Source organism: Ureibacillus sp. FSL E2-3493 (assembly GCF_038077515.1).
Classification (GTDB): domain Bacteria; phylum Bacillota; class Bacilli; order Bacillales_A; family Planococcaceae; genus Ureibacillus; species Ureibacillus halotolerans.
This window is the reverse complement of record NZ_JBBOPK010000001.1, coordinates 2,104,216-2,219,558: the sequence shown is the minus strand read 5'-3', so window position 1 is coordinate 2,219,558 and position 115,343 is coordinate 2,104,216. Positions and strand designations below refer to the sequence as shown.

The window sequence follows — 115,343 nt, the reverse complement described above, 5'->3', positions numbered from 1 at the left end:
GGCCGGATAGGCGGTCATGTAAATCCCTACGGCTTCTTCTCCCGCAATCCGCATGAACTGCATTCTATATACAAATCCGAACATTTTAGACAAAAAAATAACAACGGTCAAAAACAATGTTCCCTTAACAAATGAACCCATTCATTCAATCCCTTCTCATTTCAAGAAATTTCAGATACAATATTTGTATGCTTAGTGGTCGTTAGTTAAAACTACTGGTTGGGGGGATTGTCATGATTCAGTTCGAACAGCTATACAAACAAGTTTTACCGGTATTACAAAGCAAAGTGGAAGAGATTAAGTATTATGAATATGATGGTATTTCGTTAGAAGATCTTTGGAATTTTTGTATTCAAAAAAAATGGAGAAAACAAAAAATAGAAGATCTACGCGTATATGAAATAGTAGAAACGATATACGGGATTAAACCTTCGGAAATTGTTAGTCATTTTCAAATTCAACAATTTCATTCCGCCAATTGGTTTAGTGACGTAAGTCAAGAAGAGTTGCAAGAACTATTAAAATCAAAAAGTACGAACGAAGAGCAGTAAACCCATGGCATTGGTTTGACAGTTGGACAAAGGTGTCTCATAATATGTTTGGTACATAGACTAGTTTGGCCAGTTGTAAAACGAAATAAAAAGCATTAATCACTTTGACAAAAACGTAGTTGCGTTTTTTGTGTTTACGTTTATGTAAACACAATTGAGGAGGACTTAAAAATGAAGCAAAAAAGCCGTATTTTTACTTTTGTACTCGTTGTAGTTGTATTATTAGCTGGGATTGGTACGACGGTACAAGGGATTTTAAAAGATGTAAAACTCGGCTTAGATTTACAAGGTGGGTTTGAGGTTTTATATGAAGTAGAACCACTAAATGGTGAAAAAATAACACAAAGCATCCTTACAGATACGACAACCGCTCTATCGAATCGTATTGACCAATTCGGTGTTAGTGAACCGAGCATTCAAGTTGAAGGAGACAATCGTATACGTGTTCAATTGGCAGGGGTTGATGACCAATCTTCGGCTCGTGAATTGTTGTCTTCTACAGCGAATTTAACCTTCCGAGATATTCATGACAATTTATTATTAGATGGTACGGATTTAAAAGAAGGGGGTGCAGCAGCTTCCTTTGATCAGCAAAATCGTCCAATCGTTACGCTTACATTAAAAGATGCATCGAAGTTCGCTGAGGTGACGAAAAAAATATCGGAAATGCCGGTGGGCGAAAACTTATTAGTTGTATGGATGGACTTTGAAGAAGGTGTCGATTCATACGCAAAAGAAGTACAGAAGGAAGATCCGAAATTTGTTTCTGCCGCTTCAGTTGATCAAGTTTTAAATACAACAGACGTAATGATTAGTGGTAATTTTACCGTTCAAGAGACGAAGGATTTAGCTAGTGTTTTAAATGCGGGAGCTTTACCGGTAAAATTAACTGAAAAATATTCAACATCCGTTGGTGCACAATTTGGTGAAGAAGCGTTAAAAAGTACAGTATTTGCTAGTGTTGTTGGGGTAGTCTTAATCTTTATTTTCATGTTGTTGTATTATCGATTACCTGGATTTGTATCCATTATCACTCTAGTAGTCTTTACTTACTTAGTATTAGTTGTATTTAACGCTATTAATGCCGTATTAACGTTACCGGGTATCGCAGCATTAGTACTCGGTATCGGGATGGCAGTGGATGCGAACATATTAACTGCGGAACGTATTAAGGAAGAACTTCGAGTAGGGAAAACGATTCAAGAGGCATATCAATTAGGTTCTAAACAATCGTTAACAGCGATTATTGATGCCCAGTTAACAACTTTACTTGCAGCTGCTGTATTATTTTTCTTTGGTAATAGTTCAGTTAAAGGGTTTGCGACTACTTTAATGATTACAATAGTTTTAAGTTTCGTGACTGCCGTTTGGTTATCTCGAATGTTAATCGGTCTACTTATTAAAAGTGGTTATTTCAACAGTCCATTCTTTTACGGAGTTCGTAAAAAGAAAATTCATGATGCATCTGAAGGGGTATCTACTTTAGATTTATCAACAAATTTTGATCGATTTGACTTTGTTCATAACCGTAAAAAATTCTACAGTTTATCGATCATTATCTTATTAGTTGGTGTAGTCATAATAAGTATATTTAGATTAGACTTAGGTATCGATTTCTCTAGTGGTACACGGGTAGAGATTATGGCGGATGAGCAAGTCAATCAAGATGAAATAAAAGATTATATCGATGAAATTGGGTTCCCATCGGAAGATATCGTCATCTCTGGTGAAGAACAAAATACGGCTGTTATCACTTATAAAGATGACTTATCTCAAAAAGAGATCTTAACTTTTAAATCGGAAGTATTAGAAGATTATGGACATGAGCCAAATGTAAGCACTGTATCTCCTACAGTAGGACAAGAGCTTGTGAAAAACGCTATTTATGCCCTTGTTATTGCTGCCATCGGAATTATTATTTATGTCGCATTCCGATTCGAATGGAGAATGGGATTAGGAGCTATTGCTTCATTAGTACATGATGTATTCTTTATGGTTGCCATCTTTAGTGTTTTCCGTTTGGAAGTAGATATTACCTTTATAGCTGCCGTTTTAACTATCGTCGGTTATTCGATTAACGATACAATCGTTACCTTTGACCGGATTCGTGAAAACGTTGATCGAAAAGGTGTTATTAAAACGAAAGAAGAATTGGCGGATATTGTTAATAAGTCTCTTCGTCAAACGATGTCCCGTTCAGTAAACACAGTATTAACAGTGATTATTGTCGTAGTAGCATTGTTAATCTTTGGAGCACCTGCTATTCAAAACTTCTCCATAGCGCTATTAATTGGATTAGTTACAGGGATGTATTCTTCAATCTGTATTGCCGCACAAATTTGGTATACATTAAAGTGTCGCCAAATGGACAAAAAAGGTACAGTTGTGGAGAAAAAAGAGAAAAAGCAATGGGGTTCAGACGAGCCTGTTGTTTAATAGAGAAAGTGAATAAAGTGTGGATAAAGTCATGTTCGACTTTGTCTACACTTTTTTCTTTTGAACATAATCGATGATTTATACTATCCCTTTGTAATATTTCTCAATTTATCTATTTTTAAAGATTAGTAGAAGCGTTCCATTTTCGGTATAATGAAAAATTGAGGATGTGACAAAATGATCGAATCAACGAAGAAATGGATTGTTGAACAACCGAATGAAGAAAACATAAATGAATTACAAAAGGAATTAAATATTTCATCCATTGCAGCAAAAATATTAATTGCACGGGGTTATACATCTGTTCAGGAAGCAAAATCCTTGTTGCAAATGGATGAAAGTCAATTACATAGTCCATATTTATTAAACGGTATGAAAGAAGCTGTAGAGCGTATAGAGAAGGCTTTACATAATGGGGAGAAAATATTAATCTATGGCGATTACGACGCCGATGGGATCACGAGTACGACCGTTATGATGAATGTTTTATTGGATTTAGGAGCGGATGTAGACTTTTGTATTCCAAACCGATTTGACCACGGATATGGTCCAAATGAGGAGCTCTTCCACAAGGCATACGAGAACGGTGTACAATTAATTATTACAGTCGATAATGGGATTAGCGGGATAGAACCGATTCGTATTGCAAAAGAGCTTGGAATGGACGTGATCGTTACAGATCATCACGAGGCTGGAGATGTGCTACCACCTGCGGATGTCATCATACATCCCCGTGTTCCTGAAGGTCATTATCCTTTCGGTGAGTTAGCAGGAGTAGGAGTTGCCTTTAAATTAGCCCATGCACTATATGGGGAAGTACCAGAGCATTTATATGAATATGTAGCTATTGGAACTGTAGCTGATTTAGTACCTCTCGTAGGAGAAAACCGTTATATTGTGCAACAAGGTATAAAACATTTAAGAACATCTTACAATCCATGGGTACGCGCCCTTTGTGAAGTAACGAGTGTGAAACAGCATGAGATTGACGAAGATTCCATTGGGTTTTATTTCGGACCTCGTCTAAATGCGATTGGACGTTTAGGTGATGCTGATCCGGGTGTAACATTTTTAATGAGTGAAAATGATTTGGATGCAGCAGAAGGGGCAAAACTTTTAAATAAGAAAAATGTGGAGCGTAAAGAAATCGTCCAATCTATAACGGAAGAAGCGATTCACATGATTGAAAAGGATCCAAACATATCGAGTTCTTTAGTCCTCGTAGTAGCTAAAGAAGGTTGGAATCCAGGTGTTATTGGAATTGTAGCTTCCCGATTAGTGGAAAAATATTATCGTCCGACTATCGTTTTATCATTAGATCCGATCAAAGGGACGGCGAAAGGTTCTGGTCGTAGTATTGAAGGTTTCCACTTATATCAAGAGTTAGCGAAAAACCGCGAAATCTTGCCCCATTTTGGTGGTCACCCGATGGCAGCAGGAATGACCTTTGCCCTTGAACATGTCGATGAATTACGTAAACGTCTTCATAAACAAGCGGAAGAAGTATTAACAGCCGATATGTTAACACCGAAATTAAAGATCGATGTACCTGTAGAGTTAAGTGAAGTAACGGTTGAGTCCGTTGAAGAAATTAAAAAGCTTGGGCCCTTTGGAACAGGTTTTGCAAAACCGATCTATGCACTACAAAATGTACAAGTACGTTCGATGAAAAAAATTGGTTCAGGTGAAAATCATTTAAAAATGGAGCTAGAGGATGCCTATGGTACAATTGATGCTATTGGCTTCGGTAAAGGTCATCTTTATGATGAAATTACGTATGGTGTAAAGTTATCCTTTGTTGGGGATTTACAAATTAATGAATGGCAAGGAAATAAAAAGCCTCAATTGATGATTTCGGATGTTCAAACGAAGGAATGGCAGCTGTTTGATTATCGTGGGAAAAACCAAGTACAAAAATGGATTCATACTCTTCCGCAACAAAATTGTACCTTTATTGCCTTTAATCAAAAAACGGTTGAACATTTCAATCAAGATTTAGGGAATAGCGATATTCATTTTATAACGGAGCAATCTGTATTCAACCATCATTCATCTTATGTGGTTTTGTTAGATTTACCACCAAGTATGGAATTGCTTGAAAAATATATTCAACAAGCACAGCCAAAGAGAATTTATGCGGTTTTCTACACACCGGAATCGAAATTTTTTAATGGAATGCCGACCCGAGAGCAGTTTGGCTGGTATTACTCCTTCTTGAAAAAACGTCCAGGATTTAATTTGTCCATTCATATGGAACGGTTATCTCAACATATTGGATTGAATTTGGAAATAATTAAATTTATGACAAACGTGTTTTTTGAGCTAGGTTTTGTTACAATAGAAAATGGTCTGACGACTGTAAATATAAATGCGCCAAAGCGTTCTCTTTCAGAAGCGACAAGCTATAAAAAAAGAGTGAAACAAATTGAAATAGAACAAAAGCTTTTGTATGCACCATATTTAGAATTAAAACAATGGTTTAACGAACGAATGAAGGAATATCTTTATTCCTAAGGAGGACAAATTAATAATGGATTTAAAGCAATACGTAACAACTGTAGAAAACTGGCCGAAAGAAGGCATTAGTTTTAAGGATATTACAACAATTATGGATAATGGACCAGCATTTAAATTTGCTGCCGACAAAATTGTTGAGTTTGCAAAAGAAGTAGGGGCAGAAGTGATTGTAGGACCTGAAGCGCGCGGATTTATTATCGGGTGCCCGGTTGCCTATGCTCTTGAAATCGGATTTGCACCGGTACGTAAAGAAGGAAAACTTCCACGTGAAGTCGTACGTGTTGAATACGGATTAGAATATGGACAAGACGTTTTAACAATGCATAAAGATGCGATTAAACCGGGACAAAAAGCATTAATCGTGGATGATTTATTAGCAACTGGCGGCACAGTAGATGCAACGATTCAATTAATCGAAAAATTAGGCGGCGTTGTAGCTGGTTGTGCATTTATTATTGAATTAAAAGACTTAAATGGTCGTGACAAAATCGGCAATTACCCAATCAAGACGTTAATTGAATATTAATCATTTCAAGGAAATATTCCGTTTACATTCGGGATATTTCCTTTTTTCATTCGATTATTAGCTGCTCACCAATTTTTGGATTCGTAATAAAATAATTGAAATAAGGTTTTATTAAAAGTAAAATAATGTTCGAAAAATGTTCGAATTTGTCGTATTTCTGAAATGATTTATGTAGTTATCTTTACTTTTTGTACATATTTTTTATACAATTAAGATTATATATTAAATTTGAAAATTTTTTAGCAAGGTGGACAACTAATGGCGAAAGAGCAAATTTTGACGCCCGAAGATGTATTCGCGCTCGTCAAAACATATATGAACGATGAACATGTTGCCTTCGTAAAGAAAGCCTATGAAGTAGCAAATGAAGCCCATAAAGAACAGCTTCGTAGTTCAGGGGAACCATATATTATTCATCCTATACAAGTTGCAGGGATTTTAGCTGAGCTCCAAATGGACCCAGAAACAGTTGCTGCAGGTTTTCTTCATGATGTCGTAGAGGATACTTCTGTTACACGGGATGATTTAGTAAATGAATTTAATGAAGAAGTAGCGATGTTAGTTGATGGCGTAACAAAGCTCGGGAAAATTAAATATTTGTCGAAAAAAGAGCAACAGGCAGAAAACCATCGAAAAATGTTTGTTGCGATGGCTCAGGACATCCGCGTTATTTTAATTAAACTTGCTGACCGTCTTCATAATATGCGAACGTTGAAACATTTATCCGCTGAAAAACAAAGACGTATTTCCAATGAAACGTTAGAAATTTTTGCACCACTTGCTCATCGCTTAGGAATTTCAAAGGTTAAATGGGAGTTAGAAGACACAGCTTTACGTTATTTAAACCCACAGCAATATTATCGAATCGTCAGCTTGATGAAAAGAAAACGCGTTGAACGAGAAGCGTATTTAGAAAATGTTATGGATGAAGTGAGATCCCAACTGACTGATGTCGAAATAGAAGCTGAAATATCCGGCCGACCGAAACATATTTATAGTATTTATCGAAAAATGGTTTTGCAAAATAAACAATTTAATGAAATATATGATTTACTGGCTGTACGGGTTATAGTAGATAGCATTAAAGATTGCTATGCAGTACTTGGAATCGTACATACACTATGGAAACCGATGCCAGGAAGATTTAAAGATTATATTGCTATGCCGAAGCAAAACTTATACCAGTCCCTTCATACAACCGTTATCGGTCCTTATGGTGATCCGTTGGAAGTACAAATTCGAACGCGTGATATGCACCAAATTGCAGAATACGGGATCGCGGCTCACTGGGCTTATAAAGAAGGAAAATCTGTTTCCAATAAGGAAAGTATTGACCAAAAGTTAACTTGGTTCCGTGAAATTTTAGAGTTCCAAAATGAATCGTCAAACGCTGAGGAATTTATGGAGTCTTTAAAATTTGATTTGTTCTCAGATATGGTTTACGTCTTTACACCAAAAGGGGAAGTCATTGAACTACCGTCTGGTTCTGTTCCAATCGACTTTGCTTACCGAGTCCATTCAGAGGTCGGAAACCGTACAATTGGAGCAAAAGTAAACGGTAAAATGGTTCCGTTAGATACGCCGTTAAAAACAGGGGATATAATTGAAATTTTAACGTCGAAACAATCCTTTGGACCAAGTAGAGACTGGTTGAAAATCGCCCAAAGTTCCCAAGCAAAAAATAAAATCAAACAATTCTTTAAGAAACATTTACGGGAAGATAATATCGTGAAAGGAAAAGATCTCATTGAAAAAGAGATTAAATCCCAAGATTTCGATATTAAAGAAGTACTTTCTGCCGAAAATGTAAAACGTGTCTTAGATAAATTAAATTATACAAATGAAGAAGATTTGTATGCTGCTGTTGGTGTAGGTGGAATTACCGCTCAACAAATTGTCAACCGACTCGCTGAAAAGAAACGCAAAGAGCGGGAACAGGAAGAAGCCTTAGAAAAAATCGTAAAGGAAATGCAAAATCCTTCTACGAAAAAACGTAAAACCGAATCAGGTGTTATCGTGAAAGGCATTGATAATCTATTAATTCGCTTATCCCGTTGTTGTACGCCTGTACCTGGAGACGAAATCGTTGGTTTTATTACAAAAGGTCGAGGTGTTTCTGTCCATCGTTCAGATTGTCCGAATATACAAGAAGGGGACAATATGGATCGCTTAATTGAGGTCGAGTGGGAGCATAGTCAAGCGCAAGTACGAAAAGAATATCCTGTAGATATTGAAGTGTCTGCCTTTGACCGCCCTGGTATATTAAACGATGTAATGCATGCAGTTAGTGAGGCGAAAACAAATATTTTAGCTGTTTCTGGGCGGGCAGATCACGATAAAATTGCAACGATTCATTTAACAATTGCGATTTCAAATCTTTCAGGATTACACAAAGTAGTAGAAAGAATTAAACAATTACCAGATATATATTCCGTTCAACGGGTCATTAATTAGTAGACGAGGTTTAATGAATGAGAGTAGTTATTCAAAGAAGTAAACAAGCATCGGTTACGGTTGATGGTAAAGTAACTGGTGCTATCGATTCAGGATATGTATTATTAGTTGGATTAACCCATACTGACACGTTAGAAGATGTACGCTATGTGGCAAAGAAAGTGGCGGAAATTAGGCTATGGGAAGATGATCAAGGTAAAATGAATCGTTCCATTGTTGAACATGGTGGCGATATTTTATCTGTTTCCCAGTTTACTTTATACGGGGATACTCGAAAGGGTAGAAGACCGAGTTTTATAGAGGCAGCAAGACCTGAAGCCGCCTTACCTTTGTGGGAATCATTTAACGAAGAGCTTAAAGCTTTTGGCCTTCACGTTGAAACAGGTATTTTTGGTGCAATGATGGATGTTGCACTAATTAATGACGGACCTGTTACAGTAATTGTTGAATCAAAGCCAAAAGAATAATAGGATAAAAAAGAGTTGCTCAAAATGAGCAACTCTTTTAATTTTCTAGTTGTGCATCAAAATAATCTAATATCCCTTGGTAAATTCCTAAAGTCGCCTGTTCGCGATAATAATCCGTTGTCACGATTCGCTCTTCACTTGGATTACTTAAGTAGCCTAATTCGATTAAAATGGCCGGTTGTTTATTTTCACGAGTAACTAAATAATTTCCAGGTTGAACACCACGATCTCGTATGGTTACCTTTTCTGATAGACCATTATGAACATATTCTGCTAACTCCTGTTGGTAACTATTCGTGTAGTATGTTGTAAAACCAGAAATAGAGCTATCTTCTGTCGCGTCATAATGAATACTAATAAAAGCATCTGCCCCGTTTTGATGGGAAATGGATACCCGTTTACGTAAATCAACATATATATCTGACTCACGTGTTAATATAACATCTGCGCCAGCGGAACGTAATTTGGATGTAAGTAATTCCACCGTCTTTAAGTTAATATCCTTTTCTTCAGTTCCACTTACTCCAGTTGTTCCTCTATCATTACCACCGTGACCTGGATCAATAACAATTTGAACACCCTTTAACGTTCCTTTTTTTCGTTGTTCTTTAGGTTCCTGCTGCTGAGTTGTATCTTCAGAAATAGCCACCTCTTCATCTACTGATACAACCCAATTTGCTACATAGGCAGAAGTGTTCTTGTCCAACTCTACCTCGTACCAATCATCCTTTGTGGAGAGTATAGGATATTTCTCTCCCGCATTTGCACGAAGGACTACATTGGATGAAGTAGAAGGTACCTCACGAAGGTTTGTACCATTATAAATAATCGTTACGGTACTTTGGTCAGTAGAAGGTGTGTCTGATGTTGCAGCCGTAGGAATTTTTTCAATTTCTTGAAAATGTCCGTAAAAACTATAAACCCAGCCTTTTTCTTTACCGTGTTGAATTTTAACCCAATTATTTTCCCGATCAAGTACTTCATATTGTTCGTTCTTTTTTGCAGTACCGATTTTTTTGGAAGATAAGTCTGGTTTTTTACGTACATTCACTGCATCTACGGCAATTGTAAATAGTTTAGGATTTACTTCAGCGCTTGTTTTCGCAGATTTAGTTGACGAAGTTTCATCTTTTACGCTTTCCGATTGTTCAGTTGTATGCTTTTTATTCTTTGTTACATATTCTGATGAAACCCAGCCGACAGTTCCGTTATAAGAAATTTTTACCCAATCATTTTCAGTTGCTAAAACTTCCGCTTCATCACCTACGTTTAATTGGTTTAATACTGGGGATGAAATCGACGCCTCTGCCCGTATATTCAAATGATCTACTTGGGATATGACGGTACTAGCAGGTTGTTCCGTTTCAGAATTTTTTGGAGTGGAAGTTAACCATGAGGCAACCCACCCTTCAACATTGTTCACTTTAACGTGATACCAATCATCTTGCTCTTCAATAAAGGTTAGCTCTTCACCTTGTTTTAATGTTTCTAAAATTGGATAGGATAGTCCAGGACCTTCTCTTAAATATAAAATTTCCGCAGAAACAATTAAATCCGGTGTATCTTCATCTGATGCAAATGCATGTGTCTCATATGTATAAGGAAACAGCAATGAACAGATTAAGATGAAGGCCAAAAAACAATTGATTCCCTTTCGTTTCATCTAATCCCTCCTGTTCATTCATAATTTTGTAAGGAGATGCATAACCATATTTACTCTTTTCATTTTAAAATCAACTATGTACTAAAATCCACTGTTTTTTGAAAATAGTTGACAATATGTTATGACTTACTTAAGATTAGAGATAATGTAAAAACAGTAACATTGCCATTGACCAAGAAAGTAGCAATTACCTCTGTAGACAAGAGAGGGAGAGACGTGGGCTGAAATCTTTCCTACTACATGTAGATGTGAAAAACACTTGAGAGGCTTTTTCTCGAAAAACAAAGTTATTTGTTTAGTAGGGAAAAACGGAAACGGCCGTTATCCGTAATGAGGAGGGTGCACATCATCGTGCATCAACTAGGGTGGAACCGCGGAAGTCATTTCAAGCTTTCGTCCCTTGCGTAGGCAAGGGACGGGGGCTTTTTTTAGTTTAGAAAGGAGAATGAAAATGTCATTTAAAGTACCTAGAGGGACGCAAGATATTTTGCCAGAGCAAACTGCCAAATGGCAAAAAGTTGAATCCGTTTTACGTGAATTAAGTCGCGTCTACCGTTATAAAGAAATTCGTACACCAATTTTTGAACAAACGGAATTATTTCAACGGGGTGTAGGAGATACAACCGATATCGTTCAAAAAGAAATGTATACATTTGAAGATCGGGGAGGACGTTCATTAACCCTTCGCCCTGAAGGTACTGCCTCTGCTGTTCGTTCTTATGTAGAACATAAAATGTTCGGTAATCCAGATCAGCCTGTCAAGCTTTCTTATATGGGTCCAATGTTTCGTTATGAACGTCAGCAGGCCGGTCGTTACCGTCAATTCGTCCAATTTGGTGTAGAGGCAATTGGAAGTGCTGATCCGGCAATCGATGCGGAAGTCATTTCCCTTGCGATGGATATTTATCAAACAGTAGGATTAAAAGACTTAAAATTAGTCATAAACTCCCTTGGGGACAAGGAAACGAGAGATGCTCATAGAACAGCGTTAATTCAACACTTTGAACCAAGTATTGGGGAGTTTTGTTCCGATTGTCAAAACCGTTTAGCAAAAAATCCACTCCGTATTTTGGATTGTAAAAAGGATCATGATCACCCGTTAATGAAAACAGCACCTGCTTTAACAGATTACTTAACGGAATCCTCTGCCAAATACTTTGATCAAGTGAAAAAGTATTTAGAAGTACTTGGTATTGCTTATGAAGTAGACCCGAATTTAGTTCGCGGACTAGATTACTACAATCACACTGCTTTTGAAATTATGAGTACAGCAGATGGTTTTGGTGCCATTACAACTCTTTGTGGTGGAGGCCGTTATAACGGATTAGTTGAAGATATTGGAGGACCGGATGTTCCTGGAATCGGTTTTGCCATGTCAATCGAACGTCTACTTTTAGCCCTAGAAGCAGAAGGAATTAAACTCGATGTGGAAGATGGCCTTGATCTATATGTCGTTGCTATCGGTGACGAAGCAAAATTAAAATCAGCTGAATTAATTAGTTCTTTCCGAGCAAAAGGAATTTCTGCTGATATGGATTATGTCGATCGTAAAATGAAAGCCCAAATGAAATCTGCCGATCGCCTTGGTGCTAAATTTGTGATTGTCCTTGGGGATACGGAGATGGAAGAAGGGGCTGTAAACGTAAAAGAAATGGAAACAGGAAATCAAGAAAAAATTCCATTCCACGATCTAGTTAACTATTTACTTGAAAATAAATAATTCTTTTAATCATAAATTGGAGGAAAAGATCATGGCGCAAAGAACGCATGCATGTGGCGAAATAAATGAACAACATCAAGGAGAAAAGGTTATTTTAAAAGGTTGGGTACAAAAACGCCGTGACCTAGGTGGTCTAATTTTCGTTGATGTACGTGATAGAACAGGGATTGTTCAAGTCGTTTTTGGAGATGAAGCAAAGGATGCATTAGCTGTCGCAGAGACGATTCGTAATGAATATGTTGTTGAAATCGAAGGTAGCGTTGTTCTTCGTGATGAAAAACAAATTAACCCAAATTTACGAACAGGTAAAATTGAAATTGTCGCATCGTCTATTAACATTATCAATGAAGCGAAAACTCCACCATTTGCCATAGATGATAAAGAAGAAATTGGAGAAGATGTGCGCCTAAAATATCGTTATTTAGATTTACGTCGTCCAGTTATGTATAACACATTTAAATTACGTTCAGATATTACCCGTTCTATACGTAACTTTTTACAAACAGAAGGCTTCCTTGAAGTGGAAACACCGATTTTAACAAAATCAACACCAGAGGGTGCTCGAGATTATTTAGTACCATCACGAGTACATGAAGGGGAATTTTATGCATTACCCCAATCACCACAACTTTTTAAACAATTATTAATGGTATCTGGATTCGAAAAATATTTCCAAATTGCCCGTTGTTTCCGAGATGAAGATTTGAGAGCTGACCGTCAGCCAGAGTTTACGCAAGTCGATATTGAAACTTCCTTTATGTCAATGGATGAAATCATTGAAATGAATGAACGTTTAATTCAAACGGTGATGAAAGAAGCTAAAGGGGTGGATGTTTCCCTTCCATTCCAACGTATGACATACAAAGAAGCAATGGATCGTTACGGTTCTGATAAGCCGGATGTTCGATTTGGTTTAGAATTAGTTCAACTTTCTGAAATTGTTCGAAATACATCCTTTAAAGTATTCGCTTCTGCTGTGGAATCTGGCGGTGAAGTAAAAGCAATCAACGTCAAAGGAAAAGCAGATAATTATTCACGTAAAGATATTGATGCATTAGCAGAATTTGTTGCCATTTATGGTGCAAAAGGATTAGCATGGTTGAAAGTGACAGAAGGAGGATTATCGGGTCCAATTGCTAAATTCTTTGAAGGCGAAACGGCTGAAAACTTAATGACAGCAACGAATGCGGAAGCAGGAGACTTATTATTATTTGTAGCGGATCAATCTTCCATTGTTGCGGCTGCTTTAGGTGCTCTAAGAAATAAATTAGGAAAAGAATTAGGCTTAATCGATGAATCCCAATATGCATTTTTATGGGTTACTGATTGGCCGTTGTTAGAATATGATGAAGAAGCAGGTCGTTATACAGCTGCTCATCATCCATTCACTCGTCCATTTGATGAAGATATTGAAAAAATGGATACGAACCCTTCAGAAGTTCGTGCCCAAGCATATGACATCGTATTAAATGGCTACGAGTTAGGTGGAGGCTCTTTACGAATTTACGAACGTGATCTTCAAGAAAAAATGTTTAAACTTTTAGGATTTAGTCAAGAAGAAGCCCAAGAACAATTTGGTTTCTTATTAGAAGCGTTTGAATATGGAGTTCCGCCACATGGTGGCCTTGCCTTTGGATTAGATCGATTCGTTATGTTACTTGCAGGTCGTACAAATTTACGTGATACGATCGCATTCCCGAAAACGGCAACAGCGAGCTGTTTATTAACATCAGCACCAAGCGAAGTTTCTACTGCCCAATTAGAAGAACTTAGCTTAACAGTTACAAAGAAAGAAGAAAAATAAATTGACTTTACGTTTACGCAAGAATGTTTTATACATTCTTGTGTTTTTGTTTTTTATTATCGATAAGTAATGAAATATATCTAGTAAAAATGGTTTAAAACGGATTGATTTAAAAAAATTTTAATATTTTATATTTTAATATTGAAAATTCAGATAATTGTTGTTAATATAATAATAACAAGAATCCTAATTTACTTGTAATTGCTTTTCAACTCTTTTGACCGAACAATCAATCGTCGGGAACCCATATTTTATCTTGGCAAACAAGCCCTGCAACTGGCCGAGGGAAGTTTAAAGGGATGAAGAGGGTACCCACCTGCAAGGGAAGCGGGTTCAAAACGATGTTACTTGCTTACGGTATGTTTAGGATTCTATTAAAGAGGCTGGGACATAACTAGCTTCAAATAGTGAGAAAGGTGAATTTGAGGAAACTCAAATTCACCTTTCTCTATTTTGGTGTGTAAATTCTTTTTTTCTTTAGTTAATGGCCGTGAATTTTCTTAAATTCACAGCCATTAACGCGAGGCCCATTTCGTTTTCTACCTTCGATTTTCCTCGTACAGAAAATCGAGTGAAACGCAAATTAGCCTTCAAGAATCCAAAAACTGGTTCCACATCGATTTTGCGTCTTCGATAAATGGCACTTGTTTTCTCTTCTGAAAGCTTCGCTCTTACATATTCTTTTTGCTGTTCCCATTTTTCATTTACCATTAATTTTCGATTGTTGCCTTCTTTAGCTTTGGTACACGATGAACGGAATGGGCATCCCGAACAGTCTTCACACTCGTAAATTTTGAGCTTCCGTTGGAAGCCTGTGTGGTCATTACGGACAGAATAATATTGAAATTCAAGACGTTTTTGATTAGGACATGTATATGTATCGGTTTCTTCATCATACGTCCAGTTATCGGGATTAAATATGTTTTGTTTATACTTTTTCTTTTGTTCTTTCAAATACATACTATACGTAATAAGTGCTTCTCGTTTTCTATTCGAAAGGATATCATGAAAGTTTTGTTCACTACCGTAACCTGCATCTGCAACAATGTGTTTTGGTAACTCAAAATAATGTTGCTCAATCTCATCTAGAAATGGAATTAACGTACGTGTATCTGTTGGATTTGTATATATACTATAGGCAAGCGTATATTGACCTTCCGTTGCGATTTGTACATTATATCCAGCTTTTAATTGTCCGTTTTGCATATAATCATCTTTCATTCGCATAAACGTCGCATCTGAATCTGTCTTAGAATAGCTATTGCGTGTACCAAAGATTTCAAAGTCTCTTTCGTATTTTTGTTTACGTAGGACAAAATCAATCAACTGCTTGCGTAATTGTTTCGGGTATTTACGTTTATTTCTTAAGGCTTTTCGTTCTAGAACATCTGATGATGTTTCAATTTGTTTATCATATTCAGTTACGACATCGTCCACTTTTTGAACTAATTGAGCGAGTTCTTCCAATGATAACTGTTTATCGCTTTCACGTTGAATTTCAGGTATGATTTCACTCTCTAGTAGCTCATTGTATAGCTGGTTTGACTTTTCAATTAAATTTTGGTGATATTTTTCAATGGTTTTCTTCCAAACAAACGTAAATTTATTCGCATTTGCTTCAATTTTTGTACCATCGATAAAAATCGCTTCTTGATCAATAAGCTTTTCTTCAATCAATTGGCAACGGAATTGAACGAAACATTGACGAATTAAATCTTTCACTTCTGGTTGAATACGGAATCGGTTGATTGTACGGTAGCTTGGTTCATATCCTTGGGCTAGCCACATCATTCGGATACTGTCTTTTAATAGGGCTTCAATTTTCCGTCCTGAGAAGATAGATTGTGTATAGGCACATAAGATAATTTTAAGCATCATACGTGGATGATAGGCAGGACACCCCTCATTTCGTAGAAATGGTTCGAACGCTTCATGAGGGATACTTTCAACTAGATGATGGATATGGAAAGCAATATCATTATTTTGTAATTTTACTTCTAAATCTAAAGGCAAAATGAGTTGATTCATGTTATAATCTTTAAACATAAGGATCCTTCTTTCGATATGGTTTTGTGTGGTAACTTAATTTTATCAGAAGAGGTCCTTATTTTATTGTAAAAAATTCAAAGCCGGTGAAATTTTACTTTTCGTAAAATTTCACCGGCTTTTTTTATTTAGAGGAGGGTTTTGTCCCAGCCTCTTTATTTTTGTGCGTATCTCTTTTTCGTATACTTTTGATTGTTTCGATACAAATTTACAGTATAATGGGCTATATGTTATAATTCCGATTAGTAAAATATAGATTGAGAGGCATAAAATATGTTACATCAGTTTTCAAGAAACGAACTTGCGATTGGAAAAGAAGGACTTGAAAAATTAAACAATACAACAGTTGCCATATTAGGAATCGGTGGTGTAGGTTCTTTTGCTGCAGAGGCATGCGCCCGCAGTGGAGTCGGACGTATTATTTTAGTTGATAAAGATAATGTCGATATTACAAATATAAATCGCCAATTAGTAGCGTACCTTTCTACAGTTGGAAAATCTAAATCTCACATTATGAAAGAACGAATTGCAGACATCAATCCTGATTGTGAAGTAATCGATATGCATATGTTCTATACAGAAGATACTTATGAAAAATTTTTCGAACAAGGAATTGACTATGTTATTGATGCATCAGATACAGTAATGTATAAAATCCATTTAATGAAAGAATGTTTAAAACGAAACATTCCAATCATTTCTAGCATGGGTGCTGCAAATAAAATGGATCCAACTCGATTTAAAATTGCCGACATTTCAAAAACCCATACAGATCCGTTAGCTAAAGTAATTCGTACAAAGCTTCGTAAAGAAGGAATTCATAAAGGAGTCATGGTTGTTTTCTCAGATGAATCACCTATTGTTGTTCGTCCTGATGTGGTTGAAGAGGTAGGAAATCCTAATGCCCAAATACGAAAAGCTAAAATGCCACCTTCATCCAATGCCTTTGTTCCTTCCGTTGCTGGGTTAATTGCAGCAAGTTGGGTCATTAATGACATATTAAAAGATGTAAAAATTACACGAGTTCAACAATAAATACTTTATAATAGTTGGGTAACCTAAAATACGGGTTACCCTTTTTACATGTTAAATAGCTTCAAACCTAATTATATAAAGGAGAAAGTAGATTGGACAATTTTACGGAGCTGGAATATAGAGGCTTAAATATATTAGATGAAATAAGTACAGTTGAGTTAGCGATCGATTGGGAATTTCAAAGAATACATGTATTGGATACAAACAAGGTTGTAGAACCGGAATATCATTTTTCAACGAAAAGCTATCAGTTGAGCGAAGGGTTCTTTAAAATGATTGATGTTTTAAATGATAAACATTTTTTGACGCTCCATTGCGATGAAGTAATTCAAAATGAATATAGCGGCTATACATGGTACTTTTACGGGTCAAGAAATTACATATTAAAATATGAGAAATCAAATATTTTCGAAGTTGAGAAAATGGATCAGTTGAATGAAGAAAAAATAAAAAATCATTATTTATATACAAAATATGTAGATAAATTACAATCTTCGGGAATAAAATTGTTTTAATAAAATAATAAATTCGGTGCCTTTGGAATGAAATTTCTGAAATTAGCAGTTGAATAATCTTCAAAAATGAAGTAATTTCACATATATATCACATTTTTTTAGTAAATTTTTATTTTAAGAAAAAATTTCAGAACAATGTTGGTATAGTATGGGTACCTAAAGTTTTATGGGGAATAGGGGAGGAATGGAAATGTCAACAAAAGTTCCAATGACAAATAATGCGTTAAATTTAGTGGAGCTAAATGACCGTATGGAAGAGATTGTATTTAACTATATTGATACAACTCAAAATTGGGAGAAAGCTTATACGAACTTAGATGAATTAGTAAATAGTGCAGTCAATCACTTTAATCATTATGTAAAGGCGAATGGGGAATTGCCAAAGGAAAATACTTATTGGGTATTATATATGAATGTTGTATGTAAATTACTTTATTTCCATACAATTTCTCACTATCATGTACAAGTTAATCTAGGACGAGATGTGAAGAAAGAAATTTTAAACTTGTTAACGGTAGCTGCCAATTGTATTCCGGATGTCCATTTAGAAGATCATGCTGAATTTTTAAAAGAAGTAACAACTAGTTATGAAAATATAGAACTTTATAATGGAAAACATGGGGAATTTGAAAAAATGATTGTTGCTCAAAATAATCGAGTAATAGATTGTATAAAAACTTTTTCCACTTATTCCATGAATCGTTAAATCATAAAAAAAGGTAAAATTGCTTTGGCAATTTTACCTTTTTTTATGAAAAGAATTATTGAAGAATGGCAATTTTATTTATTCGTATAACATTTATATGTTATTCATATGCGTTTTTTACAATTTTTCAATAATTTTTATCGTTCAAAGTTGTTCTAAGGGTTGTTATTTTTGGGCTAGATTGTCCTTTATAAAGTAACTAAACAAATTATTACACCTCAAAGTAAAAAATTTTCTTAAACTATCTATAGCCTCATACAAAAAATTCTACCTTTCCAATAGTCCTAGGTTTTTCCGGTTTAAAATTCGTAAAGTTATTTACAAATTTGGTCGAAATAATAGGAACATTTTCTAAAAATAATTCCAAGAATATGGTATATGTACTCTTTTAGGCTTTTATCGTTTCCTTTTATAATTTAATAAAACAAATGTTCTATTGTTAAGGAGGGATGATGATAGTGGAAATTCAATTTAAGAACCCATTATTAAAAGCTTTTTTAGCAGACGCAGAACATTTGGAATTATATAAACAATACTGTCGTACACCGAATGATTGTATAAAACAAATGATTAATGACCGTTTTATCCAATTTTATATTCGCATTCGAGCCGTAGCCTATTTCTCAAAAATTATCCACTATACCGCTCGCAACTTTGATATAGAAAGAAGAAAGTATGATCAGCGATATGTATTAAATTTGGATAGTACAGGCAATGAATCTAATAACGAAGGGTCTATCACTTTAAAAGAACTTATCGTAGATGAATCTGCAACAAAAAGTTTTTATGAACAAATTGAAGATGACTTAGAACAACATATTCAAAATCCTAATTTATATAAAGCAATTCTTTCGTTAAACGAGAGACAAAAGCACATTTTATATCTATCATTCATTATTAATTATTCCGATACAGAAATAAGTAAAAAATTGAATGTCACGCAACAAGCAATATCAAAATCAAAAAATAATGCTTTAGCGAAAGTGAGGCGAATGATCGATGCTTGATGAGGGTCAATTAATTAACTTAATTAGTAACATTGGTTTCCCGATTGCTGTCTCGATTTACTTATTACTTCGCTTTGAAAAGAAGATTGAAGGTCTAGAACAAACGATTCAAAAGTTGGCGACGGAAGTAGAATTAATAAAAAACAAGGAGTGATTATGATTAAAGAATATATATCTCCATTGGAATTGTTGGAACTTCTAAGGCCGAAAATAAAGAAAGAATTGTATCAAACGGATGCGAGATATCGTGAAGATTTGGAACAAGAAATTGTTACGAAAATTTTAGAAGGATTAAGAACAAAAAAATTTCACAGCATCCCTACTTTTTTTGAATTAGTTGAAAAGGAAAAACAACCAAAGTAACACGATGAACAACTTGTCGGTCGTCTATTGATGTTTGAATTTGATTTACAATTACTAAAGGGGTTTAATGGAGACAAATAACAACCTCTTTTGAAAAATTTTTAATTAAAACTTTTGTAATAGTTCAAAAAGCCTTTAAAATAGGGAAAAAGAAGTTGCTCCTCATTGTCGGGGGCAACTTCTTTTTTTAAGTTCCTTTTTTAAATGATTTCAATTTATCATAAATAGCAGCCATTCGTTTTTCTTCACCAGCAATAACAGGTTTATAAAATTCTTCATTTGCTACGTTATCTGGCAAATATTGTTGATCAACCCAGCCTCCAAAGGTGCCAAGGGGATAATCATGGGGATATTTATAACCGACATGTCCCAACGTTTTCGCTCCTGCATAATGACCATCCCGGAGGTGGAGCGGAATTTCTCCCGTTTTACCTTCGTGAATTGCAGAAATTGCCGCATCTAATGCAGAGTAGGCAGAATTAGATTTCGGCGATAAACACATTTCAATAACTGCGTTGGCCAATGGGATGCGAGCCTCGGGTAGCCCTAAAGTTTTAGCTGCTTCAGTTGCAGCATAAACATGGGCGCCAACTGCTGAATTTGCTAATCCGATATCCTCATATGCCATGACAAGAAGTCTTCTACAAACAGCGATTAAATCTCCATTTTCGAGAAGATGGGCTAAATAGTAAATTGCTGCATTCGTATCACTACCACGTACCGATTTTTGCAAGGCAGAAAGTAAATTATAAAAGTGGGAACCACCTTTATCACCATAAACGCCAATTCGTTCCGATAAATGTTCTACAATATGATCTTGAACAATCGTTTTATTATCAACTTCGTCAGAGGCGTAATAAATTGATTCTAATAATGTTAATGCTTTTCTTGCATCTCCGTTTGAAGCGAGGGCTATTTTTTGAATTTGTTCCTCAGATATGACGATATCGATTTTCCCTAAACCTCTTTCTTCGTCTTCAAGGGCGTTTGATATTAACTTAGCGATATCATCTTGAGAGAGCCGTTTCAGTTGAAGAATTTCCCCACAACGTGATCGGATGGCTGGATTTACATCATGAAAAGGATTTTCGGTCGTAGCTCCTATTAAAATGATGGATCCATTTTCTACGTGGGGTAATAACGTATCCTGTTGTAATTTATTAAACCGATGAATTTCATCGAGAAATAAAATCACTTTCCCAACAAGTCGCGCTTCTGACACAATTTGTTCTACATCCTTTTTCCCCGCATGGGTTGCATTTAACGAGAAAAAAGGAAGTTTCGAACTACCAGCAATGGCGTTTGCAATGGAGGTTTTCCCAATTCCGGGCTCTCCATATAAAAGCATTGAAGGGACATGACCATTTTCAATCATTTTATAAAGGGCAGTGTCTTTTCCGATTATGTGTTGTTGTCCGACGACTTCATTTAAGTTACGAGGTCGCATTCGAAATGCTAAAGGTTCGTTTTGCATGTCTTCATCCTCCAAAGATTCCTTTTACTATATTTAATATTAGACCTTTTCCAAGTGGAATTAAAGGATATATGATATACTTGAGCATAGAAATGGACAAGAAAAATAGAGGTGTTATAATGAAAATTTCTACAAAGGGTAGATATGGACTAACGATTATGATTGAATTAGCAAAACATTATGGAGAAGGACCAATTCCATTGCGCCAAATTGCAGCAGAAAAAGATTTATCTGAAGCCTATTTAGAGCAACTGGTTTCTCCCCTTCGTATTGCTGGTTTAGTAAAAAGTGTCCGTGGAGCTTATGGAGGGTATTTATTAGCATTACCACCAAGTAAAATTTCCGCTGCAGATGTAATTAAAGTTTTAGAAGGACCAATTCAACCTGTAGAAGGAATTGAAAATGAAGAAGCACCGCAACAACAATTATGGATTCGAATCCGCGATGCTGTAAAAAATGTCCTTGATACAACTTCGATTGAAGATTTAGCAAGACACGATGAAGAAACCGAATTCGACGGTTATATGTTTTATATTTAATATAAACGAAAGTGGATTCAAGATTAAAGGAGCTTTTAATGACAATGGAAACAATATATCTAGACCATGCAGCGACTTCACCTATGCATCCAGAAGTCATTCAAGCGCTGGCATCAGCTTTTGAACAAACCTATGGAAACCCTTCTAGCATTCATACAGCAGGTAGACAAGCGCGAAAGGTATTAGATGATGCTCGTACTATACTTGCAAAGGCAATCGGTGCAAAAGATACAGAAATCATTTTTACGAGTGGTGGAACTGAGGCGGATAACACGGCTATTTTTGGCGTTGTAAATAGTTTGAAGCATCAGGGAAAACACATTATCACAACGCAAATTGAACACCATGCTGTATTAAATGCATGTGAAAAGTTGGAAAAAGAAGGCTTTGATGTAACATATTTACCAGTTGATGAAAGTGGTCGTATTTCGCTGGAAACTTTTAAAAATGAGCTTCGAGAGGATACGATATTAGTTACAATTATGTATGGCAATAATGAGGTTGGAACAATTCAACCGATTGCAGAAATTGGTGAATTATTAAAGGACCATCAGGCGATTTTCCATACGGATGCAGTCCAAGCTTTTGGCATCGAAAAATTGGACGTTGATCAATTACAAGTTGATTTACTAAGCGTATCAAGTCATAAATTAAATGGTCCTAAAGGGATTGGTTTTTTATATCAACGAACTGGCACCCCATTAGTGGCAACATTTTTTGGAGGCTCTCAAGAGAAGAAAAGAAGAGCAGGTACAGAAAATGTTCCAGCTGCCGTTGGATTCGCAAAGGCAGTCGAAATTGCTCAACGGGAAATGGAAACAAAGAATGAGCAATTACAACAATTTCGTCAACTATTTTTACAAATTTTAGACGAAGAAAGTATTCAATATAAAGTAAATGGAAATAAGGAACATGTATTACAGCATGTGTTAAATATTAGCTTTAAAGGGATGGAAGTAGAGTCCTTTTTAGTTAATTTAGATATGGCGGGTGTTTATGCATCAAGCGGTTCTGCTTGTACAGCAGGATCTATTGATCCATCCCATGTACTCGTTGCTATGTTTGGAAAAGATGCTGCTGAGCTACGTAATTCTATTCGTTTTAGTTTTGGATTAGGTTTGACGAAGGAGTTAATTGAAGAGGCAGCTCGTCGAACAGCAGCAATTGTAAAAAGACTTGCGAACTAATAGAGAAAAGGTGAAACGACAATGGTAGAAACAAGAGACCCATCACAAATCCGCGTTGTTGTTGGAATGTCAGGTGGGGTTGATTCCTCTGTTGCTGCCTATTTATTAAAGCAACAAGGATATGACGTAATCGGGATTTTTATGAAAAACTGGGATGATACAGACGAATTTGGTGTATGTACAGCTACAGAAGATTACGATGATGTAATCAAAGTATGTAATCAAATTGGAATCCCTTATTATGCGGTTAATTTTGAAAAACAATATTGGGATAAAGTATTTACCTACTTTTTAGAAGAATATAAAGCAGGTCGTACACCAAACCCAGATGTTATGTGTAATAAAGAAATTAAATTTAAAGCTTTCCTAGATCATGCGATGAAATTAGGGGCGGATTATTTAGCGACAGGTCATTATGCCCGAGTGGAAGAACGGGACGGAGAAGTGTTGATGCTGCGCGGTGTTGATAACAATAAAGATCAAACATATTTCTTAAATCAACTATCTCAAGAGCAATTAAAACATGTTATGTTCCCAATTGGCGATATAGCAAAACCGGAAGTTCGTAAAATTGCGGAAGAAGCAGGATTAGCTACTGCAAAGAAAAAAGATTCGACAGGGATTTGCTTTATCGGCGAACGGAACTTTAAAGAATTTTTAAGTCAATATTTACCTGCCCAACCAGGTAAAATGGAAACTTTTGATGGTCGTGTTATGGGAACTCATGATGGCTTAATGTATTATACAATTGGTCAACGCCACGGTTTAGGTATTGGAGGAGACGGTGATCCTTGGTTTGTACTAGGGAAAGATTTACAACGAAATGTGTTGTATGTTGGTCAAGGTTTCCATCACGATGCCCTCTATTCCACATCATTAAATGCTGTGAAAATGAGTTTTACCTCCGATCAACCAAAGCCTTCTAAATTTAGTTGCACAGCAAAATTCCGTTATCGTCAAGATGATACGCCGGTGGAAGTTGAACTATTAGAAGATGGTCGAGCTCATATTACTTTTGCAGAACCTGTAAGAGCTATTACACCTGGACAAGCTGTTGTTTTATATAATGGGGAAGAATGTCTCGGTGGCGGTACAATTGATGAAGTGTTTAAAGATAGTGAAAAATTAACTTATGTAGGATGACAAACGCAAATAAAGTAATCGTTTTGATTGTTTTCATGAAACGAAAGAATGAAATACTATATAAGTGCTACTCAGGCTTATCGTCAAGAGATGACGGTAAGCCTAGTTTTAAGAGGTGAGAAATTTGGATTTTAATGAAAAGGGAATACTTGCTTTCCAAGAAAAACGGTATGAAGATGCAGCGAAAGCTTTTACGGAAGCAATTGAAAATAATCCGGATGATCCGATTGGTTATGTGAATTTTGGTAACTTACTTGCTGCGATGAATGACAATGAACGAGCAGAACGTTTTTTCCAAAAAGCAATTACCGTTGATGGAACAACGGCTACAGCATACTATGGATTAGCCAATTTATATTACAATTCGGAAAGATTTATCGAAGCTGCGAAACTATACCAAAAGGCCATTGACCTAGGAATTCAAGGTGCAGATGCTTATTATATGTTAGGGAAATCCTTTGAACGGGATGAAAAATTTAAACTAGCGTTACCTTATATGCAACGTGCAGCTGAACTTGCCCCTAACGACTTACAAATAAGATTATCTTATGGTATTTTACTTTGCTCATTGGAAATGTTTGATGTTGCAAAGGGAGAATTACAATTTGTTCTTGATCAAGATCCAAAAAATGCAGATGCCCATTATAATATTGGGGTATTATATGCGGTAGCTACTGAGGATACTGAAAAAGCGATGGAGCATTTAAAAGAAGCATATACGATAGAACCGAATTTTGATCAAGCGAAATATATTTATGATATGATTAGTCAAAGGTTTAATTAAAGGATGGAAAAGTCGACCAAAAAAGGTCGACTTTTTTATTTAGCAAATAGTCATTAAGTGGAATGAAATCATGATTTAGATAAATAATAAGGTCGAAATAGAAATACCACTTTTCTGCCTTTTTAAAATACTGTGTGAACTATGAAAACTTTGAATAATTTTTTATTTCATGATTTCTACATTCATTTGATACTATATTACGTATATTTTAATTATCGGTCTTTGTCGAGTAATAATTGAGATAAAATTTGAGTTTTTACAGAAGTAGGTGTCTTGATGAATATTTTATGGGGTTTTATTGGTATTTTAGTTATTTTTATTATTGCTTTTTTAATATCAAGCAACCGTAAATCCATTAATTGGAGAACTGTATTTGCCGGTTTAGCGATACAATTAGCCTTTGCCTTTATCGTGCTGAAATGGGAATTTGGCCGCACAGTATTATTAAAAATATCAGAGGCTGTTCAAAATTTAATTAGTTACGCTAATGAAGGGATCTCTTTCGTATTTGGACCTTTAGCAGATCCTGATTTTACTGGTGCTACCGTTTTTGCTCTGAGCGTATTGACGATTATTATTTTCTTCTCTTCGTTAATTTCCGTATTGTATTATTTAGGAATTATGCAATTTGTCATTAAAATTATTGGTGGTGCACTGTCAAAAGTTTTAGGGACAAGTAAAGCGGAATCTGTTAACGCAGCGGCAAATATTTTTGTTGGTCAAACAGAAGCACCTTTAGTCATCCGTCCTTTTTTAGGGAAAATGACAAAATCTGAGCTGTTTGCTGTTATGACAGGTGGGTTAGCATCTGTATCAGGTTCTGTTCTTGTTGGATATTCATTATTAGGGGTACCGTTAGAATACTTAATTGCTGCAAGTTTTATGGCCGCTCCAGCAGGATTAGTATTAGCGAAACTGATGATTCCACAAACTGAAGAAGTCGATGATTCTGCTTTTACGTTAGCAAAAGATTCAGATTCAGTAAATGTCATTGATGCTGCAGCTCGTGGCGCGAGTGACGGAATGAAACTTGCTGTTAATGTTGGTGCGATGTTACTAGCATTTATCGCTCTTATTGCCTTAATTAACGGGATTATCGGTGGTATTGGTAGTATTTTTGGATTTGACGGAATTACCTTAGAAGGAATTTTAGGTTATATTTTCTCACCAATTGCTTTTGCAATAGGGGTACCATGGTCTGAAGCTGTACAAGCAGGTTCATTCATTGGACAAAAATTAGTTTTAAATGAATTTGTAGCTTATTCAAACTTTGCACCAGAAATCGCAAATCTTTCAGATAAAACAGTCATGATTGTTAGCTTTGCATTATGTGGTTTTGCAAACTTAAGCTCAATGGCAATTTTAATTGGTGGTTTAGGTGCAATGGCTCCTAGTCGAAGACCTGTCATTGCGAAATTAGCTGTAAAGGCTGTAATTGCAGGTACATTAGCTTCTTTACTTAGCGCATCCATCGCAGGTATGTTCTTATAAAACTTATTTATTAAAAAAATCTGCTTTTCTACGGGTGTAGGTAAAACGTTTTTTCATTCATTAAGTAATGAGCATTCAGCGTTTCACCCTACATATTCCCCGTGGAACGAGCAGATTTTTTATTATTTTCCATTGCAATATAATATAACATCCCGGTAGCTTAAATCACCGCCAAATATATTTAAGGCACTTCCAATAGTTACATGCAATTTACCCTTTGATAGTTCTTTGAATTTTTTAAGATCAGCTATTGAACGGACCCCACCAGCATAGGTTGTTGGAATGGATGTCCATTTTGCTAAATCTTGAATTAAATCTTCTTGCATCCCACTTCTTTTTCCTTCTACATCAACGGCATGGATTAATAATTCATCGCAATATTGTTCGATAAATGGAATCGTTTGTTTATTTACTTCAAATTGACTAAATTTCGCCCATTTATCCGTCACAACAAACCACTTACCATCTCGTTTACGGCAACTTAAATCAATGACAATATGTTCTTTTCCCACTGTGTTCACCAGTTTTTGTAATCGCTCCATATCGAGCATACCATCATGGAAAATATAAGAAGTTACAATAACATGGGAAGCTCCAGCCTCAATATATTTTTTGGCATTATCACTTGTAATGCCACCTCCTACTTGCAAACCGTTCGGATAGGTGTTCAATGCTAGAAGGGCTGCTTCTTCATTTCCTGACCCGAGCATAATAACATGGCCACCTGTTAACTTGTCCTTTTTAAACATATTGGCAAAATAAGCTGAATCTTGTTCTGCGACAAAATTTTCGACAACGTTTTGATCTTGATGACCTAATGTGCTTCCTACGATTTGTTTAACCTGTCCATCATGTAAATCTATACAAGGTCTAAATTCCACTTAATATCACGAGTCCCTTCCATACCTTTTCGTCTATATATACAAAACAATTTATAAATTATCATAGCATCGGTACTAAAAAATATCGAGGTTAGATTACTGGACCTTTGGATTTTGTAAGACACATAAAGGGGACATATGGTAAAATCAAATGTACTAAAGGCAAGAAAAGGAGTATTAGGATGGCAGAAAATCTTAATTTATTTGAAGTAAATAAATTGTTTATTCTTGGCCGTCCAATTGTGTCCATTTTTCATAATGCGACAAATATGTATTCGATTGTTCGGGTAAAAATACAAGAAACGAATTTACAATATGATGATAAAGAAATTATTGTGGTCGGCTATTTCCCAAAACTTAATGAGGAAGAATTATATCGTTTTACAGGGGTTTTAAAAAATCATCCGAAATACGGTCAACAATTTCAAGTAGATACATTTGTTAAAGAGGTGCCTGCAACGGAACAAGGCATTATCAATTACTTATCAAGTGATTTATTTTCTGGAATTGGGCGAAAAACAGCCGAAACAATTGTTCATCAATTAGGGGTGGATGCCATTAAGCGAATTATGGAAGATCCATCCGCATTAGATACAGTACCGCGACTGAACGAAGAAAAAAAAGAAACGATTCGCCAAACATTGGAGCAAAATTTAGGTTTGGAACGAGTCATGATCCAATTGAATGAATGGGGATTTGGTCCTCAACTTTCTATGAAAATATATCAAACTTATCGGGAAGAAACGATATCACTACTTACGGAAAATCCATATCGCTTAATTGAAGATGTGGAAGGTGTAGGTTTTGGACGGGCTGATGAACTTGGCAGAAAACTAGGGATTGAAGGAATCCATCCAGATCGGATCAAAGCTTGCATATTTCATGTTTTAACAAATGCAGCATTGTCAGACGGACATGTATACGTAGATGCAGAACAAGTTTTACCCCATGTAAAATCTATTCTTGAACAAAGCCAACCACAGGAAATTCCTTATGATGTAATTTCAAAGGCAATTATTGAAATGCGAGAGGAAGATAAAATTTGTGGGGAAGAAACACGAATTTACTTACCTTCTTTATATTTTAGTGAGATTGGCATCGCTTCGAAAATACTAGAATTATTAAATCAAAATGAAAAAGAAAGATTTTCAAAGGATGAAGTTCGAAAAGCTATTGGTGAAGTAGAAGAACGACTAGAGGTTTCCTATGCTGAAACTCAAGCAAAAGCGATTGAATGTGCTTTAAATTCCTCTGTCATGATTTTAACTGGAGGACCTGGTACGGGGAAAACGACGGTAATTCGAGGACTAGTGGAAGTATATGCTGAACTTCACGGGTTATCGCTAAACCCGAAAGATTATGCAAAAAAAGAAGAGCCTTTCCCTATTGTTTTAGCAGCTCCGACTGGGAGAGCGGCAAAAAGATTAGCCGAGTCAACGGATTTGCCAGCAATGACGATCCATCGCTTGCTTGGATTTAACGGCCAAGAAAAAGAGGAAGAAACGGAACGGGAAGTAGAGGGACGTCTTGTCATCATCGATGAAATGTCCATGGTTGATACTTGGTTAGCCCATCAACTATTAAAAGCTTTAAGCAAAGACGTTCAAGTAGTATTTGTTGGGGATCAGGATCAACTACCACCAGTAGGCCCTGGCCAAGTGTTAAAAGACTTATTGGCTTCAAAGCAAGTACCAACTGTAGAATTAACTGACGTTTACCGACAAGCGGAAGGATCTACGATTATTGAACTTGCCCATCAAATTAAAAAAGGAGATATACCAAATACCCTTTCCAATAAAACGACGGATCGCTCCTTTATAAAAGCATCGGCAGATCAAATTGCTAGTGTCGTTACTCAAGTTGTGAAAAGTGCCCTTGCAAAGGGACAGTCTATTCGAGATATACAAGTTTTAGCACCTATGTACAAAGGTCCTGCGGGAATTGATATGTTAAATAAAAAGATTCAAGAATTAGTTAATCCAAACGAAAATGGTACGAGAAAAGAACTCGTATTTGGTGATGTCGTTTACCGTATAGGTGATAAAGTTTTACAACTTGTCAATCAACCGGAAAGTAATATTTTTAATGGGGATATGGGCGAAGTAATTGCCATAATGCGGGCTAAGGAAACAGTGGAAAAACAAGATTTACTAGTCGTTTCCTACGATGGGAATGAAGTGACTTATCAGCGAAGTGATTTAAATCAAATAACCCTTGCCTATTGCTGCTCTATTCATAAATCCCAAGGAAGTGAATTCCAAACAGTGATTATGCCGATCGTTAGAAGTTATTCCAAAATGCTCCGTCGGAATCTTTTATATACCGGCATTACTCGGGCGAAAAACTTTCTAATTCTTTGTGGTGAACCGGATGTCTTTGCTAATGGACTTTCGAAAACCGATGATTTAATGCGTTTAACGACGTTAAAAGTAAGGTTAAATCCAGAGGAAAGTATGACGAAGGAAGAGCAATTAAAGGATAATGATTCTTCCCAAGACGTAAAGCAATTAAAAGAAGTTGATGAACAGCAAGCAGCTTTTTATGTAAACGGAGAAGTTGTAGCACCTATATTAAATATGGAAACGGCACCTTATATTCATCCACTAATCGGAATGGATGGAGTAACCCCGTATCACTTTCTAGAGGACGACGAAAAGTAAAGGAGTATTATAATGACAAAACTTACACCCTTCCTCATGTTTCAAGGCCAAGCTGAAGAAGCAATTCATCTTTATATAACCGTATTTCAAGATACAAATATTGTTTCACTAACAAAGTATGGGGAGGAACAACCAAGTCACAAAGGGAAAATTGCCAATGCAGTCATTTCCATTCATGGCCAAACCTTTTACTGTCATGATAGTGTCATTACTCATGAATTCACCTTTACACCGTCTTTTTCGATGTTTGTTGAATGTGATTCAGAACAAGAGCTTGAGGAAGCCTTTGCGAAGTTATCGAAAAATGGACAAGTTTTAATGCCATTAGATGGTTATGGGTTTAGTAAGAAATTTGGTTGGGTACAAGATCCTTTCGGTATTTCATGGCAACTTAATTTAAATGAATAATTTATAATTAGACAAAATTCCTACCTCCCATGCATATAGTAGTTCTATGTGAAAAGGGAAGGTGGTATTAGTTGGATCATTTAAATGTTTATCAACATCCTTCTTACAAAGTACGGGTGATTTCAGTCGTTGGAAATAGTCAGATTGAAGTAAAACCAGATTATGCCCAACTGCAAATTGAAGTGGTGACTCAAGGAGAAAATATTACGGAAGTCCAAACTGAAAATGCTAATAAAATGAACCAGGTTATAGAAGCTCTATTGGCTTTAAATATTGAACGCCAAAATATTCAAACGGCTTATTTTAATATTTTCCCCCGCTACGACTATATTGAAGGGAAGCAAGTGTTTAGAGGCTACGAAGTATCCAATGCTATTCAAGTAGAAGTTGATAACATTAGTGAAGTCGGAATGGTCATTGATCAAGCAATAAAAAGTGGAGCCAATCGTATAACGGGACTTGAATTTAAATTAAGAAATGAAGAGGCCTATTATAATAGTGCTTTGCAATTGGCGCTGCAAAATGCCCATGAAAAGGCATTAGCTATCGCTAGTTCTTTGCGTCTTTCTTATATGCCCCAACCGATTGAAATCGTTGAGGAATCTTCAGGAGGACCTATTTTATTGAAAAATGTTGCAATGACCCAACGACTTTCTGAGACACCGATTGAACCAGGTACGATTACCGTTGAAGCGACTTTGAATGTGAAGTATCAATATTAATCGAAGTTTTTATAGAGAAATTTGGAGTGCTATTGGATTAGTACTCCTTTTTTAAAGGGAAAAATAGTCTCCATATGGAATACTACTGAGAGCGTAGAAAAATTAAAATAGGAATGAATATGGAAAAGTGGTTTAAAAGGTGGTCGATTATGGGTAAGTATGAACAAAAAACAAAAAAGACAAATCAAAGCGTAATGGAATTTATTGAATCTGTAGAAAGTCCGAAGAAAAGGGAAGATGCCTACCATCTATTGCAAATTTTTGAAGAAACATCGGGGTTTGAAGGGAAAATGTGGGGACCGAGTATTATCGGATTTGGTTCTTATCATTACAAATATGCATCGGGTCATGAAGGAGATGCTCCTCTTATTGGATTTTCACCTAGAAAAGCAAAAATTAGTTTATATTTTGCCCCTGGTGATACAGACAGAGAAACATTATTAGAGAGATTTGGAAAACATACGGTTGGTAAAGGTTGTGTTTATATTAATAAACTTACAGATATTGATCAAGAAATATTAAAGCAACTCATTAGTCAATCCATTCAATTTTTACAAAAAACGTATCCTCAAAATTGAAACTTTTTTCAATCGGTAACGTAAAACAAATATAGATTGAAATTAAAAAAGGTAGGAGTGCTGAAAATGTCATTTTTTAATAAGATGTTAGCAAGTATTGGTGTAGGTGCTGCAAAAGTAGATACAAAATTAGAAAAGTCATCTTTTGTTGCTGGAGAAGTCATCCGCGGGGAAGTGGAAGTTTATGGTGGTAATGTGGAGCAAAGTATTGATGCCATCTATTTAACGTTATACACAACATATATTAAAGAAATTGATGATCATAAAGTGACAGCAAAAGCTCCAATTCAAAAATTCCGAGTAAGTGAACCATTTACAATTAATGTCAATGAAACAAAAATAATTCCATTTTCATTTACATTACCATATGATACGCCAATTACAGTTGGGAAAACAGAAGTATGGGTTGCAACAGAATTAGATATTCGTAGCGGTGTTGATTCAGATGATAAGGATTACATTGAAATTCGTCCATCTGAAATAGCGTCAAAAATTTTAGATGAAGTTCAACAGCTTGGATTTAGATTACGAAAAGCAGATTGTGAACAAGCTTCTTACAAATATGCTCGAAACTATCCATTCCTTCAAGAATTTGAATTTGTTCCAACTGGCGGAGTATTTAGAGGGAGACTCGATGAGTTAGAACTCGTTTTCCTATCTCAAACAGCTCAGTCTGCAGAAATTCTACTTCAAGTAGACCGAAAAGCGAGAGGTTTTGGTGGATTTTTAGCAGAAGCGTTAGATGTGGATGAAACGAATATAAGAATGACAATTACACAACAAGATCTACATAATTTAAATGAAGTATTAAAACAAACGATTGCAAAATATGCTTAAAAAGAAGGGTGTTCCAATGTTGGAATACCCTTTTCTTATACTTCCCGTGCAAGTTCTTGAAGCTTTTGTCTATCAATAATTTCATAGCCTTTATTACTTTTTCGAATCATGTTTGACTGACAAAAATGGGCGAAGGTATGAAGTAAATGTCGATAGGACACGCCTAAATATTCACTAATTTCCGTATGCTTTTCTTTATAAAAATTACCGTCAGAAGACATTAAAATAAAAGCGGCTAATCGATTTTCAAGGGGATATGCTTGAGTTTGAGAAAATCGGTTTGTCGTTTGTGTCATTTTATTGCCTAAAAATAAGCAAAGTTCCCTTAAAAATACCGAATCAGCTAGTAGTTTTTGTTTACATGCATTATAAGGAATTGAGAAACAGACCGTTTTTGTTACAGCTTGAATCCCTTTTGTATATTTTTGAGCATTTAATAATTCCACTTCCCCCATAAAACTAGGGGAGGTAATAAAATTGATTAACGATACCTTTCCGTTTTTATGTGTGACATATAATTTCGCCTTTCCTTCTACCATGTAGTAAAGGGATTCAGGTAAGGAACTTTCTTGGAAAATATATTCTCCTTTTTCAAATGCACAAACTTGAACGAAGGGGGAAATATCAAAGGAAAAGAAAGATTGAAAGGAATATTGATTCATGTAATCTTCTTTTCGTTTTCCTGTTATCAATTGCACCATTATTCCTCCAATAATCATTACAAAGTTTTGTAGTACAAAACAAAAAATAGAGTAAATTCTGTTTTTAAACGGATTGTCAACAAAAGGGAAATGTGAGATATCTCACATTATTTTAAATGACAACGTGCTATTATTCAATATAGATTGGAGGTTACAGCACGGCTATGAACAATCAACGGTGGTTATCTCAAAATTTCTTTCTATTTTTCTTTACATGGGGCGTATATTTACAATATTGGTCAGGTTGGTTATCAGGTGCTAAAGGATTAACGGTTCAAGAAGTAAGTTTTATTATGGGTTTTGGTTTAGTCGCCAGAGCATTTTCAACGATGTTTATTTATCCCTTTGCTTCGAAATATTTTAGTGATAAAAAATTAACGCTATTGTTAGTAATTAGTTCCTTAATAGCGGCACTATTATACGTACCTTTTAATACCTTTCCAGCTTTATTTGCCATTACATTGATTTTTAGTTTATTTTATCCTTCGTTATTACCGGCTATCGAAAGTAGTGCTTCTACCCTTGTTCAGCAAACAAAGATACATTACGGTAAAAGCCGATCCTATGGTTCTATCGGTTTTGTCATTTCCGTTTTAATTCTAAGTGTGATGATAGGCTATGTAGGGGAAAAGGTGATTTTATGGGCAATGATTGGCTATTTAATGATTATGTTAATTCTTCAAATTATGCCTACGCCGGAAGTGTTATTAGCTAAACCGACAGTAGAAGATCGAAGTCGAGCCTTTTCTATGAGAAGTTTATGGAAAGTTAAAGGCTTTCCTGTAGTCATGATTATCGTCATCCTTTTACAAGGTTCTTTAGCATCCTACTACAATTATAGTTACATTTATTTACAACAATACTTACAAGTAAATACGTTTTATATTGGTATGATTTTGAACGTAGCAGTCCTATTTGAAATTTTATTCTTTTTAATAGCGGACCGTCTCTTTGCTAATAAGAAAATTTCAACTTTATTTTTCATTGCAGCAATTGGTTCTACATTAAGATGGATCATCATTTTTGTATTTCCAAATGTTGGGGCATTTATTTTTTCCCAAACATTACATTCGGTTTCCTTTGCAATGGCCCATTATGCCTTCATCCAATACATTACGAAAAGTTTACCAAAACAACAAATTGCCAATGCGCAAGGGTTGTATTCCGCCTTGGCAACAAGCTTAAGTGCGGCAGTTTTAACATTATTCGGAGGATATTTATACGATATTACGCCGGGTCTTGCATTTTTAGGAATGAACATTTTCACGATTCCAGCAATCATCATCATTTTACTTTCAAAAAAAGCGTATCAAATATAAAAGTCGTCCCTATTTAGGGGCGACTTTTCGCAGTTTTATAAAATATTTCGTTAGTAATCCAAAAGTAATTACGACAACGACAAGAAGAACTTCAAATGTGTAAATAGCCATTTGAGATGGGAATAGGGGAGCCATATAAGCATCCTTTGAAATCATTTTAGAAGATGTCCATGCTAATACCGCTGCGCCTAAAACAATAATAATAGGAAAACGTTCCATTAATTTTGTTACAACGGTACTTCCCCAAACAACAATCGGAATCGAAACGATTAATCCAATGGCTACGAGCAAAATATTTCCATGGGCAGCTCCGGCTACTGCAATAATATTATCTACTCCCATTAATAAATCGGCTAAAAGAATGGTCCCGATAGCTCCCCAAAAATTCTTTTTCGTTTGTTTAACATTGATTTCTTCTTCGGTAAGAAGTAGTTTGTAAGAAATATATAGTAACAATACACCACCAATTAACAATAATCCGTCAATTTCTAATAATTTAACAGCGACTAATGTTAAGACAATTCGTACGAAGATGGCACTAAAAGTTCCCCAAAAAATGACTTTCTTTTGCTGGTTTTTAGGTAAGTTTTTGGCAACTAGTCCAATTAATAAAGCATTGTCGCCAGCAAGAACTAAATCGATGAAAATAATAGAAAGTAAAGCGGTGAAAAATTCAACAGATAATAAGTCCACTATGTATTCGCTCCAATCTATAAGGTAGTCCCCTTAACAAAACAATATATGTTATTCGATTTGTTTTCAGAAGTTTTTTAATTGGTTGAAAGTTTCATTCGTATATGATAGTTTCTTAATAATTTAGATTGGGAGAAGTAGGTGAATAAGGTGATTGGAAAATTAACAGAAAAAGATAGAGAAAAGGTGATGAACTTTGTTCTAAAAAAGCCAGCCGAAAATTTATTTATCATTGGAGATATTGAAGCGTATGGTTTTGAGACAGAGTTTCAAACTGTTTGGGGTCAATTCAATGAGTATGGCGAGTTGATGGCAGTTCTATTAAAATATGAAGGAAATTACATACCGTATGCTGAAGGCGATATCAATTGGGAAGAAATTGCTTCCATTATCAATGGTGACCCGAAAATGACTGATTTATCTGGTTTGAAACCAATTGTAGAAAAATTAGAATCACTAGTAGTAAAAAATATGAAAAGCAGTAATTCATTTTATTATGCTAAATGCCAACGTTTAAAAGTTTCTAAAACAAAGGATGAACTGGAGTCTGTCGAAGTTTTAAACGTAAAAGAATTAGAAGAACTTGTAGCTCTTTTAAAAGGTGTTCCTGAATTTCAGCATGCAAACATAACAATTGAGTCGAAAAGAAGGACGCTTGAAAATAAAACCGGTAGAACGTATTTCATTCGAGTGAACGGTGAAATGGCCACAACTGCTTCCACAACGGCAGAAAATAGTTCCTCTGCCATGATTGTTGCTGTGGCAACAAAGAAACAATATAAACGGCAGGGACTTGCAACGGATTGTATGATTAAGTTATGTCAAGATTTGTTAAAAGAAGGGAAGGAACTTTGTTTATTTTATGACAATCCGGATGCTGGTAAAATTTATAAACGATTAGGTTTTGAGGATATTGGTTTTTGGAATGTTTATCGATATGAGTAAAAGTTGAAGAAAATAGTTATAATTGACATAAGGCACCCCTTTTCATATAATTTAGAACAGAATATATGAAACACGATGATGGAACAAGTACGTTACTGTATACGAACAGAAAAGGATTCCTTGGCTGAAAGAATCTTGCGTTAAACAGTTACGGAAAGCTACTCCAGAGTGCAGCTAATCCCTGCCGTTCACTTACGTTACAGTGCTTGAGATATAAGTTTGCTCTAGTCATTTCAGCTATATGAAGCTAACTTATAAATTAGGGTGGTACCGCGAGCTATAGTCTTCGTCCCTTTGTGGGATGAAGACTTTTTTATTTGGATTAAACATTGGTCTTATTAATTATTCCGGCTCTATAATATTTGTTGGGGTTTAAAAAAATTTCATAAATAAAAAAGCACGTAATCACCGATTTCTATATACTTGAATTGTCGAGAAACAAGCAATGAAAGGTGATACGTGCAAATGAATTTTAACATGAATATTCCAGGATTAAAAGGTGTAACTGTTCATAAGGTGGAGGAGATGGGGGAACGTATTGTTCTACACGTTTCCATACCAAAAAAAGAACATCAATGTCCAGCATGCAAGAATATAACATCAAAAGTCCATGATTATCGAATTCAAAAAATTAATCATTTAAAATGGTTTGAACGATTAACCGTCCTTTTTTATAAACGTCGTCGTTATGTATGCCAATGTGGGAAACGTTTTTCAGAAAAATCCCCTTTCGTGGATAAATATCAACGTTTCTCGAAAGAATGGAATCAAGTTGTACGAATCCGTTCAATAAAGGCAAAAACATTTAAAGAAGCAGCTGAAGTACTTGGTACATCAAGCTCAACAGTGATTCGTCGCTTTAAAGAAGTAGTAAAGGAACAATTAAATGAAGGGGTTCATTTACCAAAATGTATCGCGATTGATGAATATAAAGCAGATACCGATGCGGGAACTTATCAATTAATTATTGCCAATGCGGAAACACATGAACCAATTGATATTTTACCAAATCGTAGAAAAGAAACCATTAAGGATTACTTGATGAAATACGGTGCAGATGTAGAAATTGTGGTTATGGACATGAATCCAAGCTTTAAAGCAGCAGTTAGGAAGGCGTTAAATCGCCCGATTATTATTGCGGATCGCTTTCATTATTGTCGTTATATTTACTGGGCACTAGATGAAGTACGTCGAAATGTTCAAAAAGAATGGCATGCATATGATCGAAAGAAATGTAAGAAAATGCGTCATGTACTATATAAACGATTTGATAAGTTAACAGAAACGAATCGTTGGTACTTAAATCGTTACATAGGAATGTCGAAGGAACTAAAGCAAGCCTATGAATTAAAAGAAGCTTACTGCGAATGGTTTGATTGGGCAAAAACTTCAAATGATTTGATAGAAATAAAAAAAAGATTAGAAGCCTTTTACCGAAAGGTAGAAAAAGCAAATATTCCGGCATTTTTAAAGGCCATTCAAACGCTAAAAAATTGGCAAGTTGAAATTTTAAATAGTTTAAGTTTTGGATATTCAAATGGTTTTTTAGAAGGAATTAATAATAAATCAAAAGTTTTGAAGCGTAATGCTTATGGTTTTAGAAGCTATGAACACTTTAAAGCGAAAATTTTATTAAATAATTTATCTAAGAAAATTGGGATTCATTTAGGATAATCGGGGTGCCGTGTAATATCACTTCACCCCAACATTTGACATAGAACCATTATTCCATCGTTTTTGAAAGGTACACTGGAACACCATCATGTTAACAAATTTATTCATTTATTGGAGGTATATTGGAAGATGAAAGCATCAGAAATTCGTCGCAAGTATTTAGAATTTTTCATTGAAAAAGGTCATGCTCAAGAACCATCTGCACCACTAGTGCCAATTAATGACCCATCTTTACTATGGATTAACTCAGGGGTTGCCACGTTAAAAAAATATTTCGATGGTCGTGTCATTCCTGACAATCCACGTATTACGAATGCACAAAAATCTATTCGTACAAATGATATTGAAAATGTAGGGAAAACAGCTCGTCACCATACGTTTTTTGAAATGTTAGGAAACTTCTCAATTGGTGATTACTTTAAGAAAGAAGCAATTCATTATGCATGGGAGTTTTTAACTGATCCAAAATGGATGGGCTTTGATCCTGAACTTTTATCGATTACGATTCATCCAGAAGACCAAGAAGCATATGATATTTGGAAAAATGAAATCGGCATTCCCGAAGAACGTTTAATTCGTATTGAAGGGAACTTCTGGGATATCGGAGAAGGTCCATCTGGTCCAAACTCTGAAATTTTCTACGACCGTGGCCCTGAATACGGTAATGATGAAAACGATCCAGAATTATATCCTGGTGGAGAAAATGAACGTTATCTAGAAATATGGAACTTAGTATTTTCACAATTTAATCATAACCCAGATGGAACATACACACCGCTACCTAAACAAAATATTGATACAGGTATGGGGTTAGAACGTATGGCATCCGTTGTACAGAATGTTCCAACTAACTTTGATACGGATTTATTTATGCCGATTATTGAAAAAATTGAAGAATTCGCAAACCGTTCCTATAAACGCCCAGGCGAAATCGATTTAAAAGAAATTTTCGGTAGTGAAGAGGATGTAAATACACCATTTAAAGTGATTGCTGACCATATTCGTACCGTTGCTTTTGCAATTGGAGATGGTGCTCTTCCTTCAAATGAAGGACGCGGTTATGTATTGCGCCGACTATTACGACGTGCAGTAAGATATGCAAAACAAATCGGTATTGATAAACCGTTTATGTTTAAATTAGTTTCTACTGTTGGCGAAATTATGCAAGATTTCTATCCAGAAGTAAAAGAAAAAAGAGAATTTATCGAGCGGGTTATTAAAAACGAGGAAGATCGCTTCCATGAAACCCTTGATGGTGGTTTAGCTATTCTGTCTGAAGTAATTGAGAAAGAAAAAGCTGCTGGAAATAATGTTATTCCTGGTAGTGATGCATTCCGTTTATATGATACTTATGGCTTCCCAGTAGAATTAACGGAGGAATATGCACAAGAAGCTGGTATGACAGTGGATTTAGAAGGCTTTGAAAAAGCGATGGATGAACAAAGGGAACGTGCCCGCGCAGCTCGAGCGGATGTCGATTCCATGCAAGTTCAATCTGAAGTATTAGCCAATTTAACGCAAGAATCGAATTTTGTAGGTTATGAAACGTTACAAACTGAAACGAAAGTCGTTGCAATCGTTTCAAATGGTCAAATGGCGGAATATGCTTCAGAAGGTGAAGAAGTTCTTGTCCTTTTAGCAGAAACACCTTTTTATGCGGAGATGGGTGGACAAGTAGCTGACCATGGTAAAATTTCTAATGATTCATTTACAGCTTTTGTAAAAGATGTTCAAAAGGCACCGAACGGTCAACCGCTTCATACCGTTGTTGTAGAATCAGGTGAAATGCGTGTGGATGATGTTGTTACAGCAATGGTGGATCGGGATGAACGTAATCTTGTAGTAAAAAATCATACAGCTACACATATTATGCAACGAGCATTAAAAGATGTTCTAGGAGATCATGTTAACCAAGCTGGTTCTTATGTAGGGCCAGACCGTTTACGTTTTGACTTCTCCCACTTTGGCCCTGCTACAAAAGAAGAGTTAGAAAAAATTGAACGTATTGTAAACGAAAAAATTTGGGATGATATTGAAGTAGTCATTGAAGAGATGCCAATTGCTGAAGCAAAAGCAATCGGAGCGATGGCACTATTCGGTGAAAAATACGGAGATATTGTTCGTGTTGTTCAAGTAAGTGATTATTCGATTGAACTTTGCGGCGGTATCCATGTAAAACGTACTTCTGAAATTGGTTTATTTAAAATCGTTTCTGAAGGTGGTATAGGGGCTGGAACACGTCGAATTGAGGCGGTTACTGGTAAAGCGGCATTCGAAGCAGTAAAAGAAGAACAACGTATTTTAGAACAATCCGCCGCTTTATTAAAGGCGAATCCTAAAGACTTAGTAGCACGTGTTGAAACTTTACAGCAAGAATTAAAAGAACAACAACGAGAAAATGAAGCATTATCCCAAAAAATTGCGAATGCACAAGCTGCTTCTGTACTAGATGCTGCACAAAAAATTGGCGATATTACAGTACTATCAACAAAAGTAGAAGCGAAAGACAACAATCAACTTCGTCAAATGATGGATGATTTAAAAGGTAAACTAGAAAAAGCTGTTATTGTACTTGGCGCAGTTGATGGCGACAAAGTCATGTTATGTGCTGGTGTAACAAAAGATATTGTCGGAGGAAAATATCACGCAGGAAATATTGTGAGATCAGTGGCAGAAGCGTGTGACGGTAAAGGTGGCGGTCGTCCGGATATGGCGATGGCAGGTGCGAAAAATGCATCAAAACTTGATGAAGCGCTAGTTTCTGTGTATGATTACGTTAAATCCATTTAAAAATATTTTCTTTCTGTTACAAAATATGGTCAGAATTCCATCCTGATATTTGATTGAAATGGTTTATCGGTTATAATAAAGAGAATAGAGATGTTTTTCCGTTAACATCTCCTTATTACTGAAAGCGAGGTGCTGGTCTTGAGTTCGTTTGATAAAACAATGAAATTCAGTTTTCCAGAAGAGTCAATGGAACAAGAAGTAAAGCAAGTGATGTTGAAGGTGTACTCTTCACTAGAAGAGAAAGGGTATAATCCTACTAACCAAATTGTAGGTTATCTTTTATCTGGTGATCCGGCATACATCCCTCGCCATCAGGATGCAAGAAACTTAATACGCAAGCTTGAACGTGATGAAATTATTGAAGAGCTCGTAAAATTTTATATTAAGAAGAATAACGAGGCATAATAGGTATATGAGAGTAATGGGTTTAGACGTTGGTTCCAAAACCGTAGGCGTTGCAATTAGTGATGCCTTAGGATGGACAGCGCAAGGTATAGAGACGATACAAATAAACGAAGAAACAGGCGATTTTGGCATCGAACGTATAAAAGAACTTGTTAAAGAATATGCTGTTACAGAATTTGTAGTAGGCTATCCGAAAAACATGAACAATACGGTCGGTCCTCGTGGCGAAGCTTCCGAGAATTATAAAAAGCTACTGGAAGATTCCTTTCATTTACCTGTAAAGCTCTGGGACGAACGTTTAACAACAATGGCTGCAGAGCGAATGCTCATTGAAGCGGATGTAAGTCGTAAAAAGCGTAAAAAGGTTATTGATAAAATGGCGGCTGTTATGATCCTTCAAGGATATTTAGATAGCAAGAATTAACATTCGCTAAAAAGAGCGAATGTTAATTCTCTGCCCCGAAAGCGAAGCGACAGGGGCAAGATACATTCGGTAAAAAGAGCGAATGTTAATTCTCTGCCCCGAAAGCGAAGCGACAGGGGCAGAAAATAAATACTAGTGATATAAAGTATATCCAGTTTTAAATTTAATGAAGAGGTGACCAATAATGGTACATGAACACGATCATGAACAACATCGTCATATTACTATCGTCGATGAAAATGGAAACGAACAACTATGCGAAGTGCTACACACTTTCGATTCTGAAGAATTTGGTAAATCCTATGTACTTTATTCATTAGTAGGTGCTGAAGAAGATGATGAAGGTCAAATTGAAATCTTTGCATCATCGTTCGTTCCTTCTGAAAATGGCGAAGATGGAGAATTAGAGCCAATTGAAACAGAAGAAGAATGGGATTTAATTGAAGATGTGTTAAATCAATTAGAAGACCAATTAGATGACGAAGAAGAATAAGAAGTAAAATAAATATTATAATAAAAAAGGTAGGCTCATTTTGCCTACCTTTTTTAAATAGTAGGAGGTACATGAATGGACGATCAATTATTTAAGCTTCAATTAGAGGATGGCTCTGAACAATTATGTAAAGTGGTTATTACATTTGATACAGATGATCAATCCTACGTTTTATATTCTTTAGTGGATGAAGAGGGGAATGAAAGCGAAGAAATTTCAGCCCTTCGTTATGAATTGGGAGACAATGGTGAAATGACGAATTTTTCTTCCCTTGAAACAGAAGAAGAATGGGATATGGTAGATGAAGTATTAAATACGTTAATTGCTGAATTTGGTGAAGATGGTAATTATTTTACGATTTCTGATGAAAACGGTGAGGAAATTGTTTGTGAAGTTATCCATCGTTTTGAATTAGAAGAATTTAATAAGTCGTATATTCTTTATACCTTTGCAGATCAAGAAGAAGTAGGGGAAATTTATGCAGCTGCATATATTCCAGGAGAGAACGGAGAAGTTCTTGATTTACTGCCAATTGAAAAGGAAGAAGAATGGAAACAGGTTGAAAAAGAAGTAGAAGCCTTAAGTGAATAGTAATGATAAAAACGTTATGACTATCATAGCGTTTTTTTGTATTAAAAAATTTTTGTAGATAAAACATATTGCTCCTTTAGTTCCAGTAGGTACTCGTCGCAAATGAACATTACTCAAACTCAAGTTTTGAGAAGGAATATTTAACGCCTGTCGCAAGCTTTCGGCGCAGATAAACCATGTCTCTAACCCGTAAGAGACATGTTTTATTGTCACCATTTGTATTTTCTTGTATCATATTAGGAGATGTGAGGGGGTACGCTAGTGGATAGTGATTCTAAAAAACAGAAAATGATAGAGAAATTAAACGTACGAAAATCAGAAGGAAGAGTTGTAAGACGGATTGTAACGATTGTGACGCTTGCTATTTTGTTAATTGTATTGGTAGTAGGTGTTAGTGGGTTTTTCTATGTGAAATCTGCTATGAAACCAATTGATCCTGAGGCAACTGCTGAGATTGAAGTAGAAATTCCAATGGGTTCAGGGATAACAATAATTTCTAGTATTTTAGAAGAAAAGAAGGTTATCAAAGATGCCCGAGTTTTTAAATATTATACAAAGTTTAAAAATGCAACGAATTTTCAGGCTGGTAACTATGTCATGACTCAAGCAATGACTTTTGATGAAATTATCGAAAGCTTGAAGACTGGGAAAGTATATCGAGAACCTTTATTTACCCTTACCATTCCAGAAGGTTTGACGTTAGAGCAAATATCTAAAATTGTTGAAAAACATACAAATTATACGGCTGAACAGTTTATGGAAAAGGTAACAAATAAAGAATTTATTCAAAACATGATGGGGACATTCCCTGATTTAATTACGGAAGAAGTTTTTAATGAAAACATTCGCTTTGCCCTTGAAGGATATTTATATCCTGCAACTTATTCCTTCTATGAAGAAAATCCGTCATTAGATGATATTATTAAAATGATGATTTCTCAAACAAATGATATTGTTGTGGAGTATAGTGCATTGCTACAGGAAAAAGAAATGACACCACATCAATTATTAACCTTTGCCTCTCTTTTAGAAGAAGAAGCAACAGCACAGACGGATCGAGCAACTATTGCGAGTGTATTTTATAATCGTTTAGATGCAGATATGCCTTTGCAAACAGATCCAACTGTACTTTATGCATTAGGTTCCCATAAAGAACGGGTTTTATATGAAGATTTAGAAGTGGACAACCCTTATAACACGTATAAAAATCCGGGGTTACCTCCTGGACCGATTGCCAATGCAGGAAAAGTTTCAATTGAATCTGCCCTTAGTCCGACCGATACTGACTATTTATATTTCTTAGCGGATAAAGAAGGAAACAATCACTTTGCCAAAACATACGATGAACATTTGAAAAATATAGACCAATATTTACAACAATAATAGTAATTCCATAACAGTATGACATAATCAGAAGGAAACGAACGTTTTTTTGGAGAGTATAGAAAAAATAGAGTTGAAACTTTTTCTATACTCCACAATAAAGATTATTCGCTTTCCTTCTGTTTTCGTGATATTATAAGTTGTGATTTTTTGTATTCATTGAAGAAAGAGATTTGCAACGTAACAACGAATCTTTCTTTTTTTACGATTGATTTTTTGTTTTATCGTATAGTAAGTCTTTAAGCCAAATTTAATGTTTGGTTTTTTCTTTTTAACGATTTTATTTTTTTATTAAAAAGGGGTTCACATAATGGAATTTTCTGATGCTTATATAGAATCCTTTATTCAACCACGCAATGCGTTATTAATGGAGATGGAAAGTTTTGCAAAGGAACATCATGTGCCGATTATGCAACTGCCTGCCATTGATGTCTTAAACCAACTCCTTCGAATCCAAAATCCATCTAGCATATTGGAGATAGGAACTGCAATTGGTTATTCTGCATTGAGGATGGCAGAAACATTACCGAATTGTAGTATTGTGACGATTGAAAGGGATTCCGAACGAGTCAATCTTGCAAAAGAATTTATTGCACGTTCAGAAGTATCAAATCGAATTACGGTAATCGAAGGCGATGCGTTAGAAGTGGATGTTGAAACAATTCAATCTACTTTTGATGCTGTTTTTATTGATGCCGCAAAAGGCCAAAATATTCGTTTCTTTGAAAAATTCGCACCACTAGTTCCGCCGGGTGGTATTTTGTATATCGACAATATATACATGCACGGTCTGTCGGATTTAGATATTAAAGAAGTTCCCCGGCGTAAAAGAACGATGATTCGTAATTTAAAACATTTCACTGACTGGATTATGCAAAATCCTAATTATGATAGTACATTTTTTCCTGTTGGTGATGGCTTATTAATTTGTTTGAAGAGGTGACAAGTAATGAAAAAACCTGAATTATTAGTTACGCCAAAATCGATACCACATATTAAAGAGTTAATTCTAGCAGGCGCAGATGCATTTGTCATTGGCGAGCAACAATTTGGTCTGCGTTTAGCAGGTGAATTTTCCGTTAGCCAAGTAGAAGAAGCAACAAAGCTAATTCATGAGGCTGGTAAAAAAGTGTATGTTGCAGTAAATGCACTTTTCCACAATGACCGTCTAGAGGCTTTAGATGAATACTTAAAAGAGATGCAAAGAATAGGTGTAGACGCATTAATATTTGGTGACCCTGCCGTAGTCGTATCAGTACGTGAGCTAGGGATTACGATACCACTTCATTGGAATCCTGAAACAATTGCGACGAACTGGTTCCAAGCGAACTATTGGGGAGAACGTGGGGCAAAACGTGCTGTGTTAGCCCGTGAACTTTCTTTAGACGAAGTGTTAGAAATAAAAGAACATGCAAAACCAGAAATAGAAGTACAAGTTCATGGAATGACATGTATGTTCCAATCAAAACGTTCGCTATTAGGGAACTATTTCTTATATCGCGGAGAAGTAATGGAAGTTGAAAATCGGAAAGAAAATAAAAATATGTTCCTTCATGATAAAGAACGTAAAAATAAATATCCGATATACGAAGATTTAAATGGAACACACATTTTCTCTCCTAACGATATGTGTCTTATCGATGAATTAACGGAGCTATTTGAAGCGGGAATTGATTCATTGAAATTTGATGGTGTACTCCAAACAGAGGAATATATCGTGACTGTAACTAATTGTTATCGCCAAGCAATTGATGCCTATTTCGATCAAGGTGAAGATGCTTATGATGACTTGAAAAATAAGCTATTAGAGCGAATTGAAATCATTCAACCAAAATTACGTCCATTAGATACAGGATTTATCTTTAAAGAAACAGTGTATTAAGGAAGGAGCGGCATTTGCCTTGTTACAATTAATAGAAAACGAAAAAATTCGTGAGACGGTTAATGGTAAACGTGTTATTACAAAAAAACCTGAACTATTAGCACCAGCAGGCAGCTTAGAAAAATTAAAAGTAGCCGTTCATTACGGAGCTGATGCTGTCTTTATTGGTGGCCAAGAATTTGGCTTACGTTCCAACGCAAACAATTTTACAATCGAAGAGATGCGTGAAGGTGTAGAATTTGCAAAAAAATATGGCGCTGTTGTGTATGTAACGACGAACATTTTTGCCCATAATGAAAATATGGCTGGTCTAGAAGAGTATTTACAGGACATTGAAGATGCGGGAGTTAGAGGAATTATTGTAGCGGACCCATTTATTATTGAAACATGTCGTCGTGTAGCTCCTAAATTAGAAATTCATCTATCAACACAGCAATCCCTTTCCAATTGGAAAGCGGTTAAGTATTGGAAGCAAGAAGGGCTTCATCGCGTTGTGTTAGCCCGTGAAGTAGGCGCAGAAGAAATGCGCAAAATGAAAGAAGAAGTGGATATTGAAATTGAAGCTTTTGTTCACGGTGCGATGTGTATTGCCTATTCTGGCCGTTGTGTATTATCTAACCATATGACAGCTCGGGATTCAAATCGTGGAGGATGCTGCCAGTCATGCCGTTGGGATTATGACTTATATGAAGAAGTAGATGGCGAAGAAAAAGCGTTGTTTAACGAAGGAGACGCGCCGTTTGCAATGAGTCCAAAAGATTTAAAATTAATTGAATCTATTCCCCATATGATTGAACTTGGCATTGATTCGTTAAAAGTGGAAGGACGTATGAAATCCATTCACTACATTGCCACTGTTATTTCTGTTTATCGTAAAGTGATTGATGCCTATTGCGCGGATCCAGAAAACTTTAAAATTAAAAAAGAGTGGTTAGAAGAGTTGGATCGTTGCGCTAACCGTGCCACTGCATCAAGCTTCTTTGAAGGAGAACCAAGTTTTGAGCAACAAATGTTTGGCACTCATGCGACGAAATTAAAATGGGACTTTGCAGGCCTTGTCCTTGATTATGATCAAGAAAGTCAAATCGTCACTTTACAGCAAAGAAATTACTTCAAGCAAGGTGATACGGTTGAATTTTTCGGACCTGATATTGAATCATTTAAAATGGAAGTTGGACAAATTTGGGATGAAAAGGGTAATGAGATCGAAGTAGCAAATCATCCGTTACAAATTGTAAAATTCAAAGTGGATCGCCCATTGTTCCAATACAACATGATGCGAAAGGAGAATAAATAAATGTCCAAAAAGCGCCCTTTAGTAATAGGGATTGCGGGTGGTTCATGTTCAGGGAAAACTAGTGTGACACATGCCATTTATGATGTATTCAGAGAACACTCTGTTGTAGTTATAGAGCAAGATTATTACTATAAAAACCAAAGCCATTTAACTTTTGAAGAACGTTTGAAAACGAATTATGATCATCCACTAGCATTCGATAATGATCTACTGCTAGAGCATTTAAATCGTTTATTACAAAGAAAAGCAATTGATAAACCAGTATATGATTATGTGAATCATACTCGTGCAGAGGAAGTAATTCATGTAGATCCGAAGGACGTTATTATCCTTGAAGGTATTTTAGTTCTGGAAGATAAACGTCTACGTGATTTAATGGATATTAAATTGTTTGTTGATACTGATTCAGATTTACGTATAATTCGACGTATTGAGCGAGATATTAAAGAACGAGGAAGAACAATTGATTCAGTAATCGATCAATATTTAACGGCAGTTCGTCCAATGCATAATTTATTCATCGAACCGACTAAGCGCTATGCTGATGTTATTATTCCAGAAGGTGGAGAAAATGAAGTAGCCATCGACTTAATGGTAACAAAAATTAAAACAATTCTTGAAACTATGTCGATTGTGTAATATGATGAGTTAGTATTGGAATTTTATAGAACTTGAAGAAAAATATATAATATTACTAATAAATTCGGTTATTAGTTAAGTGGATAAAAGTACTTCTATTGGTTACTTTTCTCTCATATGCTTAATTACTAACCGGGTTTTATTATTACACTTTAAAAAAGAAAACGATTGCATTTTCATGTATAAGGTGTATAGTATTGTTTCAAGTAAAATATTGTTAGTATTTAAGGAGTGAAATGTCTTGTCAAATGAAAAACAATATCCAATGACATTAGCAGGAAAACAAAAATTAGAAGAAGAATTAGAATATTTAATAACAGTTAAACGTAAAGAAGTAGTAGAGCGCATTAAAATTGCTCGAAGCTTTGGAGATTTATCAGAGAACTCTGAATATGATTCAGCAAAAGAAGAACAAGGTTTTGTAGAAGGACGTATTTCAGCAATTGAATCAATGCTACGAAATGCATTAATTATAGAGGAATCTGAGGGCGAAAGTGATATCGTAACTTTAGGGAAAACAATTACGTTTGTTGAACTTCCTGATGGCGATGAAGAAGAATATACAATCGTTGGTTCAGCTGAGGCAGATCCATTTGAAGGACGTATTTCAAACGATTCACCGATTGCGAGAGCATTACTTGGCCATAAGGTAGATGATATCGTAAAATTAACTACACCTGGTGGAGACATGGAAGTACGCATCGTTTCCATTAAAACAGCAAAATAGTTCTACCATCCTTTCAACTGGCTTAATATACATAGCCATTCGAATTCGGAAAACATAGAAGAGTCGACGAATTTTACTGATTTGTCGACTTTTTCATTTCGTTTAAATTTCTAACAAGAATATTAAATAATGGGGTATTTAATGGTTTTCAAATGGAATATTGATACAATAAAAGTAATGGTGTAAAGGAGGATTCAATCGTATGTCTAAAAAAGGACAGGAATCTTTAACACGCTCAAATAAGCGGCGTAAAAAGACAAAGAGCAAAATGGATCGCCTCTTAAATATATTAATTGCTGTTGTTTCAATACTCATTATTTTAAACTTAGTGATTGTTCTAAATGATGATTCTGAAAAAGAAGAAAAAACTGAGGTAGCTCAAGAAAATAAAAATAATAGTAGCGATAATATGAAAGAGAATGAAGATACTAATCAAACAGATAACAACTCTTCTGATAAGGACGATGATGGAGAGGCTCTGGAAGGGGATTCTTCCCAATCGGAGGATAATCAAGATAGTACGGAATCTGACTCTGGAAAAGCAGAAGACGATAAAGAGACAAGTGAAGCCAAATTGATCGTACAAAGTTCGAACGATCCAATAGTAGAACAAGTTATTACGAATCCAAGCTGGGATGTTACGCCAACAAAGCAAAGCGGCGAACATGTATCGGCCTATGAAGAAGGGCATATTGATTACGAGGAAAAATTAAAAACGATTCGAAATGCTGTACAATTAGATGAAAATAATATCATTTATTGGTCAGTAAAAAATAATGGTAGTGCCGATAGTTCAGTTGCCGTCGTTTCAAACAATGATAAAACAGAAAAATATCGAGTTTATATTGAATGGGTTCAAAATGAAGGTTGGAAGCCTGTGAAGGTTGAGAAACTGAAAAAATTAGAAGGTACCTATTAGTTTTTCGTTGACGTATGGCCACTTATTCTTTATCTTAGTATAAGTGTCAATTATTGGAGGGATATCGGAATGAAAATTGCCGTCATTGGTGCAATGGAAGAAGAAGTAGAATTATTAAGAAATGCACTTGCAAATACAGAAACGACAACGATTGCGAACAGCGAATATACAACAGGTACATATAATGATAAAGAAGTGGTTTTATTAAAAAGTGGAATAGGAAAAGTAAATGCAGCGATGTCGACTACTGCGTTACTATATGAGTTTAAACCGGATGTGGTCATTAACACTGGATCTGCTGGTGGATATGATCCATCATTAGAAGTTGGAGCTATTGTCATTTCAGATGAAGTACGCCATCACGATGTGGATGTAACGATTTTTAATTATGAAATGGGTCAAGTACCCCAATTACCTGCAGCTTTTAAATCCGATGAACGGTTAATGAAACTGGCTGAAGAGGCTGTTACAGAGATTGGAGAACATCAATATGCGGTAGGACTTATTTGTTCGGGTGATTCCTTTATGAACGACCCTGAGCGTGTTGAAAAGGTAAGAACGTACTTTCCACAAATGAAAGCTGTAGAAATGGAAGCTGCAGCCGTTGCGCAAGTTTGTTATCAATTTGATACACCGTTTGTTGTCATTAGAGCATTATCTGATATAGCAGGGAAGGAATCGAATATTAGTTTTGATGAATTTTTACCTGTTGCAGCAAAACATTCTACGGAAATTGTCTTAAAAACGATTGATAAGTTGTAATGGTTTGTTAAATAAACGTCTTGACGCTTCAGAAATAGACAAAGTAATATAGAAATATGAATGTAATGGGAGGTTAACCAATGTTATATCTTATGGGTGGTTCTGTAGTTATCACTGCAATTTTAGGTATTTTAATTTATTTTGGTGCGAATGATTCACACGTACATCATTAATGAAAAGGCTCATTAAGGTTAAATAACAACCATTAATGAGCTTTTTTTATGGTGAGATTTTATCAGTTGTTCATTGGGAGATTCAGTTTAAATGGGTGGCATCATTTTCTGATTTTCGATTTTCCTTTTCCGCTTGATTATGTTTAAATTGTTGGTAAAGTTTAACGAGGGCTCGTTTTTCAATCCGCGAAACATAACTTCGGGAAATTTTTAATTTTTTTGCGATTTCTTTTTGAGTTAATGGATCGTTATTGTTTAGTCCATAACGATAGACGATAATTTCCAATTCTCGAGGTTCAAGGGTATTTAGGTAGGAATAGAGTTGTTCAAAACTTTCTTTTTGTTCAATTTTATCGATAGCGGGTTGTTCATCTAGTTGTAATAAGTCGCGAATTTGTAATGATTGTCCTTCTTTATCTACGCCAATTGGTTCAAACAAGGAAACATCTTTTTGAACTTTTTTTTGTGCTCTTAAATGCATTAAAATTTCATTTTCAATACAACGGGCAGCATATGTGGCTAGACGTGTTTTTTTATCAGGCGTATAACTACTCACAGCTTTCATCAGACCAATTGTACCAATGGATATATAATCGTCTAGTTGTTCGTGCTGCGGATGGAATTTCTTGACGACATGGGCGACAAGTCTCATATTTCTTTCAATTAAATCGAGACGTGCTTGTTCATCACCTGCCATGAAGCGTTCGATACATTTGGCTTCTTCTTCTTTCGTAAAAGGTCGGTGAAAAGCCTGCCCCTTTAAATACCCAAGAAATGACGGAATGTCTAGCCAAAGCTGCATTAGTGATGCAAAAATTCCACTCAATCACGTCATCCTTTCTGCCTTTTTCGACATTATATGATAAACTTTTCGAGAAAATGAAAGGTATATGGGATATAAACATAAAAAAACGATGCAATCATTTAGATTTGATGCATCGTGTTTCATTATAATTTTTTTAATGAAAAGGTACTTACCATCAAAATGGAAAGTATCGGGTAGACAAATAAGTAAAAGGGCGGATTCACTACGGGTATTAGGAAATAGGATACTGTAAGAATTGTACCTGCAGCCGTAATTGGTAAACCTACAAAATAACAGTTGGATTCAGTTATGTTAAATCGTGCCAGACGGAACGCGCCGCAAGCAATATAGAAAATCGTAATAATCATTCCTAATGTACCAAAGTCATTTAAAATGCATTCATACATTAAAAGGGCTGGTGCGACACCGAACGAAATAATGTCACCCATCGAGTCTAATTGTTTACCAAGTTCCGATTCTTGATTAAATTTCCGAGCTACCTTACCGTCATAACGGTCGAGGAAAGCAGCTATAAATATAAATAATACGCTATAACTATATGATTCATTTAATGTCGCCATAATAGAAGCGCCACCAAATGACAAATTACATAAAGTAATTAGATTAGCAGCGTGCGATTTAATTTTTTTAATCGTGGAATCCACCATATGTAGAAGAAACATGGGGAAACACTCCTTTGCGCTAATTATATTTCTATATTATACTTCGAAACAGTACAAATTGTAAGTCATTCATTTTTTCTTAAAAATTAAGAATTTATTTATAGGGGGTTTATATGAAAGAAAAAATATATCAATACTTGATTGAACTGACGAATGGAAAATACAGCTCCCTGATGTTAAAAAAACTTGTCTCATCCTCATTTAGTAAAAAGTTTATTCGTGAGTATAGTAAAGTATACGGAATAGATGTCTCTGAGGTTTCAAGAGAACTACATAGTTTTGAAAGTTTACAAGATTTTTTCACAAGACAGTTAAAAGAGGATGCCAGACCAATAAATCAACATGACAAAACGTTCATTAGTCCAGTAGATGCAAAAATTGAATCGTTCGGTGAAATAGAAGATGGTGCTGTTTTTAGTGTAAAAGGCAAGCCTTATACGTTGTTTGACTTATTAGGGAAAGAACAAATGGTTGAAAAATATAAAAAAGGAAAATATATTGTTTTTTACTTAAGTCCTGCCAATTATCATCGAATTCATAGTCCGTTAGATGGTACGGTTATTCGTCAATACTTTCTTGGAAATAAATCGTATCCAGTCAATCAATTAGGGTTAACATATGGCAAAAAGCCGATTAGCCATAATTATCGTATGATTAATGAAATTCAAATTCAAAATAATAAATACTTTACCCTTGTGAAAGTTGGCGCAATGTTTGTTAATTCCATTACTTTGACGAATGTGTCCACTTCTTGGAAAAAGGGCGAAGAAATCGGTTATTTCGGTTTTGGATCAACGGTTGTCATGTTATTTGAAGAAAATGTTGTTACTTTTACAAACAATGTACAAAAAGGACATGCCGTGAAAATGGGAGAACCGATTGCAACTATGCTATAATCGACTAATAAAGAGAACCTTTATAAATAGAGGTAATATCATCCAATACTTATAGATATTATGAAGGAGTTAAGGCTTTGTATAATTTTTTATTACCAAAAGAATTTGTCTCAAGTGTATTTGAAATTACACCAGAAAAATTAGAAGCACTCAACATTAAAGGCATTATTACAGATTTAGATAATACTTTAATTGAATGGGATCGACCAGATGCAACGGAAGAGATTGCAGCTTGGATGAAAATGATGCAAGACGCAGGAATTCGTATTATTATTGCCTCTAATAACAATGAAGAACGGGTAAAACGTTTTGCTGAACCGCTAGGAATTCCATTTATTTTCCGGGCTCGAAAACCATTAGGAGCTGCCTATTTTGCTGCTATGAAACAAATTCGCTTAAAAAGTAATGAAGTGGCAATGGTTGGGGATCAATTATTAACGGATATTATGGGTGCTAACCGTTTAAAATTATATACTTTTTTAGTCCGTCCGGTTGCAGAATCGGATGGCTTTGTTACGCGTTTTAATCGTTTCGTAGAACGTCGAGTGTTTAATACGTTAAAACGCAAAGGAATTAAAACTTGGGAGGAACAGTAATGAGTGAAATGCCAAACTGCATTGGCTGTGGAGCAATTATACAAACAGAAAATCCGAAAGAGGTAGGTTATGCACCTCCTTCTTCATTAGAAAAGGAAACCGTTATATGCCAACGTTGTTTCCGATTGAAAAATTACAATGAAATTCAACCGGTAAGTTTAACCGATGACGACTTTTTACGTATATTAAACGGCCTTGGAGAACAGCAAGGGTTAATCGTAAAAATCGTTGATATTTTTGATTTTAATGGCAGTTGGTTACCAGGCTTGCACCGATTTGTCGGAAAAAATCAAGTTTTACTTGTGGCGAATAAAGCCGATTTATTGCCAAAGTCTGTAAAACCGAAAAAAGTTATTAATTGGTTAAAACGGGAAGCAAAAGCGTTAGGATTACAACCGATTGATGTAATGCTTGTTAGTGCCCATAAAGGGTTCGGAATGGAAGAAGTAGTAGATGCTATTGAAACGTTAAGAAAAGGTCAAGACGTATTCGTAGTAGGCTGTACAAATGTAGGGAAATCTACTTTCATTAACCGTATTATTAAACAGGCAACGGGAGAAGGCAATGTCATTACAACATCCCATTTCCCTGGAACAACGCTAGATATGATTGAAATTCCGCTAGATGATGGTTCAGCCCTTTATGACACGCCGGGTATTATTAACCATCATCAAATGGCCCATCATATCGATTCAAGTGAATTGAAATATATAATGCCGAAAAAAGAAATTAAACCGAAAGTATATCAACAAAATGAAGGTCAAACTTTATTTATCGGGGCTCTTGCTCGATTTGATTTCATAAAGGGTGATCGCTCTGCTTTTACAATCTATGCAGCAAATGACCTACCAATTCATCGTACTAAGTTGGAGAAGGCAGATACTTTATATATGGAACATAAAGGGGAACTCCTTTCACCACCTTCTGAAAAATATATTGATCAATTACCAGAATTAGTTCGTCATGAATTTGCTATAAAAGAAGGGAAAACCGATGTGGTTATTTCCGGTCTTGGGTGGATTACAGTCCAACATCCGAATGTAGTTGTTGCAGCTCATGCACCAAAGGGTGTTGAAGTATTTATTCGACCATCGTTAATTTAAAAAATGAAACGTATTGCTTATGGATGGGGAGGTTGAACAAATGAAGAAATGGTTTGCTGTTATTGGGGACCCGATTGCCCATTCCAAATCACCGAATATGCACAATACTTGGTTTGAAGAAATGAATATAGATGCGACATATATACCGATTCATGTAAAAGGTGATGAGTTAGAAAAAGCGGTCGCAGCTTTAAAAACATTAGGTGTTAGTGGATGGAATATCACCATTCCCCATAAACAAACGATTATTCCGTTTTTAGATGAACTTGATCCAATAGCTGAAAAAATGGCTGCAGTGAACACGGTCGTTGTCCAAGATGGAAAGTTAAAAGGATACAATACGGATGGAGCAGGTTTTGTTCATTCCCTTGAAGAAGCGATAGGACAACAAAAACAAAGTGAAGTTCTAATCATTGGATCAGGTGGAGCAGCCCGCGGAATTGCCTTTGCGTTACAACAGTATGGATATCACAATTTAACGATTACGAATAGAACCGTTTCAAAAGCAGAAAAAATAGTGAATGAATTAGGGGAAGGACGGGCACTTTCTATAGAAGAAGCAGAAAATTCCTTGGACCGTTTTAACATTCTCATTCAATGCACTTCTGCCGGCTTAGCGAATACGGATTTTAAATTGCCGTTATCCCTTGAAAAATTACAAGAGGGAGCATTTGTGGCGGATATTGTGTATAATCCATTAATGACACCATTTTTATTGGAGGCCGAAAAAAGGAAGGCAACAATTATTAATGGTCTTGGCATGTTTGTCCATCAAGGAGCAATCGCTTTTCAACATTGGTTAGGACAATATCCAAATACAAATTTAATGATAAAAAGATTAACTGAAGAATTACAAAATGAGCAGTTAATTTAGGAGGAAATTTTATTTTATGCTTACAGGCAAACAGAAAAGATTTTTACGAGCAGAAGCACACCATTTAACACCGATATTCCAAGTAGGTAAAGGTGGCGTTAATGACCAAATGCTTCGTCAATTACGGGATGCACTAGAGGCACGTGAATTAATTAAAGTGCGTATTTTAGATAATTGTGAAGATGAAAAAAACGAAGTAGCGGAAAGCTTAGCAACTGGAACTGGTGCAGAACTTGTACAGTTAATCGGTTTAACAGTTGTTTTATATAAAGAATCTCGTAACAATAAAAAAATTGTGTTACCTAAAGAGAGTAAAAAGTAAGGTGTTATGCCTATGAAAAAAGTTGGCATCTTAGGAGGAACCTTTAATCCTCCCCATATTGGACATTTAATAATGGCGAACGAAGCCTTTGATGCCCTTCAACTTGATGAAGTCCGGTTTATGCCAAATGCCATTGCACCCCATAAACAATTTGTCGATGATGCCTCGATGGAAAATCGTCTACGTATGGTAGAGCTTGCCATCGAGCCATACGATCATTTCAAGGTTGAAAAGATTGAATTTGAGCTCGGCGGTGTATCTTATACGTATCATACAATGGTTGAATTATGTAAGAGGGAGCCAGATGTACAATTTTATTTTATCATCGGTGGCGATATGATTGATTCGTTACATACATGGTATAAAATTGACGAATTGGTAAAACTGATTCAATTTGTTGGATTGAAACGTCCTGGCACCCAATCGTCTTCTACATATGATGTGAAAATGGTGGAGGCGCCTGAATTGGATTTATCTTCAACGTTAATAAGAAAGCGTATTAAAACAGGTGGTACATTAAAATTTTTACTACCTGATAGCGTTGAAGCTTATATTCGAAAGGAAGGTCTATATGGAGCGCAGTGATTATTTATCGGCAATTAAAACACGTATGCCTGAAAAAAGATATATTCATACTATTGGTGTAATGGAAACAGCCATTTTCTTAGCAGAAAAGTACGGTGAAGATGTAAAATCAGCTGAAGTTGCTGCCATTTTACATGACATCGCGAAGTATGCTGATGAAGAATGGATGAATCAAATAGTAAAAGAAAAATGTCTTGATGAACGATTATTAGGCTGGGGTTCAGAAATTTTACATGGACCTGTTGGGGCATGGATTGCTCAAACTGAATTTAATATTACAAACGAAGATATTTTAAATGCCATCCGTTTCCATACAACAGGTCGGGCAAATATGTCCAAATTAGAAAAAATTATTTACATTGCTGATATGATTGAACCAAATCGGAAATTTGATCGAGTAGATGAATTAAGGCAAATGGCAAATGCTGACTTGGATGAAGCAATGAAAGCATGTATTTGCCATACGATTTCATTTTTAGTCCATACCGAGCAAGCAATTTTTCCGGTTTCAATAGAGTGCTATAATGATGTAATTTCAAAAAATGCATAGAGCGTTTATAAAGAGAGGAAAAGTGGAGAATGACAGAATCTTTATTACAAATTGTATATAAAGCATTAGATGATAAAAGAGCAGAGGATATTGTTGTATTAAATATGCAAAATATTTCTTTGTTAGCTGATTACTTTTTAATTTGTAACGGTAATTCAGATCGACAAGCACAAGCTATTGCACGAGAAGTTCAAGAAAAGGCCCAAGAAAATGGTTATGAAATTAAACGTATCGAAGGGTTTGACTCTGCGCGTTGGATTTTAGTGGACCTTGGGGATGTTGTAGTGCATATTTTCCATAAAGATGAACGAGCATTTTATAATTTAGAACGATTATGGGGAGATGCTCCTCAATTAGATATGCCGGCTGCTGAGTGATGACGAACAGTTATAGTCGTTTTGCATCCGTTTATAATCAGCTAATGGAAGACATTCCCTATGATCAATATGTTCATTGGATACAAACCTTTGCTCCAAGCGATAAATATCCAAAGTTGTTGGATGTCGCTTGTGGAACAGGGACACTCTCCTTACTATTTCATCAAGCAGGGTATAAGGTCAGTGGCATTGATTTGTCAGAAGAGATGTTATCGGTTGCCCAAGAACGGTTTGATTCTGAAGGGGTAGATATCCCGTTATTTGCGATGTCAATGGATGAACTAGATGGTTTTTCTGAACTGGATGTCGTAACGATTCCGATTGATTCCATTAATTATTTAGTGGAACAAGATGCTTGTTTAGAAACGTTCAAACGAATTTATACACAACTTCGGGATGGTGGACAATTATTTTTTGATGTTCACTCCCTTTATAAAATGGATTTTATTTTTATGGAAAGTCCTTTTACGTATGATGATGGAGAAATTATGTATCTTTGGTATACCGAACAAGGTGAGTTTGACCATTCTGTATATCATCAAATGACGTTTTTCGTGAAAGATGAGAACAGTGGTTTATATGAGCGCTTCGATGAGGAACATTTCCAACGAACTTATCCATGGGAAATGTATGTTAAATGGTTAAAAGAAGTCGGCTTTTCGGAAGTTTCAGTTACAGCTGATTGGTCACAACAAAGTCCTTCAGAGGAAAGTGAACGAATTTTTATACGTGCAATGAAATAAAGAAAACATCTTTTCAACAGAAGGTAATTTATGTATATTATTGTTATACTCCATATGATTACCTTCTGGAGAAGAGGTGTTTTTTATATTCCAGAAAGTATTAAAGAAATATGGAAAGACAATGCTGTTCCCCGGTATTGTCGTTATCGTTCTCCTTTATTTATTCCTTCAACAAGAAGATTCTACGAAAGAATCCTATACGATTTCAACGATTCCACAAGAACAAACTGAACAATTCAATAGTAATGAGCAACAACAAATAAAAGATAAGGCAAAAGAGAAAGAAATTACTGAACAAGAACTTAAAACAGAAAAGATTTTAGTAGATGTAAAAGGTGCTGTAAAATATCCAGGTGTCTATGAACTTACGATGGAAAATCGGGTTATTGATGCAATTGAGCTAGCGGGTGGCTACACAGAAGAGGCGGAAACGAAGGCAATTAACCATGCCCAAAAGCTACAAGATGAAATGGTCATCTTTGTTCCTAAAATAGGTGAAGTTATAGAAAATAGTTTGTCAGGCGGGATTGCAACAAGTGTCCCATACCAAAATAGTGGGAACACAAATGATAAAGTGAATATTAATAATGCGGATGAAGCTACATTAACGACCCTTCCAGGCATAGGACCGTCCAAAGCCCAGGCGATTATTAGTTATCGAGAAGAAAATGGTCCCTTTGAATCGATTGATGAATTAAAAAATGTCTCTGGTATTGGAGATAAAACGTTCGAAAAGTTAATGGATTTAATTGATATAAAATAAACATTTCAACATTTATGACATTGCACAAACGAGTGTGAACATCTAAACTAAAGTAAGATAGTTTGGAGGTAATCATATGGAGCGAATTACTTGGGATCAATTTTTTATGGCACAAAGCCATTTGTTAGCCCTTAGAAGTACATGTAGTAGATTAGCGGTTGGGGCAACGATTGTAAGGGAGAAAAGAATTATTGCAGGCGGTTATAATGGTTCAATCTCAGGCGATGAACATTGTATAGAGAAAGGGTGTTACGTCGTGGACAACCATTGTGTTCGGACAATCCATGCCGAAACAAACGCATTATTGCAGTGCGCAAAATATGGAACACCAACGAACGGTGCAGATATTTATGTAACCCATTTTCCTTGTTTACCGTGCTCAAAAACAATCATTCAAGCAGGTATAAAAAATGTATACTACGCTAAGGATTATAAAAATAATGAATATGCGTTAGAGTTATTTGAAAAAGCCAATGTAAATGTTGCACACATTCCTTTTGATGAAGCAAAAATAGACTTTTTACAAAAAAGCAAATTACAATTAGCAGTTGACATGCTACATAAATTGAGGGATTTAGGTGCTTCAGAAGAGGAAATAAAGCCTTTTGAAGAGAAGGTGAAAGAATTATTTGATGTCGTTCAAGCATAACTGGATTTTCTATGCCTTATCGGTTCTCGTTGCTACCCTTGCAGCTTTCGAATCGGTAAGGCTTTTATTTATTTTATTACTCATAAGTGGTTTTCTAACTTATAAAAAAATAGCAATAGGACATGTAGTGGGAGTTCTAATTGTCGGAACTATTTCTTATTTTTCCTTTATTCATGAGATAAAACCTTTAAATGAACCACTTCAACTTCCTGAAGTTTTAACATGGACCGATGAATATACGATAAAAGGGAATGTATTGCGCGGTTTTATGAAAGATCGCAAAGGTAGAACTATTTATGTAAAGTATGAAATAAAATCAGAAAACGAAAAAATAAATTTCCAACAAACCCCATTAGTCGGTATGGAATTTAGAGTGGATGGCAAGTTAGTAGAACCTTCAAAGCCTAATCATGATTATGCCTTCGATATGAAACGTTATTTAAAAAGTAAAGGAGCTATGGGTATAGTTGAAATATCGGAATGGCAGTTTATAGGCATACAAGATTCCATCTCACGTAAAATTAGTTTACAACGATTTCACTTAAAACAACATATTGAAGAAACTTTTCCCCACTCTTTAGTTGGAGAAGCTCAAGCCCTTTTAATTGGTTTACAAGAAAATGTCGATGAAGAGACGTCAAGGGCATACCAAACACTCGGTATTACCCATCTGTTTGCCATTTCTGGTCTCCATATTGCCATTGTATCCTTCATTTTCTTTCAAGGGTTATTGCGTTTAAAGGTGAGGAGGGAGCTTGCTACAATTGTATTAATGATTGTTTTACCAATCTATGGGATTCTTGCCGGCGGAGCGCCTTCAGTTTGGCGTGCTATCACTATTGTTGAAATAATGATGATAAGTCGAATAAAGGGCAATAAATTATCGGTAGACGATTGCTTGGCAATTAGTTTTATTTTATTTGTATGGCTCGAACCTTGGGTCATATATCAAGTAGGGTTCCAATTATCCTATTTAGCTACGGCTAGTTTAATTTATTCTGGCCCTTTGATTAACCGGTTTTCTTCATGGATTATTCAATCTTTTTTCATTACTTTTGTTTGTCAATTACTTGTTTATCCTCTATTGCTTTTCCATTTTTATGAAATAAGCTTATCTTCCTTTATTGTGAATATATTTTTTGTTCCTTTATTTTCATTTATTATTTTACCGATTAATATCGTGCTTCTCTTCGTTTCTTATTTTCCGTTCAATCTATCATCCTTTTTATTTCATGGTTATGAGCCGGTTCGGCTATTTCTTACAACAATCATTGATTTTTTACAATCCATTCCACACCAAATGTGGAATCCAGGTAAACCAACGATAATTCTCATATTAGTAGCTTTTATTAGTGTGTTTATCGTTTTTTATTTATTAGATTGCCAAAGAAATTGGTCCATAATCCTGATTGTTTTATTTATTCCTGCATTGATAATTCATTTAAGTGGGAAGCTATCAAATGAATTAAAAATATCCTTTATAAATGTAGGACAAGGGGATTGTGTCGTCATCGAATTACCATATAGAAAACAAGTATATATGATAGATACAGGTGGTTTATTACGATTTGAACAAGAACAATGGAAAAAAAGTAATCGTTCTTATGAAATCGGAAGGGATGTTGTAGTCCCTTATTTAAAAGGAAAAGGTATCACGAAGATTGATAAATTAATTTTAACCCATGCTGATAGTGATCATGTTGAAGGAGCAGAAGAAGTTTTACAAGAGATCGAAGTAAAGGAGATACATATTACTCCAAGTTCGTATAAAGAAAAGGTAATGAACGAGCTCCTAATGGAAGCGGAGAGTAGAAAGATTCCTATCATCGAACAAATATCAAATCGATCTTGGAAAGTGGATGATATAACCTTTACTTACTTATGGCCGAAAGAAACAACTTACGAAGGAAATAATGATTCACTAGTTCTATATATGTCAATGAATCAGTTTGATGCTTTATTTACAGGTGATTTGGAGAAAGTAGGAGAACAGATAATTGTAAAGGAATATCCCGATTTATCTAAAATTGATGTTTTAAAAGCGGGACATCACGGTAGTAAAACATCAAGTAGCGAAGAGTTTATTGGAAAACTACAGCCAAGCTTAACGATATTTAGTGCTGGGGAAAATAATCGTTATGGACATCCGCACCAAGAAGTAGTGGAGCGGTTTGATGCATATGATTTAACAACACTTACGACAAGTGAAGTGGGGACAATTGAAGTGACAATTTCTGATTCCAATATGGAAATCGTCACGTCAAATAAAGAAAAAAGGGAAATCTCAAAATAGAGATCTCCCTTTTTTCTTTCAGCGATTATGCTGCTACATCAATAATTGTTGCAATAATAAACATAAGTGCAAAGAATACGAAAGAAACACCAAATCCAACGCCAGCATCAATAGCTTGATTTCGCATTGAAGCGCCGTTTTTGCCTTCAAAAGGATTGTGTGTTACAACGTTCTCATCATGTGATGACATACCTATCCCTCCTACTCAAACTCAATTATAAGTGAAGATAATACAAAAATCTATATCGAATAAAACCTTTTCTCTTTAATAACCTTTCATTGTTTGCCACATTTTATACATAGATGCTAGAAAATAAAAAACGTGTATACTTATTAGTAGGTAAAGTATTAGGAGGATTTCAATATGTTTACGAAAATTTGGAAAGAAATGCAAAATGGGCAAATCGCTCCTATTTATTGTATTTTCGGAGAAGAAACTTATTTCGTTGATGAAACAATGAAGAGATTGAAAAAATCTTTAAATAAAAATGAAGAGGCGGAGATCATCACATTTGATTTAGAAGAATCGCCTGTTGATTTAGTGATTGATGAAGCAGATACATTCCCATTTTTTTCAGAAAAAAAATTAGTGATTGCGAAAAACGCATCTTTTTTAAAAGCATCGGAAAAAGGGAAAGAAAAAATAGAGCATGATTTAAAAAGGTTGGAAAATTGGTTAGCCCATCCATCGGATTTTTGTATCACCGTTTTTATTGCACCGTATGAAAAGCTAGACGAACGTAAAAAAATTACAAAAGCTATGAAAGAAAAAAGTATTATGCTACATGCCGAAACACCGAAAGAAAATGATCTGGCTGTCTGGGTTCGGAATGAAGTTAAAGCATTTGAAAAAAGTATTACTGATGAAGCGGTGGATAAGTTAATTGAAATGGTTGGAGCAAATATGTTGCAATTGCAAATTGAAATTGAAAAAATATCGTTGTATTTAGGTGAAGAACAGCAAATATCCGTTCATCTAGTAGAAGAACTTGTTGCAAAAACGTTGGAGCATGATGCATTTAAAATGTTAAATGCCTATTTGTCTCATAATAGTGCAGAAGCCCTGCATATTTACCATGATTTACTGCGTCAAAAGGAAGAACCGATTAAACTTGTCGGGCTTCTTGCGTCAAATATTCGTACAATGAATAACGTTTATTATTTACAGAAAAAAGGATATCATCCAAATCAAATTTCAAAGCAGCTGAAAATTCACCCTTATCGAGTAAAGCTAATATTGGAAAATCGGGATCGGCCAAGTGAAGAAAGGCTACTCAAAGCATTAAATAAATTAGCTGAAATTGATTTACAATTGAAATCCATCAGTGGAAACCGTGAGAGGTATTTGGAAATGTTTTTACTAAGAGCGCTATAAACCATATGGAGCATTTTCCAATTTATAATTAGTTATCCATTTAACTCCATTTACAAAATCTGTTATATTTAATCTATTAAGTTTCAATTTAACCAAAAAATATAAACGTTATATTGAAAGGAATAGACATGGACTATCAATTTAGATTTTGGCATTCACTATTCAATCCTAGTAAATTAGCCTTTGCGTTAGATAACGCAGATCAAGGTTATCTAATAAAAGGGTATCGTATTAAATTTTTTATATTGTTTTTCTTCATGATCATGTTTTACATAGTAAGAGACCTTTGGGGGATGGGGACGGAAGGTCTAACCTATTTTTCCGTTTCAAATATGTATGAAGAATTTGTGGTAAGTCGATATTTGTCTACATTAGGAGCAGCGATTGAAGGAATGTTATTTTTCCTTTTTCATTATTATATTATTTCCTTTTGTTTATATGTATTAACAGACTTTCCATTTCGTTCAATATCAAAGATTCAATTATTCGTTATTGCTAGTATTTTAATAGAGAAAGTGATTCTATTTATAGTATTTGTTATGGTGGGGTATACGACACCTTTATCCTTTTTATCCTTAGGGCCTATTACATCCTATTTAGTGAATGATAGTTTTGTTATATATTTTTTAAATCAAATAACGGTTGCAACCGTTGCAACCGTTGTGATTCAATACGTATTTCTTTCTAAATGGGAAGAGGAAAGCAAAGGGATATTATTAACGAAAATTATGATTGTTCAACTTTTCTTCGCCCTTATTACTGCAGCTATTAGTGTAATACCGATAAAAGACTATCTATTAAAGGTGGTAGGTCTATAATGCGGAAGGTGAAAATTTGGTGGATCATTGGTTATGGACTTTTTTTGTCCTTTCTCATTTTGAATATTCGACTTGTATTTAGTGAAGATAGTCAGATAAGTCGATCCTATTATATTTCTGAATATGAGCGTGCCACTTCAAATACAGAAAGGGCGTATATAGAAAAAGATGCTCTTATTGTTCCGAAAGAAGAAATTCATATTACAGCAAATGCAGAAGCTTTATCCCAAATATCCGTCCAACCTGGTCAAAAAATTTTAATGGATGAAGAAATAGCCGCTTATAAAACAGAAGAAGCAGCCAAGGAACGAAAAAAAATGGAGGCCGAAAGAATGGCCTATGAGAGGGAGTTAATAACTTTAGAAGAGATTGTTGCTAAATTAGAAGTTGAAGAGTTTTTAGATGAGCCTACTTCAAATTTTGATACCGAAGAAATCGGTGATGAGTTCACTTTTACTATTGAAACGCAAATCTTGAAAGAATCACCTATCGAAGCAATTGCAATCGTAGAAAGTCGTATTGCTGAAGTTCAAAGAAACATTGATATCATTGATGAACAAATGAACGAACTAACTGTATCTAATGTGTTATCTAGTCCTGTTGATGGGATGATAGGTGATGTGATTGAGGAAAATGGTTCGGTTACGTTTATACTCTATCCTAATGATAAAAATCTATTAACCTATCTTTCAGAAAAGGAATGGCAACAAATAAACGAAAACCAAAATGTAGCATTAGATCCGTTACTTGTTGGAGAGAACATTGGGCAAGCTGGAGGAGCAGAAGAACTGGAATTAGCAGCAGAAGGGGAAAAAGAATTACTAGGTGTTGTAGTAGAAAAACAAAATATCCCTGCTATTAAATCGATCTGGTATAAAGAAATGGAGAAGGTCGTAAAGCTTCCGCAACCAACTGCCTATGAATTACGGATTGATCTAGATGAACAAATTATTAATAAGCCGATTGCGAGTTTGACAAAGGCTAAAATTATAATTGACGAAGCATTAAATGCTCATCGATTGAAGAAAGAATGGGTGCATACGGACAACACGTCAAACTCAAGTATTGGTGAATTTGTTTATATATTGGATGAAGAGGGGAAAATTAATCTGTCACCTGTGCATTTAGAGTTTCATGATCATGGAACGACCGTTTTTACAAGTTCTATTGAAGATGGTACAGTCATTTTAAATGATAAGGAAAGAAAATTATATAGCCGAAGTTTTTTCCCTTTTCCAACTGAATGGCCGGATAAAGAACTGTTAACAACGTTTACTTGGGAAGATTACTTCAAATACTTATTCTTATATTAATAAACGAACTATCCAGGACTTGGGTCTTTTGGATAGTTTTTTTGTGCAATGAAAAAGAGATTTTCCTCACATCATATAAAGAAATGATAAGGAAAACCTCTTAATAGTTCATCAATTAGTTAGCTTTTTTAGCTAAACGTGATTTTTTACGAGCTGCAGCGTTTTTATGGATAAGACCTTTAGAAGCAGCTGTATCAAGAGCTTTGTTAGCAGCTACTAGTAATTCTTTAGCGTTTTCAGCATTGTTAGCTAATGCTAATTCAGCTTTTTTAATTGTAGTACGCATTGCAGATTTTGCTTGAGAGTTAGCAATGTTTGCTTTTTCAGCAGTTTTAACTCGTTTAATCGCAGATTTAATGTTTGGCATATCTTTCACCTCCTAAATAAGGTACGAGATGAGTCATCTTCTCACTGTTTTCATTTGTCAATACAACAAAAATCATTCTACCAAACGACGCGTATAATTGCAATAGATAAATGCAAAGAATATTTACTTGACAGTTTGTCCAACATAGAAAATGAGGTGATAAAAATGATAGAAGTAAATTGGAGTAGAACGGACTTAATTGATGAATCCCAAGAAGTAGTTGAGCATCAGACGAAAAACCAAAAGGAAAAAATAGCCCATTCTAGCGGTGTTTCGATAGATGAGTTTAATGAAGGACGTGTAAAAGTTACAAAAGTTTTAGTAGATAAAAATGGGGAAGAACAAATCGGAAAAAAAGAAGGGAAATATATTACACTCTCCGTTCCGACTTTGACGGTAGATGATAATAATGGGTTTGAACAACTAGAAAAAGCATTTACCAAATATCTCGACGACATCCATAAAGATATAAAATTAACGAAAGATAGTAAAGTTCTTGTAATCGGTTTAGGAAACAAAACGATCACACCAGACGCCGTTGGACCTTTTGCAATTGATGCGATGCAAAATGAGCAGTCTGAAAACCCGAGTGATCATTTTATTATGTATGCGCCGGGAGTAACAGGACAAACAGGCTTTGAAACGAGTGATTTCATCCTTGCGTTAACGGAGAAAATTAAACCTTCTTTAGTTTTAGTAATCGATGCTTTAGCAACAAGGGGAAGTTCCCGATTATGTAAAACAATTCAAATTACAAATACCGGAATTCACCCTGGTTCTGGTGTAGGGAATCAGCGTACAGAAGTATCGAAGGAAGTAATGGGTGTACCTGTTACAGCAATCGGTGTTCCGACAGTCGTTGATGCGACAGTGATTATTGCAGATGCCATCGATAGTGTATTTCGTTCTATCGCTGCGAAAATAGAAGAAAGGGGAAAACCATCTGGAAAATTATCTGTTACTTCATGGACACCGGAATCCAACGATAGAGTCGATTTAAATCTTATTAAACCGATATTTGGTGAATGGTCGACATGGTCAACAAATGATCGACTACAACTTTTTGAGGAAGCATTCGCATCCCATCCTGAGAGACTAATTGTAACGCCAAAGGAAGTAGATGTTTGGATTACGAAATATTCGATTTTAATTAGTAAATGTCTCTTTAATTGGATGGAACATAAAATCAAATAGTTCTAAAATGACCTCTCCCTCCATATCGTAGTGGAAGGAGAGGATGTCATGTTAAAAAGATTAAAAGTACTATCAGTTTTTCTAGTCTTCTTTTTTATGTTGCCAATTATTACAGGACTATTGCCTTTTCCCAACAATGAAAAATACGAGCCTTCTTTAGCTGAAGAAAAGAAAGTAGTCTATGCGTCAACGGAAGTTAACTCATCGGAAGTAAGTTCTGAAGGAGTACCAGCAACAGAAGTAACTGCTACAGATGTGTCAATGCCAGTCGATCCTTTTGATGTATTGTTTGTGTTTACGCATTCTCACGAAACATATAAGCCGTTTGTTGAAAATGAAAGAGGAACCGTCGCCGTTTATGATGACAAAAGTAATTTATTTTCCATGTCAAAGGTGATGGAAGATTATTTTAAATTAAACGGTTTAAATGCTAAAACCCTTGATGTAGACGTGATGTCGGTCATGAAGAAAAATGGTTCAGCATTTTCTTCCGCATATGATACTGTACGACCTTACATTAGTAAGGAACTAGAAAAAACACAGTATGACCTTATTTTAGATGTACATCGGGATGCAACTGCCCATGACAAATCGACGATAACCCATAATAAGGTTGGATATGCAAAGATCGCCTTTGTAATCGGTGCTGAAAATCCAAATTATAAAACGAATTTATCTTATGCCAACACTTTAAGTCAGACGATGAATCAAATTGTTCCAAATATTTCAAGAGGGACGATAAAAAAATCTGGTGCAGGAGTGGATGGCGTGTACAACCAAGATTTAGCAGAAAATCTTTTATTAATTGAAATTGGTGGAATTGATAATACGGAAGATGAAGTCTATCGCACTGTTGCTGTTCTTGCTCAAGCCATTGCTAAATCGTATGTAAAACAAGAAGAAAGTGCCTAGTTTGTCAATTGTGCAGACGGATAATTACGTTTTTTCTCACTACATGATTGCTAAAGGTGTTGTGTCACTGCTATAATTCAAGTTAGTTTAGCCTTTTTTCGAAGGAATTGTAAATAGAGGTAATTCAAAGCGGGTTACCAATTTTTCAGTATGAATCCGTACTGATAAAGGTTAAAGCCTCCAGCGTTTGTCTAAGATTCGATACAGGTACCTTTTCGGTACAAAGTGAATCTTTGACCATTCTGCATTTAACGGCAGAATATACGCGGGAGGCGTATTTGATTAGGAGTGAACACGACATGAATCGAGAAGAACGTTTAAAACGACAAGAAAACATACGAAATTTTTCTATCATTGCCCATATCGATCACGGTAAATCTACATTAGCAGACCGAATTTTAGAAAAAACAAAAGCATTAACTGCCCGTGAAATGAAGGCACAGCTATTGGACTCGATGGATTTAGAACGTGAAAGAGGTATTACGATCAAATTAAATGCAGTCCAATTAAAATATTTAGCGAAGAATGGAGAAACGTATACATTCCATCTTATTGATACGCCAGGACACGTCGATTTTACCTATGAAGTTTCCCGTAGTCTTGCTGCGTGTGAAGGAGCTATACTAGTTGTCGATGCTGCACAAGGTATTGAAGCTCAAACGTTAGCAAACGTTTATTTAGCTTTAGATAATGACTTAGAGATTCTCCCAGTTATTAATAAAATTGATTTACCTGCAGCAGATCCTGAGCGTGTACGAGGAGAAGTTGAGGATGTAATTGGACTTGATGCATCCGAGGCTGTGTTGGCATCTGCAAAAGCGGGAATTGGGATTGATGATTTACTAGAGCAAATCGTGGAAAAAGTTCCTGCACCTACAGGAGATCCGGATGCTCCATTACAAGCTTTAATCTTTGACTCTTTATACGATGCATACAAAGGCGTAGTGACCTCCATTCGAATTGTTAATGGCACAGTTAAACCAGGAGATAAAATCCGTATGATGGCTACAGGAGCTGAATTTGAAGTTGTTGAAGTAGGTGTACATACTCCGAAGATTACGCCAGTAGCTGAATTAACAGTTGGTGATGTAGGTTATTTAACAGCTTCGATTAAATCGGTAGGAGATACAAGAGTAGGGGATACAATTACTTCTGTGACGAATCCAGCTAGTGAACCGCTGCCAGGGTATCGTAAATTAAATCCGATGGTATATTGTGGTCTATATCCGATTGATACTGCGAAATATAATGATTTACGTGAGGCCCTTGAAAAATTAGAGTTAAATGACTCGGCATTACAATTTGAACCAGAAACTTCTCAAGCTTTAGGTTTTGGTTTCCGTTGTGGTTTTTTAGGACTATTGCATATGGAAATTGTGCAAGAAAGATTAGAACGAGAATTTAATATTGATTTAATTACAACAGCTCCTTCTGTTATTTATGATGTTACTTTAACGGATGGAAGTTCTGTAAAAGTGGACAACCCTTCGATGATGCCGGATCCACAAAAAATTGACCATGTGGAAGAACCATATGTTAAGGCGACGATTATGGTGCCAAATGATTATGTAGGGGCAGTAATGGAATTATGTCAAATGAAGCGCGGTACGTTTATTGGGATGGACTATCTTGATACTACCCGTGTAAGTATCCAATATGAAATTCCATTATCCGAAATTGTGTATGACTTCTTTGATTATTTAAAATCAAATACAAAAGGTTATGCGTCCTTTGACTATGAGCTGATTGGATATAAACCTTCGAAGTTAGTAAAAATGGATATTCTACTAAATGGTGAGCAAGTGGATGCACTAAGTTTCATCGTACATCGGGACTTTGCCTATGAGCGCGGAAAAGTGATTGTTGAAAAATTAAAAGAATTAATTCCTCGTCAACAATTTGAAGTACCTGTACAAGCTGCCATTGGTCAAAAAATTATTGCCCGTTCTACTATTAAAGCGATGCGGAAAAACGTTCTTGCAAAATGTTATGGTGGAGATATTTCACGTAAACGTAAACTTCTTGATAAACAAAAAGAAGGTAAAAAACGTATGAAGCAAGTTGGTTCTGTAGAAGTGCCTCAAGAAGCGTTTATGGCTGTACTAAAAATGGATGAGAATAATAAAAAGTGATATATCAACGTTTCTAAAGGTTCCGATGTATCATTAATTTATTAAAATGGTGGGGATTGCCACCGATATGCCACCGCTTTATAAATTTGTGCCAGCAAATTATAAGTTCTTTGCGATGGAATCAAATATATCGGCAGCATCTCTCGCCATTTTTTGTGTCAAATGGACATAGCGATCTTCTGTAATAGCAGCTCTGCTATGTCCTAATCTTTTCTGAACGGTTTTAATTGGAGTGCCATTTTCTATCAGCATCGTAGCGTGAGTGTGTCTTAAAGAATGATAATTGAAATCGATTCCCAATTTACCTTTAATCAATTCCCTCGTTTGATACTTAATAACATTCGGAGTATAATGTTCACCATTCTCTTTTTTACAAACAAAATCATGGTCCTGGTCTTGTTGATAAAACTCTCCGTACTTCAGTTTATTTTCTTTCTGTTGCATTTTAGCTCTTTTTAAAATATTTATTAGAGTTGTTCCAACCGGAATAGTTCGATAACCAGAGACAGATTTAGGTGTTGACACTACCCAAATTTCCTTACCGTTAAATTTCTTTTTAGTAAGTTGTTGTTCAATCTCAATGGTCATATCCTCAAAATTGATATGTTTCCATTCAAGACCGCATAATTCTCCAACACGTACACCAGTATGCAATCCTATATGAAAAGGCAAGTAAAAAGGATGATTCTCGGTTATATTCTCGTTTAAAAGTCTTAAATTTTCATTTGATTGAATCTTCAAATCATCTTTAGTTGGCTTTCTTTTCTTATCAACCATTAATTCTACATACTGCATAGGATTTTCATTTATATACTTATATGGGTATACCGCTTGCTTTAATGACTTATTTAATATTCCTCTAATAATGCTTAATGTTTGTTCTGCTAATCCTTCCCGAACTTTCGAATTCATAAATTGTTGAAGTATATGTGGTGTTAATGATTTCAATTTATACTTACCTAAGTGTGGGTTAATATGATTCTTAATCGTTAAACGGTAATTTTCTTGCGTATTTGGCTTTAATTTAAGTTGGACGTATTCTTCATGCCAAAAAGTTAAAAAGTCTTGTAACGTCATCTCAGAGGGCTTAAAAACGGTGCCTGCGTTTTCATACTCCAAAATTTTTCTTCGTAATACTGATTCAGCTTCGGCTTTCGTTTGAGCTCCTTCAGCAGAACGTTCGATTTTTTTTCGTTTACCGTCCACAATTCCCATATCAAAATAGTAGTACCATGTATTTCCTCTTTTACGTACTCCGCCTTTCATAGCCTTCTCTCCTTTCTTATCTTGTTTTCTGCAATCCTCACATAACTACCACCTCCTTAATGGGAATGTACGTTCTGTTTTATATGTAAAAAAATATAATGGATGATATTTTTATATAGCGTCAACATATATAACTGGAATTTCAACCCAATCAAAGAACTCAAGTACCCCTAACGGTTCAAAACAAATTGTGAAGTTTTCAATCCTCACACATAATCCGTATTTGCTTTTATACCAATTAAGGGCACCTTCTAAAAATTCTTCTGTCACATTAAAAAATCTGCTAATTCAAAGCGATTTGATATATTGCGCTTATGAGCTTGTATTATTTTTTTAAGGGGTACAAGCTTTTCGTATGCCCAGGAACGTGCCTTAAGTTCCTGTTTTCTATTAGTAACATTTGATTGATCTAAGATATCTCCTGTTGATGTGAGGTGGTGTCCAATTTCTTCTGCAAGAATGCAACGTTTTTCTATAAGTGAAGGTAATGATTTATTTATCCATATTACATTATCGCCATATAAACCTTTATTTTTCATATGGTCTATTTCAAATACTTCCACTTCTAAATTATTACACTCCTCTATAAGCGTTTCGTATAGATTCATGGGCTATTCTCCCTTCTGTTTACGTGCCTCTCTTCTCATAGCCACAAAGCGTTTAAATTCTTCTATTTCTTCTAATTCTTCTTCAGTCCATTCATAATCATCATGATGGGCTGCAATAGTATTAATCGTGTTATTTTCGGGAAGCTCTTTTAAATTTGTACGTCCGAGTAAGTAGTCAATGGAAACATTAAAGTAATCAGCAACCTTTTGAATCTTATCTAAACTAGGAGAGATTCTTTTCCATTGATAGATTGTATTATTAGGAATTTCTAGTTCTTCCTCGAGACGTTTAACAGAGATTCCTCTAGTTTTACAAAGTTCTTTTATACGATCTAACGTTGTCATTTCAATGTTTCCTTTCTATGTACATAAAAAACTAAAAAATATTTTAGTTATATCATTGACAACTAATAAATAATTTAGTAAATTGTACATAAGCTAATTTATTGGCTAAAAAGAGTATAAAAAATACAACCTATTAAAACACATTTTAACGTTGGGGAACGCGATAAATGTAATGTTTACAGGCTTTATAAAAGTCTTATTTAGCTATGTCTATATACTAATAAATATATTAGTTACTGTCAATGAATTCAGCTAATAAATTAGCTTATTTTTTCGAATAGGTTTATGCGCTGTGATACCGAGCCAATGACGGTATATCTAAATCAGTTATTAGTTTAAAGAAAGGAGAGGTTTTAATGCCAGAAGATATAGGGGCGTTAGTTAGAGCAGAGTTGTTTAAACGGAAAATGAGTCAAAAAGAGCTAGCTGAAATGGTTGGTATTTCAAATGCATATCTATCTGACATTATTCGTGGACGAAAAGATGGTCCAAAAGCACAAGAACATGTAAAACATATCAGAAAAATTTTATGTATTTAAATGAGGGGTGAATGAAATTGATTCCGCAACTTTTAGAAGTAGCAGAAGTCGCAAAACTTCTCAAATGTAACAAGAACAAAGTGTATGAATTAATTAAAAGTGGTCAACTTCAAGGATTGAAATTAGGAAGGATGAAAGTTTCCACTATTGAGATAGAAAATTTTCTATTGAGAAATGTTGGTCGCGATCTAACAGACCCATTCAATATCAAACCACTTGAAAAAGTAGGTGACCAAACATGAATGAAAATAAAAAATCCCCACAAGTTGGTGAGGATAAACAAAAAGAAATCCTAGAGACTTTAGCAGATTGGATAATTCGAACAGCAAATAAAAATGATTTAGCAACTCCAGAAGAGATTGCGGCTCTTCCGAAAGTTGCTGAAGTGTACTTTAAAAACTATTCATCAGTTTCATTTTCGCCAGTAAGAAGAAGGTAGACTTCTTCAACGAAATATTTGACGTTTTCTGGTGGAATCCATTGTTGAGTAGATTCGAGATTGACCTTTGCTAATTCAATTGCAGTTTTTAAAGCATAATCTTTATTAGTTTTCATCATATGTATCACCTACCTTTCTACTAATAGTTTAACAGAAAGGAAATAAAAGGGAGGAAATAAAATGACAGATTTAATTGTTATTAAAAACAGACAAGCTGTAACTAGTTCGTTACAAATAGCGGAGGATTTTGAAAAGAATCACAACCATGTATTACGTGATATTGACAACTTAAAAGAGGGGCTTGACCAAAAATGGACAGACCTATTTTTCGAGGATGAATACGAACACCCTCAAAACAAACAGAAGTATCGAATGTACTACATGAACAGAGACGGCTTTACCTTACTAGCTATGGGATTCAATGGGAAAAAGGCACTCGAATTTAAAGTGAAATACATCGAAGCATTCAATCAAATGGAAAAACAATTAACACAACCAAAATCACAACTAGAAATAATGCAAATGTCTATCAATCAATTAGTAGAACAGGAAAAACGATTGAATGAACAAGAAGCGAAAATCGAAGCAATTGAGGAGAAGCAAAACAATATCACGGAAATTCTATCGCTCAACAATAACGACTGGCGCAATAAGATTAACCGAATTTTAAACGCGATCGCAATGAAATTAGGGGGCGGACAATACTTCCAAGAACTGCGTGCTGAAAGTTACGAACTGTTAGAAAAACGAGCAAATTGCTTACTTAACAAACGCTTAGAAAATCGCAAATCAAAAATGGCATTACGTGGCCAATCAAAAACGGCTATTAGTAAACTTTCCAAACTTGATGTAATTGGTGAGGATAAAAAACTTGTCAGTGTATATGTGACAGTTATCAAAGAAATGGCGGTTAAGTATCAATTGAATCTAGCAGACTATCAACTTGTGGAGAGTGAATATTAATGGAACTTTTTCGTAAATCAGAATTAATTTTGGAAAGCGTTTCGGTCGTTATCACAACGAATGTAGATGATGGATTGGTATTAGTTGAAATGAATAATGTGGACGTCGACATTGATGAAAATATCACAGTGTTAGAAGACGGAATAACTGCTTCACTCGATTACGAAGATCTAGACGAAATCATCTTGGTGTTACAACAAGCGAGTGAAACATTGAAGCGTAAAGAACAACAGTATAACGAAAGAGGGTGAATCAAATGAAAATCAAAGTCTCTGAATGGAACAAGCTTTCGAAGGATGAAAAGTACATCAAGATTGTACAAGCTAGAGCGATTAATGCACATAAGTTTGGACGTTAATCTATCAATCTTTTAATAGAAGGATAAGCGAAAGATTAGGTGGTGGAATAATTGAGTATAACCGCATACGAAGCTAATTGTAAAACTGATCCAAATCACGTAGCTACACCCCGTTATGTAGTTGAACAAATATATGATCTAATTCGAATTGATAGATTTAAAAATATTTGGTTTCCATTTAACAATTATGATTCGCAGTTCAAGTTAAAAGCTGATGAATTAAACCTTAGATATAAAGCGACTCATATATTCGATGATGTAGGAAATGATTTTTTCACAACAACTCCGCCGGAAAATTGCGAATTAATGATCAGCAATCCACCGTTCGGTATTCAAAACGACATCATTAGGCATTCGTTCAAATTGGCTGAAGAAGGTTTGATAAAGTCATTTGCACTACTTTTACCTTTATCAACTCTTGAAACAGAAACTAGAGCAAACATGTACGATGCACATAAAAATGATTTATCTGTAATCATCTTTAAAAAGAGAATTAAGTTTTTGGGTAAATCTAATAGCTTTAATAGAGGTTGTTGTTGGGTTTGCTACAACATCACTGATATACCTACTATAAGTTGGATTTGATCAACAAATAATCGTTCATTAAAGGTGGTGAACAAATGAAAAACCGATTAAGTAAATATTTCAATCTATCATTGCAGCAACGATTATCACTAGTTTCAAATGCGATAAAAGGGTGGTGAGGAAATGAAGAACGGTAAACGGTTAAAACGGTTTGAAAAGCAATATCTTAGAAGTCTTAATCTTAACCATGAAAATTGGTTACTTAGCAAAAAGACAACGGAATTTTGGTTAATCGTCCACAAGTTGACTGGACAAACCAAGGAAATTCCAGCGCCTTAGAAAGGGGTGAAACTAAATGACACATGAATTAAATATTGTTCAAGTTGATGAACAACCAACTTGGTATCGTAAAACATTCTTACGACCACGTAGAAGAAAGGGGTGATTTAATTGAACACAATCGAGTTTAAACAAACAAGTCGTAAGTTTTGGTCACTGTTCATTATTAATTCGATTTTAGCAGTCGCTACAACATCATGGATTGTTTATACAGTATTGAAAATTATGGGGTGAATTAAGTGAACTACTCACTAGAAGAACTTCAACAAGCTTATGAATTAGCACTAAAACCACCAACAACAATAAATTAGGAGGAAATTAATTATGAAATCAACAGGCATTGTAAGAAAAGTGGACGAGTTAGGTCGTTTAGTAATTCCTAAAGAATTACGAAAAACGTTAGGGATTGGGGAAAAGGATCCAATAGAAATTTTCATTGATGGTCACCAAATCATTTTACAAAAGTACGCTCCAAATGAGGAAAAAGAAGAAGTTATTAAAAAGCTTAATACTCTTCGAAATCAAATCAAAAATCCAAATGCTCAAGATGTTATCAATCGCGCAATTAACTTAATCAAGTAGGAGGAATTTTAATGAAAGTTACAGTTTCAAAAGAAGTTGCCAATGCTTTCGAGTATTTAAAAGAAATCAGAAATTACACTTCTGACAACGATTTACTTACTGAACATGCAGAAGCAATTGCAACTAAAGATTGGTACGACAGTTTAGAACCTTTAAACAAAGTGGATTTAATCACTTTCTCGAAAATGCTGATTGAAGGGTATGAAGTCGAACAAACACCTGGCGAAAAAGTAGCAGAATTATTTAAGGCTAAGTTCGGTGATGGTTGGGGCAATTATCAAGATGGTGTTCGCTATGGTATTAGAAAAACTTTAGATACTCTCAACATCAAAATACCTGGAGTGAACGACAGTGTGTGAAGTTGAAAACCCAATGTTATCACCAAAACGTACTGATGATCCAATCGCTAAAGTAATTGGCAAATGTCACTATCGTTATTGTGATGAGGAAATTTGCAAACACGAAGGGATTGAGTTTGAAGGATATATCTATTGTTGTGCAACTTGTTTAGGCTCTGAATTACTGGAAGAAGGACACGCAGTTGATTTATCCAAATAAAAAACACTCACACAAGGCGGCAACCAAATGTGAGTGACTTACAAAAAATATCTACTAGCAGTATAGCACGAAAATAAAATTTTAAAACCCTGGAGGATAAAATATATGAAATTTCAAGTTGGGGATAAGGTTGTTCCTATTAATAAAACTGTTATTGGTTATGGAAGTTTAGATGAATCAAATAACTGGAGGAAAGCAAAAGAAAAAGGTCAAGGATTCCTATTCGTTTCCAAATTCGATGAAGAAGTTAATGCTTATGTTTGTAGTTACAAAAAAAATGTTGAATACGGTGATTATTTTAATGAAATGGATTTAAAGAAATACAAAGATAAACCTACCAAAAATCAACGCATCACAGCATTAGAAAGTGTTGTAAAAGATTTAGAACAAAAAATAATCGATATACGAAATGATTACCGATACGACTTAAAACAAGTAGAAACACGAATTAAGATGTTGGAATTTAAATTAGAAGAACAAACAAAATTAACTCCTACTACAATTCAATTTGTGGAAGAAATCATCGAATTTGAAGGTAATCAATATCGCAAGGTTGATCGTGAAGCTCGTGATGGTGATGTTGTAAAGTTTAGCGAAAATCTACGGGGCACAACAATGAATAAGCATTACAAGGTGCATACAGGTGTCAAATATTATGATAACGATAATGATTTGTTAGATGTGTATGGTTGGGGCAAAGAACCTGTAGTAACTGTCTACGAATTAATCGTACAACTAAAATCAGTGAACCAACAACGTGCTGAAATTATTGAGAAGGCGAAGAAGTTTGTGGAAGGACAATTAGCAAAGGGTGAATTAAAAGTTCCAGATTCAAAGTCTCCTAATAGTCCATGGTATTTATCTAATTTTGAATTTGTAGTTAATACAGAGAAAGGAACCGTTGTTGTTCTTTGCAAAGGATATGAGGGGGTTGTGAGAGAACGAGGCATCGCCAAATGCAACCCATCAGACGTATTCAACGAACATATCGGCAAGGCCATCGCATTAGGACGAGCATTAGGGTTGGATGTAAGTGAGTTTGAACAAGCTGTACAACCAACGTTAGCCATCGGTCAAGAAGTGCGGAATATATGGTCTCAAAATGTAACTAGGATTACAAAAACATTTGAAACATCAGACACAAATTCATTAGGTTATATCCAATCTCAAGGTACTGATTACAAAATCATCAACGACACAAACGCACAATATGAGGAGGTTAAATAATGAATGATCTAACTAATCAATTTAATAGTCAACCTTCAACTCAACAACAAGGAGGGGTACTAGCACAAGCTAGTGCTTCTCGTGAAATGGAAGAAGTGAAGGGAGCTATCTTCTTAGCGAAGCAATTCCCTCGTAATTACTTTGAAGCTGAAAAAAGAATTTTAGATGCATGTAAACGTCCTTCACTAGCAGCTTCATCTATGTACTCCTATCCACGTGGTGGAACAAAAGTAACTGGTCCATCTATTCGACTGGCAGAAGTATTAGCGCAAAACTGGGGCAATTTATCATATGGAATCAAAGAACTTGAACAACGCAATGGTGAATCTGTCGCAATGGCTTATTGTTGGGACCTTGAAACCAATGTACGACAAGAGAAAGTATTCACCGTTAAACATTCAATTGGTACACGGAATGGTGTGAGAGCATTAACAGATCCAAGAGACATTTATGAGCGAGTTGCTTCTGATGGAGCACGTAGACTTAGAGCTTGTATTTTAGGTGTTATTCCAGGTGATGTTGTGGAAATGGCAGTGAAAGAATGTGAAAAAACATTATCGGGTCAGAACGCTGGACCATTAAAAGACCGTATTACTCAAGCATTAAAGATGTTTAAAGAAAAATATAAAGTCACACAAGAAATGGTGGAAGCTAAATTCGGTTACAACATTAGTTCATTTACTGAAATTGATCTAGTTGAGTTGGGGAATATATTCAATTCATTAAAGGATGGAATGTCAAAAGTTGAGGATTGGTTCACTAAAGAAGATGCCAAAAATCAAAAGAGTGATTTAGCTGCGGAATTTGAAAAAGGAGTGACTGGCGTTGCCGAAACTCTTACTCAATCAGAATAATTACTACTCACAAGAAGCAAATCTTGAATACATGTCAGTGTCACAGTTTAAGAGTTTTATGGAGTGTGAAGCGCGAACGTTAGCGGAGTTGAGGGACGAATATACTCGTCCTCACTCTAATGCTTTAACTGTTGGCTCATATGTACATTCTGCATTTGAAGGTAATGAAACATTCGAAGAGTTTGTAACCAAAGAACGAAATGTAATTTTCAATACGAAAGGCAAGAAGTATTCCGAATTTCAACAAGCGGATCGCATGATTGAAACTCTTAAAAATGACAAGTTTGCCATGTTTGCTTTAGAGGGTGAAAAAGAAGTTATTTATACAGCAGAGTTGTTCGGTGTGGAATGGAAAATCAAAGTCGATAACATTAATCATCAACGGAAAATTTTCTCTGATATTAAAACCACTCAAGAACTCGGTAAACGGTACTGGAGTGACAAATATAGCAAATATGTTTCGTTCGTTGAAGCGTACGACTACGTTCTTCAAATGGCTATCTATCGAGAAATCATCTTTAAAAACACCGGAGAGTATTACAACCCTTACATCATCGCAGTGACAAAACAAAATCCACCAGATAAAGCGATATTACATTTTGATGAATCACGGTTTGACTTTGAAAAAGAGTATGTGCAAATGCATTTACCAGGTGTTATTAGAACGAAAAACGGTGAAACAAATCCGGTTAGATGTGAGAGTTGCGAATATTGCCGAGCTACTAAGCAGCTTGAAAATACTTTTGAAATTGAGTTTTTATTAGATTAGGGGGTTGTTGCATGTCCGGTTGGATTAGTTTACATCGAAAACTCATAGACAACCCCATCTATTCTAATGCGGGCATGCTTAAACTTTGGGTTCACTGTTTATTAAAAGCATCGCACGCAGAACATGATCTACTGGTTGGAAACCAAGTAATTAAGCTACAACCAGGTCAATTTGTAACTGGAAGAAATGCCTTGGCAAGTGAGTTTAATAAGGGTGCAAAAAAAGAAGATATGGTTTCACCAATTACGTTGTGGAGATGGTTGAACTTATTCGAAAAACTCGAAATGTTGAACATCAAAAAAACTACAAAATACAGCGTGGTTACTGTGATTAATTGGTCTATGTATCAACCTAATGAACAACAGATGAACAACAAACGAACAACAAATGAACAACAGATGAACACAAACAATAATGGTAATAAGGGAAATAATGATAATAAAAATAATTACTATGTCGAGATTATCGATTATCTAAATCAACATGCAGAAACTAATTTTAAATCTTCTACTAAAAAAACTAAAGAATTAATAAATGCTAGGTTAGCTGAAGGTTTTACTTTAGAAGATTTTAAAACGGTAATTGAGTATTGCTGCAAGGAATGGAAGGGCAAAGTATTTGGAAATGGAGAATTAGGTGATTCTTATTTACGACCATCTACATTGTTTAATAACAAATTCGATGAAAGATTAAACAAAGCTAAATTAGGTTCAACTCAAACCCCACAACAAGAACAAGCATCAAATTACAAACCAATCAAAATAGATATGACTAGAGGTGAAGATTAATGCTGAATGAAGAAGTGATTTTAGGCACTATCTTAAAAGCTCCTCATTTGTTGATGGATACAGATTTAAAAACTGATTACTTCCAACAAACCGAACACAAGAATTTATTAAACGCTATGAAGAAACTAAGTCGTGAAGGACAAGCAATTGACTTAGTAGCATTAATCACTAAATTTCCACCTGAACGTTTTGGCGGTGTCGGAAAGCTTAATCAAATGTTAAACATGGCCAATGAAACTAAATTTGATGATTATGTAAATTTACTAATTGATCAATGGCGCGAACGTGAAAAGTTAAACATCTTAGAGATTGCCAAAATTGATAATTGGAATTTAGAACGAATCACTAACGAGTTAAACAGCCTAGTATCAAACAACACAAATGACCACAGCACAATTAAAGAATTAGTTACTGCAGTTGCAGAAGATCCCTGGACACCAAAAGAAAAGGAAACTGGAATCAATACAGGGCTCGGTACATTACAGACGGTAACTAATGGGTGGCAAAATGGGGATTTGATTATTGCTGCAGGTCGCCCATCGATGGGTAAAACAGATGCAATGCTCCATTTTGCAAAAATGGCTGGATGGAATGGAGCAATACCAGTTATTTTCTCTCTTGAAATGAAGGACGAGAAGTTAAGGGACAGATTAATTGCTTCTACAGGGAACTACAATCGAAACAAAATGAAGAACTTGTATGAACGGTTAACAGATAAGCAGAAGGAAACCTGGATGACTACTTTAGGTAAAGTGTCAGAAACAAACATTGAGATTTTTGATAAAAGTGGCCAAACACTTTCTGAAATACGGATGAAGGTACGGAAAGTGAAAAATCAAAATCCAGGAAAGCAGCTTATCGTACTCATTGACTATTTAACCTTAATTAAACCAACTGATGATCATCGCGGAAATATGCACTTAGCAGTATCGGATATTTCAAAAGGTTTAAAAGCAATAGCAAAAGATTTTGATTGCCCAGTAATCTGTTTAGCCCAGTTGAGTAGGAGTGTTGAACAGCGTAAGGACAAACGTCCAATGTTATCAGACTTAAGGGAATCTGGAAGTATCGAAGAAGATGCAGATGTAGTTGTATTTTTCTATCGTGATGCCTATTACACCAAAAAAACTGATGACGATTCAATGGAAATGATTATTGCCAAGAATCGTGAAGGTGAAGTCGGAACAATCTACGCAAAATATAACAAATATACGGGAGCTATCAGTGACATTTAATGAACTACTTTTAGATGCTATCAAGTTCGACGAAGAGAAATTGGCCTATTCAGTTTATTGGCTCATTAAAAATGGTGTTGTGAAAGGTACTGATCACTCTCAAGGAATCAATTGGGATTTAGTAAACCACGATGAAGTGGAAGGCATGAGAAAACGCAATGAACTAAATATAAATCCTATCAAACTATTTTCAGTTCCTTTAGGAAACAACAAACACATGTTGATATTTGCTCAAACAGAAGAATCAGCAAGGGGGCACTATTTAAATGAAAAGGGACAATTACCAACTAAGATATTCAACATTTCCAGTGATATGGATAAGAGTTTTTGGTTCGAAGAAAAACAAAAATATCAATCGTTACGTGAGTTGAGGGATGAAACCTTAATGTTCCCAGCTACAGCAATGATTTTCGAGAAAGGATGATTGTTTAATGTCGGAAAACTTAATTCCTGAAGAAGAACTAAGCAACGCATACAAGGAAGCGCTAGAAACCAAAGTGAAAAAATTAGAAAAAGCACTCCAAGAAATTGAAATCATCACTAGAAATATGACCGAATTTAACAACGCTTACGAAAGAATTCACAGTATTGCAAGTAAGGGACTGGAGGTAACTAAATGATAAACCGTGTTGTATTAGTTGGCAGACTTACAAAAGATCCTGAACTTAGCTATACACCAAGTGGAATTCCAATGACAAAATTTACTGTCGCAGTTAATAGAGCCTTTTCTAATCAGCAAGGTGAACGTGAAGCAGATTTTATTAGTTGCATTGCCTGGAGAAAACAAGCTGAAAATCTAGCAAACTTTATGAGAAAAGGTAGTTTGATTGGACTTGAAGGTCGAATTCAAACAGGTAGCTTTGAGGGGCAAGATGGAAAACGAGTTTACACTACTGATGTTGTAGTGGATTCGATTCAGTTCTTGGAGCCTAGAAGTCAACAAAGTGGGCAAAGCAGCACTCAAAACTATCAATCTACTAATTATCAACAAAATCCACAAAGCAATTCACAGTTTAGTAACCAAAGCTACACACAAGTAAATGAAGATCCATTTACAAGCAGTAAAGGTCCAATAGAAGTATCAGAATCAGATTTGCCATTCTAGGAGTTGAGTGAATGACTAACAAATACAAAAACAAAAAAGTCGAAGTGGACGGAATCACATTCGACAGCAAGATGGAGTCAGATTATTACTTATATCTTAAGCAACTTGAAAAGCAAGGAATTGTTAGTGAATTTTTAATGCAAAAAGAGTATATATTGCTCGAAGGTTATGTGAAAAGCGATAAAAAGATTCGTCCAATTAAATACAAAGCAGACTTTGAGGTTCATTACACAGATGGCCACATTGAAGTGGTAGACGTTAAAGGATTCCTAACTGCTGACTTCAAGCTTAAAAAGAAATTATTCGAATATCGGTTCCCATTCAACCTTAAATTGGTGAAGTTCTCAAGAATCGATGGTGGCTGGATAGAACTAGAAGATTACGAAAAAGCCGTTAAAGAACGTAAAAAACAAAAATTAGCGAAGTAAAGGGGAAATCCAAAATGACATACGCAAATTTCAAATCAACAGTTAAAAAAGTAAATATTAAACCTAAAGGTGTACAAGAAATAGTTCTTGAGATTAATGGAGATGAGTTAGATGGACAACTCGAAGCAATCGCTGGAATGGTGGATCTGAGAGTAAATGTCGAATTAGATGCAGCACGTATTACTTATAGACGTAAATACAATGCAATTACTGAACAACCATTAACTCAATACAGTGTATCTGAAAAAGGTATTGTTGAAGTTAAACAACCAGAACAACTCGAATTAGAAGGGATGCCAGAAGAAGAAGTTCAAATTGAAGAAAAAGAAGTGGTCATTGATCGTGAACTTATAGATGCATTTGTGATGAGTGATATGGCTCCAACTTATGAAGGCTATCACAAAGATTTATTAGACATCTTGAAACGTCGAATTAAAGGTGAATCATATCGTACACTAGCAGAAGAGTTTGATATCAAAACTTCGGAACTAGTAGAACAGGTTAAGTTATACCGCATGCAAGTCGCGCCATTAGCAGAAGCGTGGAACAAGTGGAAAAAAGAAAAAGGCGAGATTACAGAATAACAACTAAATAGAGGGCTCTAGTTTAGGGCTCTCTTTTCTTATACCAAAATTATCTAAAACGAGGTGTTTTCTAATGAGGGAGCCAAAATTTAGAGGTTTTAGCAAAGGTACAAACAGTTGGCATTACGGTTTTGGTTGGATAGACATTGATTATACAGACGAGTTTTTAGAAGAGAATGGACTTGAACCTCAAGCGATGCTTTATACAGAACATTCACCTGTTGAATGTGAATTGAAGTCGATGGGTGAATACACAGGCTTAAAAGACAAAAACGGTCGTGAGATTTATGAAGGGGATATTGCAGAGGATGATTTGAATTCTTTAGGCTTGGTTTTTTATGAAGATGGATCATTTAAAATCACATCAACCTGTAACGGTAATTCGATTACAAACAAAAATGTATACGATTTATTAGATACGAGTTTAATTGAGGATAACAACATTTCTGTGATTGGCAACATCTACGAACATCCACATTTATTAGGTGGTGATTCCTAATGACCGTTAAATCCAAATGGCAAAACCGCAAAACGGTCGTGGGTTCAAGTCAACTAGAATTAGCTGAACGTGTAAAAGACCATGAACGCAGAGGTTGGCGCAAAGTTGGTAAAGGTGTTGAGATTCATAGGGTGCATAAATCTGAATATATCCAGGTAATGGAGTTCGGACGGTTGGTGAATGCGAATTGAAAATACCATGGCATAAACGTATTTACGCATTGTATAAAGGCGATCAATTCATTTCAGAAGGAACCATTCGTGAGATTCATAGAGAAACGGGTAAGTCGATTGATTTCTTAAAATACATGACTTATCCGGTTTATGAAAAGCGTTGTGGGAATGGTCGAAATCGTTTGCGAATGATATCACTTGATGAGTGAGAGGTTGGTGAATATGAATTGAAAAATACAAAATTATCAATCCGTCAAAAAATAAAACGTGAATATCAACGTGGATATGATGATGGCCGTAAATCAGAAGTAAAACGAATGAGGGAATTGGGTGCTGCTGAAACGTTTACTATGTTTGAAGAATTACTCCCTAAGATAAAAGGGGTTGGACCAAAAACGTATCAGAAAATCATGCGAGGACTACGTACAGAAAAGCATCGAGTACCTAATGTAATTAAGTTTTCTATAGTAGTTAGAAAAAATGAATATAAAAAGTACTTCCAAAAAGGAACGGAGATTCTTTGGAATCAGAAAAAACATGTAATAACGCGAATTGATCGCATCGATTTTAAAGATGTTGATATAAGAATTACTGGCTTATGTGTGGAGGTAATTGAATCATATTGTGCAGCTAAAGAGAGGTGAAATTTGTGAAATTCTTAGATTTATTCGCAGGAATCGGTGGTTTCAGATTAGGAATGGAAATGGCCGGTCATGAATGTGTTGGATATGTTGAATGGGATAAATATGCTAGAAAATCATACGAAGCAATACACGAAACGGAAGGAGAGTGGACAGCACATGACATTACAGGAGTTACAGATGACGATTTACGAAGTCTTAGATTAAAAGGGATTGACGTTATTTGTGGAGGATTTCCGTGTCAAGCCTTCTCGGTTGCTGGCAAACGTGGAGGATTCAATGACACTAGAGGAACAATGTTCTTTGAGATTGCAAGATTCGCCAAACAAATCAAACCACGGTTTTTACTCCTTGAAAACGTTAAAGGGTTATTATCTCACGACAAAGGGAACACGTTCGGAACTATCCTCAATACGTTGGATGAATTGGGGTATGACGTTGAATGGCAAGTGCTTAACAGCAAAAATTTCGGAGTCCCACAAAACAGAGAAAGGGTGTTCATTATCGGACATCTTAGAGGAGCAAGTAGACGAGAAGTATTTCCTATCCGAAAAGATGCAAAACAGATTGATATTGAAATCTTAGGAACAACCAAAGATCCTAATCAATCAACAATAGGTCAACGCTATCACATTTATAGTACAGAAGGGATTATGAGTTGCCTTACAGCAACAGATTATAAACAACCCAAGCAAATCTTGGTAAAGGAAGCTACAAAACGAGGTTTTGATGTAGCAACGGAAGGCGATTCTATTAATCTAGCTGTGCCAGGAAGTAAAACTCGTAGAGGGCGAGTTGGTAAAGGGGTAGCAAATACACTTGATACCTCTTGTAATCAAGGTGTTTTAGTATCTGGTATTTATACTAATGCTTCAAAGAACTTCCAACGTGGTCCACTCGAGGGTTTGAGTAGGTGTTTGAAATCAAATTCACACGATGCAGGTGTAACCGATGGTGTTAGAATCCGCAAACTAACACCTCGGGAATGTTGGAGACTTCAAGGATTCCCAGATTGGGCATTCGATAAAGCAAGGGAAGTCAATTCAGATAGCCAACTTTATAAACAGGCAGGTAATAGTGTTACTGTGAATATAATTTATGAGATAGCTAAGAAGTTAGGTTAATGAAGAATTAAAAGAGATTAGGAGGAATAACATTGAAAGTTAATTTATTAGCACATACACAATTAAATTATAAAAATAGCAATTTTTACGATTTGCCACATGAAGAATTAGTAACTGACGGACAAGTAGTAAGTCTAGCAGCTATCCGTCAATGCTATTCACATAAAACTGCTTTAGAAGTATTAAAAACGGAATCCGAAAAGTACTTTGGGGATAAAGGTATAGAAAGTAAACGGCTATTTAAACAAATCGTATCAAGTGGTCATACATCAACACTTGAACATTTGAATTTTACATTTGCAATTGAAGGAGTATCACGATCTTTACTCGCTCAACTAACGAGACACAGACATATGAGTTTTTCGGTACAGTCTCAACGATATGTGAAGTTTAGTAGTGATAGTCGTAGCGAGGGGTTTGATTATGTTGTACCGGAAAAAGTAGAAGAAACAAGAAATACTGAACCTTATTTAGAACGTACAGCATTAGATGTTTATCTTGAAGCGATGGACTATATCCAAGGTGCGTACGATGCATTAATCAAAAGAGGCATTCCACAAGAAGATGCTCGAGCAGTTTTACCAAATGCTGCGGCATGTAACTTAGTCCTAACTGCGAATCTACGTACATTATTAGATTTTTATAGCAAGCGTAAACCAGGTGCAGGAGCACAACACGAAATCACTCAATTAGCTGAAGAATTAAAGGTACGTGTTATTGAAGTGGAGCCTTGGACGGAGGAGTTTTTCGAATGAAAATAGATGAACATATTATCGCAAATGATGTATTGCGAGAAATAAGCGAACTATTACCAACTCCTTTTTTGAAAGAACATTTAGTTAATCAAACGACAAAAGGGTTAGCTAAATACGGCACTACTGTGAATGTGGACGACTATGATGTTTTCGGATGGATTGACCATAATATTCAAGAATTAATCGATTCAACGGTTTATTATAAAGCCACGATAAAGAAAATCGAAAAACAATATGGTTTCGAAGGAGTTCATGCTCGAATAATTAGAATCTTAGAAAAAGAGATTCGAGAAAATATAAAAAAGTTAGAGTCACTTGAATTATTTAGAAATCATTACTTGGAGGAATCGAAATGAGTTTAGATGGATTAACAATCAATATTAAAGAATGGGCAACTGAAAGAAAATTAGACGAAGCGCAACCAGAAAAGCAAATGTTGAAATTGATCGAGGAAGTTGGAGAGCTGGCACAAGGATTAGCAAAAGCGAATCTTGACCAAGTAGTTGACTCAATTGGAGATGTTTATGTGGTACTTACAATCCTCGCTATGCAAATGGATTTAGATATTAAAGATTGTATCGAACAAGCCTATGAAGAAATCAAAAATCGAAAAGGGAAAACGGTAAATGGGGTATTTATTAAGGAAGCGGATTTACAACAACAATAAGACATCGTTTTACCATTAAAATAACCGAATATAGAGGTTTTAACTACTATAATGATATTTTATTCATTTGAAATTTAAAACCTCTTAAAATGAACGTTAGATACCTTAAAATTGAAGGTCATATTTTGACAGCATTATCAAGATTAGACATACAGAAAATCGAGAAATATTGGATTGACCATGAGCATAATAAACGTCAATTAAAGTTTCGAGAATGGGAACTACTTCATCCGTTTAGTGAAACTGATACAAATATTGGAGGGGGAAAGTCGAATAAAATTAGCAATATTACAGAACAAAAGGCAGTTGCATTAGCAGAAGATAAACTCTATCAAAATTTGAAACATATTGTAAATGTTATTGAAGATTTATATCAAGAACTGGACAACGATTCGAAAACCATAGTCGACATGAGATATTGGTGCAAAAGTGATTTCTATGAATGGGAGGATATTGCAGACAGGTTATATATGTCTCGGCATAAGGTGTTGCGAAAAAGGAATTTACTAATTGATGAAACTGCTAAACGGATTGGATGGGTATAATAGAAAGAGCACAAATATGTGCTCTTTTTTGTGGTAAAATTTATAAAAAAGTAGGAGGATAATCTATTGAAACAATCCAAAAAATTATATACATACTTTTTAAAAGCACTAGGTATCGGTGCAATATTAGCTTTTATAATAAAACTTTCAATAGTACCACTCTATTCCAAGAGTATTGAAGCAGATGTTTCAGCAACTTTAATAAGCGGTATATTAGGAATGTTTGGTGGTGCGATAGGGGCACTTAGTGCATATTTTATTGCAAGAATGCAAATGACAAAGCAACTAGATTTGCAATATAAAAAAGAAGAAGAAAAGATGATAAAAGAAATTAAAATTAATAATTGGTTAAAATTATCAGAAAATTGTTATTCTCTGTTAAGTATACTTTCAAAATTACAAAAATCTTTAATAGATTATGGTAATAATTCAATATTATCTAAGGATAAAATAATAATAATAGAATGTGAAAATATGATTGATGAACAAATACGTGAACTTGTAGATCAGACTAGAAAAATAATAATCTATAATGTGTTTTTTGATGATGATATTATACATAAATTCGATAATATAACTAAAGATTTGGATATTTTAACAGATGAAGTACCATTATTTTTGAATTATTATAAAAATTTAGAAGTAGAGTTTGAAGATTTGAAAGATATAGATAAGCGTGTGTCACTTTCTAGAGAAATGAGAGAAAAAGTTGGTAAAATTTTATCTAAATCAAATGAAAACATAATTGATATTTTAGTTTATACGAATACTTATTTAGAAAGATTTATAAACTCAGAAAGTTGAACTTCCTAACACTAGCGAAGTTCACAAAAAAACGTAGTAAATTGATAGTATCAAATAATGTAATAAGTCATGGCTCGATTGAGCTGTGGCTTTTCTTATTAATTCTTTTAAAACCACGTGCTCTGCACGTGTGAAAATATACTTTTAGGGTGGTAATGGAGATGGAATTAAAAACTCCTCTCGATATAATGAAAATGGCCGTCAAACCAAATTCAAATCGAGAGGAGTTTTGCTCAATGTCGAGCGACAATAGTTTATCACACACAAGATGGAATTGTAAGTATCACATAGTTTTTATACCAAAATACAGAAGGAAAGTAATCTACGGTGAATTAAGAAAAGACATCGGAGCGATTTTAAGACGTCTATGTGAAATGAAAGACGTAGAACTCATAGAAGGACATGCAATGCCAGATCATATACATATGCTGGTTAAAATTCCTCCAAAATTATCCGTATCACAATTCGTAGGCTATTTAAAAGGAAAGAGTTCTTTAATGATTCACGATAGACATGCAAATTTAAAATATAAACACGGAAATCGAACGTTTTGGGCAAAAGGATATTATGTCACTACAGTAGGTCTTAACGAAAAAGCGGTAGCAAAATACATTAGGGAACAAGAAGCTGAAGATCGATTACGTGATCAAATGACGAGTAGAGAATATATAGACCCATTTAAACGAGATTAAAGAACAAATACGGTTGACGGTCAATTAAAAAAGCCCCTTTAGGGGCAGTTAGTAAGGAGCCCTTATAGGGCGTTACTAAAACCGCCTGTTTTACAGGCGGATATTTATTATGAGACAGTGGCGGAATAGGTAGACGCTAGTTGTTGCGGTATTGCGATTACGAACGAGTTATCACTGGCAAACGGGATAACTTACAAGGTGCAAATCCTTGTCTGTCTCACTATTTAGCTTATCTACCAAAAGGTAGAAGGAGAATCCAAACCTCCGAACGAGGTTCGCTTTTATTTTGCTTATCTCGTCATAAGCACCTTACACTTTTAAAGTGGTTGAGTTTAGAAGTGGTTTTGACTTGCGATTTACTTAAAGTAGATTGCCTACAAAGGTTTTGTTCGTTGTACCGTAAACAACGTATAGGTGGAACGTCTGTAATTAGTTTGGAAACTACCTGGTAACAGGAGCGGTTGGGACAGACACGACTGTCAAAGTGGTTTATGGCAGTCATTTATCAAAATTTTATACATACATCAACTGAAGTTTCATTGAAATCTACGAGAGGTGTTAGAAGTGAATGGAAACTATTGTGTGAAATGTAGAGAATTAATCGAAAGTACAGTGGGAAATAGTCCTTCAGATAAACCTTCAGCAAGAATTATTTGTGATAAATGCTATAAAAGAAAAAAATAGAGTATTTAAAATGCTACAACTTATAAAAGTGGTTGAGTTTCAAAGTCACATTCATTCGAGTGTGGCTTTTTATTATGCCTCGATAGCTCAATTGGATAGAGCAACATGTTTCTACCTTGTCGGTTGCGGGTTCGAATCCTGCTCGGGGCTTAACAAATAATTAAGGGAGTGAGGTTATGCGAATTGAACACATCTTAGATGGCGATACAAAGTCTAAATTAGGCGTTTTAAGTCAAGGTAAGGGGAAAGTTCATCCGAAGAAGAAAAACGTTTCTAGGGCTAAATACGAACGTTTAACTCAACGTGAGTGGGAAGAGATTATGGGAATGAATCGAGATAGGTACAGAAGAGTAAATGGGAAAATTAAAAGGAAATGAATAATGAAAGTAATTATTCATTTCCAAATGTATTTACCCCTTTGGTGGATAAGGGTCGTTTCCGTAACTGTTTTTGTCCCGGATTTGACCGTTTGGTCTATGGATTACTACTTCTGTACCTTGATTCTTAGCAATCTTAGTCGCTGCTGCATTAGCTTCTTTTTGAGTGTTATGTCTTGAAGTTGCTTTTTCATTCCCAGCACCTTTAACTTGCCAACCACCATCAGGATGAGGAGTAACATGTTGATTCGGCATTTAATCACCTCCTTTGTATTAGCTTTCTATACGAGAATATATTCAAAAGGTTTCAAAAAAATAGAATTATATATAGGAGGAATGAATTATGAAGTTAATACAAATCACACAACCAAAGGATGGTGATTGAACTTGAATCACAATCAATACTACGACAAATATAAACGCAATAAAGAAAGGGATAGATTCTATCACTCTAGAGCATGGCGTAAGTGTCGTGACCTAGCATTAAAAAGAGACAACTACTTATGCCAAGACTGTTTAAAGAACAAGCGCATTTCCAAAGCAGACATGGTTCATCACATTGTGGAAGTCAAAGACGACTTGACGAAAGCTCTAGTGTTAGAGAATTGTGTTAGCTTATGCAACAGTTGTCACGAAAAACATCATGATAGAAGTGGAAAATCGAAGAAAAAAATAATTTCTAAAAAAATCGATATTATCACAACTAAACCGAACGAAGAAATGCTATAGCCCCCCTGGTACTCGATTTTGGAGGGGGTGGCGGATACACCGGATGCACACCTTCGTTTGCAACGCGGATTAATTTATGAAAGGGGGGTAACTGATGGATGAAGTTACAAATGAATTGTTACGAAGCTATTTAGGTGATAATTATCAACCTTCTGATGAACAACTGATTACTTTGTATGTAGAAACGTATGAATTCTACAAGCGAATGCAAGATGAATTAAAAAAGATGCCATTGATGATGGAACACACCAATAAAGCTAACGCAACAAATTACATCAAGAATCCTCTTTCGATTGAATTAACCAAAACGGTGCAAACTTTGAATAATCTCTTAAAATCGTTAGGTTTGACGCCTGCTCAACGAAAGGAATTTAAGTTGGGTGGTGGTCATGTTGACGATGGCTTCGACAATTTCTAATGTTGACGGTTTATTGATCGTTGTAAAACCTTCTCCAGTTTTACTGACAACTTGGTATGCTAATCAAGTTGTAAAAGGCAATATAGTCGCTTGCAAAAAAGTTATACAAGCATGCGAACGTCATTTAAGAGATTTGGAAAGGCAAGGAACAGAGGATTTCCCTTGGGTATTTGATGAAGAGTTAGCACATAGGCCAATTCAATTTATTGAAAAGTTTTGTAAACCTTCAAAAGGTTCTTTTCGACAACTAACAATGCAAGCTTGGCAGCATTTTAGTTTAGGATCTATTTTTGGTTGGGTGCATAAAGAAACACGCCTTAGACGTTTTAAAGAAGCGTTAATATTTGTTGCCCGTAAGCAAGGTAAAACAACTAAAATTGCAGGTGTCACATTATATGGCGCTTCTAAAGATAATGAACAAGGCGCGGATATTGTATTGTTAGCGAATAGTATGAAGCAAGCTCGTTTACTGTTCGATGAAGCGAAAGCGATGGTTAAATCTTCTCCAGCTTTAGCAAGACGTTTCAGACCATTACGAGATGCAATTCATTTTGATACAACATTTTCGAAAATTGAACCACAGGCATCCGATTCTGAAAAGTTAGATGGATTAAATACACACATAGGCGTTTTTGATGAGATCCATGAATACAAGGATTACAAATTAATTAACGTTATTAAAAACAGTCGTCAAAGTCGTACACAACCATTACTAATTTATATTACAACTGCGGGGTACCAATTAGATGGTCCACTTGTAAATTATTACGAACAAGGCGCGGATGTTTTAAATGGTGATATTGTTGACGAAAGAACGTTTTATTATATTGCTGAATTAGATAGCGTTGATGAATTTGATCAACCTGAAATGTGGATTAAAGCAAATCCCAATATGGGTGTTTCTATTAAACTGGCTGATATGATTGAAGATTGGGAGAAAGCGAAACGTACTCCTAGTGAACGCAACGACTTCATCACAAAACGATTTAATAAGTTTGTAAGCAGTAATGAAGCATCATTCTTAGATTATGAAGTATTAAAACGTAATAATAAAAGTATTGATTATTCCACAATCACTTCTGCTGCTGTGGGAGGTTTCGACTTATCAGACAGTGAAGACCATACAAGTGCATATTTAGAGTGGCCGATACCAGAAACAGGAGAGGTTGCTTTACTTGGTCACACGTGGGTCCCACAAGCAAAAGCTGATGCAGGTAATGAAAAAATCGATTATTACGGATTACAAAATGAAGGTTTATTAACTATCGTACCTGGTGAATACGTAAAAAAAGAATATGTATATGATTGGTTTGTTGAACAGTCCGAAAAGTATTCAATTGAAAAAATCATGTATGACCCAGCAAAAGCATTTGGCTTGGTTGAGATGTTACAAGCCTATGGTTTTGTATGTGAGGTTGTAAGACAAGGGTTCCTTACACTTGGTCCTGCATTAGATGATGCAAAAGAACGATTTATAGATGGTAATGTGATATTTAACAAGAACCGTTTATTCCGTTGGTACACTAATAATGTCATTCTTGTGGAAGACAGAAACAAAAATAAAATGCCTACAAAACAAAGTCGCTACCGTAAAATAGACGGATTTGCGGCTTTTTTAAATGCCCATGTGGAAGTTATGAAGAAAATGGTTACTGTTCAAGGTAACGGAAATATTAGTTTTGTTTCGATAAATGATTTGTAAGAACCGAATTGCGAGAGAGGGAGTGTTATTGTGGAAAGAATTTTTTTTGTGCAGATTGAAGGAAATGAACCTATTGTTATAACCGTTAAAGATGATGTAAACCGACCGAAAAATATAGACTGTCACACCGTTTTAGAGAGATGGGTGACTAACAGGTATGACTACAGACCGTACGATTATTGGGAAATTGACACTTGCGAAAAACATAATATTTAATGTCACATTTCGAAGACAATCAATTGAAAGGCGGTGAGAAATTGAAAATATGGCAGAGAGTTAAAACAACTTTTTATACAGCGTACGCTTCTTGGAAAGGACAAGGCTTCGACTTTAGTAATTGGTTTGGTCGAACCTTTTGGGGAATTGATAACAGTCAATTAGCTACGAATGAAACGATATTTAGCGTGATTACTAGACTTTCTAACACTTTATCGGTACTTCCTATCAAATTGTATAAGGATTTTGATATTGTTGTTAATCAAGCGGCAGATGTTCTAATAAACGAACCAAATCAAAATATGAATTCGTTTGATTTTATTAACGCATTAGAAGTTAGTCGAAATGAGCATGGCAATGGTTATGCGGTTATCCTTCGTGACATTCGAATGCAGCCGATTGAAATTATCCCTTTAGATCCAGCGTGTGTTATGGAGATTGTTAATCGTGAAGATGGCTCATTATGGTACCAAGTAAATGGCGAATCCAATACCATGTACGTCCACAATTTAGATATGATTCATGTTAAACATATTCGTGGCCCTAATCGGTGGAGAGGACTTAGTCCATTAAAAGTATTAGCAAATACAATAAAATACGACAAGGCAGTCCAGGAGTTTTCTTTATCTGAAATGGAAAAGAAAGAATCATTTATTTTGCAGTATGCTGCGAATGTAGATAAGGAAACACGATCTAGAATTATTGGTGACTTTAAAAGATTTTATGCTGAAAATGGTGGCATCTTATTTAAAGAACCAGGTGTAGAAATAGATCCTATCGAAAAAAAATACTTTGCTTCTGATACGTTGGCATCTGAAAAAATTACACGTTCAAGGGTGGCCAACGTTTTTAACGTCCCGGTAAGTTTTTTAAATGAATCTGGTGGAGGTACCTTTGGAAGCAATGAACAAGAGATGATTCGCTTTGTAAACATGACTTTATTGCCGATTGTTCGCCAATATGAACACGAATTTAACCGAAAGTTGCTTACCAAAGTGGATAGAAAAAATGGAATGTACTTCAAATTTAATCTTGGTGGACTTTTACGTGGAGATACCACTACAAGAACAGCTTATTATCAAGCCGCTATAAGAAATGGTTGGTTATCACAAGACGATGTAAGAAGGTATGAAGATGAACCTCCAGTTGGCGGTAACGCCTCTAAACTTTGGGTTTCTGGAGACCTTTATCCTATAGATTTACCTATTAGTGAAAGGAAATCATCTGCTACTACTTCATCAACTGTGGAAGGGGGTGAAAAAAGTGAGTAAAAAGCAGAAACAAAATAATAAATTTTTCAACATGAAAGCGTCTGCTGACGGAAAATCGGCTGACGTTTTTATTTATGGCGAAATTACTAAGTGGGCTTGGGAAGAATTGGGGGAGGTTTCCTCAACAACTTTTAAAAACGAACTTGATTCATTAGGAGATGTTGAAACAATTCATCTTTATATTAATAGCCCTGGTGGTTCGGTTTTTGAAGGACTAGCTATCTATAACATGTTACAACGTCATGAAGCGCGTGTAATTGTTCATGTAGATGCGTTGGCAGCTTCTATTGCAAGTGTTATTGCAATGGTTGGCGATGAAATCCGAATGCCAAAAAACTCAATGTTAATGATTCATAACGCATGGTCCTATGCAAGTGGCAATGCTGAGCAATTACGGAAAGCTGCGGATGATTTAGATCGCATTAATCAATCGACGATTCAAACTTATTTACAAAAAGCTAGTGACAAATTAACTGAAGAAAAGTTAAAGGAGCTACTTGATGCTGAAACGTGGTTATCTGCAGATGAAGCATTCGAATATGGTCTTTGTGACATTGTGGAAGAATCGAATAACGCTGCCGCCTTAGTGGATGAGTCATTAATAAAACAGTACAAAAACGTACCACAACAACTACTTCAACCTCAACAAAATGTAATGCAAATGTCTGATGAAGAAAAAGCATTGCGCGAAAAAATACTAGCAGATTCTAAGGCGAATCTTACTTATTTAAAAACAATTTTATAAAATAGGAGGTTTTCAGATTATGAAAACAAAACAAAAACAAACAATTATCGGTATTGCTTCTGCTCCAAAAATGTTAATGTCACACAGTTTAACAATGTTCGGGAAAAATACTCTATTTGAATTAAAACAAGCGATGGCTACAATTGGGCAACAACTTGCTAAAACAGAAGAAGAACTTGCAACTAAAGCAATGGATCCTTCTGCTTCACTGGATGATATTAAAGCAGCTCAAGAATCTAAAAAAGATTTACAAGCTCGTTTTGATGTAATCAAAGCACAACACGATCAATTAGAATCTGAACAAAAAGCTAAAATGGCTCAACAACAATCTTCTGTTGCTGGAATTGATGACCCAAAAGCGAAAATGGTAAAGGCTAAAGCTGAATTAATTCGCGCAACTGTTCGAAATCAGCCAATCCCAACTGAAGTAAAAGCTGCTTTAGGTGATAATACTACACCTGCAACAGGCGGTGAGAAATTCTTACCAAAGACTGTATCTACAGATATTATTACTGAACCTTTAGTAAAGAACCCACTTCGTGAAGTGTCAACAGTTACTAATATTACAAACTTAGAGATTCCGAAATTAAGTTATACATTAGACGATGATGACTTTATTGCAGATACAGAAACAGCTAAAGAATTAAAGTTAACTGGTGATACAGTTTCATTCACTCGTCACAAATTCAAAGTATTCGCTGGTGTATCTGAAACTGTGATCAATGGTTCAGATGTAAATTTAGTGGCGCATGTAGAAAATGCATTACGTAGTGGTTTAGCTGCGAAAGAAAAGAAAGTTGCATTTGCAACCGCTCCTAAAACAGGAGAAGAGCACATGTCATTCTATTCAACACAAAATGCAATCAAAGTTGTAACTGGTGCAGATAAATACAAAGCTATTAAAGCTGCAATCGCTGATTTACATGAAGATTATCGTGAAAATGCAAAGATTATGATGACTTTTGCTGATTACTCGGAAATTATTGAGACACTAGCAAATGGTAATGCAACTCTTTACACTGCTCAACCAGAACAAATTTTAGGAAAACCTGTTGTGTTCTGTGATTCAGCAGTTAAACCAATCGTGGGTGACTTCTCATATTCTCACTTTAACTATGACTTAAACGTGATGTATGAGCGCGATAAAGATATTAAAACTGGGGTTGAACAATTTGTATTAACAGCATGGTTTGATCACCGAATTAAACTGAAATCTGCATTCCGTATTGCAGAAGTAGCAGCACCAGCACCAGCTCCAGAAGAAACACCAACAGTTTAATAAAAATTAAGGCTTAGCTTATTATAAAATGTACCCTATAAGAAAGACACTTGAAAAAAGGTCTCTCTTATAGGGTACTTTTATTTATAATGAAATAAAATAAATGGTTGATGGAGCGGAAGAACATGTCGAAAAAGTTATTTACAGATCAAGAACAGAAATTACTCAAGAAACATCCTTATGTAAAAGCAGTGAGTGAAAAAGCAATAACATATACAGATGAATTTAAAGCAAGAGCCATTAAAGAATATGAGGAAGGGAAATTTCCACTTCAAATTTTTGAAGATGCAGGATTTGATATTGATATCGTAGGTAAAAAACGTGCAAAGTCTGCTTTAGAGCGATGGCGTGCTGCTTATCAAAAGAATGGTGTAGCTGGGCTTGTGGATACACGTAAACACTCTTCAGGACGTCCACTTGAGCGAGAATTAAGTATAGAAGAAAAGTACGCAAGGTTAGAGGCGCAAAATGCATTATTACGTGCAGAAAATGAACTACTAAAAAAGATCGATTTAGCAGAAAGGTTGTTGATAAAGAAAAAGAGAAATTAACAGCGGAACAAAAATTTCAGTTGATCCAGTATGTGATAGAAAAACACCGCTTAAAAAGAATGGTAAGCTACCTTTGTAAATTAGTTGGAGTCTCTCGATCGGGCTACTATCGTTATTTTTCAGAAGAAGCACAACTTAGTAGACAAGCTAGTGATCAGGCAGATGAGACAGTCAAAGAAATCATTTTAAAAGCGTTCAATTTCCGTGGTCGTAAGAAAGGTGCACGTCAAATTAAAATGACGTTAGAAAATCAGTATCAAATTACATATAACCTAAAGCGAATTCGTCGTATCATGAAAAAGTTTCAAATCATCTGCCCCATTCGAAAAGCAAATCCATATCGAAGAATGGCCAAAGCAACGAAAGAACATAGAACTTTACCAAATCTATTAAACCGTAAATTTAAGCAAGGAATCGCTAGAAAAGTATTATTAACAGACATTACATATTTGAGTTATGGAAAAGGAAAACGTGCCTACTTATCCGCTATAAAAGATGCCGAAACCAATGAAATTTTAGCATATGAGACATCGGATAAAATTACACTAGATATTGCATTAAATACATTAAAGATGTTGAAAAAGAATGGGATAAAATTGGCCGATGGCGCATTCATTCACTCTGATCAAGGGTTCCACTATACCAGCCCCCAATTTCAAAAGATGGTAAAGAAAATGGGACTAGAGCAATCTATGTCACGTCGTGGAAACTGTTGGGATAATGCCCCACAAGAATCGTTTTTTGGTCATTTTAAAGATGAAACAGACTTTAAATCGTGTGAAACATTAGAAGAAGTAAAAAGAGAGATTAAGAGTTATATGACTTATTACAATCATTACCGAGGTCAATGGAACTTAAAAAAGATGACGCCTGCACAATACAGTCACCATCTTCTTCAAGTTGCTTAAAAGCCTTTTTTAAAAATGTCCTTTACAAAGGGTACACTTTATTAAAGTTGAGCCTTTTTTATTTACTTGAAAGAAGGTGAAATAGAATGACAAAGTATGTAGTAATCAATGAATTTTTGGATTCAAAAGATAACAAGCATAAATACAATGTTGGTGACGAATATCCTCGTGAGGGGAAACGTTTAAGCAAAAATCGTGCTGAATCTCTTTGTGAAATGCATCCCGTTCATAAAAAAGTCTTTTTAAAGGCAGTTGAAGAGCTTAAATCGACTGAAAATGATAAAAAAACCACTGAAAAAGTTGAAAAGAGTGATGAATAATGCCTACATTGCTCGATGAATTTAAAGAATATCTTCGTGTGGATGGTACCTATGAAGATACAACTTTAAATACGTTCTTAGAATCAGCAAAGACAACTTTAGTTGGCTCCGGTGTACAATTGCCTAAAGATTATTATGCAGTTGATGAAAATGGAGAAGAAAAGTATTCTTCACATCGCTTGGCTGTCATGACTTTAGCTGCTCATTACTATGAAAACCGCCAAATTTCTTCTCAAAATGCTCAAAATTTAGTGCCATTTAGTGTTCAAACGATGATTTTACAACTGAAATGGGTGGATATTGATGAATCCAGCCCTGTTTAAACACCGAATTACTATTTTTAAAGAGCTCTCTAAGGAAGATGAAGATGGTTTTCCTGTTAAAACACGAGAAGATATTTGTAGCGTGTGGACGGCCATTAAAACGGTTCGTGGTACTGAATACGTAGAAGCTGCTGCGGTACAAAGCGAAAACACTTATCGTTTTATTATTCGTTATCGAGAAGGAATAGACCCTCGAATGAAAATTGATTATAAAGGTCGTATTTTCGATATTGAAAGTGTTTTGAATGATGATGAATTAAGAAAAACGCTCACGATTGTTGCAAAGGAGCGTGTATAAATGGGCATTGAATTACAAGGTATGGATTCATTGTTAAAGTCGGTAAAACAGATACGTAAAAAGGTATCTCGAAGTACAGAAACAAAGGCGCTTGAAGCAGGCGGCAAAGTTTTAGCCAAAGCCGTAAAGGAAGAAGCAAATAAAATTCGAGATGATGGTACCTTATATGAAAATATTAAAGAAACTGAAGTGAAAAAAAGTAAAATTACTGTCCACACAGGAGGGGCCTACCATGCTCACTTAGTAGAGTTTGGCCGTTCTTCTGGTCAAGGTACTTATAAGGATAAAAACGGTGTTATACGTCCAGTAAAATGGGGTGACACTGCTCCAAATCCTTTTATGAGTAGAGCTTTTGAAAACTCACAAAAAGAAATTATTGAAACAATGGGAAATGTAATTAAGAAGGAGTTGGATTTATGAGTTTAATTAGCGAGATTAAATCTGCATTAGTACCTCTTAATATTCCAACTCGAAGATTGCGATTAAATAAAGAAGATGAAGAAAAGAATTACGATCAATATATCATCGTGTACTTTCTTAATGAATATGGCATTCTTTTTGGCGATGATGAAGAAATCGCAACAGCTCATAGTATACAAATCAGCTTGTTTACTAGGTTGAATTTTGAGCAAACAGTTAAAGAAATAAAAAAATTATTAAAACCACTTGGATTTATGAGAACAAGTGAATACGAAATTTATGAGTATGAAACGGGTTACTATCACAAAGTAATCCGTTTTTCTTATGCAAATGAAACGGAGGAATAACAAATGGCAGCAATTGGTTTAAAGAACATAGTTGTAGCGAAAATTACCAAGGATGATGAAACTGGGACTGTTTATGAAACACCACGTAAATTATCTCCAGCAATGAACGTAAATATTACACCAACTGTTAATAGTGCGAACTTACCTGGAGATGATCAAGTTCAAGAAACTATTGAAGAATTAGAAAGTGTTACTGTTAGCTTTGGTGTAAATGAAATAGATAATGAAGATTATGCTTATATTATGGGTAAAACGGTAGATGCAAATAATGGTGTTACTGATAAATCTACAGACGAAGCGCCATATCTAGCGTTCGGTTATGAAGCACCTTTAACTGGTGGACGTAAACGTATGACATGGCTTTATAAAGGGAAGTTTGGTTTACCCACTGAAGAATTACAAACAAAACAAGGTAGTCCATCATTCCAAACTCCAACAGTAGAAGGAACATTTATTCCTCGTAAATCAGATAGTAAATGGCGTTACCGTGTTGAATCGAATGAAACAAATCAAGCTGTTATCGATGGATGGTTTGATGCAGTACAAGAAGAACCAACTACTACACCTGAAGTTTAATTTTAAAAATCTAGAGTCGGCTTAGGTCGGCTCTTTTCATTTTGTGGAGGGATATGAATGAAAATCGACATTAGAATTGATGGGAAAGAAACAACTTTAACAACAACTTTTGTTAGTGGATTAGTTTATAGAAAATATATCGAACTATCTGAACAAGGTATGTTGGATGATTTAACTCTTGAAGCACGTGAAAAAGTCGTAGAACTGATTGTAGAAGCGTTCGGAAAACAATTCACTGCTGACCAGTTTTGGAACGGTCTTGATGCACGTGAAATTGATGTAGTGATACTTCAATTCTGTAACGACTTACGTACTCAAACGAAACGTGAGGGAAAGTTGAATCAGCTACCGGAGGAAATGAAGGATTAAGCGAATATGAAATTGTGAAGAAATTTTATCGCAAAATTGGGCTTTCTCCCGGTAGCAAATACACAATAAACGATTTAGATCAATGTGACATTAAATTTTTACTTGAATTAATACATGAAGAATCGGAATCAGATGTTATCCAATATGCTGATGGACTAGATTTTGTATAAAGGTAGGTGACTTACAAAATGGATAAGGAGAAACAGAATCTAAGTGGAGGATTTATATCATCGCCTACATTATTCAGCAACCTTAAATTCGATATTGATTCAAACGAACGGATAATTCCGTTGAATGAAGAAAATTTATCAATGATTGCACAAGCTGTTGCTAATAAGCTTACAAAAGATATAAGGATGAATAGTTGGCGTAAAGGTAGGTGAGATAAATGGCAGAAGAAATTGGTGTATTACGAGTTGACCTTAGTCTTAATAGTGCTGATTTTGTAAAGTCTACTCAACAAGTCGACAGTAAATTAAGAGCCTTAAACAGTGAATTCAAAGCCAGTAAATCGGGTGTAGAAAACTTTGAAAAAAGTGTTGAAGGTTTAAGAGCAAAGCAAGATTTTTTAACAAAAACACTTGAACTGCAAAAGACAAAAGTAAGTACACTCAAGGCAGAGTATGACAAGATTGCTCAATCACAAGGTGCCAATAGTGTAGCGGCCGAAAAAATGCTAGTTAAGTACAACAACGCTGTAGCTGCATTAAAGAAAACTGAAATACAGTTAGATAAAACAAATAAGGCTATTAAAGACCAGGGCGGTCAATGGCAAAAAGCTGAATCATTTGCAGATAAGTATAAAGGGAAAATTGAAGCTACCAATAAAAGTTTGAGTGCATTCGGAGATAAGACGACAGAAGTTGGTAGAAATTTATCAGTTGGTTTGACTACACCACTTGTCGCAGCTGGAACTGCATTAGGCATGATTGCTGCTCAATTCGAAAACGCTCAAGTAAATATCCAAAATAGCTTAGGGGCAACTTCAGAAGAAGCTGGGAAGTTAGCGGAGATTGCAGAAAATGTTTGGGCAGATGGATTCGGAGAAAACATGGAATCTGTTTCAGATGCACTTATTCGAGTAAAGCAGAACATGAAAGGTATTAATAGTGAAGCTGAACTTGAAAAAGTAACACGAGATGCATTAATACTTTCTAAAACATTTGATTCAGATGTAAACGAAGTTACTAGAGCAGGTCAAAACGTGATGAAATCATTCGGTGTTACTTCCACAGAAGCATTTGACACCTTTGCAAAAGCTGCTCAAAACGGGGCTAATTTTAGTAATGAGATGTTCGACAACATTTCTGAATATGCACCTTTAGCTGCAAAGGCTGGTTATACATTTGCTGAATATATGAATATCGTGGCTAATGCTAGTTCTGCAGGTGTTTATAACCTGGATTACGTAAATGATCTATTAAAAGAAACGCAAATACGTTTAAAAGATGGTTCTAGTACTACAAGTGATGCAATGAAATTATTGAGTAAAGAATCAAATGAATTGTGGAAGTCATATTTAAAAGGTGATAAAACCGTAGCAGATGTAATGCCGAAAATTGTTTCCGAATTAGCTGGTATGAAAGATCAAACAAAAGCTAACCAAATTGCGGTTGATTTGATGGGTACCAAATTTGAGGACATGGAAGCTGATGCAGTTTATTCAATCTTTGGTGTGAAAAAAGCGATTGGCGATACTACAGGAGCCATGGATAAAATGGCTAAAGCTCAAGAACAAACTTTTAACCAACGTTGGCAGTCGTTACTAAGACAAGCACAACAGCGTTTAGAACCCGTTGGGAAAGAGATATTAGACATTGCGGAAGATTGGTTACCGAAGTTAGCGGATGGCCTAGAAAGGGCTGTAGGATGGTTTAGTGATTTAAGCGAAGAAGGACAAGGATTAATTGTTAAACTTGCAGGTATCGCGGCAGCGGCAGGTCCATTGATGATGGGCGGAGGAATGTTCGCAAGTGGTGCAAGTAATGTATTAAAACTAGGTAGTTCCTTAGCCGATGCAGCTAAAAAGGGCGGATTGTTAGCGGGTGCATTAGGGGCATTTACGGGACCAGTTGGATTAGGTGCACTTGCAGTTGGAGCAATTGGGGCAATAACTGTAGCTTTAGTAAAAGCCAAGGATAGTTCAGCAGAAACAGCAGAGGAAATGTTGAAACTTCAAGAAGAGACTTTCAATACACAAATAAAAAGTTATGAAGCTGCTAAATCAAATGTTGAACTTGCAAATTCATATGATCAGTTAAGAGATAAATCTTCACTAACTGTGGACGAACTCTTGCGTTATAAAGATATTCAATCCCAATTAGAAACGACTACATCTGCTGAAAAGGTTGCGGTTTTAAAAGATGAATTATCGAAGTTACAAGAGAAATCAGGATTAACAAGTGAAGAAATTGCAAAAATGTTAGAACTTGACCAACAAATTATCGATACAGTTCCGGGTGTAGAAGCTGCTTATGATTCGAAAGGGAATGCAATCATTAAATATTCGGAATCAGTTAAAACAGCAACGAAATCTGAATTAGAACTTCAAAAAGCAAAATTAAGAAACAGTTTTAGCGAATCATTAAGTTCGTTAGATGAAAACGTTAAGAAATTAAGAGAATTAAGAACCGAATACGAAAGGTTAGACGAAAAATCATCAGACCTTGAGAGCAGAAATACTTCAATTGGTTTAGAACTAGAAGAAATCGAAACAAGGAGACAACAAGCCGAAGCGCAAGGACTTGAATTCGCAGAACAAACAATCGATTTGTATGAAAGAAGGAAAGAAATTGGCGCAGAAATAGCCGACCTTGACGATAGGATGAAAAATGCGAGCGGTGCATCCCTTGAATTATTGAAAGAACGAAAAGATACTTTGTTACTGGAAAGAGATGCTCTAAATGCCGCTAACCAAGAAGAATTAACACGTTCGGAATACTTAAAAATTCTACTCGGTCTCACTCAAACTGAATACGAAACTACTCAAAAGAAACTAGAAACAACCAATCAAGAAAAATTAGCTACAGAAGAATTGATAGCACTTAAAAAATATGAATACAATCAACTACTTACGGCATTAGCAACAGAGGTAGGTATTACAGCAGAAGAGGGCAAACAACTTGAAGCAATGAGAGCAAAGTATGAGGAAAATCAGAAGGAAATTTCTCAACTTGAAACGAAAAATAAGTCTGCTCAAGGTTTAAATGATAAAGAACGCCAAAGATTACAAGATCTTAAAAACCAAAATGAGCAAATTGGAATAAACATTGAAGAAGCCGAGACATTAAACTCTACGCTTAGTGAAGATATTAGAAAAGAAATTGGTATTGATGATAATGGTGAAGTAGATAAAATGAACAAAGAAGCAAGTAAAACTGTGTCTAAGACTGTTCAATTTAAACAAGCAAAGGCACCATATTCGTACTCATCTGCAATTGAATCATTATTTACAAATCCAGCTACAAAATATGTAAGATTTAGAGCGTTAGGCGGCTTACCTAATCCTAGTGCGAATTATCAAGGAACCTCCTCATTCGAGGGTGGTAATACATTTGTAGGTGAATTAGGTGTAGAAAGAGCAGTGCTTCCAAGTGGTAAACGAATTGATCTAGGTGTAAATGGTATCGAATTGGTTAACTTACCACGTGGTACACGAATCTACAACCATTTAGAAACTGCTAAAATGGACGGTTTATTACCTGCCAATGCAAACACTACTGTATTCAAAGATTTCAACTTAGAAAATAAATTTAAGAATATCAGATGGTTTGCAGAAGGTGGAATAATGACTGGGCCAACTGTTTTTGGACAATTAGGTAACACGGTTTTAGCAGGTGGTGAAGTACCTGGAACGGATGAATTGATTTTACCTCTTAACAAGAAAAATTTAAGTGTAATTGCTGATAGGATAATGGAACATGCAAATCTCAATTCGCAATCTGTTAAACAGCCAATTATATTACAAGTAAATTTAGATAAAAGGGCTTTAGCACAAGAATTAGTACCGGATATTACAGAATATCAAAACCTTAATACAGGAATTCGTAAACAATTTTCTACTGAATAGGGGGTGATAAGTTTGGCGAAAACATTAACTTTTAATGGCATTCGTAAACCATGGTTAAATTTAAAAAGAGGACGAACCAAAGCACCTTTTGCAGCTGTAACTCGCAATTATCTAACTGTACCAGGTAAACCGGGAGCATATTTAACATCTAGTCAAGTACAACCCTTAGTTATTAATCAACCAATTTATTTTTTCGTGAAAGATGACCTTGACGCATTAAAATTGAAAGATGAATTGGCATCCTGGCTCGTAACGGACAATCCGGTAGAACTTCAATTTGATGATGAACCTGGTCGTACTTACTATGCAGTTGTACAAAATACAATTGATGATTTCGAGAAGTTTGTAAAATTGAGACAGGGCACTATTCAATTTTTATGTTTAGATCCTTATGGTTATAGTAATGAAATACAAAACCATTTCACTTCCGATGTATACACCCTAACAAACCGAGGTACAGAAGATGCGGACCCAATATTTGAGTTAGAAGTGTTAAAACCTATTACATTTGCTATGATTCAAAATCAAGAAAATGAATATATGTTAATCGGTACCCCAGCTGATGTAAATACTCAAATTGTGGACACCAAAACTTTATTACTAGAAGAAACGGGAACAACCATAAGCGAATGGACTACCGCTACAAGTGACATGGAAGGCGGTTCACAAGGTACTATCGGCTATGATGGTGCCGGAATAACAGCTCCATCTTACGGTACGGGAACAGGTTATCATGGCCCTTCGGTTTATAAAGAGGTTCCTTTAACTGGAGATTTTGAAGTTGAGTTACGAGGTCAATTATATACGGATGTTGTGGGCCAAACTGGACGGTTTGGCTTTTATTTATTTGACGATGAAATGAGAGAAATTGCAATCATGGCTGCGGTTGATAATTCAATCTATGTACAAAGGAAATTAGCAGAAGGTCGTATCGGTCCTTTTATTGGTGATTTCAAAAACTACTTAATTAGTTCCCGAAATTATCAAAAAGAATGGGACAACTTCCCAGCCTATATGCGGTTACAACGTGTCGGTGATAAATACACATTCTATGTTACTCGTGTACTTGGTAATGGAAAACATATGGAACCATTAACAGCTAGTTGGACGGTTACAGAAGATAAGTTCAGAGGGAAATTAAAATATATCGGTATTTTCATAGACAAGTATGGAACTACAGCTTCACCTCATACCAATCGTATTGATTATATAAGAGCTTATGCCCTTAAAGAACAAACAACTGACCAAACACCATATATTGCATATCCTGGGGACCTCATCACTTTTGATCATTCGGTAAACGATATTTTAATTAATGGAGAATCACGAAAGGACTTGAAAGACTTTGGAGCAAATTTCTTCAAGTTAAAAAAGGGAGAAAATCAATTAATAGTTCTGCCTTCTGCAACGTTTAGCACAAGTGTTAGGTACAGGGAGAGATATAAATGATACACATTACAGATGGCCAAACAGATAAAATTCTTTCATTTATTCCATTGGGAGAATTCTGGAATGATATACATTCGAAATCGTTAAAGGATACTCAAGAAACGTTTAATTTTACAACATTTGCAGATAGAGATTATTCGGAAAGTCTTTCGAAACGAAACCGTGCAATCATTCCAGATGAAGACGGAAATTTTATTGAACTAATCATTAATAATACGTATAAACGACGTTCGTTTGATGGACTTGTTATTGAAGTTTATACAACTGCTTCATACCTTGAATTGAAAAAGGCAAAAGTAATTGAACCTCAAACTTTTAAAGATCAAACAGTTTCTACTATAACTGCTCACTGCTTAGCAGGTACAGAATGGCAAGCGGGTATATTAGAAGGGGTTGGAATGAAAACATTAGTTGTGGAGGACTACACTAACCCTTATGCATTTCTAAAAACAATTGCGACTGAATTCAACTTAGAAATTAGATTTCGTATTGTTGTTAAAAACAATAAAGTGATTGCAAGATATGTTGACTTGTTAAAACGTGAAGGTGAATGGCGAGGACGAGAAGTAGAGTTCGGGAAAGATTTAATAGGTATTGATCGTAAAGAGGATAATTCAAATATCGTTACTGCTCTGTTAGGGATTGGACCGGAAAAAGAAGATGGTACACGTTTAACCGTTCTTGTAACAGATGATGAGGCACTTCAACGATGGGGAAGACCTGACCCTGATACTGGCCAACTTATGCATATTATCGAACCTTACGAACCATCATCCACAAATGGTGATATGACACAAACGGAACTAACACAATACACTCGAACAGAGTTAAACAAACGGATCAATTCGATTGTGGAATACACTGCAAACTTCGCTGATTTGGAACGTGTGCCAGGGTTGGAAAACGAAAAAATTCGATTTGGTGACACTATTAAAATTAAAGATACTAAATTTAATCCTCCTTTATATCTGGAAGCTAGGGTTCATACTCAAGATCGTTCGTTAAGTGACGAAGCACAGAAGAAAGTTGTATTGGGTGATTACATCGAATATAGCGAAGAAGATGTAAAAGCATTGTGGAAGACATTACAAAGCCAAGTTCAACATGAGTTAGCTAAATTAATGCAAGTTTCTATCATTACAAGTGATGGAAATGTTTTTAAAAATGGAATTGGTAGTACTACATTAACTGCAGTAACAATTCTAAAGGGTAATGAAGTTGATACAGAAGGTACAATGTACGATTATAGTTGGTCAAAATATAATCAGGACGGAACTTTTGTAGAAACTTTAACGGGTAAGTCTATTACAGTAAACGCAAGTGAAATTAACGAAAAAGCAACCTTTATTGTGAATGTAAATAATAGCGGTGCGAATGCAATGGCAATTATTACGATTACTAACGTTAACGATGGTTCCCAAGGTACTCCTGGACCACCTGGTGAAGATGGGCGAACACCATATTTCCATGTTGCTTATGCAAACAGTGCTGATGGTACAGTTGGATTCAGTACAACAGACAGCACAAACAAATTATACATCGGTCAATACACAGACTATAATAGCCCCGACTCAACAGACCCAACTAAATACAAATGGACATTAATTAAAGGAGATCAGGGTCCACAAGGTTTACCGGGTCCGCCTGGCGAAGATGGTCAAACCCTCTATACATGGGTAAGATACGCAGATACACCAACGAGTGGTATGTCTAACACGCCCGATGGTAAAAAGTATATTGGTTTCGCCTACAATAAAACAACGCCTATAGAATCGGACAATTACGATGATTATAATTGGTCATTGATACAAGGACCTCAAGGGGTTAAAGGTGCAGACGGAACGACAACTTATACATGGTCAAAATATGCTGATGATGATAAAGGTAATGGGATGTCGGATTCACCTGACGGAAAAAGATATTTAGGACTAGCCTATAACAAGACTACAGCAACTGAAAGCACGAACCCGGCTGATTATAATTGGTCACCTTTGTACGATAATGTTATTCCAGGTGGAAAAAACTATTTACGCTATTCAGACTTCAATACCACTCATGGATGGACAGCATGGAACAAAAGTGGTACTTTATCGGTCGCATCGGTTCCAGGATTCCCTAACGATTTATTAAATCAGACGAGGGATAGTGAAGTCCCAGCAAATTCAGCGATAGGTGTACACAATTCGAGCATATCAGAACAAGGGTTTTCCGTTGTTGGAGGTAAGGATTACACAGTGAGTTACTATATTCGTGCTAGAGGATTAGTAAGCATGAATTATTGTTACTTGTTATATAACGATGGTGGTAGCAATCAATTGTTGCCGACGGTTAAGTTTGAAGATTGCCCAATAGTTAAACTGAACGGTTACGACTATCATTATGTAACGCACCATTTTAAAGCAAATAGAGATGGTACTGGTGTAAGGTTACTAATCGGGGGACGTTCTGATGCTTTATATGGTCCTGAAACAACGATTCCTTACTTTTATCTTAATCGTCCACAACTGGAAGATGGTAACGTGGCGTCACCGTGGGGATTGGCTCAAAAGGACGTAGAAGAAAAGATCGCACAAGCCGAGCAAAACGCCAAAGATGCTTCCGTTGGACTAGGTAACTTATATAACGGTTTTAAAGTAACAAAAGAAGAAGGTATGGAAATAATGCTTTCCAATGGTTTGGTTAGAACCATTGCAAACGCTACAGGTGGTTTTAAGATTCAAAAAAGAGCAACTATTTCTTCACCATGGGTAGACATGTTTTACGCAGATACAAACGGAAAGTTATATGCTTTTAATATGGTCGCAGAAGGAGAAGTCCGAGGTGTAACAGGTACTTTCGGAGAGGTTAGTGTAAAAGATGGTGACTTTATTCTTCAAGATGATAATAGTAATTTAGGTTATTCCATCGCTTCTAAAACTAACCATGTTCAAGATCATTCCTTTGAGTTAGTAGAACAACATGATGCACTTCCTAATAGCGATGATTTGAAATATAGTTGGGATGATATGTATTTTGGATTTTACCCGAATACACCTTGGTACATTACCAGAGGAACGCCGAAATTAGCCGTTAGTTTTGGACCGAGTGGGAAAGGTTCTATGCCGATTTTCGGCTCTAAAGGGGTTTGTGTACGCTCTACGGATGCCATGGCACAACAAATACACACCCTATCTCCTTCTACAGTATATGCGCTATCTTTTTACGCAAAAAGGCAATGGAATGTATCTGCCGGGGCTATACCGAAAGTGGATATTTATCATGTAGACGCTACAGGTACAAGATTATCGTTAATCGCAAGTAAAACGTTCACTGCCGTTGCAAGTGATTATTCGGTGGAACGATATGGTCTTACATTTACAACTCCAGTGTTTGCTGATAATACAGAAGGAATTGAAATTGTACTTAGTGGAGCAAATGCAAACTGGGCGCAGATAGATGGAGTTCAATTAATCGAAAACGATAAACCAGGTCTATACGATGAAGAAGCCAACGTGTGGAAAGTAGCGAATGGTCAATACGATGTTCTCAATAAACAAAGGGTGTTGTGGAATGGGGTGGCCTTTATGAATGCTTCAACCGTCATCACACCCGATGTACCATTACAAAAATGTCCGAACGGTTGGATATTAGTGTGGAGCGCTTATTCATCAGGTGCAGCAAACAACTGGAATTACGTTTATACCTATATTCCAAAGAGTAGATTAGGTAATCATACATTATGTACAGTTCCGGTTGATGAAGCAGATAGTAATGCATTTACGATTAAAGCATTAAGTATTACACATAACACAATTACTGGTGTAGCAAATAACCAAAGTGGAATTAATGCACAACAAGCAGTATTAAGACAAGTATTAATGTATTAGGTGGTGGAGATATGAAACTATATTTGCTTGTAAATCCCCAAGATAATAGAGTACTAGGTTGCAGTACTACTAGCCCATTCATTCAAAATAATGTTGAAATTGAAGTTGAGGATGATCATGATGTATTAGATCATCCTTCAAATTATGTTTTTGTCGATGGAGAAATAATTTTAGATGAAGTATATCGACAACAACAAATTGAAGCCGAAGAATTGTTAAAAAACAAGCCAAAACCGGAACAGGAAATAGCAGATATGTGGTATGCCATTATGACGGGAAGTGTTAAGAATGCTTAATTTTAATAAGATAAAATACTTCTACATAGCAAAGCTATGGACGAAAGAACAAGTTGGTGATGCGGTAAAAGCCAATGTTATTACTGCAGAAGAATACGAACAAATTGTAAAAGAACCTTATACAGGTAGTATTTAACAAGCCTTTCACAATTGTGGAGGGTTTTTATTATGCAACAAGGACGGTGCCTAAATGATTCAAACAATTAATGATTGGTTGCCAATTGTAGGAGCTCTCTGTGGAGGTCTCTTGTTTATTTGGCGGATTACGTACAACTTAAATAAAAACATCCTTTTACTCAATGAAAATATCAAAGAATTAAATTCCACAACAAAAGAATCTAAAAAGAAAATCAACGATCACGAGATTCGTATTGTTGTCCTTGAAACAGTAACAGGTGTAAGAACAAAGGAGGAACATAAATATGAAAATTAATTGGAAGGTAAGATTACAAAGTAAAACATTTTTAGTTTCGGCATTTGCATTGGTATTATTACTGGTTCAACAAGTAGCAGACTTATTTGGATACGGATTATCAGCAGCGGTTAGCGAACAGGCTACCGCTATTTTTAATACTGTTTTATCAATTTTAGTGCTAATCGGTATTGTACAAGACCCTACTACAATTGGCTTAGGAGATAGTGAACAAGCTCTTGGTTACAACAAACCTAGAGACGATTTAGAGGAAGGTGAAAAATAATGGTTGTTAATACAATCCAAAAAAGATTAACTCCTTTCAATTGTTGGAAAGGTGGAAACAAGAAGAAGTATTTAGTTATCCATGATGTTGGTGTTAAAGGTCAAACAGCAGAAGCTAATGCAAAATATTTTAGTAACGCATATCGTGGTGCAAGTGCCCATTACTTCATTGATCGCAAGAGCATTTGGCAAGTGGTAAACGATGATGATATCGCTTGGCATGTTGGTGATGGTAAAGGGAGATATGGTATTTCAAACTCGAATTCAATCGGTCTCGAAATGATTGTAGAGAAAGATGGAACAATTCATCCTGAAACAAAAGCCAATGCTAAATGGTTAACGAATATGCTTCAAAATAAATACAACATTCCAAACAAAAATATCGTTCGTCATTTTGACGCTTCCGGTAAGAACTGTCCTCAATATTTAAATAAAGATAAAAAGTGGACTGAATGGTTCGAGTTTTATAAGTATTTAACTGATGAAGTTGAAACTATCGGAAGTGGGACAATTGTTTCTGAAAATGAATTAGTCAATAGTGGCAATCAACAAATAGCTAAACCATCGAAGCCTTCCACAACTACAAAGAAAGAAAAGTTAGTTGAAGATGGCTACTGGGGACCAGCAACTACAAAAGCATTACAACGCCATTACGGTACAACTGTTGATGGAGTAATTAGTGGACAACCTAAAAATGAAACTACAAAAAACATTCCTTCAGTTCATTTCGGTAAAGGTGGCAGTCAATTGATCCGTGCATTGCAAAAGGATTTGGGAACAACTGTAGACGGTGTAATTAGTTGTCCTTCACAGATGATTAAAGCATTACAGAAACGTCTAGGAACTATTCAAGATGGAAAGGTAAGTTATCCTTCTTTAATGGTTAAAGCCATGCAGAAAGCATTAAATAATGGGAGATTTTAAAGTTTAGATTATTTTCTAAAATAACCTATTACTATTAAATTAAAGGTAAAAGAAGAGACCTCGTTTCTTTTCACTACTTAAAAGGCTATAATTAAAAAATCCCTTAAAAGGTAAAATAAATTTTCTACTTTTAAGGGATTATTAGAAATGTATTAAGTTGAAAATTTCTTAAAATGGTTTTTTAAAGTATACACTAATAGAAGCTCTTGCTACACAGCCTTTTTCTAGCTCGTCTGGATTACCACAATATAATCTTAAGGAGTATTCCCCTTGTTGAAGTTTTGGGCCTTGGTATTTTGAACCTTTTGTATATGCTACATAAGTTTGATAGTACTTTCCGTCTTTAAATAAAGTGTATACTAATGTACCTCTAGGACCAAATTTATCAATCTCGAGGTTTATATGTAATCCAGCATGTTTAGTACCATTTACATAGATTCTTGATGTTGTATCTGTAGTTTCTGTACTACTTAATACGGTACCTTTTTGAAGGGAATTAGCTAGCATAAGTTGCACATCAGTAGCATAAAATTCAATTAGATTTTCCGGATTTTCTGGATAGTATACTTCTACACCAGGGCTGAGCTGAGTAGGTATACTTTCAGGATCTACACCAGTTTCTGCAGCACTTGCATTTTGGGAAGTCCCAAATAGAAACGAGAATAATAATAAAAATGCAAGTAATGAAAGACTTTTGTTTTTCATAAAATGTAACCTCCTAATATAGGTAATATTTCTTACAATTATTACCTTAACATATATTGTTAAAAATTTGTACATGATTTATATTATTAAAAAGTAGAAAATAATATATAATAGATGGAAAAGGAGGAAAAGTTATGACAACAACCTACTATGTTTATAACATTGTCCCTATAGGATTGATATTCTTACTTATATATATATTTATTGATTTATTTATGGATTATTTTAGAAAAGAAAAGAAAAGTAACCTAAAACGTTTTATATTATACTGCTTTATATTTTATTTAATCAGTTTAATACAAATAAATTTGGGTGGTATTACTCTTCCACAACAAAATTCAAATGATATAAACAGTCAATTTATTGCGTCAAACGAGTGGTATGGTATCTATGAAGGACTTTTTTCTAAGATATCAATTGGTAGTAATTCATTGGGTATAATTTATAACTTGTTAATATTTATTCCATTTGGAATATTCTTATCAGTACTTATTGGGATTGGAAATTTAAAGAAACAAATTTTTATTGTAATTTTAAGTTGCATTGGAATTGGATTCTTACATTTGTTACTTGAATGGTTTGGCTTAGTACTGAAAACTACAAATGGTATGGATGTTTTATATATGGCATTTAATATTATAGGAGGAGTACTAGGTATATTTATTGTAAAATTAGTATTTGAAACACTTAAATCAAAATATTTTTTTAATAAATCTAAATTAGATTTTTAACAACTATTAATAATGACTATTTTTTGGGTACTTTTTTACTCTAAAAAAAATATATGAAGCTTAACCGCCCTGTAAATGTTGAAATCAATCTACTATTTATAGGGTTGTATTTTGCAAAGAAAGAATACATAGTATTGCAATTGCAACTACACAATGTTGCAACTTGACATGGAGCCTCTGCGGGCATGAGTCTCAAGCCAAGAAGCCAGCAAGATCAAGGGCTGGCTTTGCCACGAAAGGCTATCATGCCCACCACTCCATGTAAAGTAGCAACGACAAATCAGCTTGCAATACTCTGCACTTTTATTTTGCAATACACAATTTATAGGGTGGTATTTACATTCATTCGGAATTATAATTTAACTCTTTTTTTACATTCACTCAGATAATTCATTGATTCTTTTCTCAATTAATAATTTTAACTCCTTCAATTCATCTAATTCCCCATATTTATTAATAAAGGTTTTAGCTGAACTCTTCGCACTTTGCTTTCGAGCTTTTTCCCTGTTTCTTTCCCTATAAGCTTGAGTTGCTCGTTTTTGCGCTTCAGATGTCTTCTTTTCAGTCATTATTTATCCCTCATTTTCTTAAAATATAATATTGAGTTAAACACTACTAAAATTAAACAAATTGAATAAATAACAATCATGGAGTAATCGAAGAATTTTGGATCGTTCCAGTTAACCATTTCAATCAAAACATACAATGCAAATGCAAAGGCAATACCATAACTTATATTTTTCATAATTAAATGGATATGATAAGATAAGGGTGAAGGAGGGGTTAACCTCCTTCGGTGTTATTTGCGACGTTTCTTCTTTGCGGGAGGGCGTCGCTTTTCTTTTTTCTTACTTTGTCTAATATCTTTGATGTTCTTTGCTGAACTTGTTAGTAAATGAATCACCGTTGATATTGAGATTAAGTAAGTTAAAACCTTATCATAATCCACTTTGTTCACCTCCTTTCTATATTTTGATTATATACCATGGCTTATAAAATGTCAACAATTTCCATCGTGAATATTAAAAAAGTTTTTCACCTAAATAGGTGAGTTATCATGTTTTTATTTCTTTAAATCAATATTTGATTTTAAATATATACTGACAAATAAAAAAGACCATTAATTTTAGGTTAACGGTCTAACAAAAGCAATTATGAATTTCTTAATTTATCTTTTATATCTTCATTAGTAATTTCTCTTATAAAATCACTATGTATTTCTAGGGTTTCATGAATTTTTTTAGGACCAATTTTTAATATAACTACTTGTAAACCTTCTCTTCTAGCAAATTTGATTGCTGGAACAAAATCCGAATCACCAGTAACTAAAATTATTCTATCTACTAGTCTTTTGCTAGCTAACCAAGCTACATCCAATCCTATTTTGATGTCAACGCCTTTTTGTTGGAATTCAGGGGTGAAATGGTCATCAGAGAGTTTTTCGTTAAACTGAGATGTAATAAATTTATTTTGAACCCATTTTTTTAGCTTCCATCCTCTAAATCTCGTATCTCCCACTCTAACAGCCATTAGTTCTTTTTTTGAAAGTGTAGCAAGCAATTCTGTTGAGTATTTTGCTATTTCAGAATCTTTGAATTCAACTTCTGTTTTTGAGATGGGTTTTTCAGTTTTTTGTTTACTATGCTCACCTTGGTAAAAAAATATCCTATAAACTTCTTCATCTTTGTTCTTTGCCAGATCGTTTAAAAGTAAACTTATTTCATCAGCAGTAGGATATTTAGTTTCGTTTAAAGCATCTTTAATTCTGTGCATTAAAAATTGACCATCAACAATTATAGCTACTTTTTTCAAATAGAACACCCCTAACTAAAGTAAAAACCCTGCCCATAGGTATAGTATTGGGGGCAGGGTATAGGTATTATTATGAACAACGAAATGTTCGCTTTCGTTGTATTTATAATATATGCAAAATAAAAGTTTGTAAACACTTTTTAAAGAAAAAATTAGCTAAATTTTTAG

135 protein-coding genes, 1 tRNA gene, 1 other RNA gene and 2 other annotated features (1 of these 139 running past the window's edge) are annotated in these 115,343 nt (G+C 35.3%); of the genes, 117 read left to right on the top strand and 20 right to left on the bottom strand.

The window, feature by feature from the left end:
• On the bottom strand, positions 1-141 hold the 5' end (the start) of the coding sequence (locus MHH69_RS11465) for a putative polysaccharide biosynthesis protein (protein ID WP_122973223.1). 1,377 nt of this gene lie to the left of the window's left edge; the window shows 141 of its 1,518 coding nt (coding positions 1-141); its start codon is at positions 139-141; its stop codon lies off the left edge, out of view.
• Positions 142-233: 92 nt separating this feature from the next.
• On the opposite strand from MHH69_RS11465, the gene MHH69_RS11460 reads away from it, so the two are divergent.
• The 6 genes from MHH69_RS11460 to dtd all read left to right on the top strand — a co-directional run bounded on the left by MHH69_RS11460 (position 234) and on the right by dtd (position 8,951).
• Positions 234-551, top strand: coding sequence for a post-transcriptional regulator (locus tag MHH69_RS11460; protein ID WP_122973224.1), 318 nt, complete (start codon positions 234-236; stop codon positions 549-551).
• Between the two features lie 171 nt (positions 552-722).
• A complete protein-coding gene (secDF, locus tag MHH69_RS11455; RefSeq protein WP_341362377.1) occupies positions 723-2,987 on the top strand; it encodes a protein translocase subunit SecDF in 2,265 nt (754 codons plus the stop codon).
• A 177-nt stretch (positions 2,988-3,164) separates the two neighbouring features.
• The gene (gene recJ / locus MHH69_RS11450; RefSeq protein ID WP_341362376.1) at positions 3,165-5,501 is read left to right on the top strand and encodes a single-stranded-DNA-specific exonuclease RecJ; all 2,337 of its coding nucleotides are present in this window, start codon (positions 3,165-3,167) and stop codon (positions 5,499-5,501) included.
• Positions 5,502-5,517: 16 nt separating this feature from the next.
• Positions 5,518-6,030, top strand: coding sequence for an adenine phosphoribosyltransferase (locus MHH69_RS11445; protein WP_122973227.1), 513 nt, complete (start codon positions 5,518-5,520; stop codon positions 6,028-6,030).
• 258 nt (positions 6,031-6,288) lie between these two features.
• Positions 6,289-8,484, top strand: coding sequence for a RelA/SpoT family protein (locus tag MHH69_RS11440; protein ID WP_341362375.1), 2,196 nt, complete (start codon positions 6,289-6,291; stop codon positions 8,482-8,484).
• Positions 8,485-8,501: 17 nt separating this feature from the next.
• On the top strand, positions 8,502-8,951 hold the full coding sequence (gene dtd, locus MHH69_RS11435) for a D-aminoacyl-tRNA deacylase (protein ID WP_341362374.1): 450 nt from the start codon (positions 8,502-8,504) through the stop codon (positions 8,949-8,951).
• A gap of 37 nt (positions 8,952-8,988) precedes the next feature.
• Here dtd and MHH69_RS11430 read toward each other — a convergent pair whose 3' ends face one another.
• Positions 8,989-10,614 carry an SH3 domain-containing protein gene (locus tag MHH69_RS11430; RefSeq protein WP_341362373.1) on the bottom strand — a complete coding sequence of 542 codons (1,626 nt, stop codon included), beginning with the start codon at positions 10,612-10,614 and terminating at the stop codon, positions 8,989-8,991.
• A gap of 159 nt (positions 10,615-10,773) precedes the next feature.
• Positions 10,774-11,018 (top strand) — a binding site (T-box leader).
• 47 nt (positions 11,019-11,065) lie between these two features.
• Between MHH69_RS11430 and hisS the strand changes: the two genes are divergently transcribed.
• The 3 genes from hisS (at position 11,066) to ssrS (ending at position 14,512) form a co-directional block, all read left to right on the top strand.
• Entirely contained in the window at positions 11,066-12,334 is a 1,269-nt protein-coding gene (gene hisS, locus MHH69_RS11425; RefSeq protein ID WP_341362372.1) for a histidine--tRNA ligase, read from the top strand.
• A 31-nt stretch (positions 12,335-12,365) separates the two neighbouring features.
• On the top strand, positions 12,366-14,138 hold the full coding sequence (gene aspS, locus MHH69_RS11420; protein ID WP_341362371.1) for an aspartate--tRNA ligase: 1,773 nt from the start codon (positions 12,366-12,368) through the stop codon (positions 14,136-14,138).
• A gap of 180 nt (positions 14,139-14,318) precedes the next feature.
• Positions 14,319-14,512: non-coding RNA, 6S RNA (ssrS, locus tag MHH69_RS11415), on the top strand.
• A gap of 103 nt (positions 14,513-14,615) precedes the next feature.
• On the opposite strand, the gene MHH69_RS11410 is transcribed toward ssrS, so the two are convergent.
• On the bottom strand, positions 14,616-16,184 hold the full coding sequence (locus MHH69_RS11410) for an IS1182 family transposase (protein ID WP_341361490.1): 1,569 nt from the start codon (positions 16,182-16,184) through the stop codon (positions 14,616-14,618).
• 273 nt (positions 16,185-16,457) lie between these two features.
• Between MHH69_RS11410 and MHH69_RS11405 the strand changes: the two genes are divergently transcribed.
• The 6 genes from MHH69_RS11405 to MHH69_RS11380 all read left to right on the top strand — a co-directional run bounded on the left by MHH69_RS11405 (position 16,458) and on the right by MHH69_RS11380 (position 19,810).
• A complete protein-coding gene (locus tag MHH69_RS11405) occupies positions 16,458-17,219 on the top strand; it encodes a tRNA threonylcarbamoyladenosine dehydratase (protein WP_122971413.1) in 762 nt (253 codons plus the stop codon).
• 92 nt (positions 17,220-17,311) lie between these two features.
• Entirely contained in the window at positions 17,312-17,734 is a 423-nt protein-coding gene (locus MHH69_RS11400) for a hypothetical protein (RefSeq protein ID WP_341362370.1), read from the top strand.
• Between the two features lie 190 nt (positions 17,735-17,924).
• Complete coding sequence (locus tag MHH69_RS11395) at positions 17,925-18,440, top strand: hypothetical protein (RefSeq protein WP_122971411.1); 516 nt, start codon at positions 17,925-17,927, stop codon at positions 18,438-18,440.
• A gap of 458 nt (positions 18,441-18,898) precedes the next feature.
• Entirely contained in the window at positions 18,899-19,447 is a 549-nt protein-coding gene (locus MHH69_RS11390) for a sigma-70 family RNA polymerase sigma factor (protein WP_158599672.1), read from the top strand.
• Positions 19,440-19,601, top strand: a complete 162-nt coding sequence (locus tag MHH69_RS11385; protein WP_122971409.1) for a YvrJ family protein — start codon at positions 19,440-19,442, stop codon at positions 19,599-19,601. Before MHH69_RS11390 ends, MHH69_RS11385 begins: the two co-directional genes overlap by 8 nt.
• 2 nt (positions 19,602-19,603) lie before the next feature.
• On the top strand, positions 19,604-19,810 hold the full coding sequence (locus MHH69_RS11380; protein ID WP_122971408.1) for a hypothetical protein: 207 nt from the start codon (positions 19,604-19,606) through the stop codon (positions 19,808-19,810).
• A 187-nt stretch (positions 19,811-19,997) separates the two neighbouring features.
• Here MHH69_RS11380 and MHH69_RS11375 read toward each other — a convergent pair whose 3' ends face one another.
• On the bottom strand, positions 19,998-21,284 hold the full coding sequence (locus MHH69_RS11375; protein WP_122971407.1) for a replication-associated recombination protein A: 1,287 nt from the start codon (positions 21,282-21,284) through the stop codon (positions 19,998-20,000).
• 119 nt (positions 21,285-21,403) lie between these two features.
• Here MHH69_RS11375 and cymR point away from each other — a divergent pair, with 119 nt between their 5' ends.
• The 5 genes from cymR (at position 21,404) to MHH69_RS11350 (ending at position 26,428) form a co-directional block, all read left to right on the top strand.
• Positions 21,404-21,823 (top strand): cysteine metabolism transcriptional regulator CymR, encoded by a 420-nt coding sequence (gene cymR / locus MHH69_RS11370; protein ID WP_122971406.1) that lies wholly within the window; start codon positions 21,404-21,406, stop codon positions 21,821-21,823.
• A 44-nt stretch (positions 21,824-21,867) separates the two neighbouring features.
• Positions 21,868-23,010: a cysteine desulfurase family protein gene (locus MHH69_RS11365; RefSeq protein ID WP_122971419.1), complete on the top strand. Its 1,143-nt coding sequence runs from the start codon at positions 21,868-21,870 to the stop codon at positions 23,008-23,010.
• 21 nt (positions 23,011-23,031) lie between these two features.
• Positions 23,032-24,153 (top strand): tRNA 2-thiouridine(34) synthase MnmA, encoded by a 1,122-nt coding sequence (gene mnmA / locus MHH69_RS11360; protein WP_122971405.1) that lies wholly within the window; start codon positions 23,032-23,034, stop codon positions 24,151-24,153.
• A 124-nt stretch (positions 24,154-24,277) separates the two neighbouring features.
• Positions 24,278-24,937, top strand: a complete 660-nt coding sequence (locus tag MHH69_RS11355; protein WP_341362369.1) for a tetratricopeptide repeat protein — start codon at positions 24,278-24,280, stop codon at positions 24,935-24,937.
• Between the two features lie 276 nt (positions 24,938-25,213).
• Positions 25,214-26,428, top strand: coding sequence for a NupC/NupG family nucleoside CNT transporter (locus MHH69_RS11350; RefSeq protein WP_122971403.1), 1,215 nt, complete (start codon positions 25,214-25,216; stop codon positions 26,426-26,428).
• A gap of 122 nt (positions 26,429-26,550) precedes the next feature.
• On the opposite strand, the gene hisA is transcribed toward MHH69_RS11350, so the two are convergent.
• Positions 26,551-27,309: a phosphoribosylformimino-5-aminoimidazole carboxamide ribotide isomerase gene (gene hisA / locus MHH69_RS11345; RefSeq protein WP_122971402.1), complete on the bottom strand. Its 759-nt coding sequence runs from the start codon at positions 27,307-27,309 to the stop codon at positions 26,551-26,553.
• 182 nt (positions 27,310-27,491) lie between these two features.
• Between hisA and recD2 the strand changes: the two genes are divergently transcribed.
• The 5 genes from recD2 to MHH69_RS11320 all read left to right on the top strand — a co-directional run bounded on the left by recD2 (position 27,492) and on the right by MHH69_RS11320 (position 32,514).
• On the top strand, positions 27,492-29,969 hold the full coding sequence (gene recD2, locus MHH69_RS11340) for an SF1B family DNA helicase RecD2 (RefSeq protein ID WP_122971401.1): 2,478 nt from the start codon (positions 27,492-27,494) through the stop codon (positions 29,967-29,969).
• 12 nt (positions 29,970-29,981) lie between these two features.
• Positions 29,982-30,377 (top strand): VOC family protein, encoded by a 396-nt coding sequence (locus MHH69_RS11335; protein WP_122971400.1) that lies wholly within the window; start codon positions 29,982-29,984, stop codon positions 30,375-30,377.
• A gap of 71 nt (positions 30,378-30,448) precedes the next feature.
• Entirely contained in the window at positions 30,449-31,099 is a 651-nt protein-coding gene (locus MHH69_RS11330) for an SIMPL domain-containing protein (protein ID WP_122971399.1), read from the top strand.
• A 149-nt stretch (positions 31,100-31,248) separates the two neighbouring features.
• Positions 31,249-31,677 (top strand): DUF1801 domain-containing protein, encoded by a 429-nt coding sequence (locus MHH69_RS11325; RefSeq protein ID WP_122971398.1) that lies wholly within the window; start codon positions 31,249-31,251, stop codon positions 31,675-31,677.
• Between the two features lie 66 nt (positions 31,678-31,743).
• Complete coding sequence (locus MHH69_RS11320; protein WP_122971397.1) at positions 31,744-32,514, top strand: sporulation protein; 771 nt, start codon at positions 31,744-31,746, stop codon at positions 32,512-32,514.
• Between the two features lie 35 nt (positions 32,515-32,549).
• On the opposite strand, the gene yeiL is transcribed toward MHH69_RS11320, so the two are convergent.
• Positions 32,550-33,212 carry a transcriptional regulator YeiL gene (gene yeiL, locus MHH69_RS11315; protein WP_341362368.1) on the bottom strand — a complete coding sequence of 221 codons (663 nt, stop codon included), beginning with the start codon at positions 33,210-33,212 and terminating at the stop codon, positions 32,550-32,552.
• 167 nt (positions 33,213-33,379) lie between these two features.
• Here yeiL and MHH69_RS11310 point away from each other — a divergent pair, with 167 nt between their 5' ends.
• Positions 33,380-34,534, top strand: coding sequence for an MFS transporter (locus MHH69_RS11310; RefSeq protein ID WP_341362367.1), 1,155 nt, complete (start codon positions 33,380-33,382; stop codon positions 34,532-34,534).
• Positions 34,535-34,543: 9 nt separating this feature from the next.
• Here MHH69_RS11310 and MHH69_RS11305 read toward each other — a convergent pair whose 3' ends face one another.
• The gene (locus tag MHH69_RS11305; protein ID WP_122971394.1) at positions 34,544-35,227 is read right to left on the bottom strand and encodes a TerC family protein; all 684 of its coding nucleotides are present in this window, start codon (positions 35,225-35,227) and stop codon (positions 34,544-34,546) included.
• Positions 35,228-35,368: 141 nt separating this feature from the next.
• Here MHH69_RS11305 and MHH69_RS11300 point away from each other — a divergent pair, with 141 nt between their 5' ends.
• From MHH69_RS11300 to mtnN, 15 genes are all read left to right on the top strand, one after another.
• Positions 35,369-36,172, top strand: coding sequence for a GNAT family N-acetyltransferase (locus MHH69_RS11300; protein WP_341362366.1), 804 nt, complete (start codon positions 35,369-35,371; stop codon positions 36,170-36,172).
• 66 nt (positions 36,173-36,238) lie between these two features.
• Positions 36,239-36,469 (top strand) — a binding site (T-box leader).
• Positions 36,470-36,631: 162 nt separating this feature from the next.
• On the top strand, positions 36,632-37,846 hold the full coding sequence (locus MHH69_RS11295; protein WP_136292374.1) for an ISL3 family transposase: 1,215 nt from the start codon (positions 36,632-36,634) through the stop codon (positions 37,844-37,846).
• Positions 37,847-37,975: 129 nt separating this feature from the next.
• On the top strand, positions 37,976-40,636 hold the full coding sequence (gene alaS / locus MHH69_RS11290; RefSeq protein ID WP_341362365.1) for an alanine--tRNA ligase: 2,661 nt from the start codon (positions 37,976-37,978) through the stop codon (positions 40,634-40,636).
• Between the two features lie 138 nt (positions 40,637-40,774).
• Complete coding sequence (locus MHH69_RS11285; RefSeq protein WP_122971392.1) at positions 40,775-41,041, top strand: IreB family regulatory phosphoprotein; 267 nt, start codon at positions 40,775-40,777, stop codon at positions 41,039-41,041.
• Positions 41,042-41,048: 7 nt separating this feature from the next.
• The gene (gene ruvX / locus MHH69_RS11280; protein ID WP_122971391.1) at positions 41,049-41,465 is read left to right on the top strand and encodes a Holliday junction resolvase RuvX; all 417 of its coding nucleotides are present in this window, start codon (positions 41,049-41,051) and stop codon (positions 41,463-41,465) included.
• A 184-nt stretch (positions 41,466-41,649) separates the two neighbouring features.
• Positions 41,650-41,958: a DUF1292 domain-containing protein gene (locus MHH69_RS11275; RefSeq protein ID WP_122971390.1), complete on the top strand. Its 309-nt coding sequence runs from the start codon at positions 41,650-41,652 to the stop codon at positions 41,956-41,958.
• A 75-nt stretch (positions 41,959-42,033) separates the two neighbouring features.
• On the top strand, positions 42,034-42,549 hold the full coding sequence (locus MHH69_RS11270; protein ID WP_122971389.1) for a DUF1292 domain-containing protein: 516 nt from the start codon (positions 42,034-42,036) through the stop codon (positions 42,547-42,549).
• A 261-nt stretch (positions 42,550-42,810) separates the two neighbouring features.
• Positions 42,811-43,932 (top strand): endolytic transglycosylase MltG, encoded by a 1,122-nt coding sequence (gene mltG / locus MHH69_RS11265; protein WP_174232656.1) that lies wholly within the window; start codon positions 42,811-42,813, stop codon positions 43,930-43,932.
• A 310-nt stretch (positions 43,933-44,242) separates the two neighbouring features.
• Positions 44,243-44,875, top strand: a complete 633-nt coding sequence (locus MHH69_RS11260) for an O-methyltransferase (protein ID WP_122971388.1) — start codon at positions 44,243-44,245, stop codon at positions 44,873-44,875.
• Positions 44,876-44,881: 6 nt separating this feature from the next.
• Positions 44,882-45,814 (top strand): peptidase U32 family protein, encoded by a 933-nt coding sequence (locus MHH69_RS11255; protein WP_122971387.1) that lies wholly within the window; start codon positions 44,882-44,884, stop codon positions 45,812-45,814.
• Between the two features lie 31 nt (positions 45,815-45,845).
• The gene (locus MHH69_RS11250; RefSeq protein WP_341362974.1) at positions 45,846-47,111 is read left to right on the top strand and encodes a peptidase U32 family protein; all 1,266 of its coding nucleotides are present in this window, start codon (positions 45,846-45,848) and stop codon (positions 47,109-47,111) included.
• On the top strand, positions 47,112-47,750 hold the full coding sequence (udk, locus tag MHH69_RS11245; RefSeq protein ID WP_122971385.1) for a uridine kinase: 639 nt from the start codon (positions 47,112-47,114) through the stop codon (positions 47,748-47,750).
• A 241-nt stretch (positions 47,751-47,991) separates the two neighbouring features.
• Positions 47,992-48,477, top strand: a complete 486-nt coding sequence (gene greA / locus MHH69_RS11240) for a transcription elongation factor GreA (RefSeq protein ID WP_122971384.1) — start codon at positions 47,992-47,994, stop codon at positions 48,475-48,477.
• A 202-nt stretch (positions 48,478-48,679) separates the two neighbouring features.
• Entirely contained in the window at positions 48,680-49,396 is a 717-nt protein-coding gene (locus MHH69_RS11235) for a YrrS family protein (protein WP_122971383.1), read from the top strand.
• A gap of 69 nt (positions 49,397-49,465) precedes the next feature.
• A complete protein-coding gene (gene mtnN, locus MHH69_RS11230; protein ID WP_122971382.1) occupies positions 49,466-50,158 on the top strand; it encodes a 5'-methylthioadenosine/S-adenosylhomocysteine nucleosidase in 693 nt (230 codons plus the stop codon).
• 255 nt (positions 50,159-50,413) lie between these two features.
• Here the strand turns inward: mtnN and sigK are convergent, their stop codons facing one another.
• Both sigK and pssA read right to left on the bottom strand, forming a co-directional pair.
• Entirely contained in the window at positions 50,414-51,157 is a 744-nt protein-coding gene (gene sigK, locus MHH69_RS11225) for an RNA polymerase sporulation sigma factor SigK (protein WP_122971381.1), read from the bottom strand.
• Between the two features lie 122 nt (positions 51,158-51,279).
• On the bottom strand, positions 51,280-51,819 hold the full coding sequence (gene pssA / locus MHH69_RS11220) for a CDP-diacylglycerol--serine O-phosphatidyltransferase (protein WP_122971380.1): 540 nt from the start codon (positions 51,817-51,819) through the stop codon (positions 51,280-51,282).
• 113 nt (positions 51,820-51,932) lie between these two features.
• Between pssA and MHH69_RS11215 the strand changes: the two genes are divergently transcribed.
• From MHH69_RS11215 to MHH69_RS11160, 12 genes are all read left to right on the top strand, one after another.
• Positions 51,933-52,715, top strand: a complete 783-nt coding sequence (locus tag MHH69_RS11215) for a phosphatidylserine decarboxylase (protein WP_122971379.1) — start codon at positions 51,933-51,935, stop codon at positions 52,713-52,715.
• A gap of 77 nt (positions 52,716-52,792) precedes the next feature.
• Positions 52,793-53,311 carry a YqeG family HAD IIIA-type phosphatase gene (locus MHH69_RS11210; RefSeq protein ID WP_122971378.1) on the top strand — a complete coding sequence of 173 codons (519 nt, stop codon included), beginning with the start codon at positions 52,793-52,795 and terminating at the stop codon, positions 53,309-53,311.
• Positions 53,311-54,414, top strand: coding sequence for a ribosome biogenesis GTPase YqeH (yqeH, locus tag MHH69_RS11205; RefSeq protein WP_122971377.1), 1,104 nt, complete (start codon positions 53,311-53,313; stop codon positions 54,412-54,414). Before MHH69_RS11210 ends, yqeH begins: the two co-directional genes overlap by 1 nt.
• A 40-nt stretch (positions 54,415-54,454) precedes the next feature.
• Positions 54,455-55,288 (top strand): shikimate dehydrogenase, encoded by an 834-nt coding sequence (aroE, locus tag MHH69_RS11200; RefSeq protein ID WP_341362364.1) that lies wholly within the window; start codon positions 54,455-54,457, stop codon positions 55,286-55,288.
• A gap of 16 nt (positions 55,289-55,304) precedes the next feature.
• Complete coding sequence (gene yhbY / locus MHH69_RS11195) at positions 55,305-55,610, top strand: ribosome assembly RNA-binding protein YhbY (RefSeq protein ID WP_122971375.1); 306 nt, start codon at positions 55,305-55,307, stop codon at positions 55,608-55,610.
• A gap of 12 nt (positions 55,611-55,622) precedes the next feature.
• Positions 55,623-56,195, top strand: a complete 573-nt coding sequence (locus MHH69_RS11190) for a nicotinate-nucleotide adenylyltransferase (RefSeq protein ID WP_122971374.1) — start codon at positions 55,623-55,625, stop codon at positions 56,193-56,195.
• Positions 56,182-56,745 carry a bis(5'-nucleosyl)-tetraphosphatase (symmetrical) YqeK gene (yqeK, locus tag MHH69_RS11185; RefSeq protein WP_122971373.1) on the top strand — a complete coding sequence of 188 codons (564 nt, stop codon included), beginning with the start codon at positions 56,182-56,184 and terminating at the stop codon, positions 56,743-56,745. The genes MHH69_RS11190 and yqeK overlap by 14 nt, the downstream gene beginning before the upstream one ends.
• Positions 56,746-56,774: 29 nt before the next feature.
• On the top strand, positions 56,775-57,122 hold the full coding sequence (gene rsfS / locus MHH69_RS11180; RefSeq protein ID WP_122971372.1) for a ribosome silencing factor: 348 nt from the start codon (positions 56,775-56,777) through the stop codon (positions 57,120-57,122).
• The gene (locus MHH69_RS11175; protein WP_122971371.1) at positions 57,122-57,865 is read left to right on the top strand and encodes a class I SAM-dependent DNA methyltransferase; all 744 of its coding nucleotides are present in this window, start codon (positions 57,122-57,124) and stop codon (positions 57,863-57,865) included. The genes rsfS and MHH69_RS11175 overlap by 1 nt, the downstream gene beginning before the upstream one ends.
• Positions 57,866-57,941: 76 nt before the next feature.
• Positions 57,942-58,628, top strand: a complete 687-nt coding sequence (locus MHH69_RS11170; protein ID WP_341362363.1) for a helix-hairpin-helix domain-containing protein — start codon at positions 57,942-57,944, stop codon at positions 58,626-58,628.
• 76 nt (positions 58,629-58,704) lie between these two features.
• Positions 58,705-59,277: a ComE operon protein 2 gene (locus tag MHH69_RS11165; RefSeq protein ID WP_122971370.1), complete on the top strand. Its 573-nt coding sequence runs from the start codon at positions 58,705-58,707 to the stop codon at positions 59,275-59,277.
• Positions 59,261-61,570: a DNA internalization-related competence protein ComEC/Rec2 gene (locus MHH69_RS11160; RefSeq protein WP_341362362.1), complete on the top strand. Its 2,310-nt coding sequence runs from the start codon at positions 59,261-59,263 to the stop codon at positions 61,568-61,570. The genes MHH69_RS11165 and MHH69_RS11160 overlap by 17 nt, the downstream gene beginning before the upstream one ends.
• A gap of 25 nt (positions 61,571-61,595) precedes the next feature.
• Here the strand turns inward: MHH69_RS11160 and MHH69_RS11155 are convergent, their stop codons facing one another.
• On the bottom strand, positions 61,596-61,760 hold the full coding sequence (locus tag MHH69_RS11155) for a YqzM family protein (protein ID WP_122971368.1): 165 nt from the start codon (positions 61,758-61,760) through the stop codon (positions 61,596-61,598).
• 174 nt (positions 61,761-61,934) lie between these two features.
• Between MHH69_RS11155 and holA the strand changes: the two genes are divergently transcribed.
• From holA to MHH69_RS11140, 3 genes are all read left to right on the top strand, one after another.
• Positions 61,935-62,945, top strand: coding sequence for a DNA polymerase III subunit delta (gene holA / locus MHH69_RS11150; RefSeq protein WP_341362361.1), 1,011 nt, complete (start codon positions 61,935-61,937; stop codon positions 62,943-62,945).
• A 128-nt stretch (positions 62,946-63,073) separates the two neighbouring features.
• Positions 63,074-63,763: a hypothetical protein gene (locus MHH69_RS11145; RefSeq protein WP_148037801.1), complete on the top strand. Its 690-nt coding sequence runs from the start codon at positions 63,074-63,076 to the stop codon at positions 63,761-63,763.
• Positions 63,763-65,076 (top strand): hypothetical protein, encoded by a 1,314-nt coding sequence (locus MHH69_RS11140; RefSeq protein WP_341362360.1) that lies wholly within the window; start codon positions 63,763-63,765, stop codon positions 65,074-65,076. Before MHH69_RS11145 ends, MHH69_RS11140 begins: the two co-directional genes overlap by 1 nt.
• A gap of 115 nt (positions 65,077-65,191) precedes the next feature.
• Here the strand turns inward: MHH69_RS11140 and rpsT are convergent, their stop codons facing one another.
• On the bottom strand, positions 65,192-65,443 hold the full coding sequence (gene rpsT, locus MHH69_RS11135) for a 30S ribosomal protein S20 (protein ID WP_122971364.1): 252 nt from the start codon (positions 65,441-65,443) through the stop codon (positions 65,192-65,194).
• A 165-nt stretch (positions 65,444-65,608) separates the two neighbouring features.
• Between rpsT and gpr the strand changes: the two genes are divergently transcribed.
• The 3 genes from gpr (at position 65,609) to lepA (ending at position 69,681) form a co-directional block, all read left to right on the top strand.
• Complete coding sequence (gene gpr / locus MHH69_RS11130; protein ID WP_122971363.1) at positions 65,609-66,637, top strand: GPR endopeptidase; 1,029 nt, start codon at positions 65,609-65,611, stop codon at positions 66,635-66,637.
• 48 nt (positions 66,638-66,685) lie between these two features.
• Positions 66,686-67,549, top strand: coding sequence for a stage II sporulation protein P (spoIIP, locus tag MHH69_RS11125; protein WP_341362359.1), 864 nt, complete (start codon positions 66,686-66,688; stop codon positions 67,547-67,549).
• A gap of 299 nt (positions 67,550-67,848) precedes the next feature.
• Complete coding sequence (lepA, locus tag MHH69_RS11120; RefSeq protein WP_341362358.1) at positions 67,849-69,681, top strand: translation elongation factor 4; 1,833 nt, start codon at positions 67,849-67,851, stop codon at positions 69,679-69,681.
• A gap of 99 nt (positions 69,682-69,780) precedes the next feature.
• Here the strand turns inward: lepA and MHH69_RS11115 are convergent, their stop codons facing one another.
• From MHH69_RS11115 to MHH69_RS11105, 3 genes are all read right to left on the bottom strand, one after another.
• Positions 69,781-70,947, bottom strand: a complete 1,167-nt coding sequence (locus MHH69_RS11115) for a tyrosine-type recombinase/integrase (protein WP_341362357.1) — start codon at positions 70,945-70,947, stop codon at positions 69,781-69,783.
• Positions 70,948-71,213: 266 nt separating this feature from the next.
• A complete protein-coding gene (locus tag MHH69_RS11110) occupies positions 71,214-71,555 on the bottom strand; it encodes an ImmA/IrrE family metallo-endopeptidase (RefSeq protein WP_341362356.1) in 342 nt (113 codons plus the stop codon).
• Positions 71,556-71,558: 3 nt separating this feature from the next.
• Positions 71,559-71,900: a helix-turn-helix domain-containing protein gene (locus tag MHH69_RS11105; RefSeq protein WP_341362355.1), complete on the bottom strand. Its 342-nt coding sequence runs from the start codon at positions 71,898-71,900 to the stop codon at positions 71,559-71,561.
• 356 nt (positions 71,901-72,256) lie between these two features.
• Here MHH69_RS11105 and MHH69_RS11100 point away from each other — a divergent pair, with 356 nt between their 5' ends.
• The 3 genes from MHH69_RS11100 to MHH69_RS11090 are packed head-to-tail and all read left to right on the top strand — an operon-like array spanning position 72,257 to position 72,878.
• A complete protein-coding gene (locus MHH69_RS11100) occupies positions 72,257-72,439 on the top strand; it encodes a helix-turn-helix domain-containing protein (RefSeq protein ID WP_341362354.1) in 183 nt (60 codons plus the stop codon).
• A 17-nt stretch (positions 72,440-72,456) separates the two neighbouring features.
• On the top strand, positions 72,457-72,681 hold the full coding sequence (locus tag MHH69_RS11095) for a helix-turn-helix domain-containing protein (protein WP_341362353.1): 225 nt from the start codon (positions 72,457-72,459) through the stop codon (positions 72,679-72,681).
• Positions 72,678-72,878, top strand: a complete 201-nt coding sequence (locus MHH69_RS11090; protein ID WP_341362352.1) for a hypothetical protein — start codon at positions 72,678-72,680, stop codon at positions 72,876-72,878. The genes MHH69_RS11095 and MHH69_RS11090 overlap by 4 nt, the downstream gene beginning before the upstream one ends.
• On the opposite strand, the gene MHH69_RS11085 is transcribed toward MHH69_RS11090, so the two are convergent.
• On the bottom strand, positions 72,839-72,994 hold the full coding sequence (locus tag MHH69_RS11085) for a hypothetical protein (RefSeq protein WP_341362351.1): 156 nt from the start codon (positions 72,992-72,994) through the stop codon (positions 72,839-72,841). The two genes, MHH69_RS11090 and MHH69_RS11085, sit on opposite strands and share 40 nt — an antisense overlap.
• A 64-nt stretch (positions 72,995-73,058) precedes the next feature.
• Here MHH69_RS11085 and MHH69_RS11080 point away from each other — a divergent pair, with 64 nt between their 5' ends.
• The 31 genes from MHH69_RS11080 (at position 73,059) to MHH69_RS10935 (ending at position 90,154) form a co-directional block, all read left to right on the top strand.
• Positions 73,059-73,841, top strand: a complete 783-nt coding sequence (locus tag MHH69_RS11080) for a Rha family transcriptional regulator (protein ID WP_341362350.1) — start codon at positions 73,059-73,061, stop codon at positions 73,839-73,841.
• On the top strand, positions 73,841-74,092 hold the full coding sequence (locus tag MHH69_RS11075) for a hypothetical protein (RefSeq protein WP_341362349.1): 252 nt from the start codon (positions 73,841-73,843) through the stop codon (positions 74,090-74,092). The genes MHH69_RS11080 and MHH69_RS11075 overlap by 1 nt, the downstream gene beginning before the upstream one ends.
• A 158-nt stretch (positions 74,093-74,250) precedes the next feature.
• Positions 74,251-74,784: a sugar-phosphate nucleotidyltransferase gene (locus tag MHH69_RS11070; protein ID WP_341362348.1), complete on the top strand. Its 534-nt coding sequence runs from the start codon at positions 74,251-74,253 to the stop codon at positions 74,782-74,784.
• Positions 74,785-74,907: 123 nt separating this feature from the next.
• The gene (locus MHH69_RS19330; RefSeq protein ID WP_445954571.1) at positions 74,908-75,063 is read left to right on the top strand and encodes a DUF6906 family protein; all 156 of its coding nucleotides are present in this window, start codon (positions 74,908-74,910) and stop codon (positions 75,061-75,063) included.
• Positions 75,064-75,174: 111 nt separating this feature from the next.
• Positions 75,175-75,297, top strand: coding sequence for a hypothetical protein (locus MHH69_RS11065; RefSeq protein ID WP_341362347.1), 123 nt, complete (start codon positions 75,175-75,177; stop codon positions 75,295-75,297).
• Between the two features lie 87 nt (positions 75,298-75,384).
• On the top strand, positions 75,385-75,645 hold the full coding sequence (locus tag MHH69_RS11060; protein ID WP_341362973.1) for an AbrB/MazE/SpoVT family DNA-binding domain-containing protein: 261 nt from the start codon (positions 75,385-75,387) through the stop codon (positions 75,643-75,645).
• A gap of 11 nt (positions 75,646-75,656) precedes the next feature.
• Positions 75,657-76,004: a hypothetical protein gene (locus MHH69_RS11055; RefSeq protein ID WP_191708595.1), complete on the top strand. Its 348-nt coding sequence runs from the start codon at positions 75,657-75,659 to the stop codon at positions 76,002-76,004.
• Positions 75,997-76,203, top strand: coding sequence for a hypothetical protein (locus tag MHH69_RS11050; RefSeq protein ID WP_341362346.1), 207 nt, complete (start codon positions 75,997-75,999; stop codon positions 76,201-76,203). The genes MHH69_RS11055 and MHH69_RS11050 overlap by 8 nt, the downstream gene beginning before the upstream one ends.
• A gap of 105 nt (positions 76,204-76,308) precedes the next feature.
• The gene (locus tag MHH69_RS11045; RefSeq protein ID WP_341362345.1) at positions 76,309-77,430 is read left to right on the top strand and encodes a hypothetical protein; all 1,122 of its coding nucleotides are present in this window, start codon (positions 76,309-76,311) and stop codon (positions 77,428-77,430) included.
• Complete coding sequence (locus MHH69_RS11040) at positions 77,430-78,284, top strand: hypothetical protein (RefSeq protein ID WP_341362344.1); 855 nt, start codon at positions 77,430-77,432, stop codon at positions 78,282-78,284. Before MHH69_RS11045 ends, MHH69_RS11040 begins: the two co-directional genes overlap by 1 nt.
• On the top strand, positions 78,256-79,053 hold the full coding sequence (locus tag MHH69_RS11035; RefSeq protein WP_341362343.1) for a PD-(D/E)XK nuclease-like domain-containing protein: 798 nt from the start codon (positions 78,256-78,258) through the stop codon (positions 79,051-79,053). The genes MHH69_RS11040 and MHH69_RS11035 overlap by 29 nt, the downstream gene beginning before the upstream one ends.
• Before the next feature lie 11 nt (positions 79,054-79,064).
• Positions 79,065-79,841, top strand: coding sequence for a conserved phage C-terminal domain-containing protein (locus MHH69_RS11030; RefSeq protein ID WP_341362342.1), 777 nt, complete (start codon positions 79,065-79,067; stop codon positions 79,839-79,841).
• Positions 79,841-81,076, top strand: coding sequence for a replicative DNA helicase (locus tag MHH69_RS11025; protein ID WP_341362341.1), 1,236 nt, complete (start codon positions 79,841-79,843; stop codon positions 81,074-81,076). Before MHH69_RS11030 ends, MHH69_RS11025 begins: the two co-directional genes overlap by 1 nt.
• Complete coding sequence (locus tag MHH69_RS11020; protein ID WP_341362340.1) at positions 81,066-81,500, top strand: hypothetical protein; 435 nt, start codon at positions 81,066-81,068, stop codon at positions 81,498-81,500. The genes MHH69_RS11025 and MHH69_RS11020 overlap by 11 nt, the downstream gene beginning before the upstream one ends.
• Positions 81,501-81,507: 7 nt before the next feature.
• A complete protein-coding gene (locus tag MHH69_RS11015) occupies positions 81,508-81,696 on the top strand; it encodes a hypothetical protein (protein ID WP_341362339.1) in 189 nt (62 codons plus the stop codon).
• Complete coding sequence (gene ssb, locus MHH69_RS11010; RefSeq protein ID WP_341362338.1) at positions 81,693-82,181, top strand: single-stranded DNA-binding protein; 489 nt, start codon at positions 81,693-81,695, stop codon at positions 82,179-82,181. Before MHH69_RS11015 ends, ssb begins: the two co-directional genes overlap by 4 nt.
• Positions 82,182-82,192: 11 nt before the next feature.
• Entirely contained in the window at positions 82,193-82,609 is a 417-nt protein-coding gene (locus tag MHH69_RS11005) for a DUF1064 domain-containing protein (RefSeq protein WP_341362337.1), read from the top strand.
• A 14-nt stretch (positions 82,610-82,623) separates the two neighbouring features.
• A complete protein-coding gene (locus MHH69_RS11000) occupies positions 82,624-83,193 on the top strand; it encodes a 2-methylcitrate dehydratase (protein WP_341362336.1) in 570 nt (189 codons plus the stop codon).
• Positions 83,194-83,266: 73 nt separating this feature from the next.
• Positions 83,267-83,692 carry a YopX family protein gene (locus tag MHH69_RS10995; RefSeq protein ID WP_341362335.1) on the top strand — a complete coding sequence of 142 codons (426 nt, stop codon included), beginning with the start codon at positions 83,267-83,269 and terminating at the stop codon, positions 83,690-83,692.
• On the top strand, positions 83,692-83,883 hold the full coding sequence (locus tag MHH69_RS10990; protein ID WP_341362334.1) for a hypothetical protein: 192 nt from the start codon (positions 83,692-83,694) through the stop codon (positions 83,881-83,883). The genes MHH69_RS10995 and MHH69_RS10990 overlap by 1 nt, the downstream gene beginning before the upstream one ends.
• Positions 83,880-84,074, top strand: coding sequence for a hypothetical protein (locus MHH69_RS10985; protein WP_341362333.1), 195 nt, complete (start codon positions 83,880-83,882; stop codon positions 84,072-84,074). Before MHH69_RS10990 ends, MHH69_RS10985 begins: the two co-directional genes overlap by 4 nt.
• 18 nt (positions 84,075-84,092) lie before the next feature.
• Complete coding sequence (locus tag MHH69_RS10980) at positions 84,093-84,509, top strand: hypothetical protein (protein ID WP_341362332.1); 417 nt, start codon at positions 84,093-84,095, stop codon at positions 84,507-84,509.
• A 5-nt stretch (positions 84,510-84,514) separates the two neighbouring features.
• Entirely contained in the window at positions 84,515-85,630 is a 1,116-nt protein-coding gene (dcm, locus tag MHH69_RS10975) for a DNA (cytosine-5-)-methyltransferase (RefSeq protein WP_341362331.1), read from the top strand.
• A 32-nt stretch (positions 85,631-85,662) separates the two neighbouring features.
• Positions 85,663-86,385 carry an FAD-dependent thymidylate synthase gene (thyX, locus tag MHH69_RS10970; protein ID WP_341362330.1) on the top strand — a complete coding sequence of 241 codons (723 nt, stop codon included), beginning with the start codon at positions 85,663-85,665 and terminating at the stop codon, positions 86,383-86,385.
• Complete coding sequence (locus tag MHH69_RS10965; RefSeq protein ID WP_341362329.1) at positions 86,382-86,741, top strand: hypothetical protein; 360 nt, start codon at positions 86,382-86,384, stop codon at positions 86,739-86,741. Before thyX ends, MHH69_RS10965 begins: the two co-directional genes overlap by 4 nt.
• A complete protein-coding gene (locus MHH69_RS10960) occupies positions 86,738-87,052 on the top strand; it encodes a MazG-like family protein (protein ID WP_341362328.1) in 315 nt (104 codons plus the stop codon). Before MHH69_RS10965 ends, MHH69_RS10960 begins: the two co-directional genes overlap by 4 nt.
• A gap of 125 nt (positions 87,053-87,177) precedes the next feature.
• Complete coding sequence (locus MHH69_RS10955; protein WP_341362327.1) at positions 87,178-87,597, top strand: transcriptional regulator; 420 nt, start codon at positions 87,178-87,180, stop codon at positions 87,595-87,597.
• A gap of 66 nt (positions 87,598-87,663) precedes the next feature.
• Entirely contained in the window at positions 87,664-88,401 is a 738-nt protein-coding gene (locus tag MHH69_RS10950) for a hypothetical protein (RefSeq protein WP_341362326.1), read from the top strand.
• Between the two features lie 236 nt (positions 88,402-88,637).
• Positions 88,638-89,093: an IS200/IS605 family transposase gene (tnpA, locus tag MHH69_RS10945; RefSeq protein WP_341362949.1), complete on the top strand. Its 456-nt coding sequence runs from the start codon at positions 88,638-88,640 to the stop codon at positions 89,091-89,093.
• 760 nt (positions 89,094-89,853) lie between these two features.
• Positions 89,854-89,927 (top strand) — tRNA-Arg (locus MHH69_RS10940).
• Between the two features lie 26 nt (positions 89,928-89,953).
• Entirely contained in the window at positions 89,954-90,154 is a 201-nt protein-coding gene (locus MHH69_RS10935) for a hypothetical protein (RefSeq protein ID WP_341362325.1), read from the top strand.
• 33 nt (positions 90,155-90,187) lie between these two features.
• Here MHH69_RS10935 and MHH69_RS10930 read toward each other — a convergent pair whose 3' ends face one another.
• Positions 90,188-90,409, bottom strand: coding sequence for a DUF2188 domain-containing protein (locus tag MHH69_RS10930; RefSeq protein WP_341362324.1), 222 nt, complete (start codon positions 90,407-90,409; stop codon positions 90,188-90,190).
• A gap of 126 nt (positions 90,410-90,535) precedes the next feature.
• On the opposite strand from MHH69_RS10930, the gene MHH69_RS10925 reads away from it, so the two are divergent.
• The 23 genes from MHH69_RS10925 to MHH69_RS10815 all read left to right on the top strand — a co-directional run bounded on the left by MHH69_RS10925 (position 90,536) and on the right by MHH69_RS10815 (position 111,927).
• Positions 90,536-90,883, top strand: coding sequence for an HNH endonuclease (locus MHH69_RS10925; protein WP_341362323.1), 348 nt, complete (start codon positions 90,536-90,538; stop codon positions 90,881-90,883).
• Positions 90,884-90,977: 94 nt separating this feature from the next.
• On the top strand, positions 90,978-91,301 hold the full coding sequence (locus tag MHH69_RS10920) for a P27 family phage terminase small subunit (protein ID WP_341362322.1): 324 nt from the start codon (positions 90,978-90,980) through the stop codon (positions 91,299-91,301).
• Positions 91,282-93,003: a terminase large subunit gene (locus MHH69_RS10915; protein WP_341362321.1), complete on the top strand. Its 1,722-nt coding sequence runs from the start codon at positions 91,282-91,284 to the stop codon at positions 93,001-93,003. Before MHH69_RS10920 ends, MHH69_RS10915 begins: the two co-directional genes overlap by 20 nt.
• 257 nt (positions 93,004-93,260) lie before the next feature.
• Positions 93,261-94,490 (top strand): phage portal protein, encoded by a 1,230-nt coding sequence (locus MHH69_RS10910; protein ID WP_341362320.1) that lies wholly within the window; start codon positions 93,261-93,263, stop codon positions 94,488-94,490.
• Positions 94,491-94,521: 31 nt separating this feature from the next.
• Entirely contained in the window at positions 94,522-95,235 is a 714-nt protein-coding gene (locus MHH69_RS10905) for a head maturation protease, ClpP-related (RefSeq protein ID WP_341362972.1), read from the top strand.
• Between the two features lie 70 nt (positions 95,236-95,305).
• Positions 95,306-96,514 carry a phage major capsid protein gene (locus MHH69_RS10900; RefSeq protein ID WP_341362971.1) on the top strand — a complete coding sequence of 403 codons (1,209 nt, stop codon included), beginning with the start codon at positions 95,306-95,308 and terminating at the stop codon, positions 96,512-96,514.
• A 125-nt stretch (positions 96,515-96,639) separates the two neighbouring features.
• A protein-coding gene (locus MHH69_RS10895; protein ID WP_341361629.1) for an IS3 family transposase occupies positions 96,640-97,973 on the top strand; the annotation gives its coding sequence in 2 pieces (ribosomal slippage) (positions 96,640-97,027 and positions 97,027-97,973; 1,335 coding nt in all).
• Positions 97,974-98,059: 86 nt separating this feature from the next.
• Positions 98,060-98,293, top strand: a complete 234-nt coding sequence (locus MHH69_RS10890; protein WP_341362319.1) for a hypothetical protein — start codon at positions 98,060-98,062, stop codon at positions 98,291-98,293.
• Entirely contained in the window at positions 98,293-98,616 is a 324-nt protein-coding gene (locus MHH69_RS10885) for a head-tail connector protein (RefSeq protein ID WP_341362318.1), read from the top strand. The genes MHH69_RS10890 and MHH69_RS10885 overlap by 1 nt, the downstream gene beginning before the upstream one ends.
• The gene (locus MHH69_RS10880; protein WP_341362317.1) at positions 98,597-98,914 is read left to right on the top strand and encodes a phage head closure protein; all 318 of its coding nucleotides are present in this window, start codon (positions 98,597-98,599) and stop codon (positions 98,912-98,914) included. Before MHH69_RS10885 ends, MHH69_RS10880 begins: the two co-directional genes overlap by 20 nt.
• Positions 98,915-99,334 (top strand): HK97-gp10 family putative phage morphogenesis protein, encoded by a 420-nt coding sequence (locus tag MHH69_RS10875; RefSeq protein ID WP_341362316.1) that lies wholly within the window; start codon positions 98,915-98,917, stop codon positions 99,332-99,334.
• The gene (locus MHH69_RS10870) at positions 99,331-99,681 is read left to right on the top strand and encodes a hypothetical protein (protein WP_341362315.1); all 351 of its coding nucleotides are present in this window, start codon (positions 99,331-99,333) and stop codon (positions 99,679-99,681) included. Before MHH69_RS10875 ends, MHH69_RS10870 begins: the two co-directional genes overlap by 4 nt.
• 3 nt (positions 99,682-99,684) lie before the next feature.
• A complete protein-coding gene (locus MHH69_RS10865; protein WP_341362314.1) occupies positions 99,685-100,257 on the top strand; it encodes a major tail protein in 573 nt (190 codons plus the stop codon).
• 57 nt (positions 100,258-100,314) lie between these two features.
• Positions 100,315-100,626 (top strand): phage tail assembly chaperone G, encoded by a 312-nt coding sequence (gene gpG, locus MHH69_RS10860; RefSeq protein ID WP_341362313.1) that lies wholly within the window; start codon positions 100,315-100,317, stop codon positions 100,624-100,626.
• Positions 100,627-100,814: 188 nt separating this feature from the next.
• Positions 100,815-101,009 (top strand): hypothetical protein, encoded by a 195-nt coding sequence (locus MHH69_RS10855; protein WP_341362312.1) that lies wholly within the window; start codon positions 100,815-100,817, stop codon positions 101,007-101,009.
• Positions 101,010-101,014: 5 nt separating this feature from the next.
• Complete coding sequence (locus MHH69_RS10850; protein WP_341362311.1) at positions 101,015-104,695, top strand: phage tail tape measure protein; 3,681 nt, start codon at positions 101,015-101,017, stop codon at positions 104,693-104,695.
• A gap of 12 nt (positions 104,696-104,707) precedes the next feature.
• Positions 104,708-106,144: a distal tail protein Dit gene (locus tag MHH69_RS10845; RefSeq protein WP_341362310.1), complete on the top strand. Its 1,437-nt coding sequence runs from the start codon at positions 104,708-104,710 to the stop codon at positions 106,142-106,144.
• The gene (locus MHH69_RS10840; protein ID WP_341362309.1) at positions 106,141-110,010 is read left to right on the top strand and encodes a phage tail spike protein; all 3,870 of its coding nucleotides are present in this window, start codon (positions 106,141-106,143) and stop codon (positions 110,008-110,010) included. The genes MHH69_RS10845 and MHH69_RS10840 overlap by 4 nt, the downstream gene beginning before the upstream one ends.
• A gap of 11 nt (positions 110,011-110,021) precedes the next feature.
• The gene (locus tag MHH69_RS10835; RefSeq protein ID WP_122972838.1) at positions 110,022-110,306 is read left to right on the top strand and encodes a hypothetical protein; all 285 of its coding nucleotides are present in this window, start codon (positions 110,022-110,024) and stop codon (positions 110,304-110,306) included.
• Positions 110,299-110,442 carry an XkdX family protein gene (locus tag MHH69_RS10830; protein ID WP_341362308.1) on the top strand — a complete coding sequence of 48 codons (144 nt, stop codon included), beginning with the start codon at positions 110,299-110,301 and terminating at the stop codon, positions 110,440-110,442. Before MHH69_RS10835 ends, MHH69_RS10830 begins: the two co-directional genes overlap by 8 nt.
• Positions 110,443-110,496: 54 nt before the next feature.
• Positions 110,497-110,739: a hypothetical protein gene (locus MHH69_RS10825; RefSeq protein WP_341361535.1), complete on the top strand. Its 243-nt coding sequence runs from the start codon at positions 110,497-110,499 to the stop codon at positions 110,737-110,739.
• Positions 110,729-111,004 carry a phage holin gene (locus tag MHH69_RS10820; protein WP_341362307.1) on the top strand — a complete coding sequence of 92 codons (276 nt, stop codon included), beginning with the start codon at positions 110,729-110,731 and terminating at the stop codon, positions 111,002-111,004. The genes MHH69_RS10825 and MHH69_RS10820 overlap by 11 nt, the downstream gene beginning before the upstream one ends.
• Complete coding sequence (locus MHH69_RS10815; RefSeq protein WP_341362306.1) at positions 111,004-111,927, top strand: peptidoglycan recognition protein family protein; 924 nt, start codon at positions 111,004-111,006, stop codon at positions 111,925-111,927. The genes MHH69_RS10820 and MHH69_RS10815 overlap by 1 nt, the downstream gene beginning before the upstream one ends.
• Positions 111,928-112,095: 168 nt before the next feature.
• On the opposite strand, the gene MHH69_RS10810 is transcribed toward MHH69_RS10815, so the two are convergent.
• Positions 112,096-112,632: a hypothetical protein gene (locus MHH69_RS10810; RefSeq protein WP_341362305.1), complete on the bottom strand. Its 537-nt coding sequence runs from the start codon at positions 112,630-112,632 to the stop codon at positions 112,096-112,098.
• A 134-nt stretch (positions 112,633-112,766) separates the two neighbouring features.
• On the opposite strand from MHH69_RS10810, the gene MHH69_RS10805 reads away from it, so the two are divergent.
• Entirely contained in the window at positions 112,767-113,363 is a 597-nt protein-coding gene (locus tag MHH69_RS10805) for a hypothetical protein (protein WP_341362304.1), read from the top strand.
• A 377-nt stretch (positions 113,364-113,740) separates the two neighbouring features.
• Here the strand turns inward: MHH69_RS10805 and MHH69_RS10800 are convergent, their stop codons facing one another.
• From MHH69_RS10800 to MHH69_RS10790, 3 genes are all read right to left on the bottom strand, one after another.
• The gene (locus MHH69_RS10800; RefSeq protein ID WP_341362303.1) at positions 113,741-113,932 is read right to left on the bottom strand and encodes a hypothetical protein; all 192 of its coding nucleotides are present in this window, start codon (positions 113,930-113,932) and stop codon (positions 113,741-113,743) included.
• Positions 113,933-114,162: 230 nt separating this feature from the next.
• Positions 114,163-114,312, bottom strand: a complete 150-nt coding sequence (locus tag MHH69_RS10795; protein ID WP_341362302.1) for a hypothetical protein — start codon at positions 114,310-114,312, stop codon at positions 114,163-114,165.
• Positions 114,313-114,515: 203 nt separating this feature from the next.
• Entirely contained in the window at positions 114,516-115,175 is a 660-nt protein-coding gene (locus tag MHH69_RS10790) for an NYN domain-containing protein (protein WP_341362301.1), read from the bottom strand.
• Between the last annotated feature and the right edge of the window lie 168 nt (positions 115,176-115,343).

Bases quoted from the DNA above. Each gene is read 5' to 3' on its own strand.
- MHH69_RS11460 (WP_122973224.1), top strand. From the start codon at position 234: ATGATTCAGTTCGAACAGCTATACAAACAAGTTTTACCGGTATTACAA.
- secDF (WP_341362377.1), top strand. From the start codon at position 723: ATGAAGCAAAAAAGCCGTATTTTTACTTTTGTACTCGTTGTAGTTGTA.
- recJ (WP_341362376.1), top strand. From the start codon at position 3,165: ATGATCGAATCAACGAAGAAATGGATTGTTGAACAACCGAATGAAGAA.
- MHH69_RS11445 (WP_122973227.1), top strand. From the start codon at position 5,518: ATGGATTTAAAGCAATACGTAACAACTGTAGAAAACTGGCCGAAAGAA.
- MHH69_RS11440 (WP_341362375.1), top strand. From the start codon at position 6,289: ATGGCGAAAGAGCAAATTTTGACGCCCGAAGATGTATTCGCGCTCGTC.
- dtd (WP_341362374.1), top strand. From the start codon at position 8,502: ATGAGAGTAGTTATTCAAAGAAGTAAACAAGCATCGGTTACGGTTGAT.
- MHH69_RS11430 (WP_341362373.1), bottom strand. From the start codon at position 10,614: ATGAAACGAAAGGGAATCAATTGTTTTTTGGCCTTCATCTTAATCTGT.
- hisS (WP_341362372.1), top strand. From the start codon at position 11,066: ATGTCATTTAAAGTACCTAGAGGGACGCAAGATATTTTGCCAGAGCAA.
- aspS (WP_341362371.1), top strand. From the start codon at position 12,366: ATGGCGCAAAGAACGCATGCATGTGGCGAAATAAATGAACAACATCAA.
- MHH69_RS11410 (WP_341361490.1), bottom strand. From the start codon at position 16,184: ATGTTTAAAGATTATAACATGAATCAACTCATTTTGCCTTTAGATTTA.
- MHH69_RS11405 (WP_122971413.1), top strand. From the start codon at position 16,458: ATGTTACATCAGTTTTCAAGAAACGAACTTGCGATTGGAAAAGAAGGA.
- MHH69_RS11395 (WP_122971411.1), top strand. From the start codon at position 17,925: ATGTCAACAAAAGTTCCAATGACAAATAATGCGTTAAATTTAGTGGAG.
- MHH69_RS11385 (WP_122971409.1), top strand. From the start codon at position 19,440: ATGCTTGATGAGGGTCAATTAATTAACTTAATTAGTAACATTGGTTTC.
- MHH69_RS11380 (WP_122971408.1), top strand. From the start codon at position 19,604: ATGATTAAAGAATATATATCTCCATTGGAATTGTTGGAACTTCTAAGG.
- MHH69_RS11375 (WP_122971407.1), bottom strand. From the start codon at position 21,284: ATGCAAAACGAACCTTTAGCATTTCGAATGCGACCTCGTAACTTAAAT.
- cymR (WP_122971406.1), top strand. From the start codon at position 21,404: ATGAAAATTTCTACAAAGGGTAGATATGGACTAACGATTATGATTGAA.
- MHH69_RS11365 (WP_122971419.1), top strand. From the start codon at position 21,868: ATGGAAACAATATATCTAGACCATGCAGCGACTTCACCTATGCATCCA.
- mnmA (WP_122971405.1), top strand. From the start codon at position 23,032: ATGGTAGAAACAAGAGACCCATCACAAATCCGCGTTGTTGTTGGAATG.
- MHH69_RS11350 (WP_122971403.1), top strand. From the start codon at position 25,214: ATGAATATTTTATGGGGTTTTATTGGTATTTTAGTTATTTTTATTATT.
- recD2 (WP_122971401.1), top strand. From the start codon at position 27,492: ATGGCAGAAAATCTTAATTTATTTGAAGTAAATAAATTGTTTATTCTT.
- MHH69_RS11335 (WP_122971400.1), top strand. From the start codon at position 29,982: ATGACAAAACTTACACCCTTCCTCATGTTTCAAGGCCAAGCTGAAGAA.
- MHH69_RS11325 (WP_122971398.1), top strand. From the start codon at position 31,249: ATGGGTAAGTATGAACAAAAAACAAAAAAGACAAATCAAAGCGTAATG.
- MHH69_RS11320 (WP_122971397.1), top strand. From the start codon at position 31,744: ATGTCATTTTTTAATAAGATGTTAGCAAGTATTGGTGTAGGTGCTGCA.
- MHH69_RS11310 (WP_341362367.1), top strand. From the start codon at position 33,380: ATGAACAATCAACGGTGGTTATCTCAAAATTTCTTTCTATTTTTCTTT.
- alaS (WP_341362365.1), top strand. From the start codon at position 37,976: ATGAAAGCATCAGAAATTCGTCGCAAGTATTTAGAATTTTTCATTGAA.
- ruvX (WP_122971391.1), top strand. From the start codon at position 41,049: ATGAGAGTAATGGGTTTAGACGTTGGTTCCAAAACCGTAGGCGTTGCA.
- MHH69_RS11275 (WP_122971390.1), top strand. From the start codon at position 41,650: ATGGTACATGAACACGATCATGAACAACATCGTCATATTACTATCGTC.
- MHH69_RS11270 (WP_122971389.1), top strand. From the start codon at position 42,034: ATGGACGATCAATTATTTAAGCTTCAATTAGAGGATGGCTCTGAACAA.
- MHH69_RS11260 (WP_122971388.1), top strand. From the start codon at position 44,243: ATGGAATTTTCTGATGCTTATATAGAATCCTTTATTCAACCACGCAAT.
- MHH69_RS11255 (WP_122971387.1), top strand. From the start codon at position 44,882: ATGAAAAAACCTGAATTATTAGTTACGCCAAAATCGATACCACATATT.
- udk (WP_122971385.1), top strand. From the start codon at position 47,112: ATGTCCAAAAAGCGCCCTTTAGTAATAGGGATTGCGGGTGGTTCATGT.
- MHH69_RS11235 (WP_122971383.1), top strand. From the start codon at position 48,680: ATGTCTAAAAAAGGACAGGAATCTTTAACACGCTCAAATAAGCGGCGT.
- mtnN (WP_122971382.1), top strand. From the start codon at position 49,466: ATGAAAATTGCCGTCATTGGTGCAATGGAAGAAGAAGTAGAATTATTA.
- pssA (WP_122971380.1), bottom strand. From the start codon at position 51,819: ATGTTTCTTCTACATATGGTGGATTCCACGATTAAAAAAATTAAATCG.
- MHH69_RS11215 (WP_122971379.1), top strand. From the start codon at position 51,933: ATGAAAGAAAAAATATATCAATACTTGATTGAACTGACGAATGGAAAA.
- yqeH (WP_122971377.1), top strand. From the start codon at position 53,311: ATGAGTGAAATGCCAAACTGCATTGGCTGTGGAGCAATTATACAAACA.
- aroE (WP_341362364.1), top strand. From the start codon at position 54,455: ATGAAGAAATGGTTTGCTGTTATTGGGGACCCGATTGCCCATTCCAAA.
- yhbY (WP_122971375.1), top strand. From the start codon at position 55,305: ATGCTTACAGGCAAACAGAAAAGATTTTTACGAGCAGAAGCACACCAT.
- MHH69_RS11190 (WP_122971374.1), top strand. From the start codon at position 55,623: ATGAAAAAAGTTGGCATCTTAGGAGGAACCTTTAATCCTCCCCATATT.
- yqeK (WP_122971373.1), top strand. From the start codon at position 56,182: ATGGAGCGCAGTGATTATTTATCGGCAATTAAAACACGTATGCCTGAA.
- rsfS (WP_122971372.1), top strand. From the start codon at position 56,775: ATGACAGAATCTTTATTACAAATTGTATATAAAGCATTAGATGATAAA.
- MHH69_RS11175 (WP_122971371.1), top strand. From the start codon at position 57,122: ATGACGAACAGTTATAGTCGTTTTGCATCCGTTTATAATCAGCTAATG.
- MHH69_RS11165 (WP_122971370.1), top strand. From the start codon at position 58,705: ATGGAGCGAATTACTTGGGATCAATTTTTTATGGCACAAAGCCATTTG.
- MHH69_RS11160 (WP_341362362.1), top strand. From the start codon at position 59,261: ATGTCGTTCAAGCATAACTGGATTTTCTATGCCTTATCGGTTCTCGTT.
- MHH69_RS11155 (WP_122971368.1), bottom strand. From the start codon at position 61,760: ATGTCATCACATGATGAGAACGTTGTAACACACAATCCTTTTGAAGGC.
- holA (WP_341362361.1), top strand. From the start codon at position 61,935: ATGTTTACGAAAATTTGGAAAGAAATGCAAAATGGGCAAATCGCTCCT.
- MHH69_RS11145 (WP_148037801.1), top strand. From the start codon at position 63,074: ATGGACTATCAATTTAGATTTTGGCATTCACTATTCAATCCTAGTAAA.
- MHH69_RS11140 (WP_341362360.1), top strand. From the start codon at position 63,763: ATGCGGAAGGTGAAAATTTGGTGGATCATTGGTTATGGACTTTTTTTG.
- rpsT (WP_122971364.1), bottom strand. From the start codon at position 65,443: ATGCCAAACATTAAATCTGCGATTAAACGAGTTAAAACTGCTGAAAAA.
- gpr (WP_122971363.1), top strand. From the start codon at position 65,609: ATGATAGAAGTAAATTGGAGTAGAACGGACTTAATTGATGAATCCCAA.
- spoIIP (WP_341362359.1), top strand. From the start codon at position 66,686: ATGTTAAAAAGATTAAAAGTACTATCAGTTTTTCTAGTCTTCTTTTTT.
- lepA (WP_341362358.1), top strand. From the start codon at position 67,849: ATGAATCGAGAAGAACGTTTAAAACGACAAGAAAACATACGAAATTTT.
- MHH69_RS11115 (WP_341362357.1), bottom strand. From the start codon at position 70,947: ATGAAAGGCGGAGTACGTAAAAGAGGAAATACATGGTACTACTATTTT.
- MHH69_RS11110 (WP_341362356.1), bottom strand. From the start codon at position 71,555: ATGAATCTATACGAAACGCTTATAGAGGAGTGTAATAATTTAGAAGTG.
- MHH69_RS11105 (WP_341362355.1), bottom strand. From the start codon at position 71,900: ATGACAACGTTAGATCGTATAAAAGAACTTTGTAAAACTAGAGGAATC.
- MHH69_RS11100 (WP_341362354.1), top strand. From the start codon at position 72,257: ATGCCAGAAGATATAGGGGCGTTAGTTAGAGCAGAGTTGTTTAAACGG.
- MHH69_RS11090 (WP_341362352.1), top strand. From the start codon at position 72,678: ATGAATGAAAATAAAAAATCCCCACAAGTTGGTGAGGATAAACAAAAA.
- MHH69_RS11085 (WP_341362351.1), bottom strand. From the start codon at position 72,994: ATGAAAACTAATAAAGATTATGCTTTAAAAACTGCAATTGAATTAGCA.
- MHH69_RS11080 (WP_341362350.1), top strand. From the start codon at position 73,059: ATGACAGATTTAATTGTTATTAAAAACAGACAAGCTGTAACTAGTTCG.
- MHH69_RS11075 (WP_341362349.1), top strand. From the start codon at position 73,841: ATGGAACTTTTTCGTAAATCAGAATTAATTTTGGAAAGCGTTTCGGTC.
- MHH69_RS19330 (WP_445954571.1), top strand. From the start codon at position 74,908: ATGAAGAACGGTAAACGGTTAAAACGGTTTGAAAAGCAATATCTTAGA.
- MHH69_RS11055 (WP_191708595.1), top strand. From the start codon at position 75,657: ATGAAAGTTACAGTTTCAAAAGAAGTTGCCAATGCTTTCGAGTATTTA.
- MHH69_RS11045 (WP_341362345.1), top strand. From the start codon at position 76,309: ATGAAATTTCAAGTTGGGGATAAGGTTGTTCCTATTAATAAAACTGTT.
- MHH69_RS11040 (WP_341362344.1), top strand. From the start codon at position 77,430: ATGAATGATCTAACTAATCAATTTAATAGTCAACCTTCAACTCAACAA.
- MHH69_RS11030 (WP_341362342.1), top strand. From the start codon at position 79,065: ATGTCCGGTTGGATTAGTTTACATCGAAAACTCATAGACAACCCCATC.
- MHH69_RS11025 (WP_341362341.1), top strand. From the start codon at position 79,841: ATGCTGAATGAAGAAGTGATTTTAGGCACTATCTTAAAAGCTCCTCAT.
- MHH69_RS11015 (WP_341362339.1), top strand. From the start codon at position 81,508: ATGTCGGAAAACTTAATTCCTGAAGAAGAACTAAGCAACGCATACAAG.
- ssb (WP_341362338.1), top strand. From the start codon at position 81,693: ATGATAAACCGTGTTGTATTAGTTGGCAGACTTACAAAAGATCCTGAA.
- MHH69_RS11005 (WP_341362337.1), top strand. From the start codon at position 82,193: ATGACTAACAAATACAAAAACAAAAAAGTCGAAGTGGACGGAATCACA.
- MHH69_RS11000 (WP_341362336.1), top strand. From the start codon at position 82,624: ATGACATACGCAAATTTCAAATCAACAGTTAAAAAAGTAAATATTAAA.
- MHH69_RS10995 (WP_341362335.1), top strand. From the start codon at position 83,267: ATGAGGGAGCCAAAATTTAGAGGTTTTAGCAAAGGTACAAACAGTTGG.
- MHH69_RS10990 (WP_341362334.1), top strand. From the start codon at position 83,692: ATGACCGTTAAATCCAAATGGCAAAACCGCAAAACGGTCGTGGGTTCA.
- MHH69_RS10965 (WP_341362329.1), top strand. From the start codon at position 86,382: ATGAAAATAGATGAACATATTATCGCAAATGATGTATTGCGAGAAATA.
- MHH69_RS10960 (WP_341362328.1), top strand. From the start codon at position 86,738: ATGAGTTTAGATGGATTAACAATCAATATTAAAGAATGGGCAACTGAA.
- tnpA (WP_341362949.1), top strand. From the start codon at position 88,638: ATGTCGAGCGACAATAGTTTATCACACACAAGATGGAATTGTAAGTAT.
- MHH69_RS10935 (WP_341362325.1), top strand. From the start codon at position 89,954: ATGCGAATTGAACACATCTTAGATGGCGATACAAAGTCTAAATTAGGC.
- MHH69_RS10930 (WP_341362324.1), bottom strand. From the start codon at position 90,409: ATGCCGAATCAACATGTTACTCCTCATCCTGATGGTGGTTGGCAAGTT.
- MHH69_RS10920 (WP_341362322.1), top strand. From the start codon at position 90,978: ATGGATGAAGTTACAAATGAATTGTTACGAAGCTATTTAGGTGATAAT.
- MHH69_RS10915 (WP_341362321.1), top strand. From the start codon at position 91,282: ATGGCTTCGACAATTTCTAATGTTGACGGTTTATTGATCGTTGTAAAA.
- MHH69_RS10905 (WP_341362972.1), top strand. From the start codon at position 94,522: ATGAAAGCGTCTGCTGACGGAAAATCGGCTGACGTTTTTATTTATGGC.
- MHH69_RS10900 (WP_341362971.1), top strand. From the start codon at position 95,306: ATGTTAATGTCACACAGTTTAACAATGTTCGGGAAAAATACTCTATTT.
- MHH69_RS10890 (WP_341362319.1), top strand. From the start codon at position 98,060: ATGACAAAGTATGTAGTAATCAATGAATTTTTGGATTCAAAAGATAAC.
- MHH69_RS10885 (WP_341362318.1), top strand. From the start codon at position 98,293: ATGCCTACATTGCTCGATGAATTTAAAGAATATCTTCGTGTGGATGGT.
- MHH69_RS10880 (WP_341362317.1), top strand. From the start codon at position 98,597: ATGAATCCAGCCCTGTTTAAACACCGAATTACTATTTTTAAAGAGCTC.
- MHH69_RS10875 (WP_341362316.1), top strand. From the start codon at position 98,915: ATGGGCATTGAATTACAAGGTATGGATTCATTGTTAAAGTCGGTAAAA.
- MHH69_RS10870 (WP_341362315.1), top strand. From the start codon at position 99,331: ATGAGTTTAATTAGCGAGATTAAATCTGCATTAGTACCTCTTAATATT.
- MHH69_RS10865 (WP_341362314.1), top strand. From the start codon at position 99,685: ATGGCAGCAATTGGTTTAAAGAACATAGTTGTAGCGAAAATTACCAAG.
- gpG (WP_341362313.1), top strand. From the start codon at position 100,315: ATGAAAATCGACATTAGAATTGATGGGAAAGAAACAACTTTAACAACA.
- MHH69_RS10855 (WP_341362312.1), top strand. From the start codon at position 100,815: ATGGATAAGGAGAAACAGAATCTAAGTGGAGGATTTATATCATCGCCT.
- MHH69_RS10850 (WP_341362311.1), top strand. From the start codon at position 101,015: ATGGCAGAAGAAATTGGTGTATTACGAGTTGACCTTAGTCTTAATAGT.
- MHH69_RS10840 (WP_341362309.1), top strand. From the start codon at position 106,141: ATGATACACATTACAGATGGCCAAACAGATAAAATTCTTTCATTTATT.
- MHH69_RS10835 (WP_122972838.1), top strand. From the start codon at position 110,022: ATGAAACTATATTTGCTTGTAAATCCCCAAGATAATAGAGTACTAGGT.
- MHH69_RS10830 (WP_341362308.1), top strand. From the start codon at position 110,299: ATGCTTAATTTTAATAAGATAAAATACTTCTACATAGCAAAGCTATGG.
- MHH69_RS10825 (WP_341361535.1), top strand. From the start codon at position 110,497: ATGATTCAAACAATTAATGATTGGTTGCCAATTGTAGGAGCTCTCTGT.
- MHH69_RS10820 (WP_341362307.1), top strand. From the start codon at position 110,729: ATGAAAATTAATTGGAAGGTAAGATTACAAAGTAAAACATTTTTAGTT.
- MHH69_RS10815 (WP_341362306.1), top strand. From the start codon at position 111,004: ATGGTTGTTAATACAATCCAAAAAAGATTAACTCCTTTCAATTGTTGG.
- MHH69_RS10810 (WP_341362305.1), bottom strand. From the start codon at position 112,632: ATGAAAAACAAAAGTCTTTCATTACTTGCATTTTTATTATTATTCTCG.
- MHH69_RS10805 (WP_341362304.1), top strand. From the start codon at position 112,767: ATGACAACAACCTACTATGTTTATAACATTGTCCCTATAGGATTGATA.
- MHH69_RS10800 (WP_341362303.1), bottom strand. From the start codon at position 113,932: ATGACTGAAAAGAAGACATCTGAAGCGCAAAAACGAGCAACTCAAGCT.